The sequence below is a fragment of the Pseudoxanthomonas japonensis genome, from assembly GCF_043632995.1.
GTDB classification, from domain to species: Bacteria; Pseudomonadota; Gammaproteobacteria; order Xanthomonadales; family Xanthomonadaceae; genus Pseudoxanthomonas_A; species Pseudoxanthomonas_A japonensis.
This window is the reverse complement of record NZ_CP171632.1, coordinates 3,481,176-3,590,170: the sequence shown is the minus strand read 5'-3', so window position 1 is coordinate 3,590,170 and position 108,995 is coordinate 3,481,176. Positions and strand designations below refer to the sequence as shown.

117 protein-coding genes, 1 other RNA gene and 5 pseudogenes (2 of these 123 cut by a window edge) are annotated in these 108,995 nt (G+C 67.1%); 60 read left to right on the top strand and 63 right to left on the bottom strand.

Annotation, left to right across the window (positions count from 1 at the left end; all coding sequences use genetic code 11):
- From ACGHX3_RS16900 to ACGHX3_RS16855, 10 genes are all read left to right on the top strand, one after another.
- On the top strand, positions 1–1,230 hold the 3' portion of the coding sequence (locus ACGHX3_RS16900; RefSeq protein ID WP_394695673.1) for an N-6 DNA methylase. The gene continues 426 nt to the left of window position 1, outside the view; the window shows 1,230 of its 1,656 coding nt (coding positions 427–1,656); its start codon lies beyond the left edge, outside the window; it ends in the stop codon at positions 1,228–1,230.
- A complete protein-coding gene (locus ACGHX3_RS16895) occupies positions 1,227–2,516 on the top strand; it encodes a restriction endonuclease subunit S (RefSeq protein ID WP_394695672.1) in 1,290 nt (429 codons plus the stop codon). Before ACGHX3_RS16900 ends, ACGHX3_RS16895 begins: the two co-directional genes overlap by 4 nt.
- Entirely contained in the window at positions 2,513–4,309 is a 1,797-nt protein-coding gene (locus ACGHX3_RS16890; protein ID WP_394695671.1) for a DUF3696 domain-containing protein, read from the top strand. The genes ACGHX3_RS16895 and ACGHX3_RS16890 overlap by 4 nt, the downstream gene beginning before the upstream one ends.
- A gap of 3 nt (positions 4,310–4,312) precedes the next feature.
- Positions 4,313–5,287 carry a hypothetical protein gene (locus tag ACGHX3_RS16885; RefSeq protein WP_394695670.1) on the top strand — a complete coding sequence of 325 codons (975 nt, stop codon included), beginning with the start codon at positions 4,313–4,315 and terminating at the stop codon, positions 5,285–5,287.
- A gap of 250 nt (positions 5,288–5,537) precedes the next feature.
- Positions 5,538–6,665, top strand: a complete 1,128-nt coding sequence (locus ACGHX3_RS16880; RefSeq protein WP_394695669.1) for an SAVED domain-containing protein — start codon at positions 5,538–5,540, stop codon at positions 6,663–6,665.
- A gap of 14 nt (positions 6,666–6,679) precedes the next feature.
- Positions 6,680–7,855: a nucleotidyltransferase gene (locus ACGHX3_RS16875; RefSeq protein ID WP_394695668.1), complete on the top strand. Its 1,176-nt coding sequence runs from the start codon at positions 6,680–6,682 to the stop codon at positions 7,853–7,855.
- A gap of 1,302 nt (positions 7,856–9,157) precedes the next feature.
- Positions 9,158–9,400, top strand: coding sequence for a hypothetical protein (locus ACGHX3_RS16870; protein WP_394695667.1), 243 nt, complete (start codon positions 9,158–9,160; stop codon positions 9,398–9,400).
- A 111-nt stretch (positions 9,401–9,511) separates the two neighbouring features.
- On the top strand, positions 9,512–10,156 hold the full coding sequence (locus tag ACGHX3_RS16865) for a hypothetical protein (RefSeq protein ID WP_394695666.1): 645 nt from the start codon (positions 9,512–9,514) through the stop codon (positions 10,154–10,156).
- Entirely contained in the window at positions 10,153–10,650 is a 498-nt protein-coding gene (locus ACGHX3_RS16860; protein ID WP_394695665.1) for a hypothetical protein, read from the top strand. Before ACGHX3_RS16865 ends, ACGHX3_RS16860 begins: the two co-directional genes overlap by 4 nt.
- Positions 10,647–11,507 (top strand): hypothetical protein, encoded by an 861-nt coding sequence (locus tag ACGHX3_RS16855; RefSeq protein WP_394695664.1) that lies wholly within the window; start codon positions 10,647–10,649, stop codon positions 11,505–11,507. The genes ACGHX3_RS16860 and ACGHX3_RS16855 overlap by 4 nt, the downstream gene beginning before the upstream one ends.
- Positions 11,508–11,684: 177 nt before the next feature.
- Here the strand turns inward: ACGHX3_RS16855 and ACGHX3_RS16850 are convergent, their stop codons facing one another.
- On the bottom strand, positions 11,685–12,407 hold the full coding sequence (locus tag ACGHX3_RS16850; RefSeq protein ID WP_394697322.1) for a sugar kinase: 723 nt from the start codon (positions 12,405–12,407) through the stop codon (positions 11,685–11,687).
- A 6-nt stretch (positions 12,408–12,413) separates the two neighbouring features.
- Positions 12,414–13,310: pseudogene (locus ACGHX3_RS16845) on the bottom strand (IS3 family transposase); the annotation flags it as partial.
- Between the two features lie 58 nt (positions 13,311–13,368).
- Between ACGHX3_RS16845 and ACGHX3_RS16840 the strand changes: the two are divergent.
- Positions 13,369–14,523, top strand: a complete 1,155-nt coding sequence (locus ACGHX3_RS16840; RefSeq protein ID WP_054663587.1) for an IS30 family transposase — start codon at positions 13,369–13,371, stop codon at positions 14,521–14,523.
- Between the two features lie 108 nt (positions 14,524–14,631).
- On the opposite strand, the pseudogene ACGHX3_RS16835 reads toward ACGHX3_RS16840, so the two are convergent.
- Positions 14,632–14,781: pseudogene (locus ACGHX3_RS16835) on the bottom strand (transposase); the annotation flags it as partial.
- A gap of 307 nt (positions 14,782–15,088) precedes the next feature.
- On the opposite strand from ACGHX3_RS16835, the gene ACGHX3_RS16830 reads away from it, so the two are divergent.
- Together ACGHX3_RS16830 and ACGHX3_RS16825 are read left to right on the top strand one after the other, a co-directional pair.
- Positions 15,089–15,460 (top strand): FKBP-type peptidyl-prolyl cis-trans isomerase, encoded by a 372-nt coding sequence (locus ACGHX3_RS16830; RefSeq protein WP_394697321.1) that lies wholly within the window; start codon positions 15,089–15,091, stop codon positions 15,458–15,460.
- Between the two features lie 42 nt (positions 15,461–15,502).
- Positions 15,503–16,084, top strand: a complete 582-nt coding sequence (locus ACGHX3_RS16825; RefSeq protein ID WP_394695663.1) for an REP-associated tyrosine transposase — start codon at positions 15,503–15,505, stop codon at positions 16,082–16,084.
- A gap of 295 nt (positions 16,085–16,379) precedes the next feature.
- Here ACGHX3_RS16825 and ACGHX3_RS16820 read toward each other — a convergent pair whose 3' ends face one another.
- Entirely contained in the window at positions 16,380–16,961 is a 582-nt protein-coding gene (locus ACGHX3_RS16820; RefSeq protein ID WP_394695662.1) for a pyridoxamine 5'-phosphate oxidase family protein, read from the bottom strand.
- Between the two features lie 90 nt (positions 16,962–17,051).
- Positions 17,052–18,494: a M20/M25/M40 family metallo-hydrolase gene (locus ACGHX3_RS16815; RefSeq protein WP_394695661.1), complete on the bottom strand. Its 1,443-nt coding sequence runs from the start codon at positions 18,492–18,494 to the stop codon at positions 17,052–17,054.
- A gap of 270 nt (positions 18,495–18,764) precedes the next feature.
- On the opposite strand from ACGHX3_RS16815, the gene ACGHX3_RS16810 reads away from it, so the two are divergent.
- The 7 genes from ACGHX3_RS16810 to ACGHX3_RS16780 all read left to right on the top strand — a co-directional run bounded on the left by ACGHX3_RS16810 (position 18,765) and on the right by ACGHX3_RS16780 (position 23,409).
- Positions 18,765–19,184 carry a hypothetical protein gene (locus ACGHX3_RS16810; protein WP_394695660.1) on the top strand — a complete coding sequence of 140 codons (420 nt, stop codon included), beginning with the start codon at positions 18,765–18,767 and terminating at the stop codon, positions 19,182–19,184.
- Between the two features lie 110 nt (positions 19,185–19,294).
- Positions 19,295–19,540: a DUF2789 domain-containing protein gene (locus ACGHX3_RS16805; protein ID WP_394695659.1), complete on the top strand. Its 246-nt coding sequence runs from the start codon at positions 19,295–19,297 to the stop codon at positions 19,538–19,540.
- A 118-nt stretch (positions 19,541–19,658) separates the two neighbouring features.
- Positions 19,659–20,048 (top strand): hypothetical protein, encoded by a 390-nt coding sequence (locus ACGHX3_RS16800; protein ID WP_394695658.1) that lies wholly within the window; start codon positions 19,659–19,661, stop codon positions 20,046–20,048.
- A 60-nt stretch (positions 20,049–20,108) separates the two neighbouring features.
- Positions 20,109–20,663, top strand: a complete 555-nt coding sequence (locus ACGHX3_RS16795) for a hypothetical protein (protein WP_394695657.1) — start codon at positions 20,109–20,111, stop codon at positions 20,661–20,663.
- A 94-nt stretch (positions 20,664–20,757) separates the two neighbouring features.
- Positions 20,758–21,159, top strand: a complete 402-nt coding sequence (locus ACGHX3_RS16790) for a hypothetical protein (RefSeq protein ID WP_394695656.1) — start codon at positions 20,758–20,760, stop codon at positions 21,157–21,159.
- Between the two features lie 76 nt (positions 21,160–21,235).
- On the top strand, positions 21,236–22,240 hold the full coding sequence (locus ACGHX3_RS16785; protein ID WP_394695655.1) for a hypothetical protein: 1,005 nt from the start codon (positions 21,236–21,238) through the stop codon (positions 22,238–22,240).
- Positions 22,241–22,440: 200 nt separating this feature from the next.
- A complete protein-coding gene (locus ACGHX3_RS16780; RefSeq protein WP_394695654.1) occupies positions 22,441–23,409 on the top strand; it encodes a DNA/RNA non-specific endonuclease in 969 nt (322 codons plus the stop codon).
- A 60-nt stretch (positions 23,410–23,469) separates the two neighbouring features.
- Here ACGHX3_RS16780 and ACGHX3_RS16775 read toward each other — a convergent pair whose 3' ends face one another.
- Complete coding sequence (locus ACGHX3_RS16775; RefSeq protein WP_394695653.1) at positions 23,470–26,208, bottom strand: LuxR C-terminal-related transcriptional regulator; 2,739 nt, start codon at positions 26,206–26,208, stop codon at positions 23,470–23,472.
- 272 nt (positions 26,209–26,480) lie between these two features.
- On the opposite strand from ACGHX3_RS16775, the gene ACGHX3_RS16770 reads away from it, so the two are divergent.
- Entirely contained in the window at positions 26,481–27,404 is a 924-nt protein-coding gene (locus ACGHX3_RS16770; protein ID WP_394695652.1) for a nucleotide sugar dehydrogenase, read from the top strand.
- 3 nt (positions 27,405–27,407) lie between these two features.
- Entirely contained in the window at positions 27,408–27,935 is a 528-nt protein-coding gene (locus tag ACGHX3_RS16765) for a UDP binding domain-containing protein (RefSeq protein ID WP_394695651.1), read from the top strand.
- A 31-nt stretch (positions 27,936–27,966) separates the two neighbouring features.
- On the opposite strand, the gene ACGHX3_RS16760 is transcribed toward ACGHX3_RS16765, so the two are convergent.
- Both ACGHX3_RS16760 and ACGHX3_RS16755 read right to left on the bottom strand, forming a co-directional pair.
- Positions 27,967–28,767, bottom strand: coding sequence for a hypothetical protein (locus tag ACGHX3_RS16760; protein ID WP_394695650.1), 801 nt, complete (start codon positions 28,765–28,767; stop codon positions 27,967–27,969).
- 72 nt (positions 28,768–28,839) lie between these two features.
- A pseudogene (locus ACGHX3_RS16755) lies at positions 28,840–31,566 on the bottom strand (protein kinase).
- Positions 31,567–31,948: 382 nt separating this feature from the next.
- On the opposite strand from ACGHX3_RS16755, the gene ACGHX3_RS16750 reads away from it, so the two are divergent.
- Complete coding sequence (locus ACGHX3_RS16750; protein ID WP_162337464.1) at positions 31,949–32,149, top strand: hypothetical protein; 201 nt, start codon at positions 31,949–31,951, stop codon at positions 32,147–32,149.
- A gap of 12 nt (positions 32,150–32,161) precedes the next feature.
- Here ACGHX3_RS16750 and ACGHX3_RS16745 read toward each other — a convergent pair whose 3' ends face one another.
- A complete protein-coding gene (locus ACGHX3_RS16745; RefSeq protein WP_394695649.1) occupies positions 32,162–32,548 on the bottom strand; it encodes a DUF6165 family protein in 387 nt (128 codons plus the stop codon).
- A 110-nt stretch (positions 32,549–32,658) separates the two neighbouring features.
- On the opposite strand from ACGHX3_RS16745, the gene ACGHX3_RS16740 reads away from it, so the two are divergent.
- Positions 32,659–33,918 carry a glycoside hydrolase family 2 TIM barrel-domain containing protein gene (locus ACGHX3_RS16740; protein WP_394697320.1) on the top strand — a complete coding sequence of 420 codons (1,260 nt, stop codon included), beginning with the start codon at positions 32,659–32,661 and terminating at the stop codon, positions 33,916–33,918.
- Between the two features lie 66 nt (positions 33,919–33,984).
- On the top strand, positions 33,985–35,226 hold the full coding sequence (locus ACGHX3_RS16735; RefSeq protein ID WP_394695648.1) for an MFS transporter: 1,242 nt from the start codon (positions 33,985–33,987) through the stop codon (positions 35,224–35,226).
- A 49-nt stretch (positions 35,227–35,275) separates the two neighbouring features.
- Here the strand turns inward: ACGHX3_RS16735 and ACGHX3_RS16730 are convergent, their stop codons facing one another.
- On the bottom strand, positions 35,276–35,854 hold the full coding sequence (locus ACGHX3_RS16730; protein WP_162337461.1) for a mechanosensitive ion channel family protein: 579 nt from the start codon (positions 35,852–35,854) through the stop codon (positions 35,276–35,278).
- A 99-nt stretch (positions 35,855–35,953) separates the two neighbouring features.
- Entirely contained in the window at positions 35,954–36,406 is a 453-nt protein-coding gene (locus tag ACGHX3_RS16725) for a hypothetical protein (protein WP_394695647.1), read from the bottom strand.
- Between the two features lie 161 nt (positions 36,407–36,567).
- On the opposite strand from ACGHX3_RS16725, the gene ACGHX3_RS16720 reads away from it, so the two are divergent.
- Positions 36,568–37,404, top strand: coding sequence for a hypothetical protein (locus tag ACGHX3_RS16720; protein ID WP_394695646.1), 837 nt, complete (start codon positions 36,568–36,570; stop codon positions 37,402–37,404).
- A 110-nt stretch (positions 37,405–37,514) separates the two neighbouring features.
- On the opposite strand, the gene ACGHX3_RS16715 is transcribed toward ACGHX3_RS16720, so the two are convergent.
- The 3 genes from ACGHX3_RS16715 to ACGHX3_RS16705 form a co-directional block, all read right to left on the bottom strand.
- A complete protein-coding gene (locus ACGHX3_RS16715; protein ID WP_394695645.1) occupies positions 37,515–37,937 on the bottom strand; it encodes a hypothetical protein in 423 nt (140 codons plus the stop codon).
- A gap of 199 nt (positions 37,938–38,136) precedes the next feature.
- Positions 38,137–38,394 (bottom strand): hypothetical protein, encoded by a 258-nt coding sequence (locus tag ACGHX3_RS16710; protein ID WP_213605087.1) that lies wholly within the window; start codon positions 38,392–38,394, stop codon positions 38,137–38,139.
- Between the two features lie 161 nt (positions 38,395–38,555).
- The gene (locus ACGHX3_RS16705) at positions 38,556–39,218 is read right to left on the bottom strand and encodes an ECF-type sigma factor (RefSeq protein WP_394695644.1); all 663 of its coding nucleotides are present in this window, start codon (positions 39,216–39,218) and stop codon (positions 38,556–38,558) included.
- Between the two features lie 265 nt (positions 39,219–39,483).
- Here ACGHX3_RS16705 and ACGHX3_RS16700 point away from each other — a divergent pair, with 265 nt between their 5' ends.
- Together ACGHX3_RS16700 and ACGHX3_RS16695 are read left to right on the top strand one after the other, a co-directional pair.
- Entirely contained in the window at positions 39,484–39,966 is a 483-nt protein-coding gene (locus ACGHX3_RS16700; RefSeq protein ID WP_394695643.1) for a transposase, read from the top strand.
- 346 nt (positions 39,967–40,312) lie between these two features.
- Complete coding sequence (locus tag ACGHX3_RS16695) at positions 40,313–40,522, top strand: hypothetical protein (protein WP_394695642.1); 210 nt, start codon at positions 40,313–40,315, stop codon at positions 40,520–40,522.
- 33 nt (positions 40,523–40,555) lie between these two features.
- Here ACGHX3_RS16695 and ACGHX3_RS16690 read toward each other — a convergent pair whose 3' ends face one another.
- Positions 40,556–41,074, bottom strand: a complete 519-nt coding sequence (locus tag ACGHX3_RS16690; protein WP_162337453.1) for an adenine phosphoribosyltransferase — start codon at positions 41,072–41,074, stop codon at positions 40,556–40,558.
- Positions 41,075–41,213: 139 nt separating this feature from the next.
- Between ACGHX3_RS16690 and ACGHX3_RS16685 the strand changes: the two genes are divergently transcribed.
- Complete coding sequence (locus tag ACGHX3_RS16685) at positions 41,214–41,732, top strand: DUF1993 family protein (RefSeq protein ID WP_394695641.1); 519 nt, start codon at positions 41,214–41,216, stop codon at positions 41,730–41,732.
- Between the two features lie 15 nt (positions 41,733–41,747).
- Here the strand turns inward: ACGHX3_RS16685 and ACGHX3_RS16680 are convergent, their stop codons facing one another.
- The 3 genes from ACGHX3_RS16680 to ACGHX3_RS16670 all read right to left on the bottom strand — a co-directional run bounded on the left by ACGHX3_RS16680 (position 41,748) and on the right by ACGHX3_RS16670 (position 44,023).
- On the bottom strand, positions 41,748–43,013 hold the full coding sequence (locus tag ACGHX3_RS16680) for an RNA polymerase sigma factor (RefSeq protein WP_394695640.1): 1,266 nt from the start codon (positions 43,011–43,013) through the stop codon (positions 41,748–41,750).
- A gap of 91 nt (positions 43,014–43,104) precedes the next feature.
- Complete coding sequence (locus ACGHX3_RS16675) at positions 43,105–43,518, bottom strand: VOC family protein (protein ID WP_394695639.1); 414 nt, start codon at positions 43,516–43,518, stop codon at positions 43,105–43,107.
- 130 nt (positions 43,519–43,648) lie between these two features.
- Entirely contained in the window at positions 43,649–44,023 is a 375-nt protein-coding gene (locus tag ACGHX3_RS16670) for an MmcQ/YjbR family DNA-binding protein (protein ID WP_394695638.1), read from the bottom strand.
- Positions 44,024–44,172: 149 nt separating this feature from the next.
- Here ACGHX3_RS16670 and ACGHX3_RS16665 point away from each other — a divergent pair, with 149 nt between their 5' ends.
- The 3 genes from ACGHX3_RS16665 to ACGHX3_RS16655 all read left to right on the top strand — a co-directional run bounded on the left by ACGHX3_RS16665 (position 44,173) and on the right by ACGHX3_RS16655 (position 45,949).
- Complete coding sequence (locus ACGHX3_RS16665; RefSeq protein ID WP_162337449.1) at positions 44,173–44,520, top strand: response regulator; 348 nt, start codon at positions 44,173–44,175, stop codon at positions 44,518–44,520.
- An 88-nt stretch (positions 44,521–44,608) separates the two neighbouring features.
- A complete protein-coding gene (locus ACGHX3_RS16660; RefSeq protein ID WP_394695637.1) occupies positions 44,609–45,001 on the top strand; it encodes a low affinity iron permease family protein in 393 nt (130 codons plus the stop codon).
- Positions 45,002–45,037: 36 nt separating this feature from the next.
- Entirely contained in the window at positions 45,038–45,949 is a 912-nt protein-coding gene (locus ACGHX3_RS16655) for an alpha/beta fold hydrolase (protein WP_394695636.1), read from the top strand.
- Between the two features lie 57 nt (positions 45,950–46,006).
- On the opposite strand, the gene ACGHX3_RS16650 is transcribed toward ACGHX3_RS16655, so the two are convergent.
- A complete protein-coding gene (locus ACGHX3_RS16650) occupies positions 46,007–46,474 on the bottom strand; it encodes a GNAT family N-acetyltransferase (protein WP_394695635.1) in 468 nt (155 codons plus the stop codon).
- Positions 46,475–46,647: 173 nt separating this feature from the next.
- Positions 46,648–47,538: a TIGR01777 family oxidoreductase gene (locus tag ACGHX3_RS16645; protein WP_394695634.1), complete on the bottom strand. Its 891-nt coding sequence runs from the start codon at positions 47,536–47,538 to the stop codon at positions 46,648–46,650.
- Positions 47,539–47,654: 116 nt separating this feature from the next.
- On the opposite strand from ACGHX3_RS16645, the gene ACGHX3_RS16640 reads away from it, so the two are divergent.
- From ACGHX3_RS16640 to ACGHX3_RS16615, 6 genes are all read left to right on the top strand, one after another.
- A complete protein-coding gene (locus tag ACGHX3_RS16640) occupies positions 47,655–48,353 on the top strand; it encodes an alpha/beta fold hydrolase (protein ID WP_394695633.1) in 699 nt (232 codons plus the stop codon).
- A gap of 94 nt (positions 48,354–48,447) precedes the next feature.
- A complete protein-coding gene (gene gnd / locus ACGHX3_RS16635; protein ID WP_394695632.1) occupies positions 48,448–49,356 on the top strand; it encodes a phosphogluconate dehydrogenase (NAD(+)-dependent, decarboxylating) in 909 nt (302 codons plus the stop codon).
- A gap of 58 nt (positions 49,357–49,414) precedes the next feature.
- On the top strand, positions 49,415–50,092 hold the full coding sequence (locus ACGHX3_RS16630; RefSeq protein WP_394695631.1) for a type 1 glutamine amidotransferase domain-containing protein: 678 nt from the start codon (positions 49,415–49,417) through the stop codon (positions 50,090–50,092).
- 63 nt (positions 50,093–50,155) lie between these two features.
- The gene (locus tag ACGHX3_RS16625) at positions 50,156–50,443 is read left to right on the top strand and encodes a DUF3247 family protein (protein ID WP_394695630.1); all 288 of its coding nucleotides are present in this window, start codon (positions 50,156–50,158) and stop codon (positions 50,441–50,443) included.
- On the top strand, positions 50,440–50,637 hold the full coding sequence (locus ACGHX3_RS16620) for a CPXCG motif-containing cysteine-rich protein (protein ID WP_394697319.1): 198 nt from the start codon (positions 50,440–50,442) through the stop codon (positions 50,635–50,637). Before ACGHX3_RS16625 ends, ACGHX3_RS16620 begins: the two co-directional genes overlap by 4 nt.
- Before the next feature lie 89 nt (positions 50,638–50,726).
- Positions 50,727–51,164: a hypothetical protein gene (locus ACGHX3_RS16615; RefSeq protein ID WP_394695629.1), complete on the top strand. Its 438-nt coding sequence runs from the start codon at positions 50,727–50,729 to the stop codon at positions 51,162–51,164.
- Between the two features lie 185 nt (positions 51,165–51,349).
- On the opposite strand, the gene ACGHX3_RS16610 is transcribed toward ACGHX3_RS16615, so the two are convergent.
- Positions 51,350–53,197: an ABC transporter ATP-binding protein gene (locus tag ACGHX3_RS16610; RefSeq protein ID WP_394695628.1), complete on the bottom strand. Its 1,848-nt coding sequence runs from the start codon at positions 53,195–53,197 to the stop codon at positions 51,350–51,352.
- Positions 53,198–53,249: 52 nt separating this feature from the next.
- Entirely contained in the window at positions 53,250–53,822 is a 573-nt protein-coding gene (locus ACGHX3_RS16605) for an NADPH-dependent FMN reductase (RefSeq protein WP_394695627.1), read from the bottom strand.
- Between the two features lie 67 nt (positions 53,823–53,889).
- On the opposite strand from ACGHX3_RS16605, the gene soxR reads away from it, so the two are divergent.
- Genes soxR through ACGHX3_RS16590 form a run of 3 tightly spaced genes read left to right on the top strand, consistent with a single transcriptional unit; the run spans position 53,890 to position 54,944 of the window.
- On the top strand, positions 53,890–54,351 hold the full coding sequence (soxR, locus tag ACGHX3_RS16600) for a redox-sensitive transcriptional activator SoxR (protein WP_394695626.1): 462 nt from the start codon (positions 53,890–53,892) through the stop codon (positions 54,349–54,351).
- Complete coding sequence (locus ACGHX3_RS16595) at positions 54,348–54,578, top strand: haloacid dehalogenase-like hydrolase (RefSeq protein ID WP_394695625.1); 231 nt, start codon at positions 54,348–54,350, stop codon at positions 54,576–54,578. Before soxR ends, ACGHX3_RS16595 begins: the two co-directional genes overlap by 4 nt.
- A 21-nt stretch (positions 54,579–54,599) precedes the next feature.
- Positions 54,600–54,944, top strand: coding sequence for an HAD-IB family phosphatase (locus ACGHX3_RS16590; RefSeq protein WP_394695624.1), 345 nt, complete (start codon positions 54,600–54,602; stop codon positions 54,942–54,944).
- A gap of 170 nt (positions 54,945–55,114) precedes the next feature.
- Here the strand turns inward: ACGHX3_RS16590 and ACGHX3_RS16585 are convergent, their stop codons facing one another.
- A complete protein-coding gene (locus tag ACGHX3_RS16585) occupies positions 55,115–56,155 on the bottom strand; it encodes an oxidoreductase (RefSeq protein WP_394695623.1) in 1,041 nt (346 codons plus the stop codon).
- A 169-nt stretch (positions 56,156–56,324) separates the two neighbouring features.
- Here ACGHX3_RS16585 and ACGHX3_RS16580 point away from each other — a divergent pair, with 169 nt between their 5' ends.
- Positions 56,325–56,678, top strand: coding sequence for a BON domain-containing protein (locus ACGHX3_RS16580; RefSeq protein WP_394695622.1), 354 nt, complete (start codon positions 56,325–56,327; stop codon positions 56,676–56,678).
- A 153-nt stretch (positions 56,679–56,831) separates the two neighbouring features.
- Positions 56,832–57,338: a lipocalin family protein gene (locus ACGHX3_RS16575; protein ID WP_394697318.1), complete on the top strand. Its 507-nt coding sequence runs from the start codon at positions 56,832–56,834 to the stop codon at positions 57,336–57,338.
- A 146-nt stretch (positions 57,339–57,484) separates the two neighbouring features.
- On the opposite strand, the gene ACGHX3_RS16570 is transcribed toward ACGHX3_RS16575, so the two are convergent.
- The 8 genes from ACGHX3_RS16570 to ACGHX3_RS16535 all read right to left on the bottom strand — a co-directional run bounded on the left by ACGHX3_RS16570 (position 57,485) and on the right by ACGHX3_RS16535 (position 66,557).
- Complete coding sequence (locus ACGHX3_RS16570) at positions 57,485–57,982, bottom strand: acyloxyacyl hydrolase (RefSeq protein ID WP_162336703.1); 498 nt, start codon at positions 57,980–57,982, stop codon at positions 57,485–57,487.
- 174 nt (positions 57,983–58,156) lie between these two features.
- On the bottom strand, positions 58,157–59,572 hold the full coding sequence (locus ACGHX3_RS16565) for an efflux transporter outer membrane subunit (RefSeq protein ID WP_394695621.1): 1,416 nt from the start codon (positions 59,570–59,572) through the stop codon (positions 58,157–58,159).
- Entirely contained in the window at positions 59,566–60,315 is a 750-nt protein-coding gene (locus ACGHX3_RS16560) for an SDR family oxidoreductase (protein WP_394695620.1), read from the bottom strand. Before ACGHX3_RS16560 ends, ACGHX3_RS16565 begins: the two co-directional genes overlap by 7 nt.
- Positions 60,316–60,346: 31 nt before the next feature.
- A complete protein-coding gene (locus ACGHX3_RS16555) occupies positions 60,347–63,517 on the bottom strand; it encodes an efflux RND transporter permease subunit (protein WP_394695619.1) in 3,171 nt (1,056 codons plus the stop codon).
- A 215-nt stretch (positions 63,518–63,732) separates the two neighbouring features.
- Positions 63,733–64,938 carry an efflux RND transporter periplasmic adaptor subunit gene (locus tag ACGHX3_RS16550; RefSeq protein ID WP_394695618.1) on the bottom strand — a complete coding sequence of 402 codons (1,206 nt, stop codon included), beginning with the start codon at positions 64,936–64,938 and terminating at the stop codon, positions 63,733–63,735.
- Positions 64,939–65,062: 124 nt separating this feature from the next.
- On the bottom strand, positions 65,063–65,869 hold the full coding sequence (locus tag ACGHX3_RS16545) for an SDR family NAD(P)-dependent oxidoreductase (protein ID WP_394695617.1): 807 nt from the start codon (positions 65,867–65,869) through the stop codon (positions 65,063–65,065).
- Positions 65,866–66,333: a hypothetical protein gene (locus tag ACGHX3_RS16540; protein WP_394695616.1), complete on the bottom strand. Its 468-nt coding sequence runs from the start codon at positions 66,331–66,333 to the stop codon at positions 65,866–65,868. Before ACGHX3_RS16540 ends, ACGHX3_RS16545 begins: the two co-directional genes overlap by 4 nt.
- Positions 66,330–66,557 carry a hypothetical protein gene (locus ACGHX3_RS16535; protein ID WP_394695615.1) on the bottom strand — a complete coding sequence of 76 codons (228 nt, stop codon included), beginning with the start codon at positions 66,555–66,557 and terminating at the stop codon, positions 66,330–66,332. Before ACGHX3_RS16535 ends, ACGHX3_RS16540 begins: the two co-directional genes overlap by 4 nt.
- Positions 66,558–66,688: 131 nt before the next feature.
- Between ACGHX3_RS16535 and ACGHX3_RS16530 the strand changes: the two genes are divergently transcribed.
- Entirely contained in the window at positions 66,689–67,717 is a 1,029-nt protein-coding gene (locus ACGHX3_RS16530) for a LysR substrate-binding domain-containing protein (protein ID WP_394695614.1), read from the top strand.
- A 468-nt stretch (positions 67,718–68,185) separates the two neighbouring features.
- Entirely contained in the window at positions 68,186–68,734 is a 549-nt protein-coding gene (locus ACGHX3_RS16525) for a hypothetical protein (RefSeq protein WP_394695613.1), read from the top strand.
- Between the two features lie 261 nt (positions 68,735–68,995).
- On the opposite strand, the gene ACGHX3_RS16520 is transcribed toward ACGHX3_RS16525, so the two are convergent.
- Both ACGHX3_RS16520 and ACGHX3_RS16515 read right to left on the bottom strand, forming a co-directional pair.
- The gene (locus ACGHX3_RS16520; RefSeq protein WP_394697317.1) at positions 68,996–69,331 is read right to left on the bottom strand and encodes an OmpA family protein; all 336 of its coding nucleotides are present in this window, start codon (positions 69,329–69,331) and stop codon (positions 68,996–68,998) included.
- A 60-nt stretch (positions 69,332–69,391) separates the two neighbouring features.
- Positions 69,392–71,419, bottom strand: a pseudogene (locus tag ACGHX3_RS16515) (sodium-translocating pyrophosphatase); the annotation flags it as partial.
- A 260-nt stretch (positions 71,420–71,679) separates the two neighbouring features.
- Here ACGHX3_RS16515 and ACGHX3_RS16510 point away from each other — a divergent pair.
- A complete protein-coding gene (locus ACGHX3_RS16510; protein WP_394695612.1) occupies positions 71,680–72,201 on the top strand; it encodes a hypothetical protein in 522 nt (173 codons plus the stop codon).
- Between the two features lie 3 nt (positions 72,202–72,204).
- On the opposite strand, the gene ACGHX3_RS16505 is transcribed toward ACGHX3_RS16510, so the two are convergent.
- Positions 72,205–72,573, bottom strand: coding sequence for a DUF4440 domain-containing protein (locus ACGHX3_RS16505; protein WP_394695611.1), 369 nt, complete (start codon positions 72,571–72,573; stop codon positions 72,205–72,207).
- 39 nt (positions 72,574–72,612) lie between these two features.
- Positions 72,613–72,747 (bottom strand): hypothetical protein, encoded by a 135-nt coding sequence (locus ACGHX3_RS16500; RefSeq protein ID WP_394695610.1) that lies wholly within the window; start codon positions 72,745–72,747, stop codon positions 72,613–72,615.
- Positions 72,748–72,878: 131 nt separating this feature from the next.
- Between ACGHX3_RS16500 and ACGHX3_RS16495 the strand changes: the two genes are divergently transcribed.
- Entirely contained in the window at positions 72,879–74,084 is a 1,206-nt protein-coding gene (locus ACGHX3_RS16495) for a Gfo/Idh/MocA family protein (protein ID WP_394695609.1), read from the top strand.
- 124 nt (positions 74,085–74,208) lie between these two features.
- On the opposite strand, the gene ACGHX3_RS16490 is transcribed toward ACGHX3_RS16495, so the two are convergent.
- Together ACGHX3_RS16490 and ACGHX3_RS16485 are read right to left on the bottom strand one after the other, a co-directional pair.
- The gene (locus tag ACGHX3_RS16490) at positions 74,209–74,601 is read right to left on the bottom strand and encodes a DUF488 domain-containing protein (RefSeq protein ID WP_394695608.1); all 393 of its coding nucleotides are present in this window, start codon (positions 74,599–74,601) and stop codon (positions 74,209–74,211) included.
- A gap of 7 nt (positions 74,602–74,608) precedes the next feature.
- Positions 74,609–75,865 (bottom strand): 6-phosphofructokinase, encoded by a 1,257-nt coding sequence (locus ACGHX3_RS16485; RefSeq protein ID WP_394695607.1) that lies wholly within the window; start codon positions 75,863–75,865, stop codon positions 74,609–74,611.
- Between the two features lie 122 nt (positions 75,866–75,987).
- On the opposite strand from ACGHX3_RS16485, the gene ACGHX3_RS16480 reads away from it, so the two are divergent.
- The 4 genes from ACGHX3_RS16480 (at position 75,988) to ACGHX3_RS16465 (ending at position 80,513) form a co-directional block, all read left to right on the top strand.
- Positions 75,988–76,566, top strand: a complete 579-nt coding sequence (locus tag ACGHX3_RS16480; protein ID WP_162336717.1) for an adenylate kinase — start codon at positions 75,988–75,990, stop codon at positions 76,564–76,566.
- 141 nt (positions 76,567–76,707) lie between these two features.
- Positions 76,708–78,417 carry a cellulase family glycosylhydrolase gene (locus ACGHX3_RS16475; protein WP_394695606.1) on the top strand — a complete coding sequence of 570 codons (1,710 nt, stop codon included), beginning with the start codon at positions 76,708–76,710 and terminating at the stop codon, positions 78,415–78,417.
- Positions 78,418–78,501: 84 nt separating this feature from the next.
- The gene (gene mpl / locus ACGHX3_RS16470) at positions 78,502–79,827 is read left to right on the top strand and encodes a UDP-N-acetylmuramate:L-alanyl-gamma-D-glutamyl-meso-diaminopimelate ligase (RefSeq protein WP_394697316.1); all 1,326 of its coding nucleotides are present in this window, start codon (positions 78,502–78,504) and stop codon (positions 79,825–79,827) included.
- Between the two features lie 107 nt (positions 79,828–79,934).
- Positions 79,935–80,513, top strand: coding sequence for an LON peptidase substrate-binding domain-containing protein (locus ACGHX3_RS16465; protein WP_213605047.1), 579 nt, complete (start codon positions 79,935–79,937; stop codon positions 80,511–80,513).
- A gap of 101 nt (positions 80,514–80,614) precedes the next feature.
- On the opposite strand, the pseudogene ACGHX3_RS16460 reads toward ACGHX3_RS16465, so the two are convergent.
- Positions 80,615–82,669, bottom strand: a pseudogene (locus ACGHX3_RS16460) (VTT domain-containing protein); the annotation flags it as partial.
- A 128-nt stretch (positions 82,670–82,797) separates the two neighbouring features.
- On the opposite strand from ACGHX3_RS16460, the gene ACGHX3_RS16455 reads away from it, so the two are divergent.
- The 5 genes from ACGHX3_RS16455 (at position 82,798) to ACGHX3_RS16435 (ending at position 86,574) form a co-directional block, all read left to right on the top strand.
- A complete protein-coding gene (locus ACGHX3_RS16455; RefSeq protein ID WP_394697315.1) occupies positions 82,798–83,394 on the top strand; it encodes a phosphotransferase in 597 nt (198 codons plus the stop codon).
- Between the two features lie 34 nt (positions 83,395–83,428).
- Positions 83,429–84,247, top strand: a complete 819-nt coding sequence (locus ACGHX3_RS16450) for an SDR family oxidoreductase (protein ID WP_394695605.1) — start codon at positions 83,429–83,431, stop codon at positions 84,245–84,247.
- A gap of 17 nt (positions 84,248–84,264) precedes the next feature.
- Positions 84,265–84,702: a VOC family protein gene (locus tag ACGHX3_RS16445; RefSeq protein WP_162336724.1), complete on the top strand. Its 438-nt coding sequence runs from the start codon at positions 84,265–84,267 to the stop codon at positions 84,700–84,702.
- A gap of 25 nt (positions 84,703–84,727) precedes the next feature.
- On the top strand, positions 84,728–85,264 hold the full coding sequence (locus ACGHX3_RS16440) for a cysteine hydrolase family protein (protein WP_394695604.1): 537 nt from the start codon (positions 84,728–84,730) through the stop codon (positions 85,262–85,264).
- Between the two features lie 83 nt (positions 85,265–85,347).
- Positions 85,348–86,574 (top strand): acetylornithine transaminase, encoded by a 1,227-nt coding sequence (locus ACGHX3_RS16435; RefSeq protein ID WP_394695603.1) that lies wholly within the window; start codon positions 85,348–85,350, stop codon positions 86,572–86,574.
- Positions 86,575–86,579: 5 nt separating this feature from the next.
- Here ACGHX3_RS16435 and ACGHX3_RS16430 read toward each other — a convergent pair whose 3' ends face one another.
- From ACGHX3_RS16430 to thiE, 3 genes are all read right to left on the bottom strand, one after another.
- Positions 86,580–87,209, bottom strand: coding sequence for an HAD-IA family hydrolase (locus ACGHX3_RS16430; RefSeq protein ID WP_394695602.1), 630 nt, complete (start codon positions 87,207–87,209; stop codon positions 86,580–86,582).
- Complete coding sequence (gene hemL, locus ACGHX3_RS16425) at positions 87,206–88,498, bottom strand: glutamate-1-semialdehyde 2,1-aminomutase (protein WP_394695601.1); 1,293 nt, start codon at positions 88,496–88,498, stop codon at positions 87,206–87,208. Before hemL ends, ACGHX3_RS16430 begins: the two co-directional genes overlap by 4 nt.
- A gap of 101 nt (positions 88,499–88,599) precedes the next feature.
- The gene (gene thiE / locus ACGHX3_RS16420) at positions 88,600–89,238 is read right to left on the bottom strand and encodes a thiamine phosphate synthase (RefSeq protein WP_394695600.1); all 639 of its coding nucleotides are present in this window, start codon (positions 89,236–89,238) and stop codon (positions 88,600–88,602) included.
- A gap of 35 nt (positions 89,239–89,273) precedes the next feature.
- On the opposite strand from thiE, the gene ACGHX3_RS16415 reads away from it, so the two are divergent.
- A complete protein-coding gene (locus ACGHX3_RS16415) occupies positions 89,274–89,495 on the top strand; it encodes a rubredoxin (protein WP_394695599.1) in 222 nt (73 codons plus the stop codon).
- 94 nt (positions 89,496–89,589) lie between these two features.
- On the opposite strand, the gene ACGHX3_RS16410 is transcribed toward ACGHX3_RS16415, so the two are convergent.
- The 3 genes from ACGHX3_RS16410 to ACGHX3_RS16400 form a co-directional block, all read right to left on the bottom strand.
- Positions 89,590–90,438 (bottom strand): SirB1 family protein, encoded by an 849-nt coding sequence (locus tag ACGHX3_RS16410; RefSeq protein WP_213605406.1) that lies wholly within the window; start codon positions 90,436–90,438, stop codon positions 89,590–89,592.
- A gap of 38 nt (positions 90,439–90,476) precedes the next feature.
- On the bottom strand, positions 90,477–90,923 hold the full coding sequence (locus tag ACGHX3_RS16405; RefSeq protein ID WP_162336735.1) for a DUF192 domain-containing protein: 447 nt from the start codon (positions 90,921–90,923) through the stop codon (positions 90,477–90,479).
- Positions 90,924–90,985: 62 nt separating this feature from the next.
- Complete coding sequence (locus tag ACGHX3_RS16400) at positions 90,986–91,420, bottom strand: hypothetical protein (protein ID WP_394695598.1); 435 nt, start codon at positions 91,418–91,420, stop codon at positions 90,986–90,988.
- A 152-nt stretch (positions 91,421–91,572) separates the two neighbouring features.
- Here ACGHX3_RS16400 and ACGHX3_RS16395 point away from each other — a divergent pair, with 152 nt between their 5' ends.
- Positions 91,573–91,962 (top strand): hypothetical protein, encoded by a 390-nt coding sequence (locus tag ACGHX3_RS16395; protein WP_394695597.1) that lies wholly within the window; start codon positions 91,573–91,575, stop codon positions 91,960–91,962.
- Positions 91,963–91,989: 27 nt separating this feature from the next.
- On the opposite strand, the gene rpiA is transcribed toward ACGHX3_RS16395, so the two are convergent.
- From rpiA to ACGHX3_RS16360, 7 genes are all read right to left on the bottom strand, one after another.
- A complete protein-coding gene (gene rpiA, locus ACGHX3_RS16390) occupies positions 91,990–92,640 on the bottom strand; it encodes a ribose-5-phosphate isomerase RpiA (RefSeq protein WP_394695596.1) in 651 nt (216 codons plus the stop codon).
- Positions 92,641–92,699: 59 nt separating this feature from the next.
- Entirely contained in the window at positions 92,700–93,167 is a 468-nt protein-coding gene (locus tag ACGHX3_RS16385) for an EVE domain-containing protein (protein WP_162336739.1), read from the bottom strand.
- Complete coding sequence (locus ACGHX3_RS16380; protein ID WP_394695595.1) at positions 93,164–93,766, bottom strand: 5-formyltetrahydrofolate cyclo-ligase; 603 nt, start codon at positions 93,764–93,766, stop codon at positions 93,164–93,166. The genes ACGHX3_RS16385 and ACGHX3_RS16380 overlap by 4 nt, the downstream gene beginning before the upstream one ends.
- A gap of 206 nt (positions 93,767–93,972) precedes the next feature.
- Positions 93,973–94,158: non-coding RNA, 6S RNA (ssrS, locus tag ACGHX3_RS16375), on the bottom strand.
- A gap of 84 nt (positions 94,159–94,242) precedes the next feature.
- Positions 94,243–94,539 carry a cell division protein ZapA gene (locus ACGHX3_RS16370; protein WP_394695594.1) on the bottom strand — a complete coding sequence of 99 codons (297 nt, stop codon included), beginning with the start codon at positions 94,537–94,539 and terminating at the stop codon, positions 94,243–94,245.
- The gene (locus tag ACGHX3_RS16365) at positions 94,536–94,757 is read right to left on the bottom strand and encodes a TIGR02449 family protein (RefSeq protein WP_162336742.1); all 222 of its coding nucleotides are present in this window, start codon (positions 94,755–94,757) and stop codon (positions 94,536–94,538) included. Before ACGHX3_RS16365 ends, ACGHX3_RS16370 begins: the two co-directional genes overlap by 4 nt.
- A 113-nt stretch (positions 94,758–94,870) precedes the next feature.
- Positions 94,871–97,129 (bottom strand): putative bifunctional diguanylate cyclase/phosphodiesterase, encoded by a 2,259-nt coding sequence (locus ACGHX3_RS16360; protein WP_394695593.1) that lies wholly within the window; start codon positions 97,127–97,129, stop codon positions 94,871–94,873.
- 137 nt (positions 97,130–97,266) lie between these two features.
- On the opposite strand from ACGHX3_RS16360, the gene ACGHX3_RS16355 reads away from it, so the two are divergent.
- Positions 97,267–97,809, top strand: a complete 543-nt coding sequence (locus tag ACGHX3_RS16355; protein ID WP_162336743.1) for a UPF0149 family protein — start codon at positions 97,267–97,269, stop codon at positions 97,807–97,809.
- A complete protein-coding gene (locus ACGHX3_RS16350) occupies positions 97,809–99,131 on the top strand; it encodes an aminopeptidase P N-terminal domain-containing protein (protein ID WP_394695592.1) in 1,323 nt (440 codons plus the stop codon). Before ACGHX3_RS16355 ends, ACGHX3_RS16350 begins: the two co-directional genes overlap by 1 nt.
- 365 nt (positions 99,132–99,496) lie before the next feature.
- Here the strand turns inward: ACGHX3_RS16350 and ACGHX3_RS16345 are convergent, their stop codons facing one another.
- The 12 genes from ACGHX3_RS16345 to rph form a co-directional block, all read right to left on the bottom strand.
- Positions 99,497–99,952, bottom strand: a complete 456-nt coding sequence (locus ACGHX3_RS16345) for a GFA family protein (RefSeq protein WP_394695591.1) — start codon at positions 99,950–99,952, stop codon at positions 99,497–99,499.
- A gap of 19 nt (positions 99,953–99,971) precedes the next feature.
- Positions 99,972–100,355, bottom strand: a complete 384-nt coding sequence (locus ACGHX3_RS16340) for a YciI family protein (protein ID WP_394695590.1) — start codon at positions 100,353–100,355, stop codon at positions 99,972–99,974.
- Positions 100,356–100,394: 39 nt separating this feature from the next.
- Positions 100,395–100,610 (bottom strand): hypothetical protein, encoded by a 216-nt coding sequence (locus ACGHX3_RS16335; RefSeq protein ID WP_162336747.1) that lies wholly within the window; start codon positions 100,608–100,610, stop codon positions 100,395–100,397.
- A gap of 29 nt (positions 100,611–100,639) precedes the next feature.
- A complete protein-coding gene (locus ACGHX3_RS16330) occupies positions 100,640–101,044 on the bottom strand; it encodes an MAPEG family protein (protein WP_394695589.1) in 405 nt (134 codons plus the stop codon).
- Positions 101,045–101,058: 14 nt separating this feature from the next.
- Positions 101,059–101,391, bottom strand: a complete 333-nt coding sequence (locus tag ACGHX3_RS16325; RefSeq protein WP_394695588.1) for a hypothetical protein — start codon at positions 101,389–101,391, stop codon at positions 101,059–101,061.
- 431 nt (positions 101,392–101,822) lie between these two features.
- Positions 101,823–103,163, bottom strand: coding sequence for a Xaa-Pro dipeptidase (gene pepQ, locus ACGHX3_RS16320; protein WP_213605290.1), 1,341 nt, complete (start codon positions 103,161–103,163; stop codon positions 101,823–101,825).
- 79 nt (positions 103,164–103,242) lie between these two features.
- A complete protein-coding gene (locus tag ACGHX3_RS16315; RefSeq protein WP_162336750.1) occupies positions 103,243–103,590 on the bottom strand; it encodes a PilZ domain-containing protein in 348 nt (115 codons plus the stop codon).
- A complete protein-coding gene (locus tag ACGHX3_RS16310; protein ID WP_394695587.1) occupies positions 103,587–106,136 on the bottom strand; it encodes a DUF1631 domain-containing protein in 2,550 nt (849 codons plus the stop codon). The genes ACGHX3_RS16315 and ACGHX3_RS16310 overlap by 4 nt, the downstream gene beginning before the upstream one ends.
- An 89-nt stretch (positions 106,137–106,225) precedes the next feature.
- Positions 106,226–107,380, bottom strand: a complete 1,155-nt coding sequence (gene hemW, locus ACGHX3_RS16305) for a radical SAM family heme chaperone HemW (RefSeq protein WP_213605292.1) — start codon at positions 107,378–107,380, stop codon at positions 106,226–106,228.
- Positions 107,381–107,383: 3 nt separating this feature from the next.
- Positions 107,384–107,977 (bottom strand): RdgB/HAM1 family non-canonical purine NTP pyrophosphatase, encoded by a 594-nt coding sequence (rdgB, locus tag ACGHX3_RS16300; protein ID WP_213605293.1) that lies wholly within the window; start codon positions 107,975–107,977, stop codon positions 107,384–107,386.
- The gene (locus ACGHX3_RS16295; RefSeq protein ID WP_394695586.1) at positions 107,974–108,372 is read right to left on the bottom strand and encodes a VOC family protein; all 399 of its coding nucleotides are present in this window, start codon (positions 108,370–108,372) and stop codon (positions 107,974–107,976) included. Before ACGHX3_RS16295 ends, rdgB begins: the two co-directional genes overlap by 4 nt.
- Positions 108,373–108,479: 107 nt before the next feature.
- Positions 108,480–108,995 carry the 3' portion of a ribonuclease PH gene (rph, locus tag ACGHX3_RS16290; RefSeq protein WP_062357532.1) on the bottom strand. It continues 210 nt past the right edge of the window, so 516 of the gene's 726 nt are visible here — the last part of the coding sequence; its start codon lies off the right edge, out of view — the gene reads right to left on this strand; the stop codon is at positions 108,480–108,482.

Sequence of the window (108,995 nt, the reverse complement as noted above, 5' to 3'; positions counted from 1 at the left end):
GGCGACATTTACGAATACCTGCTCACCTACCTGAGCAAGATCAATGCGCAGGATTTGGGTCAGTTCCGCACACCACGCCAAATTCGTTCCTTCATGGTCGAGATGATCGACCCAGATGCGGGCGACACGATCTTCGACCCGGCCTGCGGTACGGCGGGCTTCCTGATCGATGCGGTGGATTACATGCTGGCCAAGTACTCCAGCGCGGAACACCTCAGCGAATACCCCATTTATGGCGAGGACTGGCTAGAGAAAAAGGGCAAGGCGCTTTCCCAACTGAAGGTGGAAATCCCGAATCTCCAGACTTACCGCAAGGGGTATGGTGACAAGTTGCCGGTGGAATGGGATGTGCTTGAAGCCTCCATATTCGGTACCGACGTATCGCGACAGATGGTGCGCATCGCCATGATGAATCTGGTGTTGCATGGCATTAGCAAGGCCAAGCTGAAGCGCGCAAATTCGCTCTCCGACATGGGCGGCTTGAGCGAGGACGACTTGCGCCGCAAGTACAAGGTAATCCTGGCCAATCCGCCATTTGCGGGGCAACTGCCGAAGGATTCGATCCGCAGCGATCTTCCGACCAACAGCAAGAAGAGCGAACTGCTGTTCCTCAGTCTGATGATGCAACACCTCGCGCCGGGTGGCCGTTGCGCGGTGGTGGTGCCGGAAGGCTTGCTGTTCGGCAGCACGGGGGCATATGTGGAACTGCGCAAGCGTCTGGTGGAGGATTTCGACCTTCTGGCCGTGGTCAGTCTGCCGGCGGGCGTGTTCAAACCTTATGCAGGCGTCAAGACCGCGGTACTGGTCTTCCGCAAGCCGTTGGCGGACAACGCCATGCGTTTGGGTAAGGTGTGGTTCTACGAAATTCGAAACGACGGTTTCGATCCGGACAAGATTGCCGGCGGCGGCCGCGTGGAAACGCCAGACAAGAACGACATCCCGGATTTGCTGGAGACATGGAAGGCGTACAAGGCCAGTGGCTTTGTATCAGCTCCTGGCGTGGAAGCGGGTAGTTTGCTGGAAGCTGGCAGCGAGGAGCCGAGCAGTTGGTGGGTGACCACGGAACGCCTGGCAGAAGGCGGATACAACCTGGGTGCTGGACAGTGGAAGCCGCGCGTTGCCGAGACGGCATCTGATGAGGACCCGGTTGAACTTATCAGTGAAGTGCTGGCGGATTACCAGAAGGTTGTGGCTGGGCTTGAGAAGCTGAAAGCGGAGCTGGCGGAATGACATGGCCGCTCGTCGCGCTTGAGAAGGTTGCAGATGTCGTTGGCGGCAGCACGCCGAGCCGTGGCGAGCCGCGTTACTGGGGGCCGGGTCATTTCTGGGTAACGCCGACTGATTTGCCTATGCCTGGAAATGGAATTCTTGATCTTGAGCGCACAGAAGAAACCATCACTGACGAAGGCTTGGGGTCGATTTCCGCCAATGTCCTGCCGGTGGGTGCGGTGCTGTATTCGACGCGCGCGACGATCGGAAAGCTAGCCATTGCGAATGTACCGGTGGTGACAAATCAGGGCTTCAACAATCTGATTGCTGGGCCGGAAATCTACAACCGCTATCTCGCGTACGCGTTGCAGTTTTTCACGCCTGATATCAGCCGACTTGCTGGCTCTACCACGTTCAAAGAGGTTTCACGCTCATCCTTGCGCGGTTTCAAAATTCCGGTGCCGCCAGTCAAAGAGCAACGCCGCATCGTCGATCTGCTCGTCCAGGCCGATGCCCTGCGTCGTCTGCGCCGCGAAGCCGATGCCAAGGCCGCTCGCATCCTGCCAGCGTTGTTCCTGAAAATGTTCGGCGACCCTGCGACGAATCCGATGGAGTGGGATGCGAAGCCGCTGGGTGATCTTCTGGAAGATGCAGAAGTATTTACCGATGGTGATTGGGTTGAATCAAAAGATCAGGACCCCGATGGTGACGTTCGTTTGGTTCAGCTGGCGGATGTTGGAGATGGCCGCTATGTCAACAAGTCGGCGCGGTTTCTCACTAGGGAAACGGCGTTACGTTTGCGCTGCACGTTTCTCAAATCCGGCGACATTCTGTTGGCACGTATGCCTGACCCGCTTGGTCGCGCATGTATTTTCCCAGGCGACGCGAAAGAGTGCGTCACAGTTGTTGACGTTTGTGTAATTCGCCCACATGCCGGTGGGCCTGACCCTATATGGCTCATGCACTGCATCAACTCTGCAGGTTTCCGAGGATTGATTGCGCAACAACAAACTGGGACAACCAGGGCGCGCATATCGAGAGGAAACTTGTCACGTCTTCCGATTATTTCCCCGCCCATTGCTCTTCAGCGTGAGTTTTCACGACTTGCTCAACAAGCGGGGCAAGCTTTGGAGATTAGCTCGCGGGCGGAGAATGTGGAGCTGGTTTTCAGTGCTCTGCTGCAAAAAGCTTTCAACGGTGAGCTTACAGCGAGATGGCGCCAGGCACACATGCAAGAACTGTTGCGTGAGATGCAGGGGCAGGCCAAGGCATTGAGCCTTCCCATGCCCAAGGAGATCGTCGCATGAGCCGTCGCCTGAAAGCCTTGCGTGTGGGTAATTTCAAGGCCTTTGCCGACGCCCAGACTATTCCTGTCAAGCCAATCACTCTGGTGTTTGGGCCCAACAGCGCTGGCAAGAGTAGCTTCATCCACAGCCTCGCATTGGCCCACGAGGCTGAGTTCGGGCGCAAGAAGCCAGGGCGTGCACGCCTGGATGTGCGCCATACAGAAGTTGGCGGGAGTGCCATTGACCTGGGCGGGTACCGTCAGTTCGTCCACCGTGGCCAACTTGATAAGGGTGTTGAGTGGGGTGCGGTGTTGAACGTTGCTGAGTTGGGTGACGTGCTTCGCTATCAACAGCTTAAGCAGTTGCTGTCTGGCGTCAATGAAGTCGCGCTGATTGTCACTCTTGGGATGGAGCGCGATAACGAAGGAAGACCGCTTAAGGGTGCGGAGCCGCACATCAGCACGATGGAGGTTCTTGCTGACGACGTTGAACTGCTGCGCATGAGCCGTCGACCTGCTGATGTAGATTCCGAAAGATTCAGAGCGGACCTATGGCGAGACATCGGCGCGGATCTGCCGCAGACCGTAAATAGGGTTCTGGCAATGGCTTCGGAGGCGGGAATCACTCGTCAAGAAGTAGCTGCGATAGTCAAGGGCGAGGCAAAGAAGCGCGAAGGTGAGGTCGGGGAAAGAGCGCTCCAGATCCTACGTATCGATCGATTGAATAGTGACCACGGGGTACTTAGTCAGGTCATTGACGCCATTGTTGAGACCAATACGTTTGCGCTGAGCGAGCGGAAACGAGAGGTCAATGAGGCGCTTGGTGCTCTATTGTCCCGCATCGAGGTTCAGGTAGATCACTTTCTGCCGTCGAGCGTGGTGATCTCGGAAGCGGGTTCATCGGTAGAGAGTGAAGTCAGCAAGGCCTTAGCCTTCTGGCTGCCGAAAACTCTGAATGATCTTGTTAAAGGGATTGCAGATGTATTTTCCTGGGAACTGAATCAGCTTCAGTACCTGGGGCCACTTCGCTCATTTCCAGCGAGGCACCTAGCGCATTCGGAGCATGAGGACAGCAACTGGTACGCCGGTGGTGGCTACGCATGGGACGTGGTGCGCCGGAATAGTGATGTGCGAAACGCGGTAAACGCCTGGTTAGGGTCGGACAAGCTCAAGACGCCGTACGAGCTTCGAATAAAGGAGCTTGTGAGCCTGGAACAGATTCGTGACATTCAAGTCGAGGCGAGTGACTCGTGGGAGTTCGGAGGAGAAGAGGTCGAGGGTGAGTCAATCGAGTCGGCGATCAAGAACGATTTCGAGAGCTACAGCGACCTATTGATAGACAACGCTCTCAACGATGGGCGCATTGATCGTGTCAATGAGCTCGTGTTGATGGATATGCGGAGCAGGACCGCGGTCACCCACCGGGACGTTGGTATTGGTATTTCCCAAGTGCTTCCTGTTCTGGTGATGGCTTACGCTTCCCGGGGGAAGCTGTTGGCGATGGAGCAACCTGAGATCCACTTGCATCCTTCTTTGCAGGCCGAGCTCGGTGACGTCTTCATCGAGTCTGCTCTTGGTGAGCGGCGAAACACCTTCATCCTCGAAACGCACAGTGAGCATCTGATTCTTCGATTGCTACGCCGTATGCGCGAAGGAAAGTTGTCAGCCGACGATATTTCTGTGCTCTATGTCCAGCCTGCAGGCGCTGGCAGCCAGGTGCTACAGATCCGCGTGGACGAGGATGGTGATTTCATTGATCGGTGGCCGGGCGGGTTCTTTGAGGAATCATTCCAGGAGCGCGAGGCGGGGCGTTGACCGATGCTGGTTCCCTTTGCCATCGAAGCCGAGGCCATCGCCGGAGAAGCTCATTGGACGCCTCGCGAACTGCGCGGACACCATGATGCCTTGCTCCGGGCTTGGAAACGCATAGGTTTGTTCGTGTTCGACGGCGAACATCTGAGCAATTCCAAGTTACGGCAGGCCATTGATGACATTGGTGAAGGTAGTGTCTTGCGCGGGCGCTGGAATGACTTCGTGCAACGTGTGCCAGCCGTTGCCGGCGGGCAGCTATGGAGAGGCGACTTGGATGCAACAACCTTGGGCGGACTGTCTAAGGTGGCGAAGATTTGTTTTGCGCGTAACGCCCAAGTTGAAACTCTGGAGGCCGAGGCACAAGCCTTGAAACTGGAATTGATCACTCTCGCGAGTACCGGCGCCTGCGACGGGTTTACGGCAGGCGAACAGGCAGCGGCACTGCATATCCGGAAAGGTGACGGTGCGCGAGAAGTCTGGGAACAAAGGTTTGCACCGATCGCTGCCGCCTCCACAGACAGGTTGAAGCGGGTTTCAATCGTCGATCCTTACGCGGTAACGCGTCATGTAATCGAGCGGAAGGAAGAACTGACACGCTTCCTGACCTATCTTTCGGCCTCGTCAGTGAAGGCCAAGCATGTCAGCGTGTATGCGCTATCGCCGTTCCGAGATAACCGACCCATTCCTCACGGCGAAATCATCGCTGATCTGCTGCGCCTGCGCGACAACGATGCCTTGCCGCGAATAGCTTCACTGACGGTCTATCTCGCCGGCGGACAACGTATCAATCGGGATCGCTTCGTGATGTTTGGCGACCACTACGTGTGGGACCTGGGACATGGTCTTGAGCCGTTCGAGGCCGACATTGTGACGCGCGACTGCGCGGTCTCGCTGAAAACCTGGGACGCGGCAAAGTCCTATGCCGACATCATTGACAGCATGACTGCAGACGTTCGCGCCATCCATATCTGGGGGCCGTGACCCCGGCACTCCGCCTCAATTCCTCCCGCCCTATGGCCGGGGGCGAGCAATATTTCCCAACGACGAAGCCGACCCGTCTCAATTCCTGAGAAGGGCATCTGGTAATCGTGACTAAGCGCCTTTGTGCCGGTGAAACGGGCTCAGGTCGAGTACAGGAATACGGGAAATATCCATGCCGTCAAAGTCCCCAGTAAGCACTAAGCAAGCTACGCCCCGCGTCAGGAAGAAGCGGCACGATGTGCCAGAACGCGTGAAACTGCTGGTCTGGATTCGCGCCGCCGGCCATTGTGAGCAATGCGGCGCCGATTTGACGGTGGACTTGCGCAGCGGGCGCGCCGTGAAGCTGGGCGATGTCGCACATATCGCTCCAGCCAGCCCGGATGGGCCGCGTGCATTCGAAGACTACACCCCGGAAGAGGCTGAACGGCTCAGTAGCGATCCGGACAACCTGCTACTGCTGTGCCCTGGTGATCACAGGCGCACCGACCGCTCGCCGGATGCTTATCCCATTTCGGACCTCCAGCAGCACCATCTTTCCCACATCGCCCAGATTCGACATGCGGCGCAAAGAGGGGAAACCCAGCGGGCCCAAGGATTGATCATCTTGGGACGGCACTGGGCGACCGAAAACGTGATCCGGCCGCGGGATCTGCAGGAGGCGATGCTTGCCGAGGGGCTGTGGGCCGAAGCTGACCCGGTTGTCCATGTGCTTCCGGAGCCCGGTAGAAATGGCCGAGACGAGCTGTATTGGCAGACCGTCGAGCGCTCCGTCGACGAGCAGTTGGAGGATCGACTCGCCAAGCGGACTAGCAGGCATGGAGATCCCCTCAACCTGTGCGTTGCAGGCGTAGCCGACATCCCCAGCCTGATCCGTGTGGGACGCCAGTTGGGAGACCGTAGTAACCGGTTCCTGTACTCCCGCGACCGCCAATACATCCTGCAATGGCCCAACCCGCTCGCGCCGCCGCCGGAGTTCCTCTATACGCCACCAGGCGATGGGGAAGGCCCGATCGCTCTCGTACTGTCACTGTCGGCTGAGGTTCCGCAACGAGACGTCCTGGCTGCACTTCCCGCCCAGCGGATCGCGACGTTCACGACCCCGCAGCCACGTTATGACTTGCTCCAGAGTCGTGCCGCAATTCATGCCTTTCGCAAGGAATTGCAGGTCCGGCTCAGCCAGCTGGAAGCGGAGTCCGACCAGCCAATTCACGTGTTTGCCGCAATCCCCGCTGCGCTTGCGATCGAGTTCGGAGCGCTGCTGTCGACCCAGCACGCCCACCGGTACGTGATCTACGACCGCGAAGGCGAAACCAATGCATTCGTCGCGGTGATGGAACTCGGGCCGCGCCGAGCATCGACCATCAACCAAGCCGCTTGATCAAGGACATATCGATGACAGCTGATGCTGACCAACGCCTCCTTGCCCTCTGGCAGGAAGTCGACCTGCCAGAACGGGCTTATGAATTGGCTCTCCGCCGCTACGAGGATCTCGGCGAGTGGCTCGCAAGACCACAGTCGAGGCTGGTGGCCTACGACACGCACGTTTTCGTCCAGGGCTCCTTCGCTTTCGGGACCCCGATCCGGCCGGTGATCGAGGGGGAGGAGTTCGACCTCGACTTCTCGTGCAAGCTCCGGTCTAGGATCAGCCAGCAGACGCATACGCAGAGTCAGCTGAAGAAGCTGGTCGGTGACGAACTGGCTGACTACCGCACTGCTCGCGGTATCCAGAAGCCGCTGACGGAAAAGAACCGCTGCTGGCGCTTGAGTTACAAGGACGAGTTGCCGTTCCACATGGACGTCGTGCCTGGAATCCGGGCCGACGATGCTCGTCGACGCGTGTTGATCGAAGCAATGCAAGTGACGGGCATCGATGCTCAGCTGGCACAGGAAGTCGCTCGGCGTGCCCTGTGGATCACGGACATGCAGCACAAGGACTACGCCCAGATCTCGGATGACTGGCCGTCGAGCAATCCGGGTGGCTACCAGCTCTGGTTCCTTTCCCGCATGCACGGGGGCGTCAGGAGGTATCTGGCAGAAGCGCAGGTCGATCCTGCGCCGGTGTACCGCAGCAAGACTCCGCTGCAGCAGGTCGTGCAACTGCTCAAACGGCACAGGGATGTCATGTTCCAGGATGACTCCGATCGCAAGCCGGTATCGATCATCCTGACCACTGTCGCGGGTGGCGCATACATCGCAGGCGAATCGCTTTCCCAGACGATGCGTCGCGTTTTGCAGGCGCTGGATGCGGTCCGCCGCTCGAACATGGACTTCATACCCAATCCGGTCAACCCGGCAGAAAACTTCGCTGACCGGTGGACGCGCCCGGATTGCATCCACCTGCAACTCAAGACGAACTTTCACCGTTGGATCGGTGAGGCCATGCGGGATTTCGGGAAAATCCTCGACGGCACGGATCCTCGCCAGGTCGTCGAATCCTCCGAAGATGCGCTCAAGTTAACCCTATCGGAAGCGGTTCGCCGGCGCTTTGGGGTTATCGCCGGCGCCCCGGCGATCGTGCGCAGTGTGCAGCTCCAAGGGGAACCGACCAGGCCTTGGGCGGATCAGTAACGCATGCGTTTCACCGAGGATTCCATCAAAGAGCTACTCGGATCCTGGTCCAGGCTGCGGCGGTCACCCGCGAGGGAGCCCGGTCTTGTCTCTGTCCAAGGAATTCTGGCGTTCGAGCTGGAGCCGAAAGGTCTGCCCAAGATCGACGATGCCTATCGGGTTCGAATCGATATCCGGGTTGATAGCGATGACGAATTGCCGGAGGTATTCGAGCTTGATGGGCGGATACCGAGAGAGGTAGACGAGCACGTAAACCCAGATGGTGATTTTTGTCTAGGGTCGCCTCTGGCTGTGCGGCTAAAGCTTGGCCGACGGTCCAGCCTGACCGATTTCGTCGACCAATGTGTTGTTCCATTCCTCTACGCTGCGTCGTGGCGTAGGCAGGGAGGCGTTGGATGGCCATTCAACGAACTTCCGCACTACAGCCCGGGTCTTCTGGAAGACTATCAGCGGTTCCTTCACGTGAGTACACCCGTCAGCACTAGGCTTGCGTTGGCTGCTCTGTGTGTCCGCCCACGCGTTGCAAACAAGCTTCCATGTCCATGTGGTTGCCGGCAACGCCTCGGCAGGTGTTCGTATCGATGGCACTTGGCTAGTTTGCGTCCTCTCGCTACGCGTCCATATTTTCGCCGTATCGTTGCAGACTTCGACCAACGAAAGTTCCATAGTGGCTCTGATAGGCAGAACAGTTCCACAGGCCGATGCCATGGACCTTTCCCCTGAAGTGCTTTTAGCGGATGCGCGAGACGAATCGCCCTATCGGCGTGAACCTCCCGGCTATAAGTTCGACGCTGCTAGGGCCTGACCACTCCGGCCCACGAATCAGTCGGGTGCAGCGGACTGCACGCCGTGATCAGCCCCTGGGGCATCTAGGTCGGTGAGGGCCGATTGTGGCCAGAAGCGACCAGTTACCCAGCCCTACAATTGGTGGGGCTCGCTCCAACTGGCTAACAATCCGTTGGTCAGTTGAACGATTCCGCCCCGCCCCCTGCTGCCTAAGTAGCTATCCGTGTGTTGCTTCGATCACATGAATCCGCGGCCCAAAGCAGACGCCCGCCGGATCGCACGCTCTGCACCCGCTGTGTCCGGTTATACATCGGCTTGTTAGTCGGACCCTGCCCCCCTAAGATCGAGCCGTATAAGGGGATAGCCCGCCTTACGGTGCGCTGTGGATAATTGGTACAGCCGGACCCATGAAGCCGGCTATTGGGTAGTTGGAACTCACAGGGGAAATTTATGGCACGTTGGACTGAGACTCATGCAGACATGGTCCGTATAGCCGCGGCTCCAAGAGAGATCCCAATGTTCGGCATCGTTTCCATGCACCTTTCAGACGGATCAAGCATCGAGGGAGTCATTCGGCGGATAAACTTCGGGAACAATGCTGGGCGCGGTGGTTGGCGCTACTACGGAGAGTACGAACTGGAAAGCATCGATGGAACCAGATGGGTCATCGACGTTCTTGACATTGAATCAGCTCATAGTGTCTGGGAAAGTCGGCATGCGGACTATGAGGCAGCAGGCCGCATCAGCATCGTCGGATGAGTTCTAAAGGTTCATTTAAGCCGACGCTGCTTCGTGGCGCCGTTTAATTCGGGTGTTAGCAAAGAATAAAATATGCCTCTACCTATAGCGGTAATTTGGATAGCAGCTGCCGTGGTAACCGCACTCGCTGGCACCACGATCGCCGTCAAGTGGGACGATATCGTTGTGGCATTGAATGGCAAGCGGCTCGCCGTTCTTGGGGCAAGAGGTGTCGGCAAGACACACCTTGTAAAGTTCCTGATATCCGGTTCGATTCCTGCTGAATACAAACAAACAGTGGCGCCTGAGAAGGCATCGGCGCGCCGCTTTCTGCTGAACGAGCTCGACTTGAAGGTCAAGGAGTCGCTTGACGTGTCGGGCGACAAGGCGGCGTACGGTGAGTGGAAGGAGCTCCACGACAAGGCTGATATCGTTTTCTACCTCCTGCGGGCTGATCGACTCATTGCTGGCGACCGTGATGTCGAGGCGCGAGTGAGGGACGACCTGAGGCATATCGGTGGATGGTTGGAGAACCGCAAATCGCGGCCGCATTTCTTCATCATCGGCACTCACTGCGACTTTGACGCCGAGTTCCTTAGTACCTCGGTTGGCAGCATCGGCGACTATGTCGACAAGTTTAGGAAGCTCCCGATCGTCATGGATATCGTCTTGCGTGGGGGCGGGGCGAAGCAGGCGAAGGTGGTCTTGGGCAGCATGAAGACGGTTCAAGGTACCGAGGCGCTCGTCTACGAGATCTTCAGGCAGGTGATTTCGTGACGGACAAGTTCATCCTATGGGCGCAAGCTCTCGACAACACATCTCCGGATCACATCCATGTTCACGGCAAGAACCTTGAGCCGGACGATACTGTACAGCGGCAAGAGGCGGTCTCGAAGGTGTCGAGCGTTATCAAGAATGGCGTGCGACTCGTCGAGGAGCGTAGCGTACTGCTGACTGCCGACGCATCCCACTTTGTCGTCGAGGTTCCATCGGCTCAGCGCGACCACGCGGGGCGAACCGCACCGATCATCTGCTACGGCGACTACGACACTACGGCCGGCGATGCCTTTGGGAAATCGGTAGCCGAAGCGCTGGACGACTTCGCTAAGAGGATCGGGCGTACCCTGCAACGGGAGCACTTCGAGCTAGCTAGAGGCTCCTTCGAAACCCTAAAAAAAAAATCCTCGACGAAGAAGCTCGTGCGCATGGCAGGGGCGGCAGGGCTCGCGCTGTTGGTCGTAGTCTTCTGGTTGGTGCTAAAGGACTGGTGACCAAGGGTAAGGCGCACAGACATTTCGTACCCGAGGTTGGCGCGACGATCTCGGCTTCAGAAGAAAAAAAATCAAGCGAACTTCAAGCTATGGCTACAGGTTTCTTCCCCGACGATCCGAGCGTCCGAAAGGCGATCCTCGTTCTTCAGCAACATGATCTAGAGAAGTGCGCGTACGAGCCAGGGGCCGCCCAGTCGCTACTCGATGAAGAAGCATACGTTCTCCAGTTCCCGGTGCGCCCACAGGGCGAGTTGTCGATGGCGCTTAGGAACATCGTGGACAGTGGACTTGCACGCCCAGGTACTATGCTTGTGCAGAGTCCTTTTGAGCCCGACACCTACGAAGAAGCATCTCTCGCGCCTCAACGTTTTGCATTGGCGAAGCACATGTACTTCTCGAGCCTCTGCATGCACCTTGGCGCGAAGGAGGTCATCGTAGAGCAGATCGATCTCCGCACCCGCACTGGGAAGACCTCTATCGATGCGCAAGGCGAACGGCACGGTGTCAAGGCGCAGGTCTCTGTGGAGGCCGAAGAGCTCGAGCGCTTCCGCGCTCAGATGAACTTGCGTGACGAATTTGCGGGCGGTCCACCGGACATTGCTGCTGCTGATCTGCTCTTACGGCGCACTGGACTGCTGGCAGATCCGAACATGCGCACGCTGCTCGAGATGCGGAGAGATGGCGCGAACCAGCTTCTGAGCCGCAAGCTGGTGCTGAATCTGTCGAACGAGGCTAAGAGCAACCTAAACGTTGTGGGAAGGCTGAAGATGCCCGCATTCGTGAAGCTCTCTGTCGAGTACGACCGGATCGTTCAAGAGCAACATGACTACACGCTGACAGTTTTTGTGAGATTCTAATGTGTTGGCTAACGATCCATTCAAGCCGACGCGACATCGCAGCGCGGCTTAACTCAAGCGTTGGTCGATGTCCGCTTCTAGCCGAACTCAGTCGTGGTGCAGCGAGAGTGTTCGGACTCTACTTGTGGATGGTTGTCGACTCAGACGAGCGATAACTTCCTCTGCGTCCCACTGCCCTCATTGAACAAGCGTTCCGCTCTTGGGGCTGATTCCCGCCTCAGCGCTGATGCCTGAGTTGAACTCAAGGAAGTCACTCTCGACGCCGTCGCTGAAGATTACGCCGTAATCCGGCATCGCTGATGTCAGCTGCAGTGAAGCTCCTCTTTCGATGCGACCGAACACGAGTTCTGCTTGTGAGCTACGGCTGGGGAACGGCTCTCGAACGGTGAAGTAGAGGTGGTTCGATTCCCAAGGGAACCCTGCATGCTGAAGGAGCTTGAGCTCCTCCGAACTGGCAGGCCCGGCCATCGCCAAGGCGCCGGTTAGAAGGCTGCGGAACCAGCCTGTTGACCCCATTCCGGTTGAGACGATGATGCCGCTGGATGAGTGGGCCTCCCGCCGGCCATCCATCTCGATCGTGTAGCGCGCGGACACGTGCGAACGCGGCCCGATGAACAGGTCATTGACCGCGTGCAGCTCCTGGCCATCACTGAGCTTGACGCGCGCCATCGTGACGGAGCGGGTCGGCCGCTTGCCGGACTGTGCCTCGGGTATCAGCGCTTTCAGGTCCTGAACCTTGAACGGAAGAAGCACGCCGTCCCAGCGTTGGGGTTCGGGATTCACCCCGATGACGGGCTGGCCGTTGAGGTACTTCAGTGTGTTGGCCACCAGGCCGTCCTGTCCGATCACCACGACCAGGCAGTCGGGCGGGAACAGGAAGTGAATCGCCCCGGGTTTCATAGACAACTACAAGCCTGATAGTCCCGCCTGCCGTTCGAACTCTACCGGAGAGACGCCTCCATTGGAGCCGTGCCGGCGTTTTGGGTTGTAGAACATCTCGATGTAGTCGAACACGTCGCTACGTGCCGCATCCCGGGTCAGGTAGATCTTTCGCCTGATCCGCTCTCGCTTGAGCAACTGGAAGAAGCTCTCGGCTACGGCGTTGTCGTGGCAGTTGCCGCGCCGGCTCATGCTGCAGACGATCCCGTGGGCCTTCAGGAATGCCTGCCACTCGGCACCGGTGAACTGGCTGCCCTGATCCGAGTGCAGCATCAGTCCGGGCGCCGGTTTCCGACGCCACACCGCTGCCAGCAGCGCCTGCAGCACCAGATCGGCGTGCATCTGGCCTTGCATCGCCCAACCAACGACCTGGCGTGAGTACAGATCCAGCACCACCGCCAGGTACAGCCAGCCCTCGTGCGTGCGGATGTAGGTGATGTCGGTGACCCAGTGCGTGTTGGGCGCGACCACGTCGAACTGCCGATCCAGGTGGTTCGGCGCGACCGTCGAGACCCGGCCACCACGAGGCCGCGGACGGCGCCCGTAACCCACTTGCGCCTGCAGACCTTCCTGCTTCATCAGCCGTGCCACGCGATGCTTGCCGCAAGCCTCGCCCAGATCGCGCAAGTCGTCGGTGACCTTGCGGTAGCCGTAGACCGTGCCGCTCTCCAGCCATGCCTGCTTGATCATGCCCAGAAGACGTTGATCCTCGCGATGGCGATCGCTCTGCGGCTGGCGCTGCCACGCATAGAATCCGCTGCGTTGCACACCCAGCACACGACACATGCTTACCACGCGGAACTGGTCCAGATGCGCCTGCATGAACGCGTACTTCGCCCTTACCCCTTGGCAAAGTACGCGGCGGTGAGTTCAACCCGTCAATGCAACATGATCAACAGTTGCACTGATAGGAGCGAACGATATGGCAAGGATGGGACGGCCCGGCATGTCTCGAGCCCAGAAGCGAGATCTATGGCGACGATGGAAGGGCGGCCAGTCGCTCAGCGACATTGCCCGCTTCTTTGACAAGAATCCGGGTTCGATTTTCGGGGTTCTGGCCGCGCAAGGCGGGATCGCGCCGAGGGAACGTCGCCGATCCGCCCGGTCGCTGAGCTTAATGGACCGCGAAGAGATATCTCGATGCCTAGCTTCTGGCCAGTCGTTTCGCCAGATTGCGCTCAGCCTAGGGCGGCCTACCTCGACGATTAGCCGGGAAGTGGCACGGCATGGTGGCCGTGACCGATATCGGGCCGCACATGCCGATGAGGCCGCTTGGGAGGCAGCCCGGAGGCCACAGTCTTGCCGGTTGGCCGATAACCCTCGTCTGCGCTGGTTGGTGGCTTGCAAGCTGGGCCAGCAGTGGTCGCCGGAACAGATCGCCGGCTGGCTTAAGCTGAGGTTCCCGCTCAACCAGGCACTGCAGGTGTCGCACGAAACGATCTACCGGAGCTTGTTCATCCAGGCGCGCGGCCTGCTCAAGAAGGAACTCCTGGCGCACCTGCGCACGCGTCGCCGTATGCGCCACTCAAAGCTGGCCACCGCGACGCCTCGCGGCGGGATTATCGACGCGGTATCGATTCGGGAGCGTCCGGCGGAGGTCGAAGATCGCGCCGTGCCAGGGCATTGGGAGGGTGATCTGATCACGGGCAGCAACAATTCCCACATCGCGACGCTTGTGGAACGGCACTCGCGCTTCGTGATGCTGGTGAAAGTGAAGGGTAAGGACACCAGCAGCGTCGTCTCGGCGCTGAGCCGGCAAGTGAAAACACTGCCAACCGCGCTGCGAAAATCGCTGACGTGGGATCGAGGCGGTGAGATGGCCAGCCACAAGAACTTCACCGTGGCGACCGACACGCAGGTCTACTTCTGCGATCCGCAAAGCCCTTGGCAGCGCGGTTCGAACGAAAACACCAATGGCCTTCTGCGGCAGTACTTCCCCGACGGCACGGATCTATCCCGCCATTCGCAGGCATTCTTGAACAAGATCGCCAGACGTCTCAACGAAAGACCTCGTAAGACCTTGGGCTTCCAGACGCCAGCCGCTAAGCTGAGCCAAGCCGTTGCGTCGACGGGTTGAACTCACCGCGGCCTTTTTTAGGATGTCGCGCTCCTCGGTCACCCGCTTGAGCTCGGCCTGCAGGCGACGGTTCTCCGTCGCCAACGAAACATCCGCATGCCGCGCGGCCGGCACCTTGCGCTGCTCCCTGACCCACGCATACAGCGAGTCGATGCTGACGCCCAGCCGAGTCGACACCTCTCGCACCGAACGCCCCTGATCGATCACCTGCTTGGCCGCCTCGGCCTTGAACTCATCCGAATACCGCTTGCCGCTCATACACACCTCCATGATTGCCGTAATGTACGGCTTGGAGATGTCTACTGAACTCGGGGCGATTCAGGGACGCCGTTGCAGGGTTAGCGCGTGCAGGCGCGTGAGGGGCAGGCCACGCGCATGTGATGCGCCCGACGGAAGCGTCGGAGTACGAGGATCAATGAAGGGTTCGCGTAGGCCAGGTGAGCGCAGCGCACCTGGAGGGATTGCACGTCGCTGGTCCGATCCCCGGGTGCGGCCGTCGGCCTTACCCGGGCTACGTGAAGCCCGTGGTGCGCCCGGGCGATAAACTACGCGCCACCAATCCCTCATCCTCAAGGAACTCCCCATGCCCTTCACCACCACCGCCTCCGGCCTGCAGTACGAAGACACCGTCGTCGGCAGCGGCGTCGAGGCCAAGCCCGGCAGCAACGTCACCGTGCACTACACCGGCTGGCTGTACGAGAACGGCGCGCAGGGCGCCAAGTTCGACTCCAGCAAGGACCGCGACGAGCCCTTCATCTTTCCCCTCGGCGGCGGCATGGTCATCAAGGGCTGGGACGAAGGCGTGCAGGGCATGAAGGTGGGCGGCCAGCGCACCCTCATCATCCCCGCCAGCCTCGGCTACGGCGCCCGCGGCGCCGCCGGCGTCATCCCGCCCAACGCCACCCTGAAGTTCGACGTGGAATTGCTGGGGACCTGAAGGTCGCCATGACGTAGCCCGGGTAAGCGCAGCGCACCCGGGTTGCTTTACCTGGAATGCTCCCGATCCCCGGGTGCGGCCTTTGGCCTTACCCGGGCTACGGGTTTCCGTTATGGTCGCGGCATGGTCAGGTATCGCCGCAATCGGATTGCAGGCGCAACGTACTTCTTCACGGTCACGTTGCGGGACCGCAGGAGTGATCTTCTCGTTCGCGAGATCGAGGCGTTGCGCGCCGCGTGGCGTGTTGCCGCCAGACGCATACCGCATGTGGTGATCGCCGCCGTCGTCCTGCCGGACCACCTGCATGCCGTGATCCGCATGACGGACGCGACCGCCAACTATCCGCGGCTGTGGCAGGACATCAAGAAGGGGTTCACGCGGCGGGTTGTTCCCGCCGGGGCGCCGTCACCCTGGCAGTCGCGCTACTGGGAGCGAACCGTTCGCGACGAGGAAGAGCTGCAGGCGCTGGTCGACTACGTGCACATCAATCCTCTCAAGAATGGGCTGGTCGAGACGGTAGCGGCCTGGCCGCATTCCAGTTTCCATCGTTACGTGTCGCGGGGATGGCTGTCGCGTGAGTGGGCGGCAGATCGTGATGTCGCGGGTCGGTGGGGCGAACGGTAAGCGAGTATCGGACCCTGATGCGGGTTCAGCAAACATGCGTAGCCCGGGTAAGCGCAGCGCACCCGGGGATGCCTTGCCCGGAGCGTGTCCGAGACCCCGGGTGCGGCCGTTGGCCTTACCCGGGCTACGTGGCGCACCCAGCATGCGTAGCCCGGGTAAGCGCAGCGAACCCGGGGTGCCTTGCACGGAACGTTTACGAGACCCCGGGTGCGGCCTGTGGCCTTACCCGGGCTACGTGGCTTGGCCCGCCATCACACGCGATCCGTACCCATCAGCCGGCGGGCTTGAGCCCGCCCTACGACGAACGGCGCAACGCGGCCAGTTGCGCTTCCAGTTCGGCGATGCGCGCATCGCGCTCGGCCAGGGCGCGCTGCACGTCTTCGGCTTCGAAGCGCACCGGGATGTACTTCGGGCAGTTCCAGTCGAAGGCGTCCACATGGATCGTCTTCGTGCGTTCGGTGCGCGCTTCACCCGGCGACTCCTGCACCGACAACCGGCCCAGCAGCTTCAACCGCTGCCGGTGCGTGTAATCCATCAGGATCAGCGCCACGCGGTCGTCGTTGGCTACGTTGCCCACGCTGATGAACTGCCGGTTGCCGGGCAGGTCGGTGAACGTCAGCGTCTTCGCATCGACCACGCGCAGGAAGCCCGCCGCGCCGCCGCGGTGCTGCACGTACGGCCAGCCCGTTTCCGACACCGTGGCCATGTAGAAGCTGCGCTGCGCGTGGATAAAGGCCGCCTCGTCCGGCCCGAGCTCGGCGTTGCGCACCTCGTCGCCGGACTCGAAGGCGCGAGCGTACTGCGCGCGGCTGCCATCGCGTGCCTGCGCGTCGCGGACCGCGGGGGTGAAGGCGATGTTCGCGAATGCATGCCTCATGTCGGTCTCCAGATCCGTAGGGCGGGCTCAAGCCCGCCATCTCACACCATCGGCCATCCCGCCCCGTGAGCCAAGGCCCCTCCCGCGATGTCACTCCCTCACCAGCACCTGCGCCGGCCCGCCCGTGACCTTGCCGCGCGTCTTCGCGGTTTCGCCCAGGTAGGCCAGGGCGAACTGGGTGAACTTGACGCTGTGCTGCGCGGATTCGCCCATCGTGGCCAGCGTGTCGTAGGACGTGTGGATGTAGGGGAAGCTGCCGCTCGGGCTGCCGCCTTCGAACATCATCGCCGCAGGGTAGCCCGCATTCGTCCACGACGCGTGGTCCGAGCAGGCGTATCCGCATGCGCTGGCGCTGCGCGTCAGCCCCATCGGCGCCAGGTAGGTGTCGAACAGGGTGACGAAGAAGTTCTTCAGGTCGGTGTTGGAGTAGTCGCTGATCAGCTTCATGTCGCTGGTCGCGCCCGCCTTGTAGTTGGTCATGTCCACCTGCAGCACGCTGACCACGTTGACGCCGCTGGCGCGGAACGACTGCGCGATGGCATTGGACCCGCGCAGGCCGACTTCCTCCGCCGCGTAGCCCATGAACTTCACCGTGCGCCGCGGCTGCCAGCCGTCGGCCAGCGCGATACGCAGCGTCTCGGTGAGCGTGGCGATGCCCGAGGCATCGTCGTCGGCGCCGGGTGCATGCTGGTTGGGGTCGTACGGATTGCTGGCGTTGATCGAATCCAGGTGCGCGCCCAGCACGACGACTTCGTTCGGCAGGTCCCAGCCGCGGATGGTCAGGATGACCGAGGGTTGCGTGGAGCAGTTGGTGCAGGCGGTGAACAGCTCGGTGGTGACGTCGCTGCGGCCAGCGGCCAGCGATTGCCAGTGGTCGCGGATCCACTCGGCCGCCGTCTTGCCGTGGCTGCTGGCGAAGTAGCGGTTCTGGTAACTGGAGAGGTGGTTGATGGTGTCGTAGAGGCGTCGCTCCTGCACCTGCGGCAACCAGCGGTTCACGGTGGCCTGGTTGTCGAGCGTGTAGCCGGCGAGCATCGACTTCGCCATCGCCTGCTTCGCGCGGTCGGCCTGCACGAAGGCCTCCGCCTCCACACGCGAGGGGAAGGCGAAGTAGCCGCCGCAGCGCTTCTCGTTGACGTGCACGTAGTGGCTGATCTCGCCCAGCCTGTCCGCGCGCGATTCGGCGATCACCAGCGGCATGCCCGCACTGTCGCGCCGCGCGACGGCCTGGCGCGTCAGCCCGCGGATGCCCTGCCAGGTAGCCTGCGAGGTCACGACGTACACGGGCGCGAACGGGTCGGCGGGCGAGGGTGCCGCCGCCGGCGCGGCGATCATCGCGCTGGTTCCGGCACGAATCGGAGAAGGCGCATCCGCGGGATCCACGGCGTGCGGCGCAGACGAACGGATCACGAAAGGCGCGGCCTGCGTGCGTACCGCGGCGGCGTGTGTCGCGCGCCGCGTGTCCGATCGCAACAGCCCAGCGCTGACCAGCAGGAACAGCAGCACGGTCGGCCCCAGCCAGAACAGTTTCATCGTCGCCTCCCCCGGATGCCGGCCCGCAGCGCTACGGCCGCCACGCTACCACTTCCTCGGCGCCACCACGCCGCCGTAGGGCGGGCTCAAGCCCGCCATCGCGTACCCTCCGCACAGGGGCACGTTGGATCGAGCGACGCAGCCCGGGTAAGCGCAGCCCACCCGCCGGCCAGTCGAACGTCCGGCCCGGATGCGGCCTGCGGCCTTATCCGGGCTACGCTTGCCGTCCGAAGCACTGTCGATGAACCCCACGTCCATGCAGGCGTCATCGTGAGCGACGCATCCAATCCCTACGACGCGCCACGCGCATCGCTTCCCGCGCCTGACGGCACCTCCATGCCGCCCGCGGTGCGGGCGATCATCGCGTGTTACCTCGTGCATCTGGCGCTCGAGATCCTTCCGCTGTACGCCACGCCCATGGCGCGGTTCGAACTTTTCACGCCCTCGATGGTGGTCATCGGCCTCTACGGCGTGGCCATGTCGGTCGCGCTGTGGCGAAAGCAGCAGTGGGCGAGGGTGTGGCTGGTGCTGACGACGGTGATGGCGGCATTCCTGCTAGGGCGGCTGCTCTGGCGGGGTGTCTCGTTCGCGCAGTGGCCTGCCGTGGCGGCCGGGATCCTGCGGATCGCCGTGGGCGCGATGCTGTTCCTTCCTTCGGTTCGTCGCTGGTTCGCGCCGCCTCGCACGTGAGGTCGCCCGCCATGCCGTCGGTGCGGCCCGCAACCTCCGGGACCATGCGTTACCCGCCGGCTTCACGCTCCTGCGAATAGGCTGGAACCCTTCCTCCACGAGACCACACCATGGAACCGACCGTCCACCCGTTCTCCGACCTGTTCGCGCAACTGGGCCTGCCCAACGACAGCGCCAGCATCCAGCAGTTCATCGCCACGCATTCGCCGTTGCCCGATGACATGCGCCTGGAAGAGGCGCCGTTCTGGTCGCCCGCGCAGGCGCAACTGCTGCGCGAGGAGCGCCTCGACGACGCCGACTGGGCGATGGTGGTGGACCGTCTGAACGTCGCGCTGCACGACACGCCCGCGACGTAGGGCGGGCCCAGGCCCGCCGCCGCGACGTCGAGGGCCACGCGTGCGGGTGCGCGCATCCGGTCGGCCACCGGATGCCGTAAGCGGAACACGCCACACCGGCTTCCTCCTCAGGACCTCCATGCGCCCGTTCCTCCTGTTCGCCTTCACCCTGCTGCACGCCGTGCCCGCCGTCGCCGACGCCACCCCACTGGACGGTGCGTGGGTGGTCGATCTGTCCACCGAGCCCGGCACGCCGTATACGCAGCCAATGCAGCTGACGCTCAATGCCGACGGCACGGTCGCCGGCCGTTTCTACAACAGCACGATCGAGGCGGGTCGCTGGAAGCAGAGCCGCGGCCGGCTGTGCGCCAGCTTCCGCACCACCGACGGCGTCGGCCCGTACCACACCTCCGTCTGCCTGACCGGCGACACCGCGACGGGACAGACCTGGGCCGAGCATCGTGGCTTCCTGTTCAACTGGAACGCAGTGCGCGCCACCGGGGACACCGTCCCGCCGGCGGGCGACTGAGCGCAGCAGCGCGCGCCCATTGGCGCTCTATCATGTGCAGGCACACGGCAAGGGGATGCCATGCAGCCCGATACCTCCGGCCCCGGCTCGCGTCCCGAGCCGAAGGACCTGCAGTTCCGCGCAAAGGATGAAGACACACGCCGGATCGCGCAGCTCCGCCGGCGGTGGCGATGGCTCGCCTGCGTCCAGGTACTGGTGATCGTGTCCGTCACCGGCTGGGTGCTGTTCACCCAACATCACCCCGGCCTGGACATGTCGGCATCCACGTACCTGCTGTGCCTGCTGGCGATGGCGGCGGGCGGCATCAGGATGGGCGTCACCGCGTTCCGCGACATCGACGACGACCTGCACCCGCAGCGCGGCACCGTGGCGAACGCGGAATACCTGCAGCTGGCGCCGCTTGCGGGACTGGTTGGTTGGGCTGCGGGCCTGGTGCCGTTCTGGTGTTACCTGCATGGCTGGGAGCCGGGCAAGGCGGCGCTCCTGGTCACCAATCCGTTCGGCATGTATTTCATGACGCTGGGCATCAGTCTGCTTGCGATGCCGCTGATCGTGTCGCCGCTGGTGGACATGATCGACAGCCTGCGGGGCGACGACGACGCGCATGATCGATGAGGCAATGCCGCTGCTACCATCGCGACGCCGCAGCGGGAACGTCGTCGTCCTCGCCCTCCTGCGCCGGCGCCCCCTCCCTCCAGGAGCATGCCGCTTGAAACCCGCGATCTTCTGCCTGCTGCTCGCCGCTGCGTGGCTGCCGTGGCGCGCCGACGCGTGTTCCTGCATGCGTCCCGGCACGCCGGTCGAAGAGAAGGCGCGGCACACGCGCGTGTTCCTGGGGCAGGTGCAGGCCATCGAGGACGACGCCCACGGCGAGCACCGCCGGCGCGTCCGCTTCCTCGTCCGCGAGACGTTCAAGGGCACGCCTGTGCGCCGGCTCTCGGTGGAGACGGGGATGGGCGGCGGCGATTGCGGGTACCGCTTCAACACCGGGCAGGACTACGTGGTGTACGCGTGGAGCCAGGACGATGCGCTGGCGACGGGCATCTGCTCGCTGACCGGGCCGGCGTCGGATCCGCGCAGCGGACTGGACGTGTTGCGCGGGGCGCCGTGATGTCGCGTGCCGGAACGAGGCGGCGTGCAAGCGAGGCCGTCTTCCACGATCCCCTGGCCGTACGCGAAGGAACGCCATGCTCAGGCACCTGACCCGCCTGTTCTCACGCCCGCAGGCCACGCCGACGGCAGCACGTCCGCGCGTCGCGGTGGACATGGCCTGGTTCGCCGATACGCGGTTGCCGATCGTGGACTGGGAACGCCTGGACGCGCAGGCCGGCGACCTTGCAGGCGAGGCGGCGCACGCGTTCTGGGACTCGGCCGCGCAGGCGTGGCTGGAGGCGTTGCGCGACGCGCTCGGCACGCATTACGGCATCACCGCGTCGCAGGATTTCCTGCTGCTGTCCACGCTGGAGGCGCGTCCCGCGCAGGCGTTCCTGGCGGCCTGCCAGCGCATGCGCGCGCGCATCGTGCGCAACCTCGGGTCGCTGGCCGACCAGGGCGGGTGGGGGCGGCACGTGGTGATGGTGTTCGACGATCCCGACGACTATTACGACTACGTCTGCCACTACTACCCGGACGGCGGCGAGTACGCGATGTCGTCCGGCATGTTCATCCAGGCGGGCTACGGACATTTCGTGATGCCGCTGGAGCAGATCGACGCGATGGAACCGGTGATCGCGCACGAACTGACCCATTGCCTGCTGACCCACCTGCCCATCCCGGCATGGCTCAACGAAGGGCTGGCGGTGAACACGGAGCACACGATGTTCCCGCAGCTGGCCTCACCGCAGGCGCAGCTCTACTTCCCGCACGAAGTCGCCGCGCAGCATGCGGCGTACTGGAATGCCGACAGCATCCAGGCGTTCTGGTCGGGCAGGTCGTTCCTCGCCACCGACGACGGCAACCGCCTGTCGTACGACCTGGCGAAGAAGATCACCGCGCTGGCGGCGCGCGACGAGCCGGCGTTCCGTGCGTTCGTCGCCGCCGCGCACCTGCAGGATGGCGGGCTGGCCGCCGAACACCACCTCGGCTTTCCCATCGCGCACCTGGCGGAGGCAGTGCTGGGCGAAGGCCCCTGGCAACCGCAGCCGGAGCGCTGGCGGGACGGCATCGAGCGCGGGCAGTTCCGTTCCGGCTGACGCACGGCCGCCGGTGGTGGCCGGCGCGCACGCGGGGATGCGTGTCGAGGGATAAGGTCCTCGCGACGGGCGATGGATCGTCCGCCACCCCGGAACACCGGAGGTTCCCCATTACGGTTCCATCCTCATGCGCGTGGCTACGCGCGGCGCTGCTGATCGCGGTGGGCCTGGGGGCGGTCGGCTGCACGACGCGTGGACCGGTGCGGTCTTCCACGGGCGACGAGGCGAAGCAGATACCGAGCCGCGTGCCGCACGATGCCTCCGCCCGTCCGCACTTCAGTGGCGAGGCGGCCACCACCATCGGCGATGCCATGGGATCACCGCTGATGGCGGGCGACGCCGCGTTGCCTCCACCGCCGCCGGAGACGGCGCGCACGGCCATGGCGACGACCGCCGCGACCAGCACGGCCACGACGCAATGCCCGTTCGGCGAACCGGTGCCGCGGCGTGGGCTCGACTTCGGCGACACCGAGCGCGTCGTGCGTGCAGGCTATGCCCTGCTGCACAGCGCCGACCTGAAGACGCCCTACTGGGTGTGCGAGACCTATACGACGGCATCGCTGCGCAGCAACGTCGAACGCGGGTCGCTGGCATTCAAGGCCGATCCCCAGTTGCGCCTGGCGCGTGCGGTGCCGCGCGACTATGCCGGCTCCTCGCAGTACCGCGCGCGCGCCGGTCCGTTCCCGATCGACATCGGCCACATGGCGCCGGCCGAGGCGCATTCGAGCAGCGCGTCGCGCATGCAGGACACCTTCTATCTCTCCAACGCCGTGCCGCAGCACCGGTCGATGAACCGCGGGCAGTGGGCGCGGCTGGAAGCCTGCGCGCGCACCACCGGTCCGGTGCGCGGCGCCAAGTGGGTGATCAGCGGCCCGATGATCTATACCGAGCGCGATGTCGCGTTCGTCACCGTCGACACCCTCGGCGACGGCGTGGTGATCCCCACGCACACGTGGAAGATCCTCGTGTACCGCACGCCTGCCGACGAACTGCGCGCATGGGCCGCGGTGATGCCGAACGAGGTATTGCCGGAGAATGCCCAGCTCGACGACTTCGCCACCACCATCGACGCCATCGAGGACGCGACCGGCTTCGACTTCCTGCCCCGGCTCGACGCCGCCGAACAGCGCCGGCTGGAGGGCACGGTGCAGCCGATCCCGTGCCAGTGATGGCGGTGGACCGCCTGGGACGTACCGGGTGCGATGCGGGGCGAAGCGGTTACCGGTGGATCAATCGACCAGGCGGAGCAGGTGCGCGGTGGCGGCGGCCTGGGTGCGGTTCTCGACATGCAGCTTGCTGAGGATGTTGGCGACGTGCCAGCGCACGGTGTTGACCGAGATGAAGAGCGACGCGCCGATCTGCGTGTTGGACGCGCCGTCGGCGAGCAGGCGCAACACGCGGATCTCGCGATGCGTCAGCGATTCGGTGATGCCGTTGACGACGAACGAGGTGGTGGCGCCTGGGGCGAACGGCACGGTGTCGTCTCCGACGGCCTCGCCCGTGCCGCCGGACGCGCAGATGCGGGCGAGATAGTCGGCTTCGACCGGTGGCAGGTGCGCCACGCTCGCCTTGTCGCGCGCGAAGGCGGCGAACGTCTCGCCGGCGGCGCTGCCCTGGTCGAGGATGCTGCGGATGAAGCCTTCCTCCGCGCCCAGCCGGAGGACGCGGCGTGCCGCGACGAAGGCGGCGTCCTGCTGGCGCGTCTGCACGAAGGCGACGATGAGCAGGGACAGCAACTGGATCTCGCGTGCGCGGCGGTCGGCGGCCTGGGCCAGCACGATCAGGGCCTGCAGCGGTGCGATGGCGGCCGCGGCCTGTCCTTCGGCGATCAGCAGGCGGCACTGGCTGGTGGCGCGCAGCGCGGGCAGGCGCGACCACGCGGTGGGCAGCACGATGGCATCGTCTATGCCGGTGTGGCGCGCGAACCGCCGCGCGCCGGCCACGTCGCCGGCCGACAGCCGCAGCCGGATGCTCTCGCCGTGGGCCAGCGCGCAGGTGCGTTCGAACGCGGCCTCGACGTTGATGGTGACCGCCTGGTCCAGGTAGGCGAGCGCGGCATGGGTCTGGCCGCGTGCGCCGAGTACGCCGGCCATGGCCAGGAAGCCGCCGGTGCGGATGTCGACGTAGGCGCATTCGTCGACGAGCGGCAGGTCCTCCTCGAGGATGGCGTACGCGGCGTCCAGTGCATCGGCCTCGCAGTCGAGCATGGCGATCAGCACGCGCGGCATCGCCGCATTGAACGAGCGAGCGCCACTGCCCTGTACCGCGACCTCGCGCGCGCCAAAGAAGTGGCGGCGCCCTTCGGACAGCCGTCCCTGCGCCACGTGGGTGAGGCCGATGATGCAGCGGCTGTAGCAGACGCCGTACACGCAGCCGGAGTCCGCGTGGAAGTGCCCGGCCCGTTCCGCGGAGACGATCGCCTGCGCGAAATCGCTGCGCGCCAGCGCGGCCAGGCCGGCGACGTTGTTGAGGCAGCCTGACAGGAATAGATAGTCGGGCGTATCGTGCAGGCGCAACGACGACAGCGCCTCGGTGCGCTCGATGTCGTCGGCCATCAGCGCCACGATGGCGCGCAGGGTATGGATCTCCGCGTGCAGCATGTCGCGCGCGTCGGCGGAGCCGGCGCTAAGGGTGTCGACGGCGCCTTCCACGCGGCGCAGCAGGTGTTCGGCCTGGTGGACCTGCGCCATGTGCGCCACCGCCCAGCACTGGTACAGCGGCAGGCGCGGATTCTGTTCGAGCACGTACGCGGGGAAGCGCTGGATCCAGCGCGCCACCTGCGGCACGTGCCCGTGCTTGATCATGTCGATGGCGAACTGCTCGACCAGGTGCGCGGCGTGGTCGTAGTCGTCCGCATCCAGCGCCATGTTGACGGCTTCTTCCTGCAGTCCTGCCTGCGCGAACCAGGTGCTCGCGCTGCGGTAGAGCGTAGGCACGGCCGCCGGGTGCAGTCGCCTGAGCTGCGCACGCAGGAAGTCGCGGAACAGGTGGTGGTAACGGTACCAGTGGCGCCGGGCATCCAGCGGAAGCAGGAACAGGCCCAGCGCCTCGATGCGTTCCAGCATGGCCTGCGCGTCGTCGCGACCGAGCAGCGCGTTGCAGATGTCGGCGTTCATGCGGTCGAGGATGGCGGTGTGCAGCAGGAACCGCTGGATCTCCGGTGGCTGGCGCTGCACCACTTCGGCCGCGAGGTAGTCCGCGATGTCGCGTGTGTCGCCCGACAGACCATGCAGCGCGTCCTTCGGATCGCGACTGTCCTTCAGGAAGAGGCTGGCCAGGTGCAGTCCGGCCCCCCAGCCTTCGGTGTGGCGGAGCAGCAGGTCGAGTTCGCGCGGGGCCAGGTTCAGGCGGTGCGCCTGTACCAGCAGCGCATGCGCTTCGGTGCGATTGAAGGTGAGTTCGCGCGTGCCGACTTCGCGCATCGCATTGCGGGCCCGGTAGCGTGCGATCGGAAGCCCGGGGATCGCGCGGCTGGTGATGACCACGTGCAGGCGCGCGGAAGAACGCTCTATCAGGCAGTGGACCAGGTCGTTGAACTCCGGCGTCTCGGCCAGGTAGTAGTCGTCGAGGAACAGGACGCGGTCTTCCTCGAGCCGGTCGAGGTCGTTGGCGATGCGGAGGGTGACTTCGTCCTTGTCCACCGTGGCGGCACGGCCTTCCACGAAGCTCTCCGTTGCCAGGGAAATGACCGGCCGCGCGCGGTTGAAACCGGCGATCAGGTGGCGGAGGAAGACGAAGGGATCCTGGTCGTTGCGGTCGAGCGACAGCCACACCGCCTGGTCGCCCATGAGTTTGTGACATTGCGCGATCAGCGTGGTCTTGCCGAAGCCGGCAGCGGCCGTCACCAGCACCACCTTCGGCAGTTCGCGCACCAGCCGCGCGGTCAATCGGGGCCGGTCGATCGCATCGGCGAGCTGCGTGGGAGGACGCAGCTTCGTGGACAGGATGTGCGATGCGCCCGGCGGCATGGCCATTCCTTCTCTGGTACGCCCCTGGTGTGGCGAGAGGCGACGACCCGTTGTCGAGTGACGGCACGTCGCCGTCGCGATCCTTTCCCGATGAAGCGTCCGACCTGAATGTGACACGTGCGATGGTGCCGATTGAGGGACCGTACTCCTTTTGCGTCTTGACCGCATTTGTGACAGCAGCCATGCGCGTTGCGCGAGAACCGTCCTTTAGGACGGCGACCGTGCACCGCCTTTCGATCAGAGTGCCGTCAACACGCACACGGGAGATCGCCATGAACGCCCTGGAGATGCAGAAGCCCTGTACGGCTTCCACCGAAGACGCCGCGGTGGCGCGGAGCGCGAACACCGTCATCGACGCCTGCGGCGTGCAGCACGACGGACACGGCGACTATGCGCTCGCCTGTCCCGGCATCGCCTACCTGTGGGACCAGCGCGAGGGGCGACTCGGCAGGATTTCCGCCGCCGTGATCGGGCTGGGACACGCCGGGCTGCCGGTCGCGATGGCGATGGCGCGCACGTTCCCGACCATCGGTTTCGACATCGACGAAATCCGCATCTGGATGCTGCGCCGTGGCGTGGACTGCACCGGTGAAGTGGCGGAGGCCGATCTCGCGCGCACCCGGCTGGAGCTGCGCGACGACAGGACGGCGCTGGCTGATTGCAACTTCTTCATCGTGGCGGTGCCCACGCCGTTGACCGCGGGCGGCAAGCCCGACCTCGCCTGCCTGGAGTCCGCGTGCGCGCTGGTGGGCGAGGTGATGCGGCCCGGGGCGGTGATCGTCTTCGAATCCACCGTGTTCCCCGGCGCCACCGAAGAGATCTGCGGTCCGGCACTGGAGAAGGCCAGCGGGCTCGTCTGCGGCGTGGACTTCAAGCTCGCCTACAGTCCCGAGCGCGTCAATCCGGGCGACCCGGAACACACGCTCGATACCGTCACCAAGGTCGTCTCCGCACAGGATGCCGCGTCGCTCGACCTGGTGGCCGAGGTGTACGGGGCGATCATCGGGGCCGGCGTGCACCGCGCCAGTTCCATCAAGGTCGCCGAAACGGCCAAGGTGCTGGAGACCACGCAGCGCGACGTCAACATCGCGCTGATGAACGAGATGGCGAAGATCTGCGCGCTGGTCGGCATCCGTACCGCGGACGTGCTGAAGGCGGCGTCGACCAAGTGGAATTTCCTGCCGTTCACGCCGTGACTGGTGGGCGGCGGCCACCACATCGGCGTGGAGCCGCTCTACCTCAATGCCAGGGCGGAGCAGCTGGGCTACCACCCGGAGATCATCCTGGCCGGGCGCCGGATCAACGACAGCATGCCGGCCTACGTGGCCAGCCGCATCGTGCTGCAGCTTGCCGCGCAGGAGAAGAAGGTGCGCGGTGCGCGCGTGGGCGTGCTGGGCATCACCTTCAAGGAGGGGATCGCCGACCTGCGCGACTCGAAGGCGTTCGAGCTGGCCGAAGCGCTGGGCATCTACGGAATCAAGGCACGCATCGCCGACACGCGCGCCGACTTCTACGAGGCCCGGCGCGAATACGGCCTGGACCTGGAGGACGTGACGGGCTGGAACAACCTGGATGTGCTGGTGCTGGCCGTGCCGCATCCGGAGTACGTCGAGGGCATCCACGCGCTGATCAGCCAGGCCTTGCGCCCGGGTGGTCTTTTCGTCGACATCAAGTCGGTCGTCGAGCCGGCCAGCCTGCGCGAGGACGTGGTGCTGCTCGCCCTGTAGTGCGCGGCCACCGGCGCACCGCGGCATCGCCCTAGCGCGGCAATGCCTGTTCGACGGCGATGCGCAGGTCGCGCGTGCCCTCGGTGCCGTCGTCGGGACGCTGCGCCAGTGCGGCATGGAGAACCTGCAGCGCCGGCGCGTCGAGGTCGCCGCGCAGCACCGCCGCCAGCAGGGTGCCGCTGCGCCATCGCTCCAGCAGCGGAAGCACGTAGGCGACGCCGCGATGGGCGATCACCGCCTGGACGGCGCGTCGCTGCAGCCACAGGTCGATGGCGCTGAAAGGCGACGTGGCGCCGGGGGACGAGAGGGCCAGCAGGAGCAGGCGGTCGTCGTCAGGCGCATCGCGGTGCAGGACGTCGAGTGCGGCGGACAGGCGCGGCAGGCGTTCGTGCAGCATCGCCTCGTCCCAGGCGGGCGCGAGGGCATGCGGCACCCGGAGCCAGCCGGCGAGGTAGGCATCGAGTTCGTCCCGGGCGATCGCCAGCGGCAGCGGGCAGGGCGCGGGCGCTTCGTCGCGCAGCCATGTCCACGCATCGGGAAGATCGAGCGAGGCGAGCCAGTGCTCGAGCCGCGCGTGCAACCCAGGCGCGAGGACGTCGCGCAGCGACGCGCGCTCGCCCTGCATGAGGCGCGCGCAGGCGGCACGGCACAGCGCGATGATCGCCAGCACCAGGTCGTCGCCGCCAGCGACGGTGCTGGCCACCTGGCGCCAGTCGCCGGCCTCCTGCAGGTGGACGGAGAGCAGCAGCGGATCGGGCGACGCGGCGCCCCATGGCGTTGCCGTCGCCAGGCGTCCGGCCAGCGCGGCGCGCTCGGTGCAATGACCACACATGGCAGGGCTCCAGGCGCCGGGGAATCTTCTGCCTTTCGTGTCAGGGCGTTTTCACCGGACGTCGTTATCGCGTCACTCGTTGGACGCGATCGTGCCGGTCCTGTCGAACGTCGCCAGCAGGTGGCGCATCGCACGGGTCTGCGCATGCTCGTTTCCGTACGTGGCCTGCGTGTATGCGACGGCACTTTCCAGCGCGGTGCGTGCCTGTGTGCGGCGACCACGGCGCAGGTCGAGGTCGGCGCGCATCACCAGCACGTTCGCCCACCATTCCGGCCGCTGGTTCGTGGCCGGTTGCCGGGGCAGCGTCGCTTCGAGCGACGACACCAGCGCCTCCGCCTGGTCGAGATCGTCCGCACGCAGCGCCAGGCGCGCCTGCAGCAGGCGGTTCAGGAAGCCCCAGATGAAGTCGGGCGCATAGGCCTGCAGCAGTTCCGTGTTCTCCTCCAGCAGGCGGCGCGCATGCGCGAGGTCGCCCGGTGCGTTCCGTTCGATCAGGCCCTCGGCCAGGCTGATCCGGTGCAGGGGAGGCAATGGCAGGCGGTTCTGCCGGCTGTGCTCCAGCGCGGCTTCCAGCATGCCGATCGCTTCGTTCACCTGCTGGCGACGGACGACGGGCGTGGGCGCATGGAGCGTCAGCAGGCCACGGGCCAGCATCGATTCCACCCGTTGCACGTCGTCATGGTCCGCCGGGTAGGAGGCGCGCAGGATGACGTCGGCCCGGCGCAACAGGGCGATGCCGTCGATGCGGCTGTCCGGATCGAACAGAGAGGACAGCGCGCGCACGCGCAGCACGTCGGCGTACTCCGGGTGCTGTTCGCCATAGTGGCGGCGCACGATGGCGTCGGCGCGGTCCAGCCCGTCCTGGCATGCGCGCAACGCACCCAGCGCGCAGTCTGCGTGCGCCAGCAGGCGCCAGGCGCGGCCGACCAGCGGGTGCGTCTCGCCCAGCTGCCGCCGGTAGTCCGCCAGCACTTTCGCCGCCAGGCCGCGACCCTCTTCCATGTGACCCAGGGCCATGAGGTTCTGGGCGACGAGGAAGCGGGCGCCATCGGCCACCAGCGGCGCGCGGTCGCGCGACAAGGCGATCGCCGCCTGCAGGTCGGCCTCGGCCGCGGCGAAACGGGTTTGCCGCAACGCCCACTGGCCTCGCAGCGCCAGCAACTCCGACTGCGCGATCGTGTCGCCGTGCAGCCGGGCCAGCGCCAGCGCCGCGGCCAGGGTGCGCTCCGCCTCGTCGCGCTGCAGTTGATGCCACTGGCTGCGCGCCTGTTCGGTCAGCAATTGCAGCCGTGTGGATGCGGGCACGTCGTCGCCGGCCGCCGCGAGCGCGCTGGCGGCCACGCGGCCGGCTTCGGCGGGCTTGCCCTGCAGGTTGAGCAGCGCAGCCAGGGTGGCGGCGCTGCCGGCGGCATCGTCCGGTTGCAGCGCACTCGCTTCCTGCGCCAGCACCGTGGCGCGTGCGTAGTCGCCGATGGCCATGTAGTTGCGCGCCAGCATGGCAAGTCCGCGGGCCTGTACGCGGGGATGTTCGTGCAGGTCCATCGTCCGCATGCGCAGTTCGGCATCGGCCAGCAACTGCTGCGACGACAACGGCGTGGCGCCGAGGCTGGACAGCGTCGCGGTGCCGAGCGTCTGCTCGAACACCTGCGACAGCGCCTGCGCTTCCGCCACCTCGTGCGCCAGTTGCCGGCCATGCCAGGCGACGATGCCGCCGCCCGTCGCCAGTGCGAGCAGGCACAGGACCGTCAGGGCGGTGGCGATGCGATGGCGCGCAAACGCACGACCGATGCGGTACGCCAGCCCACCCGAGCGTGCCTGCACGGGCTGCCCGTTCAACCATGCGGTCAGGTCGCTTCGCAATGCGGCCACCGACGCGTAGCGTGCCTCCGGCAACGGCGCGGTGGCGCGCAGTGCGATGGCGTCCAGGTCGCCGGCCAGCTGACGCGCCAGGGCTGCCGCCGTGCGCGCGCCACGCATGCGGGCCGAGGCGACGGGCATGCGAGCGGCCAGCGACGACATCGTGGGCGTCTCCGCATCCGTCTCCGCCACCGCGGGCCCGACGAACTGCAGGGGCGATCGCGGCGGCGGCAGCATGCCGCCCAGCAGGGAGTACATGAGTCGGCCCAGCGACCAGATGTCGGCGGTGGCCTGCGGGTCGGCGGACGACAGGGCTTCCGGTGCGGTGTAGCCCTGCGACATCGCCAGGCGTGGCGCGCTGCCGGATGCGGTGAGCGAGGCGGTCAGGCCGAAGTCGAGCAACTGCACCTAGCCTTCGTCGGTCACCATCAGGTTGGACGGCTTGATGTCCTGGTGCAGCACGTGGCGCGCGTGCGCGTAGGCGACAGCATCGCAGGCCTGCACCAGCAGTTCCACCCGTCGCCGCAATCCGCTGCGTCGACGGTCGCACCACGCATCGATCAGGTCGCCCTGCACGTAGCGCATGGCGAACCAGGGATTGCCGTGCGGATCCAGCCCGCCATCGATCAGTCCCGCGATCACCGGGTGATCGAGCGCCGCCAGCGTTTCGCGCTCGCGCAGGAAGCTGGCGACCAGCGGTGGCGACGACAGTTCGCGATGGATGCACTTCAAGGCCACCCGCTGCCGGTACTGGCCATCGTCCCGCTGCGCTTCGTAGACGGTGCCCATGCCGCCGAGGCCGATGACGCGCTCGATGCGCCACGGACCCAGGCGCTGTCCCAGCAGGGGATCGCGCGCGGAGGCGGACGACCGGGTGGGCGCGACCAGAGTCTCCGTCACCTGGTCGAGCAGGTCCGCCTGTTCGCCGGCATCCAGCGCCATGTCCGATGCCAGCAGGCGCTGCAGCATGCGGTGGGTATCCGGGTCTTCATCCTGCAGGGAAGCCAGCGCGGTGGCGCGCCGTGCGACCGGCAGCGTGAGGTACTCGTCGAACAGCGCCAGCGCGCGGAGGGTGGGGGTATTCATGCCGGACGGCCGCCCTGTCCGGCATCTGCACGCGGGGGTATCCGGGAGAAGGGGCGACGCATGCACTTCATGGGACGAGGTTCCCGGCGGGTGTCATGTGAGGTGACATCGGCAAGGCGAGCGCCGACAGGACGTGCCCCGGGCGGTGCGGCGGCAGGCGCATGCGGGTCCGTCGCGACGATGACATGGCGCACACGCCCGCGCGGCCAGAATCGGGCCATCAGACAGGAGAACGCCCATGACCCATCCGACCCGCGAAGACGTCATCCTGCAGCTGGATCGCGTGGATACCGCGCTGGAAGCACCGGACGCCGACAAGGCGGCGCTGATGCGGCAGGCCGTGGATTGGCTGGCGGAGAATCCGCCGAAAGTCGCGGCGGATGCGCTGTACTACCGCGAGCGCCTGCAGGTGATCCGCGAGCGCCACGGCGTCGCGTAGCGCACCACCGGCTTACGCCTGGTACTGCTTCTCTTCGATGAAGCGGGAACCGGCCAGGCGGTTGATCGTGTTCTTCACCGCGATGCGTTCGCCATTGCGCTGCGCGACTGCGCGCGCCAGGGTGACGAATTCGCCGTCGAAGGCCTGCGCGGCTTCCTTGGCGCGCAACGCGTCCTGCACGTCCCACATGCGCTCGTTGATCGCGCGCAGGTCGTGCTTCAGCGGGGCGAGTGCTTCCTGCGCGCTTTCCAGTGGCGCCCACAGTGCGCGCAGCCCCTCCAGTTCGACCTGCACGTGCGCGCGCTTGCCGGCATCCTCGATGCGCTCGGCCTTGATCTCGAGGATGGTCAGCTTGTCGGCCAGTTCGCCGATGGAGACAGGGATGAGGATGGTGTTCATGCGGCCATTCTAGCGCTGGTGAGGCCAACGACGGCGTGCATGGCATGATGCCCCGTCATCCGTGGCCGGAGAACATCCGCATGCTGCAGCGCCTGTTCGCATCGATCCTGATGCTCGCTCTCTCTCCCCTGGCGCTCGCGGCGCCGTCGCAGGTCCGCATCGTCCAGCAGGACGGCGCTCATGTCCTGCTGGTCGATGGCGCGCCATTCCGCGTCAAGGGCGCGGGCATGAGTGGCGACCGCCAGGAAGCGCTGGCCGCGCGCGGCGGCAATTCCTTCCGCACGTGGAGCACCGGCATGGACGAGGCCAGGGTGCGCGCGATGCTGGACCGTGCGCAGCGCAACGGCCTGAAGGTGGCGATGGGCATCGAGGTGGGCAACGAGCGCCACGGGTTCGATTACAACGACCGCGCCGCGGTGAAGCGGCAGCTCGAGCGCATCCGTCGGGAGGTCGGTCTCTACAAGGATCATCCCGCCGTGCTGATGTGGGTGGTCGGCAACGAACTGAACCTGCACTACAGCAACCCGAAGGTGTGGAATGCCGTCGGCGGCATCGCCGACATGATCCACGCCGAAGACCCGAACCATCCGGTGATGACCACGCTGGCCGGTTTCGACCGGAAACTCATCGACCTGCTGAAGGCGCGTGCGCCGTCGCTGGACCTGATCGGCATCCAGCTGTATGGCGACATCGGTGCGTTGCCGGAGAAACTCGAGAGCAGCGGCTGGACCGGACCATACGTCGTCACCGAATGGGGCCCGACCGGGCACTGGGAAAGTCCGTTGACGACGTGGAAGGCGCCCATCGAGGATGACGCCTCGCGCAAGGCGGCATTGCTGCAGCAGCGCTACGAACAGGTGATCGCGGCGGATACGAAGCAGGGGTTGGGCTCGTACGTGTTCCTGTGGGGCGACAAGCAGGAGCGCACGCCGACGTGGTACGGCCTGTTCCTGCCCAGCGGTGAAAGCACCCCGGCGGTGGATGCCATGCAATACGTCTGGACCGGCGCGTGGCCGGCGAACCGCGCGCCCTCGATCCAGCCGTTGCGGCTGGACGGCCGTGTCGCGACCGACAGCATCGTGCTGGCGGCGGGGAAGTCGTACGCCGCGCACGCCGATGCGCAGGATGCCGACGGCGATGCCGTGACGTACACATGGACCGTGCTGCATGAGAGCACGGCCACCAGCATCGGCGGCGACCGCGAGGATGTGCCCGCGCAGGTCGAACTGGTCCTGCAGCAGGACGGGAAGGGCGGCATGACCTTCATCGCGCCGGACGCGCCGGGTGCCTACCGGCTGTTCGTCGAAGTCCACGACGGTCAGGGGCATGCGGCCTACGCCAACCTGCCGTTCCTGGTGGCGCGCCCCTGATCCGTCGCCCGCAGCGTTCCACCCGCAAGGTCGACCGCCAGTGCTGCGGCGCAGCATAATGGCGACATGGATGTCGCACCGCCCCCCGTCGCCCTCCCTTCCGTCGCCGATGAACTGACCGCACGTCAGGTCGGCCTGATCCTGTTCGCGCTGACGCTGGGCGGTTTCGCCATCGGCACCAGCGAGTTCGCCAGCATGGGCCTGATGCCCAACATGGTGGCGTCGCTGGGCGTGACCGAGCCGCAGGTCGGGCACCTGATCAGCGCGTATGCGCTCGGCGTGGTGGTCGGCGCGCCGTTGCTGGCGATCCTCGGCGCCGGCTGGAAGCGCAAGACCCTGCTGCTGGCCCTGATGGGCTTCTATGCGCTGGGCAACCTGGCGAGTGCGCTGGGCCCGACCTACGAAAGCCTGCTGGTATTCCGCTTCATCGCCGGCCTGCCGCATGGCGCGTACTTCGGCGTCGCCGCGCTGACCGCGGTGGCGATCAGCCCGCCCAACAAGCGCGGCCGTGCGATCAGCCTGGTCATGCTGGGCCTGACCCTGGCGATCCTGATCGGCAATCCGCTGGCGACCTGGCTGGGCCAGATCATCGACTGGCGCTGGGTGTTCGCCGCGGTGGCGCTGGTCGCGTTGACCACCGCCACGCTGCTGGCGATCTGGTTGCCGGCCGGCATCGACGGCGCCAAGGCGCACCCGCTGGACGAACTGCGTGCCTTCAACCGGTTGCCGGTGTGGCAGGCGCTGGCCATCGGCGCGATCGGGTTCGCCGGCATGTTCTCGGTTTTCAGCTATCTGGCACCGACCATGCTGGGAGTGACGCGCGTGTCGCCGGCCTGGATTCCGCTGGGCCTGGCCGGCTTCGGTGTCGGCGGCGTGATCGGCAACTTCGTCGGTGGCTGGCTGTCGGACCGTTTCCAGCTGCGGGGCGCGTGGATGGTGCTGGCCTGGGCGATGGTGGCGCTGCTGCTGTTCCCGCTGCTGGCGAAGGGATTGCCGACGATCCTGCTGGCCACGGTGACGATCGGCCTGATGGGCGCGCTCGGTCCTATCCTGCAGTCGCACCTGATGGACGTGGCTGGCGATGCGCAGACGCTCGCTGCCGCCTCGCACCACGCCGCGTTCAATACCGCCAACGCACTCGGCCCCTGGCTGGGCGGCATGGCGATCACCGCAGGGTACGGGTGGACGTCGACGGGCTATGTCGGTGCCGCGATGGCGGTGGCCGGCCTGCTGATCTACCTGTGGGCGCAACGGACCTTGCGCGGTACGGCCACGCCGGCCGACGTCGCCTGCGATGCCGCCTCCTGATTCGCGGCTTACGCGTTTCGCGCCCGTAATCCTCTGACGCGGCGGGGCCTTACTCCGGTGCGGAGGCGGCCGGTGGCGAGCCCGAGCGCCAGCGCCGTGTGGTGCGCTGGAAGAACTGGCTGTTGGGGATCTGCAGTACGGTGTCGCCGCGCAGGGCGTCCTCTTCCAGCAGCGTGGTGTAGAGCAGGTTGATATCGATCACGCGGCCGCGCAGGCCCGGCTTGTCGCCGTTCTCCAGCACCTCGATGTGGTCGTGCACCCGGAACGGTCGCGTGGTCAGGATCAGCACGCTGCAGAAAATGTTCGACAGCACGCTCCAGGCGGCGAAGAACGCGACGGCGGCCACCGCGGTGAAGCCGGTCAGCGCGGTCCACAGCACGCTGCCCGATACGCCGAGCCGGCCCAGGGCCAGCATGCCGGCGGACATATAGACCAGGACGCCCAGCAGCCGCCGCGCGCTGACCGCCACCTGGGCCGGCAGGTGGTAGCTGTCGCAGATGCGGCGCACGATGATGCGCAACACACGGAGCAGCACCCATGCGCCCAGCAGGATCGCGAGCGCCTGGGCGATCGGGATGGCGACCGCCGCGCCTTCCTGCAGCCAGCCGTTGAATGCGGGCCACGACATCAGCAGGCCTCCGTGGAGACGGAAGACGCGAACTGTAGGGTGGGACAGGCGTGCTGGATCATGCCGGAAGGGTGAGGGCGCGGATGCGCAGGGTCAACCTCAGGGTTCGAACGGATGCGCCTTCCCGCAGGCGAGTACGTGGTTGTAGTCGCTGGACATGCACTGGTAGAAATCGCGCCGCACGCCGCTGGCGGATTCGCAGTCCTGCAGGCTCAGTGCGACGAGCAGCGAACGTAGGGCGGGCGCCATGCCATCGTAGGCGGCCTGGGTCATATAGCCGGCCCGCAGGTTCTTCTCGCCGACCTCCAGCATGGTCTCCACGCCGTACCGCGCATTGTCGACCGCCTTGCCGCAGGCGAGCGGCGCGTCCGCATCGCGCACCTCGGACAGCTGTTGCGCGATCGTGTTGACGTCGGCCTGGACGTCCGCAGGCAGGGTGCGGGGCGTGGCCTGGTCGTCGCCCTGCGCACTGCACGCGAGAGACAACAGGCCGATGGCGGTCGCGGCGCGGAGGGTGCGGCGGCGTACGTGCGTCGGGCATCCGGCGACCATGCGGTTTGACAGGTATTTGACGTGGGAGCGTGATTCTAAGGGTGCGCCGCTTGTCGCGCGCTACCCGGGCTTGCCAGAATGTGACGGGGACGGACCCCAGCGGTCGGAAGCATGACGCGTGGCGTCCGGGATGCCCGCTACTTCCACTTTGTGAGGACCACATGACCTACAAGCTACTTGCCGCCATCGCGCTCGCCCTGTCGAGTGTGGCGCCCGCCGCCAGCGCGGGTGAATGCGAGGACAACTTCAGCAAGTCCGGCAGCATCTTCTCGGGCAACGATTTCTCCAGCCGGGTCACGGTGCCGGACCTGTCGGTCAAGGACGCGATGGGCCAGATGCGCGGCATCATGATCGGCGAGAAGATGGACGTGATCACCGAAGACGTCGAGACCGGCGCGATGCTGGTCGAGCAACGTTCCACCGGCACTACGCGCGCGATCCCGACGCTGATCAACATCAGCCAGGAAGGCGGCGCGGCAGTGGTGCAGATGACAGTGAAGACGGAGAAGGGCCAGTTGGCCAAGCAGGATGCGATGCGGCCCTACATGTGCGAGATCCTCGCCAAGATGAAGGGCGGCAAGGAAGGGCGCGCCGCGGCGGCACAGGGCGCGAAGACGCAGAACAACGCCGACGTGACGGTGAAGGACGTCTACGTGTTCTCGCGCGAGATCGCGCGGGAAGCCAAGGGCAACGCGGTGGCCGTCACCGCACGCCACAAGGGCCGCAACTACGCGCTGCGCGGCCGCGTGGACTACGTGCAGGAGGATGGCGAGGACTACAACGTCTCGTTCGAGATTCCGCAGCCGGGCACGGGCCTGCTGCAGGTGCCCGGCGACAACGAGCCGCGCGTGGGCGTCGCATGCCTGTTCAAGCCGAACCAGTTGGCCAACGTACTGACGTTCCGCAAGGGCGACCGCGTAGTGTTCAAGGGCCAGTTCCTGCGCTACGACGACTTCAAGCGCGTGCTGTGGCTGCAGAACTGCGTGCAGACGCGCTGAGGCCGGATTGCCACGGACGATCTCCGTCCGGTTTTCCGCAAGCAGAAAGGGCGCCCTCGGGGCGCCCTTTCGTTTGGCAGGCCGGATCGCCGCCGACCGAGCGGATGACGTCAGCTGTCCTGCCGGCGGAACACGCCCACGTTGGTATAGCTGCGGCCGTCGCTCAGGTGGCCGCGCATGCGGATGACCAGCGTGTCGGCATCCACCAGTTCGCGTTCGGACCACTGCACTTCCTGGCCGTCGCGCCAGGTGGTCGAGTGGAGTTGGGTGGGCGATACCGACTCGAAGCTCAGCGCGTCCGCGTGCGGGGTGTCGTGATACGGGTAGGGCGTGCCGTCGGCCCTGCCGTCGAAGGCCGCGCGGTGGCGCTTGCCGTTCCTGCCCAGCCATTCCGACGCGATCGACAGCGCGCCGTCGTCCGCGCACGCCAGCCGGTAGTGGCCGGCGCGCGGTGCGCGGCCGAGCTGGTAGTCGCACTGCTCGGGCAGCAGGTGCCAGGTGCCGGCGAAGGCGGCGGCGGCATGGATCGTCATCTGCACTCCTTGTGCGGGCAGGGGGTTCGACAGCAGGGCTCCATGCTAGCGAGCCCCCCCGGTGGGGCGGCTGCCAACGCTGTCTCAATTCCAGATCCGCGCCTCGCGCCGAAGGCAGGAGAGTGACCGCATGCCGCGACGAGTGTGATGCGAAGTGCGACGCACGCCACAGCGCCGCGCCGGTCATCGCGTCCGCGGGTCAGCCCCGCGTCGTGTCGGTGCTGTCCTGCGGCAGGTCAGGAAGCCCGACTGCCGCCCGAGCCGAGGAGGGGCGTCCGTGCCAGGGCGGCGCATCGAGCTCGTGCGTCAGTGCGTCCGTGACCAGCAACTGGACCAGCGCGTCGTGAACCAGGGGGTCGATGGTCCTGAGGATTGCCAGGGCGCCGGCCTGGTCGTCGTCCGACATCTCGCTGTACACGCTGAACAGGTCCATCGCGAGTGCCGTGGCCTGCTTCATGCGCGTGCCGTTCGGGCTGTGGCGGCATGCCCCTGCATCGGCGCCGGCAAGGACGCGGCACGGCAGAGGAACGGCGGAGGTGGGAGTCGGCGGTGCACGTCTGAGCATTCGTTGCCGGAAGGTCTTTCCGGACGTACACCCGCGGCGCACTGCCGCTGGACTCAGACGGGGTCGGGCAGTTCGCCTTCGCCGAGATGGCTGAACAGGAAGGCGCGCGCTTTCCGCCAGTCGCGGCGCACGGTGCGTTCGGTCACCTTCAGGACGCCCGCGATTTCCAGTTCGCTGAGCCCGCCGAAATAGCGCATCTCCACGACCTGTGCCAGCCGTGCATCCAGCTTGGCCAGGTCGTTGAGGGCCTGGTCGAGGATCAGCAACTGCTCCAGCCGTGAGCTCTGGCCCGGTTCGGTGGTCTCGTCCAGCGGCAGCAGGTCCATGCCTTCGCCCCGCTTCTCCGCGAGCGTGCGACGGACCTCGTCCAGCAGGACGAAGCGCATGGCGCGCGCGACCAGCGCCACCAGGTGTGCGCGGTTCTCCACGCTGAAGTCGGCACTGGCCAGCTTCAGCCAGGTCTCGCTGATCAACGAGGTGGGCGAGCGCACGTGGCCGCGCCGCTGTTGGCGGATCTGCGACCGGGCGATCTGGTGCAGGTCGCGGTACAGCAGCGCGTAGATGCGGTTCCAGGCGCCGGACTCGCCCTTCTCGACCTCCCCCAGCAGCTGGGTGACGGAATCCGGGTCCGCGGGCGGTATGGCGGCCACGTCGAGCGAGCCCGGCAGGTCCTCCGCGCCGGTTCCGATCCCCTCAATGTCCCGCCGCCCTGTCATGTCCGGAATGTGCCTGTCATCACGATCTCGTTCCTTACAAATAACCCCCTCCCGGGGCCGTCAAGCAGGCCGTAACCCCTGCTTCGTCCGCCGACATGCCGGGAACGGGGGGCAGGGAGCCGGGAATGCGGGGTGCAGGTATCGGAAGAGCGGGATCCACAAGAGGACGGCATGGGTAGTTCGAGGAAGGTCTGTGCGGTAGTGGCGTCGGCAATGGCGCCGATCGGGACGGGGGACATCGCCGCGGCGGAAAAGGGAGCGACCCATGGTGCATGAGGACGCGGTGGATACTGCGCGGAAGGACGGCGATGCGGCGGATGAGCCGCAGGCGCTGGCGGTTGCGCTGCCGGCGCACTGGCCCCTTCCTCAAGGCGTCGGTCCCAGGGCGCTCAGCCAGTGGCCCATCACCGAGCGCCTGACGGCGGAGGAGTGGAAGCAGCTGATGAATGCCTTGCCGGGCCGCGTCGGCGCGCGGGCGCGCCATGGCGGCAACGCGCGCCGGTTCATCGAGGCGGTGCTGTGGGTCGCCCAGACCGGCGCCTACTGGTCGGATCTGCCACGGGACTTCGGTTCCTGGCACGGCATCTATGTCCGTTTCATCCGGTGGGCGCAGGACGGCAACTGGGCCCAGGTGCTGGCGCATTTTGACCCGCAGGACCAGCGCGCCCTCGATCTGCATGCCTTGATCGAACGCTACCTGCAGCGCAACAACACCAAGTACCTCAGCCGGGCGATGCGCGCTTCCTGACCATGTCCTGTGACGTGCAAGGCAGTGCGAATAGGTAGGGGACGTTGCTGCAGAACACGCGGAACGGCGTGCCGGAGGCGGAAAGCCTCCATGACGTTCATCCGCAGACCGCTATCCGCGGGCGTACCCCCGTCCGCGGCTAGGTGGGTCCATTCCGATCCCCATCGGGTGTGCCCATCGCCGTCCATGCCCGACACATGGACGGCGTCGCGCTCAGGCGCCGAGGGGAGGTGCAATGCCTCCCCTCTCTTTTTCCGGCTTGCACGGATCGATGACATTCCGCTTCGATGCGCTTAACACGCCATGGCCTATCGTCGTGGCCCGATCCCTGCACGCAGGAGGCCCCATGACCACGCATGTTTTCACCGCCGAGGATTCCGCAGGCCGTCGTTGCCGCATTCAGGTGATCCGGAGCGGCGACACTGGCATGTCCGGTGGCAGCGGGCCCCAAGCGCCCGCCTATGTGCTGGAAGACGGCAGCCATGTGCGGCGTGTCGACAACGACACCTTCCAGATCATCGGCACCGGTGCCTACATCACCCGCGTGCCGGACTGACCGGGCACACTGCGGGCCGCGGCCTGCGAGCGGTCAGTAGACCGCCGCCGCATGCAGCGGAGCGGCGTGGTCCCAGGTGGCGCGTGCCGCCAGGAAGCCCAGTTCCACCAGCACCCCGGTGCCGACGACGAGCGCGCCTTGCCGTTCGACCAGCTGCACCGCCGCTTTCAGGGTGCCACCCGTCGCCAGCACGTCGTCGATCACGATGACGCGCGCGCCGGCGGGCATGGCATCGGCGTGGATCTCCAGGCGGTCGCGTCCGTATTCCAGTCCGTAGTCGAGTGACAGCGTATGCCCAGGCAGCTTGCCCGGCTTGCGCACGGGCACGAAGCCGACGTCGAGTTCGCGTGCCAGCGCAGCGCCGAGGATGAAGCCGCGCGCCTCCACGCCCACGACTGCGTCCAGGCGGATGCCGCGCCAAGGCGCGGCCATCGCCGCGACCGCCTCCGCGAAGGCGCCCGCGTCCGCCAGCACGGGCGTGATGTCCTTGAACAGGATGCCGGGCTGGGGAAAGTCGGGAATATCACGAAGCAGGTCGGTCCAGGCGGACATGGGAGGCTCGCAGGCGGGAGGGCGCCGATGCTACCGCACACCGCCCGCCTGCCATGGGATGCATTCTCCCGGCAATGCCTGCTAATCAGGATGCGCACTGGCGACTATGCTTCCGCGACCTTCACTTCCTGACCTTCCCATGAGCGCTCCCCTGTCGATGTACCAGGCCTCCGTCCCCGCGTTCCTGCGGGCGTTGCGCAACCTCCGCCACATCCTCGAGAAGGGCGAGGCGCACGCCCGCGAACATGGCGAGGACGCGGGCGCGCTGCTGCAGGCCCGCCTGTACGAGGACATGTTTCCCCTGGTGCGGCAGGTGCAACTCGCGACCGATACCGCGAAGTTCGGCGCGGCGCGCCTGGCCGGCGTGGAGTCGCCACGCTTCGAGGATGTGGAAACCACATTCGAGGCGCTTTACGCGCGCCTGGACGCGGTCGCCGACTACCTGCGCACGTTCGACGAGGCCGCGCTGCAGGGCAGCGAAACGCGTGCGGTCACCCTGTCCACGCGCACGCGTGGCGATCTGCAGTTCGACGGGCGCGGCTATCTGCTCGGCTTCGCGCTGCCGAACCTGTTCTTCCACGTCACCACCGCGTACGCCATCCTGCGCCACCGTGGCGTGCCGTTGGGCAAGCTGGACTATCTCGGTCCCGCCGCCTGATCGCGCAATGCAGTGTCACCCGGCGACGCACGCCTGCGCGCGCGCCAGCAGCAGGGCCTGTTCACGTTCGTTGCGCGTCATGCCTGCCGCACGCTCGAACTCCACCCGCGCTTCGTCGCGGCGGTCCAGCTTGAACAGCAGGTCGCCGCGCACGCTGGGAAGCAGGTGGTAGTGCTTCATCTCCGGCTCGTCGAGCAGCCTGTCGACCAGTGGTAGCGCGCTGGCCGGGCCGGTGGCCATCGAGACCGCCACCGCACGGTTGAGTTCGACCACGGGCGACGGGTTCACCTGCGCCAGTGCGGCATACAGCGTCGCAATTCGGTTCCAATCGGTGGCATCGGCGGTGTGCGCACGCGCGTGGCAGGCGGCGATGGCGGCCTGCAACGCGTAGGGGCCGAACGCGCCACCCAGACGCTCGGCGCGCGCCAGCGCCTCCAGGCCGCGCTGGATCAGCAGGCGGTCCCAGCGGTTGCGGTCCTGGTCCAGCAACAGCACCGGTGCCCCGTCCTTGCCGACGCGCGCGGGCAGGCGCGAGGCCTGGATTTCCAACAGCGCGATCAGGCCGTGCACGTCCGGTTCGCGGGGCGCCAGCGCCGCCAGCATGCGGCCCAGCCGCAGCGCTTCCTCGCACAGCGCCGGTCGCATCCAGCCGTCGCCGCTGGTGGCCGAGTAGCCTTCGTTGAACACCAGGTAGACCACGCCCAGCACCGAGGCCAGCCGCTCGTGCAGTTCCTCGCCACGCGGCACTTCGAACGCGACGTCGGCATCGGCCAGCGTGCGTTTGGCCCGCACGATGCGCTGCGCCACGGTCGGCTCTGAGGTCAGGAATGCGCGTGCGATCTCGTCCGTGGTCAATCCGCACAGCAGGCGCAGCGTCAGCGCCACGCGCGCCTCCATCGACAGCACCGGATGGCACGACACGAACACCAGCCGCAGCAGGTCGTCGTCGATGTCGTGGTCCAGCGCATCCTCGTCGCGCGCACGCCGCTCCTCGTGCGCGTCGTCCAGCTCGCGCGCCAGTTCCTCATGCTTGCGGTCGAGCAACTGCAGCCGGCGCAGCCGGTCGATGGCGCGGCGCTTGGCGGTGGTCATCAGCCATGCCCCCGGATTGTCCGGCACGCCGTCACGGGGCCAAGTTTCCAGCGCGGAGACCAGCGCGTCCTGCGCCAGTTCTTCGGCCAGGTCCAGGTCGCGCAGCATGCGCGCCAGACCGGCAATCACGCGCGCCGATTCGATACGCCAGACGGCGTCGATCGCGCGATGGGTAGGAGAGGTCGACATGCCGTGCATCACACCACGGCACCGCGGCGGGAAAAAGCCGCAGTGCAGCGGGCAGGAGCGTCAGCGTGCGCACGACATCCCCGCGCAGGCATCACGCATCCTTCTCGCAGTTGATCATCCACGGCACGCCGAACTTGTCGACCAGCATGCCGAAGCGCACCGCCCAGAACGTCTGCGCCAGCGGCATGGTCACCTGGCCACCGGCCGACAGCGCGCCGAAGATGAGCTCGGCGTCCGCGATGCTGTCCACCGACAGCGACACCGAGCAGCCCTTCACGCCCTCGTACGCATACGCCGGATGGTTGTCCGAGCCCATCAGCACGGTCTGTCCGAAGGTGATGTTGGTGTGCATGATCTTCTGCTTGTGCTCGGGAGGAAAATCCTCGCAGCCCTCGGCGCCGTCGAAGCGCATCATCGGCCCCAGCTCGCCGCCGGTGGCCTGGGCATAGAAGGTGAAGGCGGCTTCGCAGTCGCCATTGAGGATCAGGTAGGGATTGACGTTCATGTCGTGCTCCTTGGGTGGTGGGTGTCGCGGTGGCGCCGGACGACGCCGGGATGGCCTTCCTGTACGCGACGATCCGGCGGCCCCGGAATCGACATGTCGGCAGGCGGGATTTCATTCGCGGAAGCGGCGCTCAGCCGGTCGGGGCGTTGTCGGCCAGGATCGCCGCGCGCTGGCGCCGGGTCAGCCGGTCCCAGGCGTAGCCGTAGGACCATGCCACCAGCGCCTTCAGTTCGGTGGTCGGCACCGACGCGACATCCACCACGGTGATCCACCGGTGGATGCCCAGCCAGCGCGCCGGCTTGATGCCGGGCTGGTCGGTCAGCTCCAGGAAGCGCTCCGGCGCCACCTTGAAGCTGAATCGCCAGCGCTCCGGCTCGCTGGTCTTGAAGTAGGCGAACCGCTTGCCGCCCACCGCATAGGTCAGGATGTTCGCGGGGTCTGCATAGCGTTGCTCGACGCTGCCGGGCAGCGAACGGCAATGGCGTTTGAGGGCGGCGACATCCATGCGTGCATGCTAGCCCCGTGGGGCGTCGCGCGGATGTCATCGATGCGTCGTTGCGGACAGTCCCGGCCCTCGGGTCGCATCGCGCATCCCGTCGCCGTGCAGTCGCGCTTTCACGCCGGGTTCGCGTGGTCCTGCCGCAAAGTCGGTCCATGACCGAACTCAGCATTCTCTACGTCGACGACGACGATCGGCACCGCACCATGGTGGCCGAAGCCCTCGAACTGGCCGGCCATCGCGTCACCCAGGCGTCCTGCGGCACGACGGCGCGGGCGCTACTGCAGCAGCAGGTTTACGACTGCGTGGTGACCGACTACGACATGCCCGGCGTCACCGGCGCCGCGGTGGTGTCGGAAGCCCGGCGCCTGCAGCCGGCCGTCACCGTGTGCGTCGTATCGGGCCATGCCCGCGAGCACATGAGCGACCTGCCCACCGGCACGCTGCTGATGACCAAACCCTTCAGCGTGCCGTTGCTGCTGGACGTGCTGTCGCCGCGGTGAGCGGAGGCGGTTGCCGGCCTGGAACGACGCCGTTACACCCTCGCGTTCGGATCGGCGACACTCCGCGAACCCCACCGAGGAGCGCGCCATGGCCCAGCAGTCCGCCTTCACCCGTCTCGCCAAGAAAGCCTCCACCTTCACCGGCCGGCCATCGTGCTTCGCGCTGGCGCTGGGCATCATCGTGGTGTGGGCGATCACCGGCCCCCTCTTCGGTTTCAGCGATACATGGCAGCTTGTCATCAACACCGGCACGACGATCATCACCTTCCTGATGGTCTTCCTGATCCAGAGCACGCAGAACCGCGACACGGAAGCCATGCAGATCAAGCTGGACGAGCTGATCCGCGTCTCGCGCCGTGCCGACGACGCGCTGCTGGATCTCGAGGAACTGGAAGAAGCCGAACTGGACGCGCTGCGTGCCCGCTACGAAGACATGGCCCGGCAGGCGCGGGATGCGCGTGATGGGCGGAGGATGCGATGATCCGCGGGGAAGGATTTCAAGGATGACGGAGGCGGCATGAAGACGGCCTGGTTCTTGCTCGCAGCGATAGGATTGCCAGTAACGGGGGAGGCGCAGTCCGCTCCGCAGGAAGGGACATTTCGTTTCGTGGAGGGCGGAGAAGCCGGCACGCGCGAGATCTTCGTGGGCGAGAAGCCGGCGGCAGATACCCTGGTGCTCACGTATGGAGGATCCGGTTGTGCCGACCTCGGCAAGTATTGGCTTCCGCGGTTGGCCGAGGGCATGGGCATCAAGGCGCGTTACCTGGCACTCAACAAGCGCCATGTGGAGACGGGTGCCGTCGGCGACGGTGGAGGAGCATCGTGCTCGCCTGCCTTCAACGCGCGCAATACGCCACGCCAGTGGATGGCGGACTACATGGAGTTCATCTCGCGCACGCTCGACGAAGAACCGCGGCGCTGGAAGAAGGTTGTGCTGGTAGGCGGTTCGGAGGGTGGGGCGCTGGCGGTCCGCGCTGCGCGCTCGCGGTCCGACATCACGCATCTGGTCATCGTGGGCGATGGCGGCTGGAGCATGCGCGAGAACCTGTCCTCCCTGCTGGGCACCGAGGCCGTGGACGCCGCATGGAAGGACATCGCACGTTATCCCGACAGCACCGGCAAGACGTGGCTCGGCCACCCTTATCGGTACTGGTTCGACACGTTCGACCACGCTCCGCTCGGCGACTACCTGGCGCTGGATATCCCGGTGCTGATCGGGATCGGCGAGCGAGACCGCAGTGTGCCGGCCGCCTCCGCGCACGAGGTGCTGCGTGCGGCGCAGGCGGCGGGAAAGAAGAACATCGGACTGGTGGTGTATCCGGGCGCGGATCACGGCCTGCAAGCCGATGGGCACGACCATCTGCAGGACTTCCTGCAGGGCGCCGCGCAGGGCATTGCGTCCGGCCTGGTGGAGAGCTCCGGCCATTGACCGTGGCCATGCCGAAGCCGGGTATGGAGCGCAACGCGATCCCCGCCTGCAACGCGTCTACAGCCTCTTTCCCATCAGGTAGTTGTGGATCGCCACGCCGTCCAGCAGCAGGTCATTGCGTCCGAGCAGGGTGAAGCCGCGGCGTTCGAACAGGGGGCGGGCGAGTTCGCTGGCTTCGACAAAGATCAGTTCCATGCCCTGCTCGCATGCATGGCTTTCGATCGCGGCGTACAGCAGCGAGCCGACGTGCAGGCCCTCGGCTTCCGGTGCGGCGTACAGCATGTCCAGGTGGCCGTCGGCTTCCAGGTCGCCGAAGCCCAGCACGACACCGGCCTCATCCTGCGCCACCCACACCTGGCGTCCGTCGCTGCATCGCGCCGCCGTGCGGGCTACATCCGCGGTCGCTGCCCACGCCGCCACCTGGGCCGGGGTGTAGGCGCGCGGTCCGTAGTGCCGCACGGAGCGGGCGTACAGGTCGGTCAGGGCGATGGCGTCGGCGGGATGGTACGGGCGAAGGGCAGGCATGGGCGGCAGGTGTGGACGGTCGGACGGTCGTGGCGCGTTCCCGCAGGACCCGCATTTGCCTTCATCGACCTCGATCGCAGGGACCGGAACGGGCTGCGATTCTCTCATCGCGGATGTCGCGAGGACCAGAAAGCCGCGCAGCTCCCCCCTGCGCGTGTGACCGTGCGGCAGGGTCAGCGGTGCACGAGATCCGCCAGTGCGGTCTCCAGCGTCGGGAAGCGGAATACGAAGCCCTCCGCCAGCGCATGCGCTGGCAGGACGCGCTGGCCGGTCAGCAACAGCTGCGCCATCTCGCCGAAGCCCGCCTTCAGCGCGAAGGCCGGTGTCGGCAGCACGGCGGGTCGGTGCAGGGCCCTGCCCAGCGCACGCGCGAAGTCGCGGTTGGTCACCGGCACCGGCGAGGTGCCGTTGTAGGCGCCGCCGGTGCGGTCGTTGTCGAGCAGCCACGCGATCATCCGCACCAGGTCGTCGCGGTGTATCCAGCTCATCCACTGGCGGCCATCGCCCATCGGTCCGCCCAGGCCCAGGCGGAACGGCGGCAGCATTTTCGCCAGCGCACCACCGTCCATGCCCAGCACGATGCCGGTGCGCACGCGGCAGGTGCGCACGTCCAGGCCTTCGGCCTGCATCGCCGTGGTCTCCCAGTCGCGGCACAGCTGTGCCGCGAAGTCGCCACCCGGTGTCGCGGATTCGTCCAGCGCTTCCTCTTCGCGCGGACCGTAGTAGCCGATCGCCGAACCGGAGACCAGCACGCGCGGACGTGCCGATTGCCTGGCCATCCACGCGATCAGCACCTGCGTGGTTTCCAGGCGCGAGCGGCGGAACTCGGCCTTGCGCGCCGCGTTCCAGCGACCGGCCATCAGCGGTTCGCCGGCCAGGTTGACCACCGCTTCCACGTCGCGCGCCTGGTCCAGGGTCGCCAGCACGCGCGTGGCGGCCGGTAGCCGTGCGCGGGCGCCGGCGGGATCGCGCGTCAGCACGCTCGCCGCGTGACCGGCCTGCAGCAGGTGCTCGCACAGGGCATGGCCGATGAAGCCGGTGCCGCCGGTGATCAGGACGTGCATGGCGCGCCTCGTGGGGAATGAGGGCCAGCTTACGCACGGCGGCGTGTTGCGGATGTGGAACGGACCGTGGGCGGCGATCGCCGGTCAGTTGGGAGTCGGGTGACTACACTACGCGCATGGCGTCGCTTCCCCTGCTCCTGCTCCCCGGCCTGCTGTGCGACGAGCGCCTGTGGCGCGATCCGGCGGCCGAACTGGCCGATGTCGCGACCGTGCACCACGCCGACCTGACCAGGGACGACAGCATGGCCGGCATGGCGGCGCGGGTCCTGGCCGCAGCGCCGCCGGTATTCATGCTGGCGGCACTGTCGATGGGCGGCTACGTTGCGTTCGAGATCCTGCGGCAGGCACCGCAGCGCGTGGCGAAGCTGGCCCTGCTCGACACGAGCGCGCGGCTGGATCCACCCAAGCGCAGGCTGGTGCGGCAGGCCGGCCTGACGATGGCGGAGGCGGGACGCTTTGCCGGCGTCACTCGCAAGCTGCTGCCGCAGCTCGTCCACGAGAGCCGCGTGGACAGCGCGCTGGGTGAGGAGGTGATGGCGATGGCGCAGCGCGTGGGCCTCGATGCCTTCCTGCGCCAGCAGCGCGCCATCATCGACCGGCCCGATTCGGAGCCGCTGCTGCCGGCGATCGCCGTGCCCACGCTGCTGGGTGTGGGCGAGGACGACCGCATGACGCTGCCGGAGGAAACCCGGCTGATGCACGACCGCATTCCCGGCGCGCGGCTGCACGTGTTCGCACGCTGCGGCCACCTGCCGCCGATGGAGGTGCCGCAGGAAACGGCGGCGGTGCTGCGCGACTGGTTGACGGCGACATGACGCGTGCTCCGCGCACGCCGCTGCAAGCAGACGCGCCCGCAAGCGCGGACAATGGCGGCCATTCTTCTTTTCTTTCGGACAGGCGGGAGTACACATGGAACTGGCGATGATCGGACTGGGGCGCATGGGCGCCAACATGGCCGAACGGTTGGTGCGCGGCGGCCACACGGTGCGCGGCTACGATCCCGGCGACGCGGCCCGCCAGCAGGCCGAGGCGCGCGGCATCGTCCCGCACGCGACCCTGCAGAACGCCGTGTCGGCATTGCCGTCGCCGCGCGTGGTGTGGCTGATGGTGCCGGCCGGGCAGGTGGTCGACGACACGCTGGCGCAGCTGCGTCCGCTGCTGTCGGCCGGCGACATCGTCATCGACGGCGGCAATTCCAACTACAAGGACAGCCAGCAGCGCGCGGGCGAACTGGCCGACGCCGGCATCCGCTACGTCGATTGCGGTACCAGCGGCGGCGTGTGGGGCCTGGCCGAGGGCTACAGCCTGATGATCGGTGGCGATGCCGACGCCGTGGCCACGCTGCGGCCGGTGTTCGCCACGCTGGCGCCGACCCCGGAGACGGGCTGGGGCCACGTGGGGCCGAGCGGCGCCGGCCACTTCGCCAAGATGATCCACAACGGCATCGAGTACGGAATGATGCAGGCCTTCGCCGAAGGCTTCGCCATCCTGAAGAAGAAGGAGGCGATGGACTTCGACCTGGGCGCGCTGGCGGAGATCTGGCGGCACGGCAGCGTGGTGCGCTCGTGGCTGCTGGACCTCACGGCCGATGCGCTGAAGAAGAACCCGGACATGGCCGGCATCGCGCCCTTCGTGTCGGACTCGGGCGAGGGCCGCTGGACGGTGGCCGAGGCGATCGACCTGGACGTGTCGGCGCCCGTCATCACCATGTCGCTGCTGGAGCGCCTGCGTTCGCGCGAGCACGATTCCTATGCCGACAAGCTGTTGTCGGCGATGCGCAACGAGTTCGGCGGCCACGCGGTCAGGACGCAGGACTGATCACTCGGTCTTATCGTCTTCGCCGCTAGGGTGGCGGCTCTGATTTTGGGAGCCGCCGATGAAGATCCTGATGGTGCTGACCTCGCATGACCGCCTGGGCGAGACCGGGCACAAGACCGGCTTCTGGCTGGAGGAATTCGCCGCGCCGTACTACGTGTTCAAGGAGGCGGGCGCGGACGTCGTGCTGGCCTCGCCGAAGGGCGGCCAGCCGCCGCTGGATCCGAAAAGCGATGCGCCCGATGCGCAGACGGCCGCCACCGTACGTTTCAATGCGGACGCCGACGCGCTGTCGGCACTGGCGACGACCTGTCGCCTGAAGGACGTGGTGGACGACACGTTCGATGCGGTCTTCTATCCCGGCGGCCATGGCCCGATGTGGGACCTGGCCGAAGACGCGGACTCGATACGCCTGATCGAACAGACCTTCTCCGCCGGCAAACCGGTGGCGGCGGTCTGCCACGGCCCGGCGGTATTCCGCCACACGCATGGTGCGCTCGGCGAGCCGCTGGTGAAGGACAAGCGCGTCACCGGATTCTCCAACGAAGAGGAAACCGCCGTGGGCCTGGCCGATATCGTGCCGTTCTCGCTGGAAGACGTGCTGAAGCAGAACGGCGCGCGCTACGAGCGTGGTGCGGCATGGCAGGTGCACGTCGTGACCGATGGCCGGCTGGTGACGGGACAGAATCCGGCGTCCTCGGAAGCGGCAGCCGAAGAAGTGCTGCGTCTTCTGCGCTGACCGCATTCACGGCACCTTACCCTTGGCAGGCTAGGGTGCGTCACCGATAGAGGGGAGCAGGACATGACGGACGGGCCGGAGCATCTTTACACGCAGCAGACCGACATCGCCCGCATGGAAGCCCTGATCCGGCAACTGCCCGACGAAGCGAGGGTAGAGATCCGCTTGACCGACGGCGGTGCGATCACCGGCGTCGTCCCCGCGCGTCCCACCGTGCAGGTGTTCCGCGATGCGGACGGCCGGGAGGGATTCAACGCGGTCGTGCGCATCGACGACCACACCCGCCCGGACGTGACCCACTACCTGTGGCTGGACCGGATCGCGTCCGTGACCGCACTGGGATCGGCCTGATGCCGCCGCTGCCCACCGCGGACATCGCCTGCCCGTACTGCGGGGAGACCATCACGCTGGCGGTCGACGATTCCGCGGGCGACCAGCAGTACATCGAGGACTGCCATGTCTGCTGCAAGCCGATCGAAGTCAGGGTAAGTGTGGATGAAGACGGCACCGTCGACGTGGCGGCGTGGGGTCAGGACGACGCCTGACAGCGCATCGCACAGACCGTAACGCCCGTATCGCGACACGCGGCGCTATCCTCCTTTCCGGTCCCACAATGACTCTGGGGAGGGGAGAAATGACGACCACGACGGGTACGAAGCGCTCGGTGGGGTACTGGATCGTCGCGGTATTCGCGCTGGTCTGGAATCTGATCGGGGTGGCGATGTGGTATCTGCAGGTCAACATGACGGCCGAGCAGCTGGCGATGCTGCCTGAAGCGCAGCGGCAGGTGTACGAAGGCACGCCGGGTTGGATCAACATCGTCTTCGCGGTGGCGGTGTTCGCGGGCGTGCTGGGCGGACTAGGGCTGCTGCTGAAAAAGCGGTGGGCGAGCACGATGTTGCTGGCGTCGCTGGCGGCCCTGCTGATCCAGGTGATCGGTGCGTTCGTGGTGACGCCCGCTTGGGCGGCGTACGGTCCTGCCGGTCTGGTAATGCCCGTCGTGCTGGTGGCGATCGCGCTGTTCCTGCTGTGGTACGCCAACAAGGCGAAGGCGCGCGGCTGGCTGTCGTGACTTGTCCCTCTCCCTGCGCAGCGGGGAGAGGGTGCCGAAGGCGGGTGAGGGGCGACGAAGTCCGCATCGTCGATGTGAACGGATCGTTTCCAACGTCGGAGACACGCGAGTATCGGCCTGACATCGCGCTCGCCCCTCATCCGGCCTCCGGCCACCTTCTCCCCGCCGCGCGGGGAGAAGGGAATTCAGACCTCCGGATCCTCCAGATCCACGCCGATGAAACCGCCGGACTGCCGGCGCCACAGCGCCGCATACAGGCCATCCTGTTGCAGCAGTTCCTCGTGGCTGCCGCTCTCGATCACGCGGCCACCGTCCATCACGATCAACCGGTCGAGCACCGCGATGGTGGACAGCCGATGCGCGATGGCGATGACGGTCTTGCCTTCCATCAGCGCGTACAGCTGCTCCTGGATGGCGGCTTCGACTTCCGAATCCAGCGCGGAGGTCGCCTCGTCCAGCACCAGGATCGGCGCGTCCTTCAGCAATACGCGGGCGATGGCGACACGCTGGCGCTGGCCGCCGGACAGCTTCACGCCGCGCTCGCCGACCTGGGTGTCGTAGCCGCTGCGGCCCTTGGCGTCGGTCAGGCCCTGGATGAAGTCGTCCGCATGCGCGCGCTGCGAGGCTTCAAGCAGTTCCGCTTCCGTCGCGTCCGGGCGGCCGTAACGGATGTTGTCGCGGATCGAGCGGTGCAGCAGCGAGGTGTCCTGGGTGACCATGCCGATGTTCCGGCGCAGCGATTCCTGCGTGACCTTCGAGACCTCCTGGCCGTCGATCAGGATGCGGCCGCCTTCCACGTCGTAGAAGCGCAGCAGCAGGTTGACCAGCGTCGACTTGCCCGCACCGGAACGTCCGACGATGCCGACCTTCTCGCCCGGCCTGATCACCAGCGACAGGTCGTCGATGACCTTCGCCTCGCGTCCGTAGTGGAACTGGACGTGGTCGAAGCGGATCTCGCCCTGGGTGACGTCCAGGTCTTTCGCGTCCTTCGCATCGGCGATGGCCAGCGGCTGCGCCAGCGTGCCCATGCCGTCCTCGACGGTGCCGATGTTCTCGAACAGGCCGGCCACTTCCCACAGGATCCAGTCCGACATCGAGCGGATACGCATCACCAGTGCGATGGCGACGGCGATCGCGCCCATCGAGATCGACGACTGCAGCCAGGCCCAGATCGCCACGCCGGCCACGCTGGCCAGCAGGAAGGCGTTGAGCGTGTGCAGGGCGACCGTCAGCTGGGTGACCAGCCGCATCTGCGCGTGCACGGTCACCATGAACTCGTCCATGGCGTTGCGCGCGTAATCCTGCTCGCGCATGGTGTGGGCGAACAGCTTGATGGTCTGGATGTTGGTGTAGCTGTCGACGATGCGGCCGGTCATCTGCGCGCGCGCATCCGACTGCGCCATCGACACCTTCTGCAGGCGTGGCACGAAGTGGAACACCAGCACCAGGTAGCTGACCAGCCAGATGACCAGCGGCAGCACCAGCCAGAGGTCGGCCTGCGCCACCAGCACCACAGTACCGACGAAGTAGACGACGACGTAGACGAACACGTCCATCAGCTTCATCACCGTCTCGCGGATCGACAGCGCGGTCTGCATGACCTTCTGCGAAATGCGGCCGGCGAATTCGTCCTGGAAGAAGCCCACGCTCTGCCGCAGCAGGTAACGGTGCGACAGCCAGCGGGCGATCATCGGGTAGTTGCCGAAGATGGTCTGGTGGATGACGAGTGACTGCACCAGCACCAGCAGCGGATAGGCGACCACCACCAGCACGCCCATCCACAGCAGCTTCTCGCCGTGCACCTGCAGGAAGCTGTCGCGGCCGGTGTTGCCCATCCAGTCGACCAGCTGGCCCATGTAGTCGAAGAAGGTGATCTCCAGCGCGGAGATCACGCCGGTCAGCACCGACATCACCACCAGCCACGGCAGCAGCGGGCGCGAGTAGTGCAGCAGGAACGGCAGCAGTTTCCGCGGCGGCGTGGTCGGCTCGCCCTTCGGATACGGATTGATGCGGGTTTCGAAGAATCGGAACATCGGGTCGGTCCATCGTGGGCGCGCATCGGCGCGCCGGAAAAAACATGCCGGCTCAGCCGGCGGGGTAGGGCCATGCGGCGCGCGCCTGCCTCAGCGCATGCCCGAACCAGGCGAGCTGGTCCAGCATGCGCCGCGCGGCGCGTTCGCTGGCCTCGGCCGCATGCGGACGGCCGGTGGTATCGAAACGGTCCCACGCCTGGCTGAAGTACACACCGTCGCGGACGGGTACCGCGTGCAGGCCGGAGAACACCTGCCGCAGCTGTTCCGCCGCACGGACGCCGCCGCTGTGGCCCCCGTAGGCGACGAAGGCGACCGGCTTGGCCTGCCAGTGGGCCTGGACCGAATCGATCACGAATTTCAGCGCAGCCGGGTAGCCGTGATTGTACTCCGGCACCACCACCACGAAGGCGTCGGCGCGCCAGATGCGTTGCTGCAAGTTCACCAGGTCGGCGCTCGGCGCGCCACCGTGGCGATGCGGAAGGTCGAGCAGGGCGGGATCGATTGCATCGACCGTGTAATCGCGACGCAGGTCGAGCTGGGCGCGCAGCCACTCGGCTACGGTGCCGCAGAACCGGCCTTCGCGTGTACTGCCGTACAGCAGTGCCAGGTGCAGGGGATCGGACATCGGAGGGGGCTTGCGGGAGAGCGGGAGGGCAGGGTAGAACCTCAAGCAATCTTGAGGTCAATGCGCCATGCCGGGAAAACAGCATCCCCCCATCGAAACGGAGCTCACTGTCGGCCAGGTCGCCGCGCGCGCAGGCGTCGCAGTGTCCACGCTGCACTTCTACGAGGCCAAGGGCCTGATCCACAGCTGGCGCAACAGCGGCAACCAGCGTCGCTATCCGCGCGAGGTGCTGCGGCGCGTGGCGGTGATCAAGGTCGCGCAGCGTACCGGCATTCCGCTGGCGGAAATCCAGGCCGCGCTGTCGTCGCTGCCCGAGAACCGCACGCCCACCGCCGCCGACTGGAAGAAGCTCTCCGCGCGCTGGCGCGAGTCACTGGATGTGCGCATCGCCAGCCTCACCCGCCTGCGCGACCAGATGGATGGCTGCATCGGCTGCGGCTGCCTGTCGCTGAAGGTCTGCCCGCTGCGCAATCCGTGGGACGAACTGAGGGAGGACGGGCCGGGAGCGCGGTTGCTGGAGGACGCGTGACGGTGGATCTCGCCCTGTTCGACTTCGACGGCACGCTGACCACGCGCGAGACGTTTCCCGATTTCATGCGCTACGCCGTGCCACGCCCGCGACTGCTGGCCGGCGCTGTACTGCTGGCGCCCATCGTGTTCGGCTACCGGCGCGGTTGGGTGGCCGGCAACCCGACCCGGGCCAGCATCGTGCAGGTGGGTTTGCGGGGCATGGATGCAGCGCGCCTGCGCGTGTAAGGCGAGGCGTTCGCGCGCGACGTGCTGCCGGCTGCGCTGCGGCCCGATGCGATGGCGCGGCTGCAGTGGCATCGTGAGCGGGGAGACCGCATCGTCGTGGTATCCGGTGGGCTGGATGTCTACCTGGCGCCGTGGTGCGCCGCGCAGGGTCTCGAACTTGCGTGCTCCGTGCTGGCTGAGCGCGGCGGCCGCATCAGCGGCTACGCCGGACCGCAGTGCGTCGGTGATGAGAAGGTGCGGCGCGTACTGGCGCTGTGCGATCCGCAGGCGTACGCCGCCATCCATGCCTACGGCGATACGCATGAAGATGGGGCGATGCTGGCGATGGCGCATCACCGGACGTATCGCGGACGGGCGGTGACTTGAGTCGGCGTGCGCTGTTGTAGGAGCGACGTCAGTCGCGACCGAGCAACTTGATCGATGTCGGCGCCGGGTCAAGCGACCTTGCCGACGAAACTCTATTCTCGCCCTTGAGGTCGTGCAGACCTTAGGGCGTGCGGTCGCGACTGACGTCGCTCCTACAGAAAAGCGGCGAGCTACTCCAGTGGAATCTCCCGCCGCGCCTCGCTGCTCCGCATGCCCAGCTCGATCAGCCGCATGACATCGAGCGCCTGCTGCGGTGTCACCGGGACGGGGTGCCCGAGTTGGATCGCGTCGCGCATGCCTGCGTAGTAGCGGCGATAGTCGCCGACCTCGGCGTGCGCGACGGCGGCGACGAGCCGCCCCTCGCGTTCCTGCACGAGTTCACCGGCGCGCGTATCCACGCCCCAGCCGTCCGTGCCCGGCACCACGCCGGCCCGCAACTGGTCTTCCTGCACGTCCAGCCCGTGCTTGAGGTAGCTGCCCTGCGTGCCATGCGCCGCGAAACGTAGGCCGTTGCCGGCGACGAGCGCAGACGCATGCAGGATGGCGCGATGGCCCGGGTAGCGCAGCGTGACGTCGAAGTAGTCGGGCGCTTTCGCGCCGTCACGCAGCCGCGCGATGTCGGCGCTCACCGCCTGAGGCAGCCCGAACAGCTGTACCGCCTGGTCGAGCAGGTGCGGGCCGAGGTCGTACCAGAGTCCGCCACCGGGTTCGTCGCGCTCGCGCCAGCGGTCCTGCACGGCGGGACGGAACCGGTCGAAGTGCGAATGGAACTCCGTCACGCGTCCCAGTTCGCCATCGGCGATCAGCCGCTGCACCGTCAGGAAATCCGCATCCCAGCGCCGGTTCTGGAAGACGCTGACCAGGCGGTTCGCCGCATTCGCCGCGGCGATGACCTCATGCGCTTCCTGCAGCGTGACGGTGAACGGCTTGTCGACGACGACATGCTTGCCCTGCGCCAGGGCCGCGATCGCGAGGGGCGCGTGCATGCCGTTCGGCGAGGCGATCACCACCAGGTCGATCCGGGCATCGGAGAAGACGGCGTCCGCGTCAGGCGTCACTGCGATATCGGGCCAGTCGGCGTGCACCTTCTCAGCGTCCCGCGACACCACCGTATGCAATGCCAGGCCGGGGGTGGCCTGGATCAGCGGTGCGTGGAACACCTTGCCGACGAAGCCATAGCCGACCAGTGCGACCTTGAGTGGAGTATCCATGCGCAGCGTGTCCTCGGGCAGGACGCCATGGTAATGCACGCGCCGTGTTGATCCGGCGTGCACGTGCGTGAATCCCGCGCAACACGGGCATGAACGGAGCCGCATTTTTCACGCGTGTTGTACGCCGTGGCGCCGACACTCGTTCCGCAACACGACCAGGAGGAAGATCATGAAGCATCTGCATAGCCGTTCGCTGCTCGCCGCCGCCCTGTCGACGGCGCTGCTGTTCTCCGCCTCGCACGTGATGGCGGCCAATCCGCCGAACGAGCCGGAGGAGAATGCCCAGAACGATTCGAGCCAGCCGGTGACCGACACCTGGATCACCACCAAGGTCAAGGCTGATCTGCTCGCCACCGAGAACGTCTCGGGCCTCGACATCAAGGTCGAAACCGTCGACGGCGTGGTGACGCTGTCCGGCGCCGTCGCAAGCAAGGCGCAGAAGGACAAGGCGATCGCCGTCGCCAAGCAGATCAAAGGCGTGAAGTCCGTCGAGGCCAGCGGCTTGACCCTCGTCTCGCGCTGAGCACCTCTAATCGCGTGTGTGGCACGAAGCGGATGCATGCCGGCACAGGATGCATCCGCTTCTCTGTCCGGGACGTATGCCGTCCGCCAATTCAATAGCCCGGAGTGACCGATGAGCCGCCGTTGCCTGACCCGACTGTCCGCGATCGCACTGATGGCCTGCGCGACGCTGTCCGCGCAGGCGGCCGAACCGGTGACATCGGTGCCGCAGCTGGACATCTCCCGCTATGCCGGCCAATGGCACGAGATCGCACACCTGCCGATGTTCTTCCAGCGCCAGTGCGTGGGCGACATCACCGCACGGTATTCGCTGGATGCGCCGGGCAAGATCGGTGTGCTCAATGCATGTAAGACCAAAGACGGCAGCATGGACCAGTCGCAAGGTGTCGCGCGTCCGGTGGAAGGTCACCCCGGCCGGTTGGAAGTACGCTTCGCGCCCGACTGGCTGTCCTGGGTACCGATGGTGTGGGCCGACTACTGGGTGATCGCGCTGGATCCGGACTACCGGTGGGCGATGGTCGGCGAGCCGGACCGCAAGTATCTGTGGATCCTGTCGCGCGAACCGACGATGGATCGCGCGCAGTTCGACAAGTTGAAAGCCAAGGCCGAGGCGATGGGCTACGACCTGAAGCCGCTGATCATGGCGGCACCGTTGCATTGAGCGCGGTGGCGACTGTAGGAGCGACGTAAGTCGCGACCGCACGGCACGAGTAGCAAGGTGTTGTCGGAAGCCGCGCGCGGAAGGTTGCCGACGTGTTGGTAGTTTCCGGTCGCGACTTACGCTCCTACAGAGAAGCGATGCCTCGGTTACAGCCTGCGCGTATACCGGAACTGCAGGAAGTTTTCGCCCGGATTCGGGTTCTCGATGCGCGCGTTGGAGAAGTGCTGGAAGCGCAGCGACCATTCGTGCTGCCGGTCGGCGCCGAACTGCTTGCCGATGGCGATGTGGTCGCCGAAGTTGAAGGTGGTGCTGAATTCCTTCGAGCGCGTGTTGTACTTCGGGAAGATCACGTTCACGCCGATACCGCCCTCGACGAACCAGCCCTCGCGCCAGCCGTTCGGGCGCCAGCGCAGTGCCGGCGTAACGCCGACCTGCGTGCTGTTCTGGCTCTCGCTGTGCCAACGGGCGACCTCGCCCTGCCACTGGCCGCTGACATGGCCATAGCGGTACTGCTTTTCCCAGCGCCAGTCGCGGCTGGCGCCGACCGTCAGCGACTGGGCATCCTCGGCCACGCCGCCTTGTACATACCAGGCGGTGCGCGGTTCGGTCGCCATCGCCTGCGTGCCGGCGACGGCCAACATCATGCCCAGCGCCAGCCGGTAGGCGACGCGGGGGAGTGGGGAAGGGCGGTGGGAAACAGCAGCGGTGGAAACAGGATCTGCAACGGGCACGGATGACACTCGATCAGTGGGTGGGCTGCGCCCGTGGTGGGCGCAGCATGCAATGCGCCATCGAAAAGACGGCGTGATGGAAACGTATCAGGGCAGCGCCGCCAGCGCGGGCGCGACATCCTGTTCCCCCCAGCCGCCCAGCGACTTGTAGATCGTCACCACGCCGACATTGACGCCGGCTTCAGCCTGCGCCAGTGCATCGTCCGCCGCGAGTTGCGTGCGTTGTGCATCCAGCAGGGTGAGGAAGTCCGACGAGCCGGCACGATACCGGACTTCGGCCAGTTCTGCTGCGCGGCGGGCGGCAACGGATTGTTCCAGCCTGAGTTTCAGCTGCGCCTGTTGCTTGGCATAGGACAGCAGTGCGTTCTCCGTTTCCTCCAGCGCGCCCAGCACGGCCTGCTCGTACTGCGCGGCCACGCCGTCGGCCTGCGCCTCGCTCGCACGCAGGCGCGCGCGGACGCTGCCCATGTCGAACGCGGCCCAGCTGATCGAGGGCGTCACCTGCCAGGCGCGGTTGTCGCCATTGACCAGGTTGCCCCAGCCGCCGGACAGGAAGCCGATGAAGCCGCGCAGGCTGACCCGCGGGAACAGGTCCGCCGTCGCCACGCCGACGCGGGCCGTGGCAGCGGCCAGACGCCGCTCCGCCGCACGCACGTCCGGCCGCTGGCGCAGCAGTTCGGTGGTGTCGCCGATCGGTAGCGCCTTGGCGAAGGCCGGGGCTTCGCGCGGGACCAGCAGCGCATCCAGTTCGCCCGGGCGCTGGCCGACCAGCACGGCCAACCGGTGGCGCGACTGGCCTTCGGCCGCCTCGAGCATCGGCACCTCGGCTTCGACCGCGCGCACGCGGGCCAGGCTGCTCTGCACGTCGAGCTGGCTGCCCGCACCGAGGTCGAAGCGCGACTCCGTCAGCCGCTGGGTTTCGCCCAGCGTCTGCAGGATGCGCCGCGCCACGTCCAGCCGCTTCTGCGTGCCGCGCAGCTCGAAGTAGTTGCGCGCCACTTCGGCGGCGACGGTGACCTGCACGGCCTGCAGGTCGTTGCGTTGCGCCTGCAGGTCCGCATGCGCGGCCTCGGCGCTGCGACGCACGCGGCCGAACAGGTCCAGTTCCCACGCGGCATCGAAGCCGGCGGAATAGCGATCCGTCTCCACGCGGCCCTGGCCGTCGACCGGCTGCTTGCTGCGCGTGCCCTCGACGCCCAGGGTGACGTGCGGCGCGAGGTCCAAGCGGCGTTCGGAGAACACCGCGCGGGCCTCGTTGACGCGCGACACCGCGATGCGCACGTCGAGGTTGGCCAGCAGGGCTTCGCGCACCAGCTGGTCGAGCACCGGGTCGTCGAACTGGCTCCACCACGCGGCGACCGGATGGTCGGTCACGTAGTCGACGGCACCGGCCTGCTGCAACGTGGCCGGCGCGGTCTGCGGGGCCGCGTAGTCCGGCCCCACGGTCACGCAGCCCGCCAGCAGCACGGCGGCGACGGCGAGGACGAGCGGGCGGATCACCATGGCAGCACCTGGTCGAAGTAGTAGTAGCCGCCGGTCGGGCCATCGTTGTCGATCAGTGCGAGCTGCACGCTGGTGCGCGCGCCTTCCGGCACGGACAGCTCGCCGTTCTGCTGGTCGCCCGACTTGTTCATGTCGGTCTGCACGTAGCCCGGGTGGATGGTGTTGACCTTGATGCCGGTGTCCTTGAGCTCGTGCGCCAGGTGGATGGTCCACGCATTGACCGCGCTCTTGGAGACGTTGTACGCCGGCACGCCCTTGAACCCGTAGATGAAGGACTCCGGATTCTGGTGCTCGGACAGCGAGCCCAGCAGGCTGGAGACGTTGACGATGCGGCCCGCGTTCGACTTGCGCAGCAGGGGCAGGAAGGCCTGGGTGGTTTCGATCAGGCCGAACAGATTGGTGTCGAACGTGGTGCGCCAGGTGTCGAGCGACTGGCCGGACACGCCCTTGGTCGCGTCATCGACCAGGATGCCGGCATTGTTGACCAGGATGTCGAGCCGGCCGTGGCGCTGCTCGACCTCCTTCACGGCGGCGGCGATGCTGGCCGGGTCGGTGACGTCCAGCGCGATGGCCTCGACGGGCAGGCCTTGTGCCTGCAAATCGAGCACGGCTTCCACGGCCTTGTCGCGATTGCGGCCGGCCAGCAGGGTGTGCACGCCGGCTTCGGCCAGCTGACGCACGGTCTCGCGACCGATGCCGCGGGTGGCACCGGTGACGAGGGCGATCTTGGAAGAAACGTTCATGGCATGACCTCGCTTGAGTAGATGGAGTGGATCAGTGATGTGCCGTTGCCGTACCGGCAACGGGGGCGTGGGAGACCAGCGGCTTGTTGGCCAGCTTGCGCAGGGCCACGTAGAACACCGGCGTCAGGAACAGGCCGAACAGGGTGACGCCCACCATGCCGGCGAAGACGGTGATGCCGGTGACCGAGCGCACCTCGGCGCCGGCACCGCTGGACAGCACCAGCGGCACGGTGCCGGCGATGAACGCCACCGACGTCATGATGATCGGGCGCAGGCGCAGGCGACAGGATTCCAGTGCTGATTCGACGATGCCCTTGCCCTGCAGCTCCAGTTCGCGGGCGAACTCGACGATCAGGATGGCGTTCTTGCACGCCAGGCCCATCAGCACCACCAGGCCGACCTGCACGAACACGTTGTTGTCGCCACCCACCAGCCACACGCCTGCCAGCGCCGACAGCAGCGTCATTGGCACGATCAGGATCACCGCCAGCGGCAGCGTCCAGCTTTCGTACAGCGCAGCGAGCACCAGGAAGGCCAGCATCACCGCCAGCGGGAACACCACCAGCGCGGCCTTGCCCTGGGTGGCCTGCTGGTAGCTCAGGTCGCTCCAGTCGATGCCCATGCCCGGCGGCAGCACCTGCTGCGCGAGCTCGGTGACCTTGGCCATCGCTTCGCCGGAGGACAGCACGCGCGGGTCGGCTTCGCCCAGCAGGTCGGCGGCCGGATAGCCGTTGAAGCGGATCACCGGATCGGGACCGTAGGTCTGCCTGATGTTCACCATGCTGCCCACCGGCACCATCTCGCCGTCGGCGTTGCGGGTGCGCAGGTTGGCGATGTCCTCGACGTTGTCGCGGAACGGACCGTCGGCCTGCGCGATGACCTGCCAGGTGCGGCCGAACATGTTGAAGTCGTTGACGTAGGCCGAGCCCAGGTAGGTCTGCAGCGTGTCGAACAGTTCGGTCAGCGGCACGCCCTGCGCCTTGGCCTTCACGCGGTCGACCTCGGCATCCAGCTGCGGGACGTTGGCCTGGTAGCTGCTGATCGGGAAGCCCAGGCCCGGCGTCTGCGACGCCGCACCCTGGAAGGCCTGCACCGCGTTCTGCAGTTCGCCGTAGCCCAGGCGCGTGCGGTCCTCGACGAACAGCGACCAGCCGGAGCCGTTGCCCAGGCCCTGGATCGGCGGCGGCATGAAGGCGAAGGTGAAGCCCTCCTGGATGCCGGCGAACTTCTGGTTCAGTTCGGCGGTGATTTCTTCGGCACTGCGCGAGCGTTCGTTGAACGGCTTCAGGGTGAAGAACACCACGCCGTTGTTGGGCGTGTTGGTGAACTGCAACGGGTTCAGGCCGGGGAACGCGACTTCGTGTTCCACGCCCTCGACCTTCATCGCGATGGCGGCCATCTTCTTCAGCGTGGCGTCGGTGCGTTCGATCGAGGCGCCTTCCGGCATCTTCACGCCGGCGATCAGGTACTGCTTGTCCTGCACCGGGATGAAGCCGGCCGGCACCGCGCGGAACATCAGGCCCGCACCGACCAGCAGCACGGCGTAGACCACGAACACGGCGCCGCGACGGCCCAGCGCACGGCCGACCGAGGTCTCGTAGCGTTCGGAATTGCGCTTGAAGAAGCGGTTGAACGGCCGGAACAGCCAGCCGAACAGCCGGTCGATCACGCGCGACAGGCGATCCTTCGGCGCGCCGTGCGGCTGCAGCAGCTTGGCGGCCAGCGCCGGCGACAGGGTCAGCGAGTTGATCGCCGAGATCACCGTGGAGATGGCGATGGTGACCGCGAACTGCTTGTAGAACTGGCCGGTGACGCCGGTCAGGAAGGCCATGGGCACGAACACCGCACACAGCACCAGCGCGATCGCGATGATGGGGCCGGAGACTTCCTTCATGGCAAGGTGCGCGGCTTCGAGCGGCGTCGCGCCATGTTCGATATGGCGTTCGACGTTCTCCACCACCACGATGGCGTCGTCCACCACGATGCCGATGGCCAGCACCAGGCCGAACAGCGTCAGCGTATTGATCGAGTAGCCCAGCAGGTGCAGAACGGCGAACGTACCGACCACCGACACCGGCACCGCCAGCAGCGGGATGATCGAGGCGCGCCAGGTCTGCAGGAACAGGATCACCACCAGCACCACCAGCAGGGTGGCTTCCAGGAGCGTGCTGATCACCGACTTGATGGAGTCGCGCACGAACACCGTGGTGTCGTAGATCGACTGGATCTCGACGCCCGGCGGCAGGGTCGGGCGCAGCTCGTCCATCTTGGCCACGACGGCGTCGCGGATCTCCAGCGCGTTGGCGCCGGGTGCCTGGAAGATGCCGATGGCGGACGCGTTCTTGCCGTCCAGGCGGGCGCGCAACGTGTAGTCGCCGGCGGCCAGTTCGATGCGGGCCACGTCGGCCAGGCGCACGATCTCGCCGTCGGCTCCGCTCTTCAGCACGATGTTGCTGAATTCCTCGACGCTCTCAAGACGACCCTTGGCGTTGATCGGCAGCAGGAAGTCGCTGCCGTTCGGCATCGGCTCGGCGCCGAGCTGGCCGGCCGAGACCTGCACGTTTTGCTCGCGCACGGCGCGCAGCACGTCGCCGGCGGTCATGCCGCGCGCAGCCACCTTGTCCGGGTCCAGCCACAGGCGCATGGCGTAGTCGCCGCCGCCGAACTGCTGGGCGTCGCCAACGCCAGGAATGCGCGCCAGTTCGTCCTTCACGTGCAGGCGCATGTAGTTGCGCAGGTACAGCGAGTCGTACTTGCCGTCGCTGGAGGTCAGGTGGACCACCATCAGGAAGACCGGCGACTGCTTCTGCGTGGTCACGCCCTGGCGGCGCACGTCCTCGGGCAGTCGCGCCTGCGCCTGCGCCACCCGGTTCTGCACGCGCACCGCGGCCTCGTCGGGATCGGTGCCCGGCTTGAAGGTCACGGTCAGCGAGAGCACGCCATCGGAGCCGGCGACGGACTTGATGTACATCATGTCCTCGACGCCGTTGATGGCTTCCTCGAGCGGCGTGGCGACGGTTTCGGCGATGACCTTGGGATTGGCGCCCGGGTACACGGTACGCACGACCACCGAGGGCGGCACCACTTCGGGGTATTCGCCGATCGGCAGCAGCGGGATCGAGATCAGGCCGGCGGCGAAGATCACGATCGACAGCACTGCCGCGAAGATCGGCCGGTCGATGAAGAAACGGGAGAAGTCCATGGGTGGATTTCCTGGAGGGAAGATGCAAAGGGCTCACCACCGTCCGCATGGACCGTGGAGGGAATCGATGTCTGGCGCTGGATGGCGTGGGATGCGGTGATCGATCAGATCGCGCGGATCCCCTGCCGTCATTCCCGCGAAGGCGGGAACCCAGCGACTTTCCTCACGCTGCTGCGAAAGTCGCTGGGCCCCCGCCTGCGCGGGGGCGACGCTGGTTACTTCATGGCGACCGCAGCGGCCGGCGCGTCGCTCGCACCCATCGCCACGGCCTTGGCCTGCACCGGCATGCCCGGGAAGAAGACCTTCTGCATGCCGCTGACGATGACCTTGTCGCCGGCGGCCAGGCCCTGCTCGACGATGCGCAGGCCATCGGCCATGCGGCCCACCTTCACGTCGCGGCGCTGCGCCTTGCCTTCCTTGTCGACCACATAGACGTACTTGCGGTCCTGGTCGGTCAGCACCGCCTTGTCGTCGACCAGCGCGGACTTGAACTCGCCGCTGCCGAGCAGGCGCACGCGGGCGTACAGGCCCGGCGTGAACGTGCGGTCGGCGTTGTCGAGCACGGCACGCGCGCGGATGGTGCCGGTGCTGCGGTCGACCTGGTTGTCGAGGAAGTCGACCGTGCCCGCATGCGGGAAGTCCGACTCGTCCGCCAGCGCGACCTGCACCGGGACCTTGCCATCACGCTCGCTCGGGCGTTCGCCCTTGCGTGCCATTTCGGCGTAGCGCAGGAAGGCGCGTTCGTCGGCGTCGAAATGCACGTGCACCTTGTCCAGCGATACCACCGTGGTCAGCACGCTGGCGGCATCGCCGGCGCTGACCAGGTTGCCGGCGGTGACCAGCGCACGGCCGGCGCGGCCGTCGATGGGGGCGCGCACCTGGGTCCATTCCAGATTGAGGCGGGCGGTTTCCACCGCGGCCTGCGCGGCGGCGACATTCGCACCCGCCTGATCGGCGTTGGCGCGACGCTGCTCGTACTCTTCGGTTGACAGCGCCTGCAGGTCGGCCAGGCGCTTGGCGCGCGAAGCTTCGCTGCGGCCGAGTTCGGCCTGGGTCCGTGCGCGGGCCAGTTCGGCCTGCGCGCGCGCCAGTTCGGCGCGGTAGCTGCGGGCGTCGATGGTGAAGAGCACGTCGCCCTTCTTCACTTCCTGGCCTTCGGTGTAGACGACGCGGTCGATGTAGCCGGAGACGCGCGGACGCAGATCGACGTGCTCGATGGCTTCGACGCGGCCACTGAATTCATCCCACTGGCTGATGGACTTGACCGGCACGGCGGCGACACTGACTTCCGGCGGTGGCGGTGCGCCATTCTCGGCGGCCTGGCCGCTGCAGCCGGCCAGCACGGCGATGGCGAGTGCGCTGAACGCGGCGAGCGCCAGCAGGCGCTGCGACCGCGGAGAAGAAGGGGCGTGCGTGTTCATGGGTGGTGGTCTCTTTGGGGGAGAGGAGGAAACGGGTGGGAAGGGTGCGACCTGAAGTCAGGTTGAGGTCAGGCGGAACATCGGCATCGGGGCAAGGACGAAGAGGAACGCGATGGCGTGACAGTCAGGCGGACGCGCGGCCGTTGCATTTGGCCCCGGCCACGGCGAACAGCGCGTCCACGAAGTCGCGGGCGAGCGTCTGCTCCGGCGGCTTGGCATCGTGCGCCGACCAGGTGACGATCGACTGCGCGGCACGACCGCTCCGCGACAGCAACGAAACCGCACTGCGGCCGACCGCCAGCGCATTCGGCCATTCCGCGCAGGCATTGACGGCGTTCTCGGGCGTGCATACCGGCTTGTCGACCGACAGCAACTGCACGCGTACGCCCATCGTCTGCGCTTCCTCATGCAGCACCTGGGTCAGCATGCGCATCGCAGCGCCGGTCACCGACGCATGGCCGTAGCCCGACCAGCCGCGTTCCGCATACGGGCCACCGATCAGCACGTAGTTGGCGGCGGTCTGGCTTTCCGACAGCAACGGCAACAGATGGCGTGCGGCGGCGAGATGCGGGATCAGGTCCGCTTCCAGCTTCTCGAGCAGGAACGACGCGGGACGGTCCAGCAGGCGGCCTGCCTGCAGCGGCGTGCCCATGCTGGCGAACACCGCGCGCAGTGGACGGCCGCGCTCGCGCACTTCGTCGGCCAGGCGCGCGGCGCCGCGGTCGTCGTGGATGCAGGGCGAGTGCAGCAGCGCCAGGCCGGGCTCGTCCTCGAAGTGTTCGGCCAGCGCGCTCATGCGCGGCCCTTCGCGGCCGACGGCGAGTACCGGGCAGCCGGCTTCCAGCAGCGCGCCGACGACGCCGAAACCGACGTTGCCGCTCGCGCCCAGCACCAGCGCGCCGGGCGTCAGTGCGTCCTTCGTCGTGTTCACGGCAGCCTCCGCCGGGCGACCGGCGCAATGCGCGTGCTGACGCCGGCCGATTTCACCCGCAGGCGCAGCGCGCCGCCGTCGGCCAGGTGGCGCGGCAGGGTGAATTCGCGGAAGCCGGTGGCCTTGCGTACGAACGGCAGGCGCATGGCGGACCGACCCGTCGCGGGGGAGGATGACGACGGATCGGCCGGCCTGCGGAAGCGTTTGGCCAGCACGCGTGCAACGGCACGCAGCCAGCGCAAGGCGGCAGTCGGAAGGGAAGCGGGCATGGCGGCCAGTCTGGCGACCGGCGCCGCGATGGCGATATCCGGATCCTGTTGTGCGATTGCACGATCCTGCGCGCTGTCGGTCGCCGGGGCGACGAACGCCCGGCAGTGCGCGAGGCGCAGTCGCGAGGCGTGCGCGCAGCCTGGGTCGGATGTGCTGCCGTTCGTCGGAACACGGCGGGCGAGTGTCCCGCTCATGGGATGAATCCTCCCGTGGTCGGGATAATCCCGGAAACCGACATCAGGCTGCCCAGCCGCCGGCCGCCACCGACCACCCCGCCACGCTGCGAACGCGGCGCAGCCACATGACCGGAGACGTCACGCAACAGCAGGCTCTTGCTGCGACGGAAAGCCCGTTCGGACGGGACTTCATAGGAGTCTTGGGGGTGTTCCAGCGAATGGAAGAGACGGGCGAGCAGCATGGGGGCGGTACCCGGTGGAGGACGATGGGTGCCAAGGTACGCCTCCAATGAGGACTTGATTAGTCCTGATTTAGGGGAATAATCATCCCGTCAGCGGGCCAATGTGCCCCTCGCCTACCGGAGTTCCCACGATGAGCCACGATCTCAACGACACCCTGATCTTCGTCAAGGTGGTGGAGCAGGGCAGCTTCATCGCTGCCGCCAACGTGCTGCGCCTGCCCAAGACCACCGTCAGCCGCAAGGTGCAGGAACTGGAGACACGCCTCGGCGCGCAGCTGCTCCGTCGCACCACGCGCAAGCTCGGCCTCACCGAAGCCGGCAACGTCTATTACGAGCATTGCCAGCGCATCGCGCGCGAGTTGAACGAAGCGGCGAGCGCGGTCAGCCAGCTGCACGCCGGCCCGCGCGGCTGGCTGCGCTTCACCGCGCCGTATTCGATCGGCATCGACAAGATCGCGCCGCTGCTGGGCGAGTTCCATGCGCAGTACCCCGAGATACGCGTGGAGATGCTGCTCGCCAACGACACGCTCGACCTGATCTCCGGCGAGATCGACGTCGCGCTGCGTGTCGGCAGCCTGCCGGATTCCAACCTGGTCGCGCGCCGCCTCAGTACCCTGCGCACACAGGTGTATGCGAGTCCGAAATACCTGGCGCGGTACGGCGAGCCGCTGCACCCGGACGACCTGCAGCACCACCGCGTACTGGCGATGCAGAAGCACCGCAGCGGCAACGGCTGGGCGATGACGCTGCATGGCACCGACGGCGAGCGCGATTACCCGATCAATCCCATCCTGGTAGCCAACGATCCGGCCGCGCTGAAGGGCGCGCTGCTGTGCGGCGAAGGCCTGATGCTGGGCGCCGACGTGATGGTGAAGCCCTACCTGGAGCAGGGCCACCTGCAGCGCGTGCTGGCCGGCTGGACCGGGCCCGAGTACGATTTCAATGCCGTCTTCCCGCGCGGCCACGTGCAGTCGCCGAAGGTACGCGCGTTCGTCGACTTCCTGGTCGAGCGGATGAAGTTCGATGTCGATTACATGATGCAGCACTGCCCGGTGTACTTGCAGCAACAGGCCGAAGCGCGTGCGGCGGCGGAAGCGACGCCGGAAGTCGAGGCGGCCGCTGCGGTCGGGCGGAAGGTGTTGGCGGATGTGCTGAGTTGATGGAAGCGCGTGTGGCGGTCCGTCGTCATCCCAGCGAACGCTGGGATCCATGGGCTTTTCGTCGTTCGGCCACAGCGGAGCAAGATGGTCCCGGCGTTCGCCGGAACGACGGTGCTGCGATCGGAATAGGGCACGCCGGGCGTCGGTGAGTGGTTGGAAATCCGGATATACAGGGCGGCCTCCGGGATGTCATTCCGGCGCAAGCTGAGCTTCAGGGTCGCTTGCATGTGCTGCGGCTGCTCACGAGCCCGGGCAAAGGCAACATGGGTCCCAGCGTTCGCTGGGACGACGGCGCGGATGCTGCGTAACGCAAGCCGCGCGGCGCGCGAAGTCCGGACGCCCCGCCCTAACGATTCCCGAACGCAATCGTGCGCGGGGCTGGCTAGGATGGGTCTGCATCGCCGGAGTTGGGTTGTCGCCATGGATGGGCTGTCGCACCGCGTCTCCACCTGACTAGGAATCCGCACGATGAAGACTCCGATCGCCGCGTTCGCGGCGCTGTGGCTGGCGGCCTGCACACCCGCCGCGCCGGATGCCGCACCACCGGCCGCCGAGGCCGTACCGCCCGCGGCGGCCTCCGCCGATGCGACGTCCGCATCGCCTGTAACCACGCCTCCCGTCGCCGAGGTCGTCGACGACCCGCTCGCGGTCAACCAGGCCATCGACGAGGTGCTGGGCGACCATGCCCGCTACGAGGCGGTGATCCGCCAGCTCCAGCAGGCGGTGACGGCGAACGACCAGGCCGCTGTCGCTGCGCTGGTGGCCTATCCGTTCTCCACCGTGCGCGACGGCCAGCCGCTGAAGGTGGCCGATGCCGATGCCTTCGTGCGCGAGTACGACCGCATCATGACGCCGGCCATCGCCGAAGCGATCAAGCGGCAGAAGTATTCGCAGCTGATGGTCAACTACAAGGGCGTGATGTTCGGCAACGGCGAGGCCTGGGTGAATGGCATCTGCAAGGACGACGCGTGCAAGGACGTCGATGTGCGTGTGGTGGCGCTGCAGCCGACGTCGTGATCTGAGGCTCATGTTGGTAACGGCGACTGTTGTGGGAGCGACGTAAGTCGCGAACGCACGGCCGGCGCGCCCGGAACGATTGTGAAAGCAGGGACAGATCGGGCCGTTCTTCGCCTTCTTTGTCTGGAATCAACCCTGCGTGCAGGGACATCATCTGCTCGCGACTCACGTCGCTCCCACAGCCAACCATTGCGTCGCTCCTGCGGCAAACAAAAAAAGGGCGGCCAATGGCCGCCCTTGCTTGTCCGTCGAGCGCTACAGCTATTCCACCAGCACATCCACACGGCGCGCCTCGTCGGCATCGCCGCTGCCGGTGGTCTGCGCCGGCTTGTCCAGCGTGATGCGCTCGGCGGCCACGCCGTTGACCACCAGCCACTGCTGGATGGCTTCCGCGCGCTGCTTGGCCAGGGCTTCGTTCGCGGCCGCATCGCCACTGGCATCGTGGAAGCCGGAGACGCGCACGTGGGCGGCGGGATCGGCACCCAGCGTGCCCAGCACGCCGGACAGGCGCGCGCTGGTGTCCGCGGGCACCACCGCCGAGCCGCTGTCGAACAGGATGCGCGCGCTGCGACCGTCCACCACCTCGCGGCCCGTCATCGGCGCCGCGTGCGCGGCCACCTCCGACGACGTGGCGCTGCCCAGCCAGCCGTTGACCGGCAGCACCGGCACCAGCAGCAGGGCGACGATGTTGATGATCTTGATCAGCGGGTTGATCGCGGGGCCGGCCGTGTCCTTGTAAGGATCGCCGACGGTGTCGCCGGTAACCGCGGCCTTGTGCGCCTCGCTGCCCTTGCCGCCGTGGTGGCCATCCTCGATGTACTTCTTGGCGTTGTCCCACGCGCCGCCACCGGTCGTCATCGAGATGGCGACGAACAGGCCGGTGACGATGGTGCCGATCAGCAGGCCGCCCAGCGCCTGCGGACCGAGCAGCAGGCCGACGATGATCGGCACGATCACCGGCAGCAGCGACGGCACGATCATTTCCTTGATCGCCGACTTGGTCAGCATGTCGACCGCCTTGCTGTAGTCCGGCTTGGCCGTGCCTGCCATGATTCCCGGGATCTCGCGGAACTGCCGGCGCACTTCCTCCACCACGCTGCCCGCGGCACGGCCGACGGCTTCCATCGCCATCGCACCGAACAGGTAGGGAATCAGGCCGCCGATCAGCAGGCCGACGATCACCAGGTGGTTCGACAGGTCGAAGGTGAAGATCGTGCCGGGGTGCGCGGTCTGCAGGTTGTGCGTGTAGTCGGCGAACAGCACCAGCGCAGCCAGTGCGGCCGAGCCGATGGCGTAACCCTTGGTCACCGCCTTGGTGGTGTTGCCGACGGCATCCAGCGGGTCGGTGATGTTGCGGATCTCCGGCGGCAGTTCCGCCATTTCCGCGATGCCACCGGCGTTGTCGGTGATCGGGCCGTACGCATCCAGCGCGACGATCATGCCGGCCATCGACAGCATCGCCGTCGCGGCGATGGCGATGCCGTACAGGCCGCCGAGCGCGTAGGCGCCGAGGATCGCGATGCACACCGCCACGACCGGCCAGGCCGTCGACCGCATCGACACGCCCAGGCCGGCGATGATGTTGGTGCCGTGACCGGTGGTCGATGCTGCGGCCACATGCTTGACCGGTGCGTACTGGGTGCCGGTGTAGTACTCGGTGATCCAGACGATCACGCCCGTCAGTACCAGGCCGACCAGGGCGCAGAAGTACAGGTTCATCGCGCCGTAGGCCGAATCCGCCATCAGCTGCGTGGTGATCGGATAGAACGCGATGGCGGCCAGTACGCCCGACACGATCACGCCCTTGTACAGCGCGCCCATGATCGAACCGCCGGCTTTTACTTTCACGAACATCGCGCCGATGATCGAGGCGATGATCGACACGCCGCCGAGCACCAGCGGATAGAGCACGGCGTGTTCGCCTGCCTGCGCCATCATCAGGCTGCCAAGCAGCATCGTCGCGATGATGGTGACCGCGTAGGTTTCGAACAGGTCGGCCGCCATGCCGGCGCAGTCGCCGACGTTGTCGCCCACGTTGTCGGCGATCACCGCCGGGTTACGCGGATCGTCCTCGGGGATGCCGGCTTCCACCTTGCCCACCAGGTCCGCGCCGACGTCGGCGCCCTTGGTGAAGATGCCGCCGCCCAGGCGCGCGAAGATCGAGATCAGCGAGGAGCCGAATGCCAGGCCGACCAGCGCATGCAGCGCGTCGGCGGTGCCGTAGCCAAGATGCAGGTGGAGCACGGCGTAGTAGCCGGCCACCCCGAGCAGGCCCAGGCCGACGACCAGCATGCCGGTGATGGCGCCGCCCTTGAAGGCCACGTCCATCGCGGCGCTCATGCCCTTGTTCGCCGCTTCGGCGGTGCGCACGTTGGCGCGGACCGACACGTTCATGCCGATGTAGCCGGCGGCGCCGGACAGCACCGCGCCGATCAGGAAGCCGATGGCGCTGGGCCACGAAACGAAGAAGCCGATCAGCACGAGCAGGACGGCGCCGGCGATGCCGATGGTGGTGTACTGGCGGTTGAGGTAGGCGCTGGCGCCTTCCTGCACGGCCGCCGCGATTTCCTGCATGCGGGCGTTGCCCGCGGGCTGTTTCAGGATCCAGCGCGCCGCCACCACGCCGTAGATGATCGCCACGCCGGCGCAGATCAGCGCCAGCGTCAAACCGTGTTGTTCCAGCATGACCCCTCCCAAGGTTGATGGATGTCGTCCAGCAGAAAGCATGAACACGCAACCCAATCCCGGTGGAGCCTGTTGAACGATTGAGCGCACTCGACCGCTGCGATGGACTGCAGCACGAAACCCTTGTTCAGACATCCCTGGAGCTGGCCCGAGTATGACCGGATGCGCTGCGGGCCGCCAGCGGTGACGGACCGGTTCAGGCATTCCGTGCCAGCCTTGCGACCCTGATCGTGTTTTCGTATCCGTTTCAAGGAGTTGCCATGCGTCAGACCGTCGCACTTCCCCTGCTCGTCGCGTGCCTGCTGGTGGCATCGCCGCTGCGTGCGGCCGATCCCGCGCCGGAGATCCAGCGTCCCGCGGGCACGCCGCAGGCCGTCGGCGCCGTGCACACGCTGCGGCAGATTCCCGAGGCCTGCGCCCGACTGGAAGGCGCCTTCACCGGCGACGCCGCGCAGCCCTACCGCTACGCGCCGGTGCGCACCAGCCCGCAATGCCAGCCGCGCGCGCGCTTCGTCGACTTCGACAAGGCAAAGCCATCGGTCGCCGCGGGCTGGAAACTCAACGACGTGATCCGCGTACCGGACGCGGCCTGTCCTTCGCGGCAGGCCGTCCTGCGCGTGTGGCGCAAGCCGGGCAGTGCCACGCCGCCGCCGCTCGATGGGCAGGGCCAGTCGCGCATCTACCTGCAGGAGGCGAAGCAGCAGGCCGGCACCGCCGCGCAGGCGCCATCGCTGACGCTGTTCGCGGCGAAGCTCGATGTGGAAGGCAAGGTCTGCCGCTGACGTTCAAGGGGCGGCAGGCGTTCCCTGGTGGTAGGACAACTGCCAGCCCACGTGGGTCCGTCGCCAGACGGACACGCGCAGCGCGGCATGGAAGGGTGTGCCATCGGGTGCGGCTTCGTGCGAGCGGAAATGCAGCAGGGCGATATCCGACGCCAGCGGTTCGACGCGATGATCCCACGCGACCACCGCCGGCAATCGGTCGCGTGAGGCCAGGAAGTCGATGACGGTCCGTCGGTCGTAGCGCGCACCCGAACGGCCGACTTCATGGAAGTCCGGATGCAGCAGGCGCTCCAGCCGCTCACGCGTGCAGATCACGCCCGGATGGTGGAGTTCGGTTTCCAGGGCGGTAAGTTCGGCAAGCAGGGTGTCCATCACGCAAGCCTAGCCTGTCGTCGCTGCCCGGATGAAGCGTCAGGACGTTGCGGGTGCGCGTGGCGCATCCGCCGGATCCTTCTCCGCCAGGGTTTGCCCGAAGCGATAGCCCGCACCGGCGATGGCCAGGCCAATGGCGACGGCGAGCATGCCGATGAGTACCTTGCGGACCATGGAGAATTCCGGTGGCGTGGCGACGGCATCACGCTAGCACCGCCGCGACAGCCGCGACGGTGCCTGAAGTCATCCCGCCCGATGGCCGTGTGGGCCGCACTTGCGGCGAGGCGTGCGCAGGGTGCGCCCGCATGTTCGGCGACGATGCGCGCATGCACGCGCAGGCACCGAAAATGGCGTTTTCGATGGAAGCGCAGTCCATGGACATCCACGACATCCAACGCCGCCGCGTCGTCGCTGGCCTGCTGGCGGGCGGAGGCCTGTTGGCATCGGGCACGACAGATGCGTCGCCACCACGCCGCGCGCACCATGCCCCTTCGCGCGTGGGCATCGCGGTGGTCGGCCTGGGGGAGTACGCCGCCTTCGTGCTCGAACGCCTGGCCTCCTGCCGCACCGCGTATCCCGCCGCACTGGTCACCGGATCGAAGGACAAGGCGCGTGCCATTGCCGCCCGCTACGGCATTCCTGACGCCGCGATCCACGGTTACGACGACTACGCACGCCTGGCCGACGACGAGACCATCGTCGCGGTGCATATCTGCCTGCCGGTCGGCTTGCATGCGCAGCATGCGTTGAAGGCACTGGCGGCCGGCAAGCACGTGCTGTGCGAGAAACCGCTGGCGGCGACCGCGGCGGAGGCGCGGGCGCTGGCCGATGCCGCGCGCGATGCGGGCAAGGTGCTGATGCCGGCCTATCGCGCGTGGTTCTCCGACGCCGTGCAGGATGCGCTGGGGCGTTGTCGGGAGGGCACGCATGGCGCGCTGGCGAGCGTCGATGCGCACAAGGGGTTCCACCTGCGCCAGCCGGCGGGCAACTGGCGCTTCGATCCTGCGCTGTCCGGCGGCGGCTGCCTGACCGACATCGGCATCTACAGCGTGCAGCTGCAACGCTGGGCCTGCGGCGGACTGCCGCGTAGCGTCACCGCGGTCGCGCACCGACGGCCGGGGGATGCGCGCTTCGCGCAGGTCGAATCCGATATCGGTTGGGTGGCGCAGTTCGATGGCGGCGTGCTGGCGACCGGTTCTGCCAGCTGGCGCTACCGCCTGCAGAACCGGCTGCGGCTGGGCTTCGAGCAGGCGTGGCTTGATCTCGATCCGGCCACGCCGGCGATGGGCGAACGCATGCGCCTGGGCCTGGACGGCCCGAACCGCGTCGAGGAACTGATGTTCCCGCTGCGCGACCAGGTGCCGCGCATGTACGAGGCGTTCGCCGATGCCTGCATGGGGCGGAGCGCGCCGCCGGTGGCGGCGTCGGAGGGCATCGCGGATCTGGTCATGATGGAGGCGATACGGCAGGCCGCCGCGAGCGGCACTACCGTCGCACTGCCGGCAGGTTAGGAGGCGGGATCATCGGCTGCCGCGCTGTCCGTGCGGACGAACGATCCGCGGTTTGCGAAGCGCTGCGCCGCCGCGGGACGGGTGGGCCGCCGGTGTGTGCGCGCCGTCGCCGGTGTCTGGCTTTTCACTCCATCCGGATGGCGGCGCCGCGCTCCGCGAGCAGCCCGCGCAGTACCGAGCGATGGCAGCGCGCTTCGTCCTCGCAATAGCAGCCGACCGAGAAGTCGCTGCCGTGCGACAGCGCCGCCAGCAGGTCCAGCGTGCGGGCGTTGTCGGGCGTGGCCATCTCGGCCCGATACTGCTTCACGAAAACGGCCCAGGCCTTGGGCGTGTCCGCGTCCTGTGCCTGCTTCACCAGCTCAGCGCTGGGTGCGAGGTTCGGATACCAGACGTCGTACCAGTCCTGCGAGGCGAACTCCGATTTCGGCACGCCGCGCGGCGGCCTGCGCACCGTGCCGATGCGCAGGCCTTCGTCCTTCGTACGCGGACTGCCCAGGCGGACGATGCGGACGGACATCCGTCCGTCAGCCTTCCCACGCCGGCAGCTTCTTCTTCACCGCCACGTTCTTCAGCGCCACGTACTTCGGCAGGCCGTCGGTGCCGTAGGGCGGGTAGGCCTCGCCGCGGATCAGCGGCTGCAGGTAGGTGCGCGCCTTGTCGGTGATGCCGTAGCCGTCCTTGCGGATGAAGGCGGGCGGGAACTTCTTTTCGTGGTTGGCGACCTTCGACAGCGGCGCAGCCTCGATCTTCCAGCGGAACGGCGCATCGGAGGTGCGCACGATCACCGGCATCACCGCGTTCTGGCCCTTCAGTGCGTACTGCACCGCCGCCTTGCCGACGGCCTGCGCCTGCTCCCAGTCGGTCTTCGAGGCGATGTGGCGCGCCGAACGCTGCAGGTAGTCGGGCAGGGTCCAGTGCACCTTCATGCCCAGCTGGTCCTTCACGCGGCCGGCGAGGTACGACGCCACGCCGCCGAGCTGGGTATGGCCGAACGAGTCCTTGCCACCGCCCGCATCGGCGACGAAGCGGCCATCGGCGTACTGGATGCCTTCACTGGCGACCACCACGCACCAGCCCACGCGCTCCACCGTTTTCTTCACCTGGGCGAGGAAGTCGGCCTCGTCGTAAGGACGCTCGGGGAACAGGATCAGGTGCGGCGCCTCGTCGCGGGTCTGCCCGGCCAGGCCGGCGGCCGCGGCCAGCCAGCCGGCGTGGCGGCCCATGGCTTCGTAGACGAACACCTTGGTGGAGGTCTCCGCCATCGCGGCCACGTCCAGCGCGGCCTCGCGCACGGAGACGGCGGTGTACTTCGCGGCCGAACCGAAGCCGGGGCAGGTATCGGTGACGGCGAGGTCGTTGTCGACCGTCTTCGGCACGCCGATGCAGGTCAGCGGATAGTCGAAGGCCTGCGCCAGCTGCGACACCTTCCACGCCGTGTCGGCTGAATCGTTGCCGCCGTTGTAGAGGAACCAGCGCACGTCGTGCGCTTTCAGCACGGCCAGCAGGCGCTCGTATTTCGCACGATCGGCCTCCAGTGATTTCAGCTTGACCCGGCAGCTGCCGAAGGCGCCGCCCGGGGTGTGGGCGAGGGCGCGGATGGCGGCGGCCGATTCCTTGCTGGTGTCGATCAGCTCCTCGCGCAGGGCGCCGAGGATGCCGTTGCGCGCGGCCAAGACCTTGATTTTGCGGGCCCGCGCTTCGGTGATGACCGCCGATGCAGAGGCGTTGATGACGGCGGTGACGCCGCCGGACTGCGCATAAAGTAGGGTGCCAGACGCCATGTGGAGTTCGTTCCGTGGTGCGGGGATGCGGTAAGCTTCACACAGATGACGCGGTGCAGCGCGGCGCCCGGCGCCCGGCGCGATCCACCGCCCGCAGGATTCCAGTTCGGGAGAGTGACAGCATGCGATTGGTTCTACTGGGCCCCCCCGGGTCGGGCAAGGGCACTCAGGCAGCGCGCCTGAAGGACTACCTGCAGGTACCGCATATTTCCACCGGCGACCTGCTGCGCGCCGAAGTCGCCGCCGGCAGCCCGCTGGGTCTGCAGGCAAAGGAAGTGATGGCGCGCGGCGAGCTGGTCAGCGACGACATCCTGCTCGGCATGCTGGAAGACCGCTTCTCCCGCGACGACACCCGGGCCGGCTTCATCCTCGACGGCTATCCGCGCAACCTGGTGCAGGCCGCCGCGCTGGGCCAGCTGCTGGCCAAGCTGGGGCAGAAGTTCGATTTCGCCGTGCAGCTGGACGTGCCGACCGACCTGCTGGTCGAGCGCATTGCCGGCCGCGCCAAGGCCGAGGGCCGCGCCGACGACAATCCGGAGTCCGTTCGCAAGCGCCTGCAGGTCTACACCGACCAGACCGCGCCGGTCATCGACTTCTACCGCCAGCAGGGCGAATTGACCGTCGTCGACGGCGTCGGCTCGCTGGACGAGGTGTTCACCCGCATCACCGAGGCGCTGGCGCCGGCGAAGGAAGTGGGCTGACGCCCGTTCCTCACCACGCAGGTCCTTCAGAAGCCCCGCCGATGCGGGGCTTCTGCTTTCCGGGGCTGTGATGGTGCGCAGCGCCCTGTTGGCGGAACGGCTGTTATCGTCCCGGTCCCGAGGAACCGTCCGGAGTCGTCGATGAAGCGCATCGCCTGTCTGCTGCTTGCCTGCCTGGCCGGGTCGCCTACGGTTCACGCCAAGGATTTCCTGCGCGCGCAGGGCACGCAGATTGTCGATGCCAGTGGCAAGCCGGTGATCCTGCGGGGCATGGGGCTGGGCGGCTGGATGCTGCAGGAGGGCTACATGCTCGACATCGACGGCGTGGGCACGCAGCGCAGCATCCATGCACGCATCGCCGAGCTGATCGGCCCGGAGAAGGCCGATGCCTTCTACCAGGCGTGGCGCGACAACCACACCACCAAGGCCGACATCGATGCAATGGGGCGCTGGGGGTTCAACTCGGTGCGCCTGCCGATGCACTACGCGCTGTATACGCTGCCGGTTGAACAGGAGCCGGTCGCCGGGCGGCAGACCTGGGTCGAGGAAGGCTTCCGCCGCACCGATCAACTGCTAGCCTGGGCCAAGGCCAACGACCTGTACCTGATCCTCGACCTGCATGCCGCACCGGGCGGGCAGGGCAACGACAACAACATCGCCGACCGCGATCCCGCGACGCCCTCGCTATGGGAGGATCCGCGCCACCAGGACAAGATGGTCGCGCTGTGGAAGCAGCTCGCGCAGCGGTACAAGGACGAGCCCTACATCGCCGCCTACGATATCATTAACGAGCCGAACTGGGGTTTCGCCGACAAGGCCGACGCCAACGGTTGCAAGGAAGACGGCAACGCACCGCTGAAGGACCTGCTGGTGCGCACCACGCGCGCGATCCGCGAAGTGGACAAACGCCACATCCTCGTCATCGAGGGCAACTGCTGGGGCAACAACTACCGCGGCGTGCTCGACGACGGCCCGTGGGACGACAACCTGGTCATCAGCTTCCACAAGTACTGGTACGTCACCACCCGCGAGAGCATCGCCGACTCGCTGGCGCTGCGCGACAAGCACAACATGCCGTTGTGGCTGGGCGAGACCGGCGAGAACTCCAACGACTGGTTCGCGCGCACCGTCGCGCTGGTGGAAGGCGAGGGGATCGGCTGGGCGTGGTGGCCGCTGAAGAAGATCCGCTACAACAATCCGCTCCAGGTGGTGCCGAACGAGGGCTACCGGCAGGTGCTGGCCTACTGGAAGGGCGAGAGCCCGAAGCCGTCCGCGGAAGCCGCGGAAGCCGCGCTGATGCGCTTCGCCACCGAGGACGTGCGCTACGACAACAACGTGCAGCATCCGGACGTGATCGATGCGCTGTTCCGCGCGCCGCATTCGGACCAGTCGGTGCCGTTCAGGGCGCACGTGGTCGGCGAGGCGGGCGGTGCCATCGCCGCCGTCGACTTCGACATGGGCCGCAACGGCGTCGCGTACTTTGATCTGACGCCGGCCAACCACCACATCTCCGATGGCGGCGAACGCGTGGTGTGGAATCCGGCGATGACGTACCGCAACGATGGCGTCGACCTCGGCAAGGGCGCCGGCGGGCAGTTGTACGTCGCCGGCCTGCAGCGCGGCGAATGGCTGAAGTACACCTTCGACGCGGGCGCAGGCGGCTCCTACCGGCTGGCGCTGGACGGGCAGGGCAAGGGGCGCGTGTCACTGGTGCTCAACGGCACGCCGGTGAATGCCGTGGACAGGGCGCGCGGGTTCCGTGGCCTGGTGCTGGCGCCGGGCCGCAACACGCTGGTGGTGAAGGGCGAGAGCGGCACCATCGATCTGCAGACGCTGCGCTTCTCGCGCTGACCCGGCGCGCTCGGCTAAAGTCTGCGCAGTTTCCACGGAAGTCCCGTCTTGAAGATCCACATCCTCGGCATCGCCGGTACGTTCATGGGCGGCGTCGCCGCGCTGGCGCGCGAACTCGGCCACACGGTCGAAGGCAGCGACCAGGCCATCTACCCGCCCATGTCGACCCAGCTCGAAAAGCTCGGCATCGCGCTGGCGCAGGGCTACCAGCCGCAGAACATCGCGCCGGACTGCGACGAGATCGTGATCGGCAACGCGCTGTCGCGCGGCAACCCGGCGGTCGAAGCCGTGCTGGACCAGGGCCGGCGCTACATCTCCGGCGCGCAGTGGCTGTCCGAACGCGTGCTGCCCGGCCGCGACACGCTTGCCGTCGCCGGCACGCACGGCAAGACCACCACGACGACCATCCTGACCTACCTGCTGGAGGCGGCAGGACGCTCGCCGGGCTTCCTGATCGGCGGCGTGGCCGAGGATTTCGGCGCGTCCGCGCGCATCGGCGGCGGTCGTGAGTTCGTCGTCGAGGCGGACGAGTACGACACCGCGTTCTTCGACAAGCGCAGCAAGTTCGTCCACTACCGCCCGCTGGTCGCGATCCTCAACAACCTGGAGTACGACCACGCCGACATCTTCCCGGACGTGGCGGCGATCCAGCGCCAGTTCCACCATCTCGTCCGCACCGTGCCGCGCCGCGGCCGCCTGATCGTCAACGGCGAGGATGCGCGCCTGGCGGAGGTGCTGGCGATGGGCTGCTGGACACCTGTGGAGCGCTTCGGTTTTGATGCCGCGATGGAATGGAGCGCACGTCTGATCCGCGAGGACGGCAGCGCCTTCGCCGTGCGCCACCACGGCACCGAGATCGGTGAGGTGCACTGGCCGATGCTCGGCCGTCACAACGTGCTGAACGGACTCGCCGCATTGGCCGCCTGCCATGCGGTCGGTGTCGACGTCACCACGGTGCTGCCGGCCCTGGCGGCGTTCCGCAGCGTGAAGCGCCGGCTGGAAGTGATCGGCCAGCACGACGGCATCACCATCTACGACGATTTCGCCCACCATCCCACCGCCATCCACACCACGCTTGAGGGCCTGCGTGCCCGTGTCGGTGACGCGCGCATCCTCGTGGCGATGGAACCCCGCAGCAATTCGATGCGCTCGGGCGCGCATGCCGAGGCCCTGGCGCCGTCGCTCGACATCGCCGATGGCGTGGTCTTCCTGCATCGGCCGGAACTGGCGTGGGACGCGGGCAAGGTGGTCGCCGCCATCCGCGGCGACGCGCGCACGGTGCCCGATGCCGATGCGCTGATCGCCGCGCTGAAAGCGCAGGCGCGCCCCGGCGACCATGTGGTGTTCATGTCGAACGGCGGGTTCGACGGCGCTCCGCGGCGCTTCCTGGCGGCACTGCAGGACGGATGATGTGGTGGTCGCGCCATCGCGCGACGACGTCGGGCGAGGCGCCGTCGTAAGCTCACACTGGTGATGGACGCCGGCGCATCGCGGCCGGGGTTCCGTACACTGCGCGCATGACGACGGTCGATTCCCTTCCGCTGTTCCCGCTGCACAAGGTTCTGCTGCCCGGTGCCGCCATGGACCTGCGCATCTTCGAGCGACGGTACCTGGACCTGGTGCGCGACTGCGGACGGTCAGGTGGCGGTTTCGGGGTCTGCCTGATCCTGGAGGGCAGCGAAGCCGGCGCGCCCGCCACGCCGGCCGCCTACGGTGTCGAGGCGCGGATCGAGAACTTCGACATGGGCGAGGATGGCCTGCTGTCGCTGCGCGTGCGCGGGCATCGCCGCTTCCACGTGGTGCGCACGCGCGTGCGCGACAACGGACTGGTCATGGCCGACGTGGAATGGCTGCATTCGGATGAGGATCTCGAGATCCTGCCGGAGCATGCGCTGCTGGGCACCTTGCTGCAGACGATGATGGAGAAGGTGGGCACCGACATCAGCAAGCTGCCTGCGCGTGTGTTCGAGCATGCCGGATGGGTCGGCTGGCGGCTCGCACAGGTGCTGCCCATCACGCCGTTGCAGCGCGTGTCGCTGCTTCAGGAGAACGACGTCAACGCCCGCCTGCAGCGCCTGCTGGAGTGGATCGACTGACGGCGCCGCCATAGCGCCGGGTTCGCCCGGCTCCCGTGATTCATCAGAGGGTCGTAGAGTCGAGCTTGCTCGACTGCGCATGCCTGTCCGTAAAGCGCGGATGCTGCAAGCGGAGCAAGCTCCGCTCTACTTGTCTTTGGACACGTCGCGGGTGGACGGACGTCCGCGCCCTCGGTACGCAGGCGCAGCACCGGAAGCCCGGAATCGGGATGCGGTGCGATCGCATGGTCGAGGTCCGACGTGGCCTGCGTCACCGCATCCAGTGCCGTGCGCGCCTCGCGCAATGGCCGCCAGAGGCGGATGAGGTTGAACGCGCGCTGCTGCTGCATCACCTGCGCGCTGCCGATCCACAAGGGCACGTCGCCAGGTTGCAGGCGCGTGTCGGCCGGCCACAGGCGCAACACGTAGATCTCGCCCGGCTGGTCGCCATCACGCAGCATCAGCAGGCTCTCGGCGCGCGTGTCCAGCGTGGCTGGCAGCACCGGTTGCCTGTCGTCCGCCAGGTCGATGTCGAGCAGGTTGAGGGCGTCTTCCCAGCCCGCCTGCGGCTGCTCGCGCCAGCCGGCGGCCGACAGTGTCGCCTTCAACGGCGCCAGCGGACCGGCGAGTTGAACGTCGAGGGGCCAGCGCTGCTCATCGTCGAACTCGTTGCGTCGCGCCGGCAGCGACTGCCAGCCGTCGTTCCACCAGGCCTGCAGGGCGACGGCGCGCTCGATCACCGGCGCCTGGAACTGCGCCAGCATGGTGTCCACGTTGCGCGGCGCATGCCACAACGCCGCCAGCACGAAGCTGCCGTAGAACAGCCATGCGATCGGCTTGATCCAGAACGAGCGCACCATGCGCCGGCGGTAGGCGATGCCGAGCACCAGCAGCCAGACCAGGCCGAACAACATGCCGCCGATGATGTCGCTCAACCAGTGTGCGCCCAGGTAGATGCGCGCGAAGCCGATCAGCGCCACCACCAGGCCCGACACCAGGTACGGCCACACCCGCGTGCGGCCCGGCAGTTCGCGCGCGATCAGCACCGCGAAGAAGCCGAAGGTGATCGTCGACATCGTCACCGCGATCGACGGAAAGCCGAAGCCGCTGCTGACGCTCGGCGGCTTGGGAATGTCGACCGATGCGCCGAGCCAGGCCGTCAGCGCCAGACCGAACGCCAGCGCAGCCAGCCAATGGCCGGCTGCCATCCAGCGCTTGCGCCAGCACAGGTAGCCCAGCACCAGCAGCGAGGCCGGCGCGAGCACCTGCTCGTCGCCGAGCGAGGCGATCGCCGCCAGCGGGTAGTCCGCGAGCGGATTGCGCAGGGCGCGCATCAGTTCGTAGACCCACAGGTCGACCGCCAGCGGTTCGCCGTGGCCGATCACGATGACGAGGAACGCGAACCACACCCAGACGATGGCCAGCAGCAGGATGGCGAGCAGCGCCAGCGGCACCGATTCGCGCCGTGCCGGGTCGAACACGGCCGCCGTGTAGCGGCCCAGTACCGGATGCGCGTGCGACCAGCCCAGCACGCGCGCCAGCAGCGCGTCCGCGTGCGCGGCGAACCAGCGGTAGGTGTACAGCACCAGCGCCCATGCCACGGCCAGCACCACGACCATCAGGCCCAGCACCAGCGCCAGCCGCCCGGCCACCGCCGCGACCGCGTCGTAGGCATGGCCCAGCACCCAGCCCGGCAACAGGAACGCGGCGGCCCACGCCACGCAGGCCGCGCCGCTGGCCACGACGTAGCGCCGCAGCGGCATGCGCGAGATGCCGGCGACCGCGGGCACGAACGGGCGGATGGGGCCGACGAAGCGGGCGATGAAGATGCTCTTCCACGCATTGCGGCGGAACAGGATCTCGCCGCGGTCGAGCAACTGCGGATACTTGCGGAACGGCCACACCGTGCGCAGCTGCTGGCCCCAGCGGTGGCCGACCCAGTAACTCGTCGCATCGCCGATCAGCGCGCCCAGCGTGGCGCAGACGACGGCGTAGGGACCGGAGATTTCACCCAGCCCGATCAGCACGCCCACCGCGAACAGCAGCGGCAGGGCCGGCACGATGGCGCCGAGGATGATCACCGCGTCGCAGAACGCGATCGCGAAGATCACCAGCCCTGCGGCCACGGGATGCGCGCTGATCCAGGCCAGCAGGTTGTCGAACCAGGAGGCTTCCATCGGCGGATTATAGGCGGCGGTACATGACCCGCGTCTGCGACCTATGGACGTAGAATGACGGGGTGGACTTGCGCTCGCCTTCCGAAATCGCTGCACTCAAGGCCGACAGCTTCGGCCGCATCTCGTTGATGCAGGGACCCGAGGGGCCGTTCGTGCGGCGCGACCTCGCGCACGTGCCGCTGTGGCTGCGACTGCCGGCCTGGTGGCTGGCGCGTCGCGAGGCCCTGGCCTTGCGCAAGGTCGCCGGCATGGCCGACGTCCCGCAGCTGCTGGACTGGACGGGTCGCCGGCTGGACCGCAGCTACATGGAGGGCGCGGCCATGTACCAGCGTCCTCCGCGCGGCGACCTGGCCTATTTCCGCGCCGCCCGCCGGTTGTTGCAGCAACTTCACCGTCGCGGCATCGCGCACAACGACCTCGCCAAGGAAGCCAACTGGCTGGTGCTGGCCGATGGACGCCCCGCCATCATCGATTTCCAGCTCGCCACCCGTGGCGATCCGCGCTCGCGCTGGATGCGCCTGCTGGCGCGCCAGGACCTGCGCCACCTGCTCAAGCACAAGCGCATGTACTGCGCCGCGTCCATCACGCCTGTCGAGCGGCGCGTGCTGAAGCGCACGTCGTGGCTGCGCGACCTGTGGTTCCGCACCGGCAAGCCCGTCTATCGCTTCATCACCCGTCGCCTCCTCAAGTGGGAAGACAACGAGGGACAGGGACCGAAGCCGTGAGCGCCGCCGTATCCATTCCCTCCCGGAGCACGCCATGACCTCGCTGGCTGGCAAGACCCTCTTCATCACCGGCGCCTCCCGCGGCATCGGCCTGGCCATCGCCCTGCGCGCCGCGCGCGACGGCGCCAACGTGGCGATCGCCGCCAAGTCGTCGGTGCCGAACCCGAAACTGCCCGGCACCATCCACACCGCCGCGCAGGCGGTGAACGACGCCGGTGGACGCGGCCTGGCGCTGAAGTGCGACATCCGCGAAGAAGACGAGGTGAAGGCCGCGATGGCCGCCACGGCCGATGCCTTCGGCGGCATCGACATCCTGGTCAACAATGCCAGCGCCATCTGGCTGGCCGGTGCGCTGGACACGCCGATGAAGCGCTTCGACCTGATGCAGCAGGTCAATGCGCGCGGCAGTTTCCTGTGCGCGCAGGCCGCGCTTCCGTACCTGAAGCAGGCCGCGAACCCGCACATCCTGACGCTGGCGCCGCCCCCGTCGCTGGATCCGAAGTGGTGGGCGCCGCACACCGGCTACACCCTGGCGAAGATGGGCATGAGCTTCGTGACGCTGGGCCTGGCCGGCGAGTTCGGTCCGCAGGGCATCGCCGTCAATGCGCTGTGGCCGCGCACCATCATCGCCACCGATGCGCTGAACATGATCCCGGGCGTCGAGATCCCGCGCTGTCGCACGCCGCAGATCGTGGCCGATGCGGCACATGCCGTGCTGGTGCGCGAGGCCGCGGGTTTCCACGGGCGGTTCCTGATCGATGAAGAAGTGCTGCGCGAGGCTGGTGTCACCGACTTCGCGCCGTATGCCGTCGATGCCTCGCAGATTCTTTTGCCTGACCTGTTCCTTGACTGACTTTACGAGTCGATGCCATGAAATACCTGCACGCCATGATCCGTGTCCACGACCTGGACGCAACCAGCCGTTTCCTCACCGAGGGTCTGGGCCTGACCGAAACCCGGCGCATGGAAAGTCCGCAGGGCCGCTTCACGCTGGTGTACTTCGGCGCGCCGGCCAATCCGGAAGCGGAAGTCGAACTGACCTACAACTGGCCGCCGGAAGACGGTACGCCGCCCGAGGACTACGGCAGCGCACGCAACTTCGGCCACCTCGCCTTCGAGGTCGACGACATCTACGCGCTGTGCGCGCACCTGCAGTCGCTGGGCATCACCATCAACCGCCCGCCGCGCGACGGACGCATGGCGTTCGTGCGCACGCCGGACCTGATCTCCATCGAACTGCTGCAGAAGGGCGCATCGCTGCCGCCGCAGGAGCCTTGGCTTTCGATGCCGAATACGGGAAGCTGGTAAGGCAGACGAACGAGGAGTCCGCTAGATGAATCTCGCCCTGGTCGTGATCGATGTGCAGCGTGGCCTGTTCGAGCCGCAACCGCCGCCGGCCGATGCCGATGCCGTCGTTGCGCGCATCAACGCGCTGGCGCAGAAGGCGCGCGAAGCCGCCGCCCCGGTGGTCTTCGTGCAGCACGAGCGTGGTGGTGATCTGGAGGCGGAATCCGAAGGCTGGGCGTTGCACCCGGCGCTGCAGGTCGTCGAGGGCGACCACCGCATCCGCAAGACCACGCCGGACTCGTTCCTGCGCACCGGGCTGGACGAAGTGCTGTCGTTCTGTGGCGTGGAAGGCGTGGTGCTGTGCGGTTACGCCACCGAATTCTGCGTGGACACCACCACGCGCAGCGCCGCCGCGCACGGCTACCACGTGGTGCTGGCGTCGGATGCGCACACCACGCACGACAAGCCGCATGCCGACGCGCAGCAGATCCGTGCCCACCACAACGCCACGCTGCCGGCGATCCGCAGTTTCGGCGTCGGCATCCGCGCGCTGCCGGCGGCGGAGATCGCGTTCGCCGGCTGACGGCGGCATGCTGCACCGCCCGCTAGTGCGGGCGGCGCGATGAGCGACAATACGCGGCCCCTTACCGCCGCCGAGCCGTCGCCATGAGCGCCACGACCCCCGACCTGCTGTCGAACGGACAGCGCTATTACCTGCCGGTCTACCGTCCGCGTGAGGTGATCCTGGAGCGCGGCCAGGGCGCACGCGTCTGGGACAGCGAGGGCCGCGAGTACCTGGACCTGTCGGCCGGCATCGCCGTGTGCGGTCTGGGCCACAACGATCCGGACCTGGTCGCCGCGCTCACCGAGCAGGCGGGCAAGCTGTGGCACACCAGCAACGTGTTCTACAGCGAGCCGCCGCTGCGCCTGGCCGAGGAACTGGTGAGCGCCTCGCGTTTCGCCGAGCGCGTGTTCCTGTGCAACTCCGGCGCCGAGGCCAACGAAGCGGCGATCAAGCTGGTGCGCAAGTGGGCGACCTCGCAGGGCCGTGCGCCGGACCAGCGCGTCATCGTGACCTTCCGCGGCAGCTTCCACGGCCGCACGCTGGCGGCAGTCACCGCGACCGCGCAGCCCAAGTACCAGGAAGGCTACGAGCCGTTGCCGGCCGGCTTCCGCTATGTCGACTTCAACGACCTGACCCAGCTGGAGATCGCCATGTCGTGCGGCGACGTCGCCGCGGTGATGCTCGAGCCGGTGCAGGGCGAGGGCGGCGTGATGCCGGCCGCCCCCGGCTTCCTGAGCGCCGTCCGTGCGCTGTGCGACCACCATGGCGCGCTGTTGGTGCTGGACGAGATCCAGGCCGGCATGGGCCGCACCGGCACGCTGTTCGCGCACTGGCAGGACGGCGTGGTGCCGGACATCGTCACGCTGGCGAAGGCGCTGGGCGGCGGCTTCCCGATCGGCGCGATGCTGGCCGGGCCGAAGGTGGCCGAGGTGATGCAGTTCGGCGCGCACGGCACCACCTTCGGCGGCAATCCGCTGGCCGCCGCCGTCGCACGCGTGGCGCTGCGCAAGCTGGCGTCGCCGCAGATCGCCAACAACGTGGCGCGCCAGTCGGCTGCCCTGCGCAAGGGACTGGATGCAATCAACGCCGAGCTCGGCCTGTTCTCGCAGGTGCGTGGCCGCGGCCTGATGCTGGGCGCGGTGCTCAATGCGAAGTACGCCGGTCGAGCGAGCGAGGTTCTCGATCTGGCCGCCGCACAGGGCCTGCTGATGCTGCAGGCCGGTCCGGACGTGCTGCGCTTCGTGCCGTCGCTCAACATCACCGACGCGGAAGTGGCCGAAGGGCTGAAGCGCCTGCATACCGCGCTGAAGGCGTTCACTGCGCGCTGAAGCGGCTACCAGCCGGTCTGCGGCCCGAACACGTAGCGCTTCAGCGCCTTGCCGAGGCTGCGGGCGTCGGTGACGGTTTCCGCGTGCAGGCCGGCCTCGCGCGCGCCCTGCACGTTGGTGAACAGGTCGTCGACGAACAGCGTGCTCGCTGCGTCCCAGCCGAGCACGTCGAGCGCATGCGTGAACGTCGTCGGTGCTGGCTTGCGCCGCTGCAGGCCGCCGCTGGTCAGCACGCGGCCTTCGATCCGCGACGCCAGCCGCGCGACGATGCGCGGAATGGCCTGCGTCATCATCGCGCCGTTGTTGGTCAGCACGCCCATTGCCACGTCCGCGTGCAGCGCGGCGATCCTGACCAGCACATCGTCGATGGCGGTGCTGCCGGCCATCCGCGAGGCGATCCAGGTGTCTTCGTCGATCGTCGCGCCGATGCCGTCGCCCAGCCGGCGCAGGTAGGTAGCGGTATCGATGGCGCCGCTGTCGTATTCGGTTTCCAGGCCGGAGGCGAACAGCACGCTGCGGACGTGTTCGTGTTCGCACTGCGCATGCGTGGCGAGATGCGCGATGCGTACCTCGTGCCGGTAGTGCGCCAGGACGCCGTCGAAATCGAACAGCACCTGGTGGATCCGCGGCTTCATCCCGCCGCGACCACCTTGAAGGCCTCGCGCGCGGCGGCCAACGTCGCCTCGATCACGTCCGGCGTGTGTGCGCTGGACATGAAGCCGGCTTCGAACGCCGACGGCGCCAGGTACACGCCGCGCTCCAACATGGCGTGGAAGAAGCGGTTGAACGCCGCGGTGTCGCAGGCGATGGCCTGCGCATAGGTGTCGACCTGCTGGTCGGTGAAGAACACGCCGAACATCGCGCCGACGCGCGTGGTGGTCAGCGGGACGCCGGCCTCGCGCGCGGCCGCTTCCATGCCGTCGCACAGCGTCGCCGTGGCGGCGGCGAGGCGGTCGTGGAAGCCGGGCGCCTGGATCAGCTCCAGCATCGCCAGGCCCGCGGCCATCGCTACCGGATTGCCGCTCAGCGTGCCGGCCTGGTAGATCGGGCCGGCCGGCGCGATCTGCTGCATCAGCTCGCGGCGGCCACCGTAGGCGCCCACCGGCATGCCGCCGCCGATGATCTTGCCGAAGGTGCTGAGGTCCGGGGTGATGCCGTAGTGCGCCTGTGCACCGCCGAGCGCGACGCGGAAGCCGGTCATTACTTCGTCGAAGATCAGGAGCGCACCGTGCCGCGTGCACAGGTCGCGCAGGTGCTGCAGGTAGCCCTCGCGCGGCGGCAGGCAGTTGGCGTTGCCGACCACCGGTTCGATGATCAGGCAGGCGATCTCGCCGCCGACCTGTTCGAACAGCTGTGTCGCACCTTCGAAGTCGTTGTAGCTCAGTGTCAGCGTCAGTTCGCTGAGGCCGGCCGGCACGCCGGGCGAGGTTGGCACGCCCAGCGTCAGCATGCCGCTGCCGGCCTTCACCAGGAACGAGTCGCCGTGTCCGTGGTAGCAGCCTTCGAACTTGACGATGCGGTTGCGGCCGGTGGCGCCGCGCGCCAGGCGGATCGCCGACAGCGTGGCCTCGGTCCCGGAGTTGACCATGCGCACCATCTCGCACGACGGCACCAGCCGCGTGATGATCTCCGCCATGGTCACTTCTGCGGGGCAGGGTGCGCCGTACGACAGCCCGTTCTGGATGGCGTTCTGCACCGCATCGCGCACGGCGGGATGGTTGTGGCCGACGATCATCGGGCCCCACGAGCCGACATAGTCGATGTAGCGGTTGCCGTCGACGTCGTGCAGGTAAGCGCCATCGGCGCGCTGCACGAAGAACGGCTCGCCGCCCACCGACTTGAACGCGCGCACCGGCGAATTGACGCCGCCGGGCAGCAAATGCTGGGCGCGGGCGAAGAGGGCGTGGGACTGGTCGTGGTTCATGGGAGTTCCAGAAAGGGGGAGATTTGCGCTGTGGGAGCGACGTAAGTCGCGATGAACCACCGTCGGCCCGTCATCGCGACTTACATAGCTCCCACAACGCGTCAGGCGCCCGCGAAGGCTTGCCGGTACGCCTTCGCAGCAGCCACCGGGTCAGGCGCCTCGAATACGCCGCCGATCACGGCGACCAGGTCGGCGCCGGCGGCCACCAGCGGGCCCATATTGTCGGGCGTTATGCCGCCTATCGCCACCCGCGGGACCCCCAATACTGCTGCTGCGGCCAGCAGCGCCGGCGTCGCGCGCCGCGTGGTGACCTTGCTGGTGGTCGGGAAGAAGGCGCCGAAGGCCACGTAGCTGGCGCCCGCCGCCACCGCGCGTTCGGCCAGCGCGACGTCGTCGTAGCAGGAGGCACCCACAATGGCCTGCGGTCCCAGCAAGGCGCGCGCGGCGGCGATGTCACCGTCGTCTTCGCCGAGGTGAACACCCGCGGCACCCACGTCGGCGGCGAGGGCGGCATCGTCGTTGATGATCAGCGGTATACCGGCCTGCGTGCACAGTGCCTGCAAGGCCGCGGCCTGCGCATGGCGAAGACCGGCATCCGCGCCCTTCTGCCGGTACTGCAGCCAGGTGGCATGCGGCAGCACGGCCGCTACGCGAGCCAGCAGGCGCGTGGTACCCGGCTCTTCCGGCGTGATCAGGTACAGCCCGCGGGCAGGGCGGACGGACGGCGGCAGCGAGATCATCGATGAACTTCCGGTGCGCGGGCGGCGATGGGACAATGGCCGCTCCTTCCAGCCGGCATTATCCGATGACCGACGCCACCGACACCATGTTCCGCACCTGGATGTGCGTGGTCTGCGGTTTCATCTACGACGAGGCCGACGGGCTGCCGGAAGAGGGCATCGCCCCGGGCACGCGCTGGGAAGATATTCCGGATGACTGGACCTGCCCGGATTGTGGCGTGGGCAAGGACGATTTCGAGATGGTGGAGCTGGATTGAGCTGTGGTTGTGGGAGCGACGTAAGTCGCGATGGCGGTCCCGCAAGGCGTCATCGCGACTTACGTCGCTCCCACGGATGCAGATGCATGCCGCATCAATGCATCCGCGAGGTGCGCACGGCGTTGAGCTCCACCAGCTGCTCGCGCATCGCCGGGGCGTCGTTCGCTTCCGGCGACAGGTGCAGGTAGCGTGCCAGGTCGCGTTGCGCGCCGGCCTTGTAGTCCATCTTCAGGTAGGCCAGTCCGCGATCGCGCAGGGCATCGGGCTGGTCGGGCGTCAGCTTCAGCACGCGATCGGCGCTGCGCGCGGCGCGGTCCCATTCCTCGCGCTCGGCGTAGACGCCGTGCAGGTTGCGCAGCGTGCGCACCAGGATCGCGCGCGGCGAGGCGGGATTGAGGATGTGCAGCAGCGCCGCATCGTCCGGCATGTCGCCGCCGAGATGGGGCTTGGCGCGTTCGCGAAGCTCGTCCACACCCAGCGGACGACCACCGTTGAACGGATCCATCACCAGCAACCCGTCGTCCACCGGCAGCCGCACCAGGAAATGGCCGGGGAACGAAACGCCATCGAGTGGGACGCCGAGCCGGTGCGCGACTTCCATCTGCACCATCGCCAGCGACACCGGATTGCCCAGCCGGCGCTCGAATACCTGGTTGAGGTAGCTGTTGCGCGGGTCGTAGTACTCGTCGTGGTTGCCGGTGTAGCCGAGCTCGTCGAACAGGTGGCGGTTGATCGCGGCCATCTTCAGCGGCCACGGCTCGATGGTGCCGATCTCGTGCCGCAGGTGCTCGGCGTGGCTCTGGACCAGCGTGTCGTACAGGTCGGCGTCGAGGTCGGGGTATTCGTCGCGCGCAATCAGCAGCGCGGTTTCCAGCAGCGGTACGGTGTCGTCCGCCTGGCTGGCCAACGCATTCCATTCCGGCAATGTCAGTCGATCCCCCATGGCCACAGACTGCGGCCAATCGGCCGCACAATCAAGCCTCAGCGGACCGGCGGAATACCCTTGCCGAAGGTCATTTCCGCACCGTCCTGCAGCTTCAGCCGCTCGGCCTCGCCGGCATTGAGCTCCAGCACGTAACGGGCTGGCTGGTCGCTGGGATAGGACGGGCAGCGGTTGCCGCCGGAACAGGGCGGCACGTTGCGCTGCTGCGTCACCAGCTTGCGGTCGTTGTCGAAGTACAGGATGTCCAGCGGAATGCGGGTGTTCTTCATCCAGTACGCCTGCGGCTGCTCGTCCTCGTGGATGAAGAGCATGCCGGTGCCGGTCGCCAGTTCGTCGCGGAACATCAGCCCCCGCGCCCGCTCGGCGTCGTCGTCCGCGATCTCGACCTTGAACCGCTCACCGCCCACTTCGACCCAGGGACCGCCGTTGGCGCAGGCGCTGAGGAGGAGGGTGACGGCGAGGACGGACCATGTTGAAAGGCGCATGTCGGCATCCGGCATCGAAAGAACGCGTAGTGTAGCGCCGGGTTCCGCGGACGTGGCCGGGATCAGCCCGCTTCCAGCCGCGCAGCGATGCGTTCGGCCACTTGCCGGTTGTCGCGGTAGTACGCCGCGTTGTCCGCGAGCGCCTGCCAGCGACGCTGGTCCTCCACATGATGGCGCAACTGGCGGATCACACCGGGCATCAGCCGGCGTGTGCCGGCGCCCTCCGCGCGCTGCGCGAGCTGCAGCAGATCCAGCAACAGCAGGATGCCGTCGTGGTTGCGGTCGGCCTGGTGTCGCGCGGCGAGGAGCAGGCGATCCAGGCCGGTCGGCGTCAGGCGGGCAAGTCCGGGATCCGCCAGGCTGTGGCCCGGATCGACCTGCAGCAGATGCAGGGCGTCGTCGAGGGGTGCGCCGGACGATTCCCGCAGCGCGGGCTGCAGGTTCTGCGTCTCGTCGGGTGATGTAGGGGTATGGGTATCGCGGTCCTTCGATGTCATCGGAGTCGTCCTGTATCCGGGGATGGCATCGCGTGGATGAGCATCATCCCGCTCGTTCGCGCGATGCGCAGCCACTCTATGAACTCAAAAAGTGCGCGTCAATTAACTCTGATAGTGAATAAGTGTGACTTCACGCCGCTAACGTGGCCGCCATGGGCAACGAGCGCGAAAAATTCTCGCAACGGCTGGCGAATGCCATGCAGCAGGCGGGGTATGACGTGCGCCCGAAGGTGTTGTTCAACCTGTTCAACAGCCACTATCGAGGACGCTCGGTCACCTTCCAGACGACGTCGCGCTGGCTGGCGGGAAAGGCAATCCCGGCACAGGACAAGCTGCAGGTGATCGCCAGCGTGTTGGGTGTGGAACCCCATGCCCTTCGCTACGGCAGCTCTGCGAGATCGCGCGTGGCGGAGACGCAGGCCGTGTGGCCGGCGGGTGTGGGCAGCCGCGATCGCCACGTCATCGACGCCTTCCTGCGGCTGTCGCAGAGAAAGCGCGAGGTGGTCGGAGAACTCGTGAAGCTGCTCTCGAGCGAGGCGTAGGCGCGGGCTTCCGCCCGCGCACGGCCATCAGCGCAGCACGATGGGCGGTTCGCCGCCGACGATGACGATGTCCGCCGGACGGCGCGCGAACAGGCCGACGCTGACCACGCCCGGAATCTGGTTGATCTCGCGTTCCATCGCCACCGGATCGGTGATCGACAGGTTGTGGATGTCCAGCACGACGTTGCCGTTGTCGGTGGTCACGCCGTCGCGCCACACCGGCTGGCCGCCGGTCATCGCCAGAATCTCGCGCGCCACCAAGCTGCGCGCCATCGGGATGACCTCCACCGGCAGCGGGAACCTGCCGAGCACCGGCACCTGCTTGCTCGGGTCGACGATGCAGACGAACTGCTTGCTGGCCTCGGCGATGATCTTCTCGCGCGTCAGCGCGGCGCCGCCGCCCTTGATCAGGCGCTTGTGCGGATCGCACTCGTCGGCGCCGTCCACGTACAGCGACAACGTGCCGGTGTGGTTGAGGTCGAGCACCTCGATGCCGTGCTGCTTCAGGCGCGCCGTGCTCTGTTCCGAACTGGACACGGCGCCCTTGATGCGGTCCTTTATGCCGCCCAGCGCATCGATGAAGTAGGCCACGGTGGAGCCGGTGCCGACGCCGACGATCATGCCGTCCTCGACGAACTCGATGGCCTTTTCGCCGGCCAGGCGCTTTGCTTCGCTCATGGGGTCATCTCGATGGGGAAAAGCATCGCGCCCATGGGGCGCTCCTGCAGGCGTGCGAGTTATTCGAGCGAAAGAAGAAACTTCCATTGCGCAGCGGTCACCGGCAGCACCGACAGGCGGGTGCCGCGCTGGATCAGCGCGAAGCCCTCGCCCAGGTCGTCGGCATGCTGCTTGATCTCGTCCAGCGTGATGGTGCGCTTCAACTTGCGCTCGAACTTCACGTCCACCAGCGACCAGCGCGGTTCTTCGCGCGTGCTCTTGGGGTCGTAGTAGTCGGACTTCGGGTTGAACTGGGTATCGTCCGGATAGGCGGCGCTCGCCACGGTGGCGGTACCGACGATGCCCGGTTCCTTGCAGTTGGAGTGGTAGAACAGCACGCCGTCGCCGACCTGCATGGCGCGCATGAAATTGCGCGCCTGGTAGTTGCGCACGCCGTTCCACGGCTCGGTGCCGACCTTCTTCAGGTTGTCGATCGAGAAGGCGTCCGGCTCGGACTTCATCAGCCAGTAGTGCTTGCGGGTGGTCATGGCGGGGCGTCTGCCAGGGAAGGTGAAGGGAGCAGGGTGTCGCGCTCGGTACAGATCGCGTCCAGTGGCACGTCCCAGGGCTGGGCGCCCAGCGCGTCGATGCGCTGCGCTTCGAAACCGACCCCGACCAGCCATGGTGGAGCGGGACGCTGCAGGCGCGGCGCCAGTGTGCGGTCGTACCAGCCGCCCCCCATGCCGAGACGGTGCCCGGCGGCGTCGAAGCCCACCAGCGGCACCACGATCAGGGCCAGGTCGGAGGCAGGCAGGCCCGAGCGCGGATCCACGTCCGGTTCCGGGATGCCGTAGCGGTTGGTGACCAGCTCGTCGCCCGGGCGCCATGGCGCGAAGCGCAGCGTCCCGTCGTCCGACAGCACCGGCAGGCAGTAGACCAGGCCCGTCGGCAGCCGCAGTTGCCAGCTGTGCAGGCCGATCTCCCCATCCATCGCCCAGTAGCCGGCCACGTAGCCGGTGGCGGGGAAGAACGGCAGCGCGAACAGGCGCGTCGCCAGCGCATCCGCGCCGGCGATGCGCTCGGCGGCGGACAGGGCGCGCCTGCGCGCACGCAGCTCGCGCCGCAGCGCATCGCGCCCGGCGGTCATGGTGAACAGGGAGAAGGGAAAGGCATGCGCGAATTTTACGGCATGCGCACCGGGGTTGCCGGTGTGGGACCGCGGGAGCGGCGTCAGTCACGGCCCTGTGCGTCGGATCCCTCGTGCAGTCGGCTTCGTTTCGAAGTCATCCCGCTCAAGGGCGGGTGCAACAGGACCGGCCGGGTCGCGGCTGATGCCGCTGCCGCGGGAAAAATACGTCCTCCGCCATACACGATGTTCGCGAAACGACCTTGAACCCGGGGTTCAAGTGGGAAGGTTGGGCAACCATCGGGCTTTCCGCTGCGAGGCAGACCTGCACTCCCGGTTACGTCACCATCCCGTGGTCGTCATTAAGGGACAAGGCGAATGTTTGCGCTCACTGTCGAGTACAGCAGAGGACGCGAAGCCAGTATAGCGAGCGGAGATTTTTTGCCTAGCCCGTTCGTCGGCGGATTCAGTAGGCAGTCGGTGACATGTGCACGCCGTTACGGCGCGCGGAGTGCGCCATCGAGCTTGCGGTGCAGATCCTGCAGCGTGCGTTCGACCTCGCGGTTGCGCGCGTGCTGCTCGTCGCGCAGCTGCTGCAATTCGTGTGCCAGATTGAGCGCGGCCAGCACGGCGACGCGATCGACCGCGGCCATGCGGTTGCTGCCCCGCACATCGCGCATGCGACTGTCGAGCAGCTTGGCCGCGGCCATCAGGCTGGAGCGTTCTTCCGGCGCGACGCCGACGGTGTACTCGCGGTCCAGGATATGGACGCTGACCGGTTCGTTTGCGCTCATGTGTGCTGCTCCAGCGACTTGAGGCGGCTGATCATCGCTTCCACGCGCGAACGCGCCTGTTCGTTCTTGGCCAGCAACTGCGAGCGCTCGCCGACCAGATGCTCCTGCTGCTGGCGCAGGCTGCGGTTCTCGTCCGTCAGGCGCTGGCAGCGGTCGGCCAGGTCCTGGATGCGCGTACTGAGCGCGCGCAACTGGTCGAGGAGGTCGGCGGTGTCCATGGCGGCCACGATAGGCAGGTGGTTGGCGGCTGGTCAAGGGCGCCCGGGCACGTGAACGGCGTCAGGCGCAATCCCGGGACGTCGATCGCGACTGACGTCGCTCCCACAGGGCGTCAGGAGGCGACGCGCATCCCGGAGCCGGGGTAATAGTCCCTGATGAAGCGCAGGCACTGGTCGGCACCCAGCGCCTGCGAGACCCAGTGGCCCTGCACCTCGTCGCAGCCGTGGTTGCGCAGGAACTCGTACTGGTCCCAGGTCTCGACGCCCTCGGCCACCACTTTCAGCGCCAGCGACTGGCCCATCGTGATGATGGTGCTGGTGATCGCCTCGTCGTCGGTGTCGTGGGTCAGGTCGCTGATGAATTCGCGGTCGATCTTCAGCGTGGTCAATGGCAACCGCTTCAGGTACGCCAGCGACGAATAGCCGGTGCCGAAGTCGTCGATCGCCAGCGAGATGCCCAGCCGGCGGCAGGCACGCAGCGTGTCGGCGTTCTGCTCGGGACTGGCCATGACGACGCTCTCGGTCAGTTCCAGCTCCAGGCGGTTCGCGGGCACGCCGGTTTCCTGAAGTGTGCGGGCGACGACGGTCTGCAGGTCGCCGCGCTGCAACTGGGTGGCCGAGACGTTCACCGCCACGCTGAGCTCTTCCAGGCCTGCGTCATGCCACTCGCGCAACGTCATGCACGCATTGCGCAGCGCCCAGGCGCCGAGTTCGAGGATCATCCCCGACTCTTCGGCCAGCGGGATGAACTGCGCCGGCGAGACCATGCCGAATTCCTTGCTGTCCCAGCGCAACAATGCCTCCACGCCGGTGATCCGCTGGCGCGAGATCGACAGGCGCGGCTGGAACACCAGCGACAGTTCGTTGCGGTCGATCGCGCGGCGCAGCGCGCTGGCGAGGATCGCGCGATGGCGGTTCTTCTCGTCCATCGATTCCGAATACACCTCGTAGGTGTGCCGGCCCATCGCCTTGGCCTGGTACATCGCGGTGTCGGCGTGCTTCAGCAGTTCGGTCGGCACCTGCGCATGTTCGGGATACAGGCTGATGCCGATCGACGGCGAGACCGCCAGTTCCAGCCGCTCGCCGAAGTTCAGCGGCGCGTGGAAGGCGTTGATGATGCGCTGGGCCACCTCTTCGGCATCGGGCATACCGTTGATGTCCTCGAGCACCACGGTGAACTCGTCGCCGCTCAGGCGGGCCACCGTGTGCTGCGTGCCCACCGTCTGCTGCACGCGCGCGGCGGCCGAGCGCAGGATGCGGTCGCCGGTGGCGTGGCCGAGCGAATCGTTGATGTCCTTGAAGCGGTCCAGGTCGATGAACAGCACCGCGACGTGCCCGTGCTCGCGCCGCGCCCGCACGATGGCGCGCGACAGGCGCTCGGACAGCAGCGAGCGGTTGGGCAGGCTGGTCAGCGTGTCGTAGTTGGCCAGGTAGCGCAGTTCCTGCTCGGCGCGCTTCTGCTCGGTGATGTCGGTGAGTACCTGCACGTACAGGGGGCGCTCGCCGCTGGCGTCCGGCACCACGTTGGTCTCGATCCGGCAGAGGATTTCCTCGCCGTCCTTGCGCACCTTCCAGATCTCGCCGGACCAGCGCCCGGTGAGGCGCAGCTCGCGGTTCATGCGTTCGAAGAAGGCGTCCTCGTGCTGGTCGCTGTCCAGCATGGTCATCGGTTGCCCGATGATCTCCTCATCCGCGTAGCCGGTGATGCGGGTGAAGGCCGGATTGATGGTGATGAACTGGTGCGCCCAGTCCAGCACCGCCACCGCTTCGTTCATGCTGCGCATCACCTCGCCGGCGATGCGGTGCTCGTACTCGGCGTTGCGGCTGGCGGTGATGTCGCGGGCGGTGCCGGCGATGCGGATCGGCTGGCCGTCGGTGTCGCGCTCGACCACCCGGCCGCGGGCGCGCACCCACACCCACGTGCCGTTGCCCTGCATGTCCATGCGGTGCTCGGACATGAAGAGCGGCGCCTTGCCCTGCAGGTGCAGGCGCAGCCGCTCCTGCACCAGCAGCAGGTCTTCCTCGTGGATGGTCGGGACCTCGCCCTGGCGGGTGAGCACGGTGATGTCGGCGCTCTGCGTGGCGGTCTCGTCCGCGCGCATGCGGTACAGCCGGCGCTGCACCAGGTCGTAATCCCAGAACTGCTCGCCCGATGCCCACAGCGCCAGCTTCAGGCGCTCGTCGCGGTTGCGCAGGGATTCGCTGCGCAGCGGTTCGGCCGGTACCTGGCGGCTGTCGAGCCATGCCTGCCACCAGCGCCGCGTGCCGATCACGATCACGCCCACCAGCACCACGCCCGCCAGTCCCATGGCCAGCCGGGACGACAGCGGGGACGCCGTTGCCAGGATTGCAGCGACAGAAGAGGCGTGCATGGAGGAAGGACGGGCGCCCGGAGCGGAGGCAATACGCGAGTGTAGGCATGCGTACACATGCACAACAAGGAGGGAAACGGCTTTTCGTTGATACACTTGCGAGGTTGTCCGAAACCCCTGACGGATTGCGTTCTTCTATGCCCGACCTTCCCGATATCGCCGACGTGGCGGCCGCTTCCCGCCAGCTCGGCCTGGCCATGGACGCCCCGGAACTGCACGGCGCGCTGTGCGGCTGGCTGGCCGGCGGCGGCGCTGCCGACGACACCTGGCTGGCCCGCGCGCTGGCCGACGACCAGCTGCCCGCCCCCGCGGCAGGCAGTGCGCTGGACCAGCTGCGCCAGTGCGCCGTGGCCCAGTTGGAAGACCGCAGTTTCTCCTTCGACCTGTTGCTGCCCGCGGCGGACCGGCCGCTGGACGAGCGCGCCGAAGCGCTGTTCTCCTGGTGCCAGGGTTTCCTCGGCGCCTTCGGGCTGGCGGCGGGCGCGTCGCCGCCGCTGTCCGAGGAAGGACAGGAGGCACTGCAGGACCTGGCGCGCCTGGCGCAGGCCTCGGCCGAGAGCAGCGACGACGAGGAAGACGAGGATGCGCTGGCCGAACTGGAAGAGTTCGTCCGCGTCGCCGTCCTGCTGCTGCATGGCGATTGCGTGCTCGGGCCCCGGCATCGCCGGAGCCTGAACTGATGAAGGCGGTCGCCGGCATCGGCGCGGCGGAGTTCGCCCGCCGCCGCAAGCAGCTGATGCGGCTGGCCGGCAACGACGCGATCCTGGTGCTCCCTGCCGCCGCCGAGCGCGTGCGCAGCCACGACACGCACTACCCGTACCGGCAGGATTCGGATTTCTGGTATCTCAGCGGCTTTCCCGAGCCGGACGCGGTGCTGGTGCTGGTGCCGGGCCGCAAGCACGGCGAGACCATCCTGTTCTGCCGCGAACGCGACCCCGAGCGCGAAGGCTGGGACGGTCCGCGCGCGGGCCAGGACGGGGCGGTCAACGACTACGGGATGGACGATGCGTATCCCATCGATGACCTCGACGAGATCCTGCCCGGCCTGCTGGAAGGGCGTTCGCGCGTCTACTACCACTTCGGCCGCGACGCCGATTTCGACCTCAAGCTGATCGGCTGGGTGCGCCATGTGCGTGCGCACGTGAAGCAGGGCGCGCAGCCGCCGCACGAATTCCTCGAACTCGGCCACCTGCTGCACGATCTGCGCCTGTTCAAGTCGAAGGACGAGATCAAGCTGATGCAGCGCGCCGCCGACATCAGCGTCGAAGCGCACCGTGCGGCGATGCGTGCCGCGCGTCCCGGCATCCGCGAGTACGAACTGCAGGCCGATCTCGAGCGTGTGTTCCGCGCGAATGACGCCTGGCCGGCCTACAACAGCATCGTTGGCGCCGGCCGCAATGCCTGCGTGCTGCACTACCGCGCCAATACCGCGCAGGCGCGCGACGGCGAGCTGGTGCTGATCGATGCCGGCGCCGAATACCGCGGCTATGCCGCCGACATCACCCGCACCTTCCCGGTCAACGGCCGCTTCACCCCCGCGCAGCGCGCGCTGCACGACCTGGTCGGCGAGGCCCAGCGCGCCGCGCTGGACTGCGCGCGCGTCGGCGTGCCGTACGAAGCCGGCCACGTCGCGGCCGTCGAGACGTTGACCGAGGGCCTGCTCAGGCTCGGCCTGCTGAAGGGCAAGCTGGAAAAGCACCTGACCGAAGGTACGTACCGCCGCTTCTACCGCCACAAGACCGGCCATTGGCTGGGCCTGGACGTGCACGACGTGGGCGACTACCGCATCGAGGGCGAATCCCGCCTGCTGGAAGCCGGCATGGTGTTCACCATCGAGCCGGGCCTCTACGTCGGCCACGACGACACCACGGTCGATGCGAAGTGGCGGGGCATCGGCATCCGTATTGAGGACGACGTGCTGGTCACCGACGGCGATCCGCGCGTGCTCACCGATGCGCTGGCACGCAGCGCCGACGAGATCGAAGCGGCGATGGCGGGGTGAACCGGCGAGGCATCGTGCCTCGCGGTCAGAGCTCCGAGCTTAGCTTATGCACCTCGATGGTGCGCCGGCAGGGCAAAAAGCCTTGCGCGCAACCGGAAAAGCCTCGACGGCAAGGCAGATTGCTTCGTCGACTCACCTGAAAGCCTCGATGCCGAGGCGCATTCTCCTGTCGTCTCACCTTGAAGGGCGTGCGCTCAAGGCTTTCTGCCTTGCGGTCGAACCAGAAAGCCTTGCCCGCAAGGCTTTTTGCCTCGTCATCTCACCTCAACGCCTTGCGCGCGCACCATTCCGGGTTGAATTCTCACAGTAACGAGCGCTCGGGCAGGCGCGGCCGGTGGAAGGACGGGGTCGCGAGGCCTGGTGGCTCAGGTGGAAAGGCCGACGCGTGCCGCCACTACCTGGACGTCCCGTATCCACAGCCGTCGCCAGCGCGCGGTCTTCTCGTCAGGCGGGAGCGACTGCGGTGAAGCGGTCACCGGTGGCGCGAAGGTGTCGCGCGCCTGCAGGCAGGCGACGTTGACGGCCGCGAACCGCTGGTCGCCTTCTTCGAACAGCACGGCCACCAGCACGCCGCAGTCACCGCACAGCAGGAACTGCGCCGCCTGCGATCCCTGCCGGTAGCGGCGCAGGCGGTCCGGGCGATGCGTGTGGATGACAAGACCGGCCTCAGGATCGGAGATCCACGCTGCGCCATGCGCGCGGCAGAAGCTGCAGTCGCACGCGCGGGCCGCGGTGGTCGTCGGTACGAGGGCGGTGGAGAGCACGAGCGTGATCGCGCCGCAATGGCATCCGCCTTCGACCGTGGAGAACGGTGTCGTCACCGGCAACCAAGCCTTCCGTCTACCGCCAGGCCGACGGCGTTTCGTTGGTGACGGTCTCCGCGCGCGCCCGCGCTGCTTCCAGTGGCCGGATCTCCAGCGTCAGCCCGAAGGCGAGGCAGGGGTTCTGCGCGGCGATGCGTGCGGCCTCGTCCAGCGACCCGGCGACGATGAACCAGTAGCCGCCGACCAGTTCCTTCGCCTCGGCGAACGGGCCGTCGGTGATGCCGCTGCGCGACACCTGCCTGCCGCGATTCTCCAGGCGACTGCCGGGCTTGAGTACGCCATCGGCCAGTCCCTGTTCGTACCAGACATAGAAGCGGTCGATGGCGTCCTGCACGTCTTCCTTCGACGCGCTTTCGTCCCACTGGCCGCGGGAGATGAGGAGGTAGTCGGAGGTTGTCATCAGCGAATCTCGCAGACGGATGGCGGAAGGCGGCGTGCGTCAGAGGGTGCGGGCATGGCGCCATTCCCAGATCAGGCCGGTGGTCAGGCCTGTCGCACCCATGACCAGACCGATGACGGCGGCGATGCTCGATTCATTGCCGAGGATATACACCGCAAATCCGACCCCGATGCCTGCGAGCAGACAGACCCAGAAGCGCCAGGACAGGAACAGGTCCAGGAGGTCGAGCAGATCCAGAGCATCGAAGAGCGCCATGCGGGTGTCCGTCGGGTGCGGTGGGCGGATTATGCGGGTGCCAGCGCGCGCTGCAGCAGCAGGCCCCACAGGCCGAGCACGGCGAGGAAGTTCAGCGTGAACACCAGGCCGCGCAGGCGCACGTTCGTGGTCAGCACCTGCACGCCACTGTGCAGCACGCGGCCGGCGACGAAGAACCATGCGAGTGCAATCGCAGCGTGGCGGGTGCCGAGCAGCATCAGCACGACGCAGGCGACGTGGAAGAACAGCGGCCATTCGAACTGATTGGACAGGTTGGCGCTGATACGCGGTTCGACCGTCGCCCACGGGTTGCTGCCGTCCGCGCGACGGCCGATGCCCCAGATGGCGGGAGCACGCGCGATCGTCAGCAGGACATACAGCAACGCGGCGAGCGCGACATGCGTCGCCATGGGCAGCAGCAGGGCGGTATCCACGGGCGCGAGCGATGTTATGGCAGCGGCGGGTTGGCGAGGTACGCCGCGCCGAGCGCAGCGAACAGGCCAAGCAGGAGGAAGAAGCCGTAGCGCAGGCGGAACGGGATGTCTGGCCTGCCGTAGCACCGCTCGGCCTCGCGCCGATCCAGCCGCCAGCCGTGATTGCATTCGGGGCAGGCGAGTTGGTAGCGCCGGCCGTAGACGAAACCGAACAGCAGATCGAACTCGCCGTACTTGTAGGCCAGCTGCGGCTGGAAGTCGCGCTCCTCATCGCAGCGCGGACAGTGCTGCGGTTCCGGTTCACCCACCGGCACCACGCGTTCGCCCTGGCCGATCATGAACATCATGCGTGCCATCCCCTTGCGTGCATGTAGATGACGTATGGATGGATGGGATTCTGTGGCTGCACCGGAATGCCGTCAAACCATGGCGGTCCTGCGCGCGACCCAGCGTAGCCCGGGTAAGCGAAGCGCACCCGGGGCGCGTTGCACGGCACCGTTCCAGTTCCCGGGTGCGGCCGTTGGCCTTACCCGGGCTACGGTCTGATAGTTGGTTCGGGACATTTGGAATCCTTCCGCTTGTCGTTCTCCGGCCCATCTGGCCGCGCTGCCCAATATCTGTAAGGGATACCGATAGCGCTTCCACAAATGTGCTTCGCATCCGCCAGTTCGCCTACCAGCAAGCGTAGCCCGGGTAAGCGAAGCGCACCCGGGGCGTTTGGTACGGAACCACTCTGATTCCCGGGCGCGGCCTACGGCCGTACCCGGGCTACGCGGCCTCAGCCTGCTTCCGCGAACGCCGGCCGCGTCAGGTTGTCGGCATCGCCGTCGGTGCACAGCACTTCGTCCTCGATGCGGATGCCGCCGTACGGGCGGAACGCGTCGACGCGCGCCCAGTCGACGCTGCCGGCGTGGCCGTTCTTCTTCACCTCGTCCAGCAGCAGGTCGATGAAGTACAGGCCGGGTTCGATGGTCACCACCATGCCCGGCTCCAGCACACGCGTCATGCGCAGGTAGGGATGGCCGGCGGGGCGCTCGATGCGGCCGCCGCGGTCGCTGGCGGCGAAGCCGGCCACGTCGTGCACCTGCAGGCCGATCGGATGGCCCAGGCCGTGCGGGAAGAACGCCGCGCTGACGCCGGTGGCGACCGCCGCCTCCGGCGACACCGTGATCACGCCGAAGTCCTTCAGGATGCCCATCAGGGTGTGGTGCGCATCGACGTGCAGCTGCTTGTAGTCCACGTTCGCGCGCACACCGGCGCACATCCGTTGCTGCGCGGTGTCGACCGCATCGATCAATGCCTGGAACTCGCTGCCGGTGTCGTACGCATAGGTGCGGGTGATGTCGCTGGCGTAGCCGTGGAAACTGGCGCCGGCGTCGATCAGGAAACTGCGCAGCGGGTCGGGTGCGACGCGCTGCAGTTCCATGTAGTGCAGGATCGCCGCATGCTCGTTGAGACCGATGATGTTGCCGTAGGGCAGCTCGTTGGCGTCCTGGCCCACCGCGGTGCAGTAGGCCATGTGGATGCCGAACTCGCTCTCGCCGGCGCGGAACGCCGCTTCCGCTGCGCAGTGGCCGCGCACGGCCAGGCGCTGCGCCTGCCGCATCAGCGCGATCTCGTACGGCGTCTTGTACGAGCGCTGGTATTCCAGGTACTGGATCACCGGCTCGGGATTGTTCGGGGCGTAGTCGCCCAACGTGCTCTGGGGCTCGCCGAGAATCGCGCTGCGTGCGGCCGGCGGCAGCAGCGCGGCGGCGTCCTCCGGCTTGCGGATGATGTGGACATCGACGTGGTCCACCCACCAGCCGCTCGGCGCATCCGGCACGACATGCCAGTAGTCGAACGGCTGGTAGAAGATCACCTTCGGCCGCTGGCCGGGCGTGTAGACCAGCCAGCTGTAGGGCAGGCGCGTGAGCGGGAGCCACGCCTTGAACTGCGGATTCACCGCGTACGGATAATCGCGGTCGTCGAAGACCTGCCAGTGCTGCGTGCCGCTGGGCACCACCAGGTGGTCGAAACCGCCGCGCGCCAGCGCTTCGTCCGCACGCCGCTTCATCGTCGCCAGGTGGTCGGCGTACAGCGGGACGAGGTCGGTGTCGAAGGAGGCGGGTGCGTTCATGGCGGCGGCTCGTGCGAAAGAACCGCCATTTTGCCGCAATCGTCCCGGACGGGCGTTGCGCAGCCGGGCGCCTTGCGTGCTATTCCGCCTCGGGCCCGGCGTTCACCCAGTTCCGCAGCCGTTCCAGCGGCTCGCGGTCGATGGTCAGGAAGCGCAGGCCGGCGAAGGCCTGGCCGGGCGTGTTCGCCGGCGCCGACCAGACCAGGTGTGCGCCCACGTCGATCGGCTGGTCCTGGCCGCGTGCATCCTGCAGATGGAAGCGCAACTGGTACAGCGCGTCGTCGACCACCGGCTCGGTGGCGACCAGCAACATGCCGGACTCGGAGAGATTGCCCAGCCGGCCGATGACCTGCTCGGTCATCAGGTCGAACACCGGGACCGGCTTGGGCACGGCGCGCCGGCGGGCGCGGCGGAACTCGCGCATCATGCGGCGTCTCCTGCGGGTTCGCCGCTGCGGCCGGTGAGGCTGCGCAGCGCGTTGAGGGTGGCGTTCCAGGCGCGGTCGATAAGGCGGCCGCGGTCTTCGGTGACCACCTGCGCCTGGCCCTTGGCCATCAGGTGCGCCAGCGTGTCCAGCGAATGCTCGCCCACGCGCTGGCCGCGCTGGTTGACGAACAGCGCGTTGCCGGTGACCGGGCTGAACCATGACAGGCGCTGGCGTTGCACGTCGCCCTGCTGGTTGCGGGTGAATTCGAACCACGTGCCGAACGGCAGCGCGCGCAGGTAGTCGTAGCACTCCTGTTCCTGCGGCGTCCGTGGCTGCACGACCTTCTTCTTCGCCTCGCCCTGGCCGCCCAGGCGCGCACGTGCCTTCAGGCGCGCGGTCAGTTCGGTGCGCGAGGTGGTCTCGTCTTCCTCGGCGCTGGACAGCCGCCGCGAGATCGCCGCGGCTTCGTCCTCGTGGTAGCCGACCTGCACCAGCGATTTCTCGATCTTGCCGGCCAGCTCGGGGTTGGCGGGCTGCGAGGCGGTCGTGGCGGCGACGATTTCCAGCGTGGTCTGCAGCTGATCGGCCCATTCCTGCGACGACTCGCCGTTGCGCAGCTGGGTGAGCGTGAGCACGTCGGCCCAGGCTTGGCTGAGCAGGGCCTGCACGAATTTCTGCGGCTTGGCCTCGGCCATCGCCGATTCGATGGTGTCGGCGGCCTTCTGCTTGGCGATCTCCAGCCGGTCCTTGCCGCGCGCGGCCTCGATCTGCCGGCGTTCGGCCAGCTCGGCCTTGCGCGCCGCCGCCTGCAGGTGCTGCTGCACGTCGCGGTTGGCGTCCTCGAAGACGGTCTCGTCGCCTTCGTAGGTCTCGACGACGGTTTCGACGGCCTTGTGCAGGCGCTGGACGAGATGCGGATCCACGTCGTCGTCGCCCAGCCACGTGGCGCCGGACTCGGCCACCGTGTTGAGCAGGTCGCGCGCCGGGTGCTGCGCACGCAGGAAGAAGTTGCGGTCGCGCAGCGCGGCCTGCACGACCGGCACCTGCAGCCGCACCAGCATGTCGGCGGCCGGCGCATCGTGCTGCACTTCCCGTTCGATCTCGTTGTACAGCAGGTCGAGCAGTTCGAACGTGTCCGAATCCGCGCTGGCCAGGGTCGCGCCGGGACCGTGCTTGGCGCGCACCTCGGACAGCATGAGCTGCTGCAGGTCCGCGACGGTGCGACGTGGCTGGTCCGGCGTGCGCACGGGCAGCGGCGCCGTCTGCAGGACCTGCAGCGTGCTGAGGACATCGGGCGTGGGCAGCAGGCGACGTGCGACAGGGATGCCCGTGGTTCCATGTGCACCGCCACCGCCACCGCCACCGCCACCGCCACCGCCACCGCCACCGCCGGACGTGCCGGCGGTTCCGCCCGGGCCCGCCATGCCGTCTGCATGGCCGCCACCGCGGTGGCCCGCGCCAGGCGTGCTGCCGGTAGCCGCGCCGGGCTCATCCGCCATCGAGTCGATCTCGCCTGCCCGGGCAAGCGCATCGGCCTGCAGGCCGCCCCGGCGGATGGAAAGCAGTTTCTGCAGGACCTCGAACGAGCCCGTCGTGTCCTGTGCGGCCTGTCCGGTGGCCGCCGTGCCATCGGACGTCGCGCCGCCCGGTGCCGGTGCCGTCGTGCCCGTGCCCACGCCACCGCTTGCCGTGCCGCCGGTCAGCGCGCCGGCGACCGCATGCAGCTGTTCGGGCGTCAGCGTGGCCCAGTGCGCACCGGCCTGGCTCTGCCAGCCGGTCATCGGGCGCGTGGTGCCTCGCGCTTCGTCGCTCGGCGGACGCACGACCTCGAGATTGCGCGCGCGCCGCGGCATGTAGGCCAGGCCCGGCAGGATGCCCTCGCGGACGAGGAACTGGTTCACCGTGTTCGCCCACTCGGTGTAGTTCAGCATCACCTTGTGGTCGAAGCTGCGGTACAGCACCAGTTGCGCGTCGATGGAGAGCTCGAGGCAGGCGGCCGCGTCCTTGAGCAGGTGGCACAGGCGGTGGGGCCCCAGCGGCAGCGTGTCGGCCTCGTAGGCGGGACGGCAGGCCAGCACGCCGAACCGCTGGCCCAGCATCAGGATCTGCGCATTGCCGCGCTGCTCGTGCCGCCGCGCGACTTCGCGCAGCACGATCTCCTGGTCCATCGCCGCATCTTCGACCAGGGTCAGCGTCTGGTAGTCCAGCCGCAACGGTGCCGGTTCGCCGGCGGGCCGTCCGCTGCGGATGCCGGCCAGTTCCGCTTCCAGCGCGAACATGTAATGGGGCACCAGCTCGACCCGGTTCTTCTGCAGCGAACGCAGGTCCACGAAGATCTGCGTCTGCGCGTGGTTGCTGCGGGCCTGTTCGGCCTGCTTGAACAGCTGCTGCTCGAATTCCACCAGCATGCCGTTCAACGCGGCGACGAAATCGGTGGCGATGTGGTCGAACAGGTTCTGCAGCACGCGCCGCACGCGCGGCGGCAGCGCCGACGATGCGATCGTGGTCGGCGCGGCAGCGGACGTCGGCGGTCGTGTCGCGGTCATCGGTACGGTCGGCTCCCCTCGTGCTCCATCATTATCACACCCCGTATCGCTTGCGCACCTTCCATGGCCGTGCCGCAGCACGACGGGCGTCAGGCATCCAGGAACAGTTCGATCACGTCGTTGGTGAACCGGCGGCCCAGCGCGGTGGGTCGCGCGTGGGTGTCGGACACCTCCAGCCACCCGGCCTGCAAGGCCTGTTCCAGTGCCGGCGCGATGCTCGTCAGCGGCATTCCCGTTGTGGCGGTGAAATCGGCCAATGCAAAGCCATCGTGCAGGCGCAGCGCATTGAGCATGAACTCGAATGGGCGGCGCGCCGGCGTGATGTCGTCGTCGCCGCCGATGGCCTGCGGCGTACCCGCCGTGGCCAGATAGCTGGTCGGATGCTTCACCTTCCAGCGGCGCAGGATCTGTTGCGTCGCACCCACGGTGATCTTGCCGTGCGCGCCGGCGCCGATGCCGATGTAATCGCCATAACGCCAGTAGTTGAGGTTGTGCGCGCAGCGGCGATCCGGACGCGCATAGGCGCTGACTTCGTAGTGGCCATAGCCGGCGTCGGCCAGCAGCGCCTGGCAGTGTTCCTGCATGTCCCAGGCGTGGTCGTCGTCGGGGATGCCCTGCGGCGGGCGGGCGAAGAACACCGTGTTCGGCTCCAGCGTGAGCTGGTAGTGCGAGATGTGCGCCGGCTGCAGAGCGAAAGCGCGCTGCAGGTCGTGTTCGGCCATCGCCAGCGTCTGCCCGGGCAGGGCGTACATCAGGTCGAGGTTGACGTTGTCGAAGCCGGCATCCTGCGCCAGCTTCACCGCGTGCTCGGCTTCGTGGCTGTCATGGATGCGGCCGAGCTTCTTCAGGCTTTCGTCGTCGAAGCTCTGGATGCCGAAGCTGATGCGGTTCACGCCGGCAGTGCGGTAGTGCTCGAAGCGGCCGTGCTCGGCGGTGCCGGGGTTGGTCTCCAGCGTGATCTCCAGCCCCGGCGCGAAGCGCAGCCGACTGCTCGCGCCCTGCAGGAAGCGGTCGATCGCCGCCGGCGGGAACAGGCTGGGTGTGCCGCCGCCGAAGAACACGCTTTGCACGGTGCGTCCCCACACCAGCGGCAGGTCGTGGTCCAGGTCGCGCAGCAGCGCATCGACGTACTGGTCGAACGGCAGCTCGCCCTTGCCCTGGTGCGAGTTGAAGTCGCAGTACGGGCATTTGCGCACGCACCACGGCATGTGTACGTACAGGGACAGGGGCGGCGGGTTGAGCATGGATCAGGGCAGGTCGAGCAGCCGCTGCTTGAGCCCGGCCAGCGCCTTGCCTCGGTGGCTGATGCGGTTCTTCTCGGCCAGCGGCATTTCCGCCGCGGTCTGCCCGCGCTGCGGGTCGAAGAACACCGGGTCGTAGCCGTGCCCGCCGCTGCCGCGACGCTCGTGCAGGATGCGGCCGCGCCATTCGCCTTCGACGATCAGCGGCTGCGGATCGTGCGCGTGGCGCAGCAGCACCAGCACGCAGTAGAAGTGGGCGCCGCGCTGCTCGCCGGCGACGTCCTTCAGCGCATCCAGCAGCTTGTCGATGTTGCGGTCCGCGTTGCCGTGCTCGCCGGCGTAGCGCGCCGAGTACAGGCCGGGCGCGCCGTTCAGCGCATCCACGCAGATGCCCGAGTCGTCGGCCAGCGCGGGCAAGCCGGTCTGCAGGCTGGCGTGGCGCGCCTTGATCAGCGCGTTCTCCACGAAGGTCGTGCCGGTCTCGTCGGCGTCCTCGATGCCCAGGTCGGAGTGCGCGACCAGCTCGATGCCGGTGTCGGCCAGCAGGTCGCGGAGTTCTTCCAGCTTGCCCTGGTTGGAGGAGGCGAGGACGAGTTTCATGGCGGATCAGCCTTGGGTTGCAGCAGGTCCCAGCGGTTGCCGTAGGCATCGCGGAACACGGCGACGGTGGCATAGCTTTCCTCGCGCGGTGTCTCGAGGAACTCGACGCCGGCGGCGGTCATGCGCGCGTGGTCGCGCCAGAAGTCGTCGGTCTGCAGGAAGAAGCCCACGCGTCCGCCGGTCTGGTCGCCGATGCGCGCGCGTTGTTCGTCCGTTGTTGCGACCGCGAGCAGCAGGTCCGTCGTGCCTTCGCCTTGCGGGGCCACGCGCACCCAGCGCTTGCCGCCGCCGAGGTCGGTGTCCTCGCGAAGCTCGAAGCCGAGCGCATCGCGGTAATGCGCGATGGCGCGGTCGTAGTCGTCGACGAGCAAGGTAACCAGGTTGAGGGTCTGCATGACGAAATCCTTGTCTCTGTAGGAGCGCCCCATGGGTGCGATGCTTTTCTGCATGATCTGATCGAAGAGCATCGCCCCCATGGGACGCTCCTACAAGGGGTGCGGGATCAGCCGGCCAGCGCCGCGCGCTGCGCCGCGAACAGTTCGCCGATGCCCTTCTCGCCCAGGGCGAGCAGCGCATCCAGTTCGTCGCGACGGAACGCATGCCCTTCGGCCGTGCCCTGCAGCTCGATGAAGCCGCCGCCGTCGTTCATCACCAGGTTCATGTCGGTGTCGCAGTCGCTGTCTTCGGGGTAATCCAGGTCCAGCACGGGCACGCCGCGGTAGATGCCGACCGACACCGCCGCGACGGCGCCATGCACCACATCGCGCTTGATCTCGTTGCGGCCCTTCAGCCAGTTCACCGCGTCCACCAGCGCCACGTAGGCGCCGGTGATGGCGGCGGTACGGGTGCCGCCGTCGGCCTGCAGCACGTCGCAGTCCAGCGTGATGGTGCGTTCGCCCAGTGCGCCGCGGTCCACGCAGGCGCGCAGCGTGCGGCCGATCAGGCGCTGGATTTCCAGCGTGCGTCCACCCTGCTTGCCGCGCGAGGCTTCGCGGTCGCTGCGGGTATGCGTGGAGCG

Coding starts and splice junctions, on each gene's coding strand:
- ACGHX3_RS16895 (WP_394695672.1), top strand. CDS start 1,227: ATGACATGGCCGCTCGTCGCGCTTGAGAAGGTTGCAGATGTCGTTGGC.
- ACGHX3_RS16890 (WP_394695671.1), top strand. CDS start 2,513: ATGAGCCGTCGCCTGAAAGCCTTGCGTGTGGGTAATTTCAAGGCCTTT.
- ACGHX3_RS16885 (WP_394695670.1), top strand. CDS start 4,313: ATGCTGGTTCCCTTTGCCATCGAAGCCGAGGCCATCGCCGGAGAAGCT.
- ACGHX3_RS16875 (WP_394695668.1), top strand. CDS start 6,680: ATGACAGCTGATGCTGACCAACGCCTCCTTGCCCTCTGGCAGGAAGTC.
- ACGHX3_RS16870 (WP_394695667.1), top strand. CDS start 9,158: ATGTTCGGCATCGTTTCCATGCACCTTTCAGACGGATCAAGCATCGAG.
- ACGHX3_RS16850 (WP_394697322.1), bottom strand. CDS start 12,407: ATGAAACCCGGGGCGATTCACTTCCTGTTCCCGCCCGACTGCCTGGTC.
- ACGHX3_RS16840 (WP_054663587.1), top strand. CDS start 13,369: ATGGCAAGGATGGGACGGCCCGGCATGTCTCGAGCCCAGAAGCGAGAT.
- ACGHX3_RS16820 (WP_394695662.1), bottom strand. CDS start 16,961: ATGAGGCATGCATTCGCGAACATCGCCTTCACCCCCGCGGTCCGCGAC.
- ACGHX3_RS16815 (WP_394695661.1), bottom strand. CDS start 18,494: ATGAAACTGTTCTGGCTGGGGCCGACCGTGCTGCTGTTCCTGCTGGTC.
- ACGHX3_RS16805 (WP_394695659.1), top strand. CDS start 19,295: ATGGAACCGACCGTCCACCCGTTCTCCGACCTGTTCGCGCAACTGGGC.
- ACGHX3_RS16800 (WP_394695658.1), top strand. CDS start 19,659: ATGCGCCCGTTCCTCCTGTTCGCCTTCACCCTGCTGCACGCCGTGCCC.
- ACGHX3_RS16795 (WP_394695657.1), top strand. CDS start 20,109: ATGCAGCCCGATACCTCCGGCCCCGGCTCGCGTCCCGAGCCGAAGGAC.
- ACGHX3_RS16785 (WP_394695655.1), top strand. CDS start 21,236: ATGCTCAGGCACCTGACCCGCCTGTTCTCACGCCCGCAGGCCACGCCG.
- ACGHX3_RS16775 (WP_394695653.1), bottom strand. CDS start 26,208: ATGCCGCCGGGCGCATCGCACATCCTGTCCACGAAGCTGCGTCCTCCC.
- ACGHX3_RS16770 (WP_394695652.1), top strand. CDS start 26,481: ATGAACGCCCTGGAGATGCAGAAGCCCTGTACGGCTTCCACCGAAGAC.
- ACGHX3_RS16760 (WP_394695650.1), bottom strand. CDS start 28,767: ATGTGTGGTCATTGCACCGAGCGCGCCGCGCTGGCCGGACGCCTGGCG.
- ACGHX3_RS16750 (WP_162337464.1), top strand. CDS start 31,949: ATGACCCATCCGACCCGCGAAGACGTCATCCTGCAGCTGGATCGCGTG.
- ACGHX3_RS16745 (WP_394695649.1), bottom strand. CDS start 32,548: ATGAACACCATCCTCATCCCTGTCTCCATCGGCGAACTGGCCGACAAG.
- ACGHX3_RS16740 (WP_394697320.1), top strand. CDS start 32,659: ATGCTCGCTCTCTCTCCCCTGGCGCTCGCGGCGCCGTCGCAGGTCCGC.
- ACGHX3_RS16735 (WP_394695648.1), top strand. CDS start 33,985: ATGGATGTCGCACCGCCCCCCGTCGCCCTCCCTTCCGTCGCCGATGAA.
- ACGHX3_RS16730 (WP_162337461.1), bottom strand. CDS start 35,854: ATGTCGTGGCCCGCATTCAACGGCTGGCTGCAGGAAGGCGCGGCGGTC.
- ACGHX3_RS16725 (WP_394695647.1), bottom strand. CDS start 36,406: ATGGTCGCCGGATGCCCGACGCACGTACGCCGCCGCACCCTCCGCGCC.
- ACGHX3_RS16720 (WP_394695646.1), top strand. CDS start 36,568: ATGACCTACAAGCTACTTGCCGCCATCGCGCTCGCCCTGTCGAGTGTG.
- ACGHX3_RS16715 (WP_394695645.1), bottom strand. CDS start 37,937: ATGACGATCCATGCCGCCGCCGCCTTCGCCGGCACCTGGCACCTGCTG.
- ACGHX3_RS16710 (WP_213605087.1), bottom strand. CDS start 38,394: ATGAAGCAGGCCACGGCACTCGCGATGGACCTGTTCAGCGTGTACAGC.
- ACGHX3_RS16705 (WP_394695644.1), bottom strand. CDS start 39,218: ATGACAGGGCGGCGGGACATTGAGGGGATCGGAACCGGCGCGGAGGAC.
- ACGHX3_RS16700 (WP_394695643.1), top strand. CDS start 39,484: ATGGTGCATGAGGACGCGGTGGATACTGCGCGGAAGGACGGCGATGCG.
- ACGHX3_RS16695 (WP_394695642.1), top strand. CDS start 40,313: ATGACCACGCATGTTTTCACCGCCGAGGATTCCGCAGGCCGTCGTTGC.
- ACGHX3_RS16690 (WP_162337453.1), bottom strand. CDS start 41,074: ATGTCCGCCTGGACCGACCTGCTTCGTGATATTCCCGACTTTCCCCAG.
- ACGHX3_RS16685 (WP_394695641.1), top strand. CDS start 41,214: ATGAGCGCTCCCCTGTCGATGTACCAGGCCTCCGTCCCCGCGTTCCTG.
- ACGHX3_RS16680 (WP_394695640.1), bottom strand. CDS start 43,013: ATGTCGACCTCTCCTACCCATCGCGCGATCGACGCCGTCTGGCGTATC.
- ACGHX3_RS16675 (WP_394695639.1), bottom strand. CDS start 43,518: ATGAACGTCAATCCCTACCTGATCCTCAATGGCGACTGCGAAGCCGCC.
- ACGHX3_RS16670 (WP_394695638.1), bottom strand. CDS start 44,023: ATGGATGTCGCCGCCCTCAAACGCCATTGCCGTTCGCTGCCCGGCAGC.
- ACGHX3_RS16665 (WP_162337449.1), top strand. CDS start 44,173: ATGACCGAACTCAGCATTCTCTACGTCGACGACGACGATCGGCACCGC.
- ACGHX3_RS16660 (WP_394695637.1), top strand. CDS start 44,609: ATGGCCCAGCAGTCCGCCTTCACCCGTCTCGCCAAGAAAGCCTCCACC.
- ACGHX3_RS16655 (WP_394695636.1), top strand. CDS start 45,038: ATGAAGACGGCCTGGTTCTTGCTCGCAGCGATAGGATTGCCAGTAACG.
- ACGHX3_RS16650 (WP_394695635.1), bottom strand. CDS start 46,474: ATGCCTGCCCTTCGCCCGTACCATCCCGCCGACGCCATCGCCCTGACC.
- ACGHX3_RS16645 (WP_394695634.1), bottom strand. CDS start 47,538: ATGCACGTCCTGATCACCGGCGGCACCGGCTTCATCGGCCATGCCCTG.
- ACGHX3_RS16640 (WP_394695633.1), top strand. CDS start 47,655: ATGGCGTCGCTTCCCCTGCTCCTGCTCCCCGGCCTGCTGTGCGACGAG.
- gnd (WP_394695632.1), top strand. CDS start 48,448: ATGGAACTGGCGATGATCGGACTGGGGCGCATGGGCGCCAACATGGCC.
- ACGHX3_RS16630 (WP_394695631.1), top strand. CDS start 49,415: ATGAAGATCCTGATGGTGCTGACCTCGCATGACCGCCTGGGCGAGACC.
- ACGHX3_RS16625 (WP_394695630.1), top strand. CDS start 50,156: ATGACGGACGGGCCGGAGCATCTTTACACGCAGCAGACCGACATCGCC.
- ACGHX3_RS16615 (WP_394695629.1), top strand. CDS start 50,727: ATGACGACCACGACGGGTACGAAGCGCTCGGTGGGGTACTGGATCGTC.
- ACGHX3_RS16610 (WP_394695628.1), bottom strand. CDS start 53,197: ATGTTCCGATTCTTCGAAACCCGCATCAATCCGTATCCGAAGGGCGAG.
- ACGHX3_RS16605 (WP_394695627.1), bottom strand. CDS start 53,822: ATGTCCGATCCCCTGCACCTGGCACTGCTGTACGGCAGTACACGCGAA.
- soxR (WP_394695626.1), top strand. CDS start 53,890: ATGCCGGGAAAACAGCATCCCCCCATCGAAACGGAGCTCACTGTCGGC.
- ACGHX3_RS16585 (WP_394695623.1), bottom strand. CDS start 56,155: ATGGATACTCCACTCAAGGTCGCACTGGTCGGCTATGGCTTCGTCGGC.
- ACGHX3_RS16580 (WP_394695622.1), top strand. CDS start 56,325: ATGAAGCATCTGCATAGCCGTTCGCTGCTCGCCGCCGCCCTGTCGACG.
- ACGHX3_RS16575 (WP_394697318.1), top strand. CDS start 56,832: ATGGCCTGCGCGACGCTGTCCGCGCAGGCGGCCGAACCGGTGACATCG.
- ACGHX3_RS16570 (WP_162336703.1), bottom strand. CDS start 57,982: ATGATGTTGGCCGTCGCCGGCACGCAGGCGATGGCGACCGAACCGCGC.
- ACGHX3_RS16565 (WP_394695621.1), bottom strand. CDS start 59,572: ATGGTGATCCGCCCGCTCGTCCTCGCCGTCGCCGCCGTGCTGCTGGCG.
- ACGHX3_RS16560 (WP_394695620.1), bottom strand. CDS start 60,315: ATGAACGTTTCTTCCAAGATCGCCCTCGTCACCGGTGCCACCCGCGGC.
- ACGHX3_RS16555 (WP_394695619.1), bottom strand. CDS start 63,517: ATGGACTTCTCCCGTTTCTTCATCGACCGGCCGATCTTCGCGGCAGTG.
- ACGHX3_RS16550 (WP_394695618.1), bottom strand. CDS start 64,938: ATGAACACGCACGCCCCTTCTTCTCCGCGGTCGCAGCGCCTGCTGGCG.
- ACGHX3_RS16540 (WP_394695616.1), bottom strand. CDS start 66,333: ATGAGCGGGACACTCGCCCGCCGTGTTCCGACGAACGGCAGCACATCC.
- ACGHX3_RS16535 (WP_394695615.1), bottom strand. CDS start 66,557: ATGCTGCTCGCCCGTCTCTTCCATTCGCTGGAACACCCCCAAGACTCC.
- ACGHX3_RS16530 (WP_394695614.1), top strand. CDS start 66,689: ATGAGCCACGATCTCAACGACACCCTGATCTTCGTCAAGGTGGTGGAG.
- ACGHX3_RS16525 (WP_394695613.1), top strand. CDS start 68,186: ATGAAGACTCCGATCGCCGCGTTCGCGGCGCTGTGGCTGGCGGCCTGC.
- ACGHX3_RS16520 (WP_394697317.1), bottom strand. CDS start 69,331: ATGACGGGCCGCGAGGTGGTGGACGGTCGCAGCGCGCGCATCCTGTTC.
- ACGHX3_RS16510 (WP_394695612.1), top strand. CDS start 71,680: ATGCGTCAGACCGTCGCACTTCCCCTGCTCGTCGCGTGCCTGCTGGTG.
- ACGHX3_RS16505 (WP_394695611.1), bottom strand. CDS start 72,573: ATGGACACCCTGCTTGCCGAACTTACCGCCCTGGAAACCGAACTCCAC.
- ACGHX3_RS16500 (WP_394695610.1), bottom strand. CDS start 72,747: ATGGTCCGCAAGGTACTCATCGGCATGCTCGCCGTCGCCATTGGCCTG.
- ACGHX3_RS16495 (WP_394695609.1), top strand. CDS start 72,879: ATGTTCGGCGACGATGCGCGCATGCACGCGCAGGCACCGAAAATGGCG.
- ACGHX3_RS16490 (WP_394695608.1), bottom strand. CDS start 74,601: ATGTCCGTCCGCATCGTCCGCCTGGGCAGTCCGCGTACGAAGGACGAA.
- ACGHX3_RS16485 (WP_394695607.1), bottom strand. CDS start 75,865: ATGGCGTCTGGCACCCTACTTTATGCGCAGTCCGGCGGCGTCACCGCC.
- ACGHX3_RS16480 (WP_162336717.1), top strand. CDS start 75,988: ATGCGATTGGTTCTACTGGGCCCCCCCGGGTCGGGCAAGGGCACTCAG.
- ACGHX3_RS16475 (WP_394695606.1), top strand. CDS start 76,708: ATGAAGCGCATCGCCTGTCTGCTGCTTGCCTGCCTGGCCGGGTCGCCT.
- mpl (WP_394697316.1), top strand. CDS start 78,502: ATGGGCGGCGTCGCCGCGCTGGCGCGCGAACTCGGCCACACGGTCGAA.
- ACGHX3_RS16465 (WP_213605047.1), top strand. CDS start 79,935: ATGACGACGGTCGATTCCCTTCCGCTGTTCCCGCTGCACAAGGTTCTG.
- ACGHX3_RS16455 (WP_394697315.1), top strand. CDS start 82,798: ATGCAGGGACCCGAGGGGCCGTTCGTGCGGCGCGACCTCGCGCACGTG.
- ACGHX3_RS16450 (WP_394695605.1), top strand. CDS start 83,429: ATGACCTCGCTGGCTGGCAAGACCCTCTTCATCACCGGCGCCTCCCGC.
- ACGHX3_RS16445 (WP_162336724.1), top strand. CDS start 84,265: ATGAAATACCTGCACGCCATGATCCGTGTCCACGACCTGGACGCAACC.
- ACGHX3_RS16440 (WP_394695604.1), top strand. CDS start 84,728: ATGAATCTCGCCCTGGTCGTGATCGATGTGCAGCGTGGCCTGTTCGAG.
- ACGHX3_RS16435 (WP_394695603.1), top strand. CDS start 85,348: ATGAGCGCCACGACCCCCGACCTGCTGTCGAACGGACAGCGCTATTAC.
- ACGHX3_RS16430 (WP_394695602.1), bottom strand. CDS start 87,209: ATGAAGCCGCGGATCCACCAGGTGCTGTTCGATTTCGACGGCGTCCTG.
- hemL (WP_394695601.1), bottom strand. CDS start 88,498: ATGAACCACGACCAGTCCCACGCCCTCTTCGCCCGCGCCCAGCATTTG.
- thiE (WP_394695600.1), bottom strand. CDS start 89,238: ATGATCTCGCTGCCGCCGTCCGTCCGCCCTGCCCGCGGGCTGTACCTG.
- ACGHX3_RS16415 (WP_394695599.1), top strand. CDS start 89,274: ATGGCCGCTCCTTCCAGCCGGCATTATCCGATGACCGACGCCACCGAC.
- ACGHX3_RS16410 (WP_213605406.1), bottom strand. CDS start 90,438: ATGGGGGATCGACTGACATTGCCGGAATGGAATGCGTTGGCCAGCCAG.
- ACGHX3_RS16405 (WP_162336735.1), bottom strand. CDS start 90,923: ATGCGCCTTTCAACATGGTCCGTCCTCGCCGTCACCCTCCTCCTCAGC.
- ACGHX3_RS16400 (WP_394695598.1), bottom strand. CDS start 91,420: ATGACATCGAAGGACCGCGATACCCATACCCCTACATCACCCGACGAG.
- ACGHX3_RS16395 (WP_394695597.1), top strand. CDS start 91,573: ATGGGCAACGAGCGCGAAAAATTCTCGCAACGGCTGGCGAATGCCATG.
- rpiA (WP_394695596.1), bottom strand. CDS start 92,640: ATGAGCGAAGCAAAGCGCCTGGCCGGCGAAAAGGCCATCGAGTTCGTC.
- ACGHX3_RS16385 (WP_162336739.1), bottom strand. CDS start 93,167: ATGACCACCCGCAAGCACTACTGGCTGATGAAGTCCGAGCCGGACGCC.
- ACGHX3_RS16380 (WP_394695595.1), bottom strand. CDS start 93,766: ATGACCGCCGGGCGCGATGCGCTGCGGCGCGAGCTGCGTGCGCGCAGG.
- ACGHX3_RS16370 (WP_394695594.1), bottom strand. CDS start 94,539: ATGAGCGCAAACGAACCGGTCAGCGTCCATATCCTGGACCGCGAGTAC.
- ACGHX3_RS16365 (WP_162336742.1), bottom strand. CDS start 94,757: ATGGACACCGCCGACCTCCTCGACCAGTTGCGCGCGCTCAGTACGCGC.
- ACGHX3_RS16360 (WP_394695593.1), bottom strand. CDS start 97,129: ATGCACGCCTCTTCTGTCGCTGCAATCCTGGCAACGGCGTCCCCGCTG.
- ACGHX3_RS16355 (WP_162336743.1), top strand. CDS start 97,267: ATGCCCGACCTTCCCGATATCGCCGACGTGGCGGCCGCTTCCCGCCAG.
- ACGHX3_RS16350 (WP_394695592.1), top strand. CDS start 97,809: ATGAAGGCGGTCGCCGGCATCGGCGCGGCGGAGTTCGCCCGCCGCCGC.
- ACGHX3_RS16340 (WP_394695590.1), bottom strand. CDS start 100,355: ATGACAACCTCCGACTACCTCCTCATCTCCCGCGGCCAGTGGGACGAA.
- ACGHX3_RS16335 (WP_162336747.1), bottom strand. CDS start 100,610: ATGGCGCTCTTCGATGCTCTGGATCTGCTCGACCTCCTGGACCTGTTC.
- ACGHX3_RS16325 (WP_394695588.1), bottom strand. CDS start 101,391: ATGATGTTCATGATCGGCCAGGGCGAACGCGTGGTGCCGGTGGGTGAA.
- pepQ (WP_213605290.1), bottom strand. CDS start 103,163: ATGAACGCACCCGCCTCCTTCGACACCGACCTCGTCCCGCTGTACGCC.
- ACGHX3_RS16315 (WP_162336750.1), bottom strand. CDS start 103,590: ATGATGCGCGAGTTCCGCCGCGCCCGCCGGCGCGCCGTGCCCAAGCCG.
- ACGHX3_RS16310 (WP_394695587.1), bottom strand. CDS start 106,136: ATGACCGCGACACGACCGCCGACGTCCGCTGCCGCGCCGACCACGATC.
- hemW (WP_213605292.1), bottom strand. CDS start 107,380: ATGCTCAACCCGCCGCCCCTGTCCCTGTACGTACACATGCCGTGGTGC.
- rdgB (WP_213605293.1), bottom strand. CDS start 107,977: ATGAAACTCGTCCTCGCCTCCTCCAACCAGGGCAAGCTGGAAGAACTC.
- ACGHX3_RS16295 (WP_394695586.1), bottom strand. CDS start 108,372: ATGCAGACCCTCAACCTGGTTACCTTGCTCGTCGACGACTACGACCGC.